The 115343-nt window shown below is 50.7% G+C and carries 80 protein-coding genes (2 of these 80 running past the window's edge); 41 read left to right on the forward strand and 39 right to left on the reverse strand.

Translation table 11 applies throughout. From position 1 onward, the window contains the following. The 18 genes from B4W65_RS00560 to B4W65_RS00645 all read right to left on the reverse strand — a co-directional run. On the reverse strand, nucleotides 1-1329 hold the 5' portion of the coding sequence (locus B4W65_RS00560) for a fasciclin domain-containing protein (RefSeq protein WP_088653160.1). It extends 483 nt beyond the left edge of the window; only the first 1329 of its 1812 coding nucleotides appear in the window; its start codon is at nucleotides 1327-1329; its stop codon lies beyond the left edge, outside the window. A 51-nt stretch (nucleotides 1330-1380) separates the two neighbouring features. Continuing rightward, nucleotides 1381-2895 carry a RagB/SusD family nutrient uptake outer membrane protein gene (locus B4W65_RS00565; protein WP_088653161.1) on the reverse strand — a complete coding sequence of 505 codons (1515 nt, stop codon included), beginning with the start codon at nucleotides 2893-2895 and terminating at the stop codon, nucleotides 1381-1383. A 37-nt stretch (nucleotides 2896-2932) separates the two neighbouring features. After that, on the reverse strand, nucleotides 2933-6202 hold the full coding sequence (locus B4W65_RS00570; protein ID WP_088653162.1) for a SusC/RagA family TonB-linked outer membrane protein: 3270 nt from the start codon (nucleotides 6200-6202) through the stop codon (nucleotides 2933-2935). A gap of 39 nt (nucleotides 6203-6241) precedes the next feature. Continuing rightward, nucleotides 6242-8539 (reverse strand): fasciclin domain-containing protein, encoded by a 2298-nt coding sequence (locus B4W65_RS00575; protein ID WP_088653163.1) that lies wholly within the window; start codon nucleotides 8537-8539, stop codon nucleotides 6242-6244. 321 nt (nucleotides 8540-8860) lie between these two features. Then, nucleotides 8861-11830 (reverse strand): glycoside hydrolase family 2 protein, encoded by a 2970-nt coding sequence (locus B4W65_RS00580; RefSeq protein ID WP_088653164.1) that lies wholly within the window; start codon nucleotides 11828-11830, stop codon nucleotides 8861-8863. A gap of 191 nt (nucleotides 11831-12021) precedes the next feature. Further along, complete coding sequence (locus tag B4W65_RS00585) at nucleotides 12022-15663, reverse strand: hybrid sensor histidine kinase/response regulator transcription factor (RefSeq protein ID WP_088653165.1); 3642 nt, start codon at nucleotides 15661-15663, stop codon at nucleotides 12022-12024. A 21-nt stretch (nucleotides 15664-15684) separates the two neighbouring features. Beyond that, complete coding sequence (locus B4W65_RS00590; protein WP_205741186.1) at nucleotides 15685-16710, reverse strand: family 43 glycosylhydrolase; 1026 nt, start codon at nucleotides 16708-16710, stop codon at nucleotides 15685-15687. A 165-nt stretch (nucleotides 16711-16875) separates the two neighbouring features. Continuing rightward, nucleotides 16876-18171: a class II aldolase/adducin family protein gene (locus tag B4W65_RS00595; protein ID WP_088653166.1), complete on the reverse strand. Its 1296-nt coding sequence runs from the start codon at nucleotides 18169-18171 to the stop codon at nucleotides 16876-16878. Nucleotides 18172-18203: 32 nt separating this feature from the next. Continuing rightward, nucleotides 18204-19577: a glycoside hydrolase family 28 protein gene (locus tag B4W65_RS00600; protein WP_088653167.1), complete on the reverse strand. Its 1374-nt coding sequence runs from the start codon at nucleotides 19575-19577 to the stop codon at nucleotides 18204-18206. A 31-nt stretch (nucleotides 19578-19608) separates the two neighbouring features. Beyond that, nucleotides 19609-20964, reverse strand: a complete 1356-nt coding sequence (locus tag B4W65_RS00605) for an FGGY-family carbohydrate kinase (RefSeq protein ID WP_088653168.1) — start codon at nucleotides 20962-20964, stop codon at nucleotides 19609-19611. 69 nt (nucleotides 20965-21033) lie between these two features. Further along, a complete protein-coding gene (locus B4W65_RS00610) occupies nucleotides 21034-22302 on the reverse strand; it encodes an L-rhamnose isomerase (RefSeq protein ID WP_088653169.1) in 1269 nt (422 codons plus the stop codon). Between the two features lie 24 nt (nucleotides 22303-22326). Then, nucleotides 22327-23397, reverse strand: a complete 1071-nt coding sequence (gene rhaT, locus B4W65_RS00615; protein ID WP_088653170.1) for an L-rhamnose/proton symporter RhaT — start codon at nucleotides 23395-23397, stop codon at nucleotides 22327-22329. A gap of 198 nt (nucleotides 23398-23595) precedes the next feature. Then, nucleotides 23596-24876, reverse strand: coding sequence for a zinc-binding dehydrogenase (locus tag B4W65_RS00620; protein ID WP_088653171.1), 1281 nt, complete (start codon nucleotides 24874-24876; stop codon nucleotides 23596-23598). Between the two features lie 10 nt (nucleotides 24877-24886). After that, nucleotides 24887-26842, reverse strand: coding sequence for an SDR family NAD(P)-dependent oxidoreductase (locus B4W65_RS00625; RefSeq protein WP_088653172.1), 1956 nt, complete (start codon nucleotides 26840-26842; stop codon nucleotides 24887-24889). Nucleotides 26843-26874: 32 nt separating this feature from the next. After that, entirely contained in the window at nucleotides 26875-28092 is a 1218-nt protein-coding gene (locus tag B4W65_RS00630) for a PHP domain-containing protein (RefSeq protein ID WP_205741187.1), read from the reverse strand. A gap of 30 nt (nucleotides 28093-28122) precedes the next feature. Beyond that, the gene (locus B4W65_RS00635) at nucleotides 28123-30591 is read right to left on the reverse strand and encodes an alpha-ketoacid dehydrogenase subunit alpha/beta (protein ID WP_088653173.1); all 2469 of its coding nucleotides are present in this window, start codon (nucleotides 30589-30591) and stop codon (nucleotides 28123-28125) included. Between the two features lie 40 nt (nucleotides 30592-30631). After that, nucleotides 30632-31987 carry a dihydrolipoyl dehydrogenase gene (gene lpdA / locus B4W65_RS00640; RefSeq protein ID WP_088653174.1) on the reverse strand — a complete coding sequence of 452 codons (1356 nt, stop codon included), beginning with the start codon at nucleotides 31985-31987 and terminating at the stop codon, nucleotides 30632-30634. A 20-nt stretch (nucleotides 31988-32007) separates the two neighbouring features. Continuing rightward, nucleotides 32008-33366: a dihydrolipoamide acetyltransferase family protein gene (locus B4W65_RS00645; protein ID WP_088653175.1), complete on the reverse strand. Its 1359-nt coding sequence runs from the start codon at nucleotides 33364-33366 to the stop codon at nucleotides 32008-32010. Nucleotides 33367-33584: 218 nt separating this feature from the next. On the opposite strand from B4W65_RS00645, the gene B4W65_RS00650 reads away from it, so the two are divergent. Continuing rightward, a complete protein-coding gene (locus tag B4W65_RS00650; protein WP_088653176.1) occupies nucleotides 33585-34304 on the forward strand; it encodes a GntR family transcriptional regulator in 720 nt (239 codons plus the stop codon). Between the two features lie 51 nt (nucleotides 34305-34355). Here B4W65_RS00650 and B4W65_RS00655 read toward each other — a convergent pair whose 3' ends face one another. Further along, a complete protein-coding gene (locus B4W65_RS00655; RefSeq protein ID WP_205741188.1) occupies nucleotides 34356-35381 on the reverse strand; it encodes a family 43 glycosylhydrolase in 1026 nt (341 codons plus the stop codon). Nucleotides 35382-35492: 111 nt separating this feature from the next. Between B4W65_RS00655 and B4W65_RS00660 the strand changes: the two genes are divergently transcribed. Together B4W65_RS00660 and B4W65_RS00665 are read left to right on the forward strand one after the other, a co-directional pair. Next, complete coding sequence (locus B4W65_RS00660) at nucleotides 35493-36110, forward strand: tetratricopeptide repeat protein (protein ID WP_088653177.1); 618 nt, start codon at nucleotides 35493-35495, stop codon at nucleotides 36108-36110. 110 nt (nucleotides 36111-36220) lie between these two features. Further along, nucleotides 36221-39949, forward strand: coding sequence for a pectinesterase family protein (locus B4W65_RS00665; RefSeq protein WP_088653178.1), 3729 nt, complete (start codon nucleotides 36221-36223; stop codon nucleotides 39947-39949). Nucleotides 39950-40040: 91 nt separating this feature from the next. On the opposite strand, the gene B4W65_RS00670 is transcribed toward B4W65_RS00665, so the two are convergent. From B4W65_RS00670 to B4W65_RS00685, 4 genes are all read right to left on the reverse strand, one after another. After that, entirely contained in the window at nucleotides 40041-41636 is a 1596-nt protein-coding gene (locus B4W65_RS00670; RefSeq protein WP_158522744.1) for a DUF5123 domain-containing protein, read from the reverse strand. Nucleotides 41637-41695: 59 nt separating this feature from the next. Next, nucleotides 41696-43660 carry a RagB/SusD family nutrient uptake outer membrane protein gene (locus tag B4W65_RS00675; RefSeq protein WP_088653180.1) on the reverse strand — a complete coding sequence of 655 codons (1965 nt, stop codon included), beginning with the start codon at nucleotides 43658-43660 and terminating at the stop codon, nucleotides 41696-41698. Nucleotides 43661-43706: 46 nt separating this feature from the next. After that, entirely contained in the window at nucleotides 43707-46976 is a 3270-nt protein-coding gene (locus B4W65_RS00680) for a SusC/RagA family TonB-linked outer membrane protein (RefSeq protein WP_088653181.1), read from the reverse strand. Between the two features lie 260 nt (nucleotides 46977-47236). Next, nucleotides 47237-51670, reverse strand: coding sequence for a hybrid sensor histidine kinase/response regulator transcription factor (locus B4W65_RS00685; protein WP_088653182.1), 4434 nt, complete (start codon nucleotides 51668-51670; stop codon nucleotides 47237-47239). 269 nt (nucleotides 51671-51939) lie between these two features. On the opposite strand from B4W65_RS00685, the gene B4W65_RS00690 reads away from it, so the two are divergent. The 9 genes from B4W65_RS00690 (at nucleotide 51940) to elbB (ending at nucleotide 64607) form a co-directional block, all read left to right on the forward strand. Continuing rightward, on the forward strand, nucleotides 51940-53127 hold the full coding sequence (locus tag B4W65_RS00690) for a glycoside hydrolase family 88/105 protein (protein ID WP_088653183.1): 1188 nt from the start codon (nucleotides 51940-51942) through the stop codon (nucleotides 53125-53127). A 25-nt stretch (nucleotides 53128-53152) separates the two neighbouring features. Continuing rightward, entirely contained in the window at nucleotides 53153-54775 is a 1623-nt protein-coding gene (locus tag B4W65_RS00695; RefSeq protein WP_088653184.1) for a glycoside hydrolase family 43 protein, read from the forward strand. A gap of 38 nt (nucleotides 54776-54813) precedes the next feature. Beyond that, the gene (locus B4W65_RS00700; protein WP_088653185.1) at nucleotides 54814-56520 is read left to right on the forward strand and encodes a glycoside hydrolase family 28 protein; all 1707 of its coding nucleotides are present in this window, start codon (nucleotides 54814-54816) and stop codon (nucleotides 56518-56520) included. A 77-nt stretch (nucleotides 56521-56597) separates the two neighbouring features. Continuing rightward, complete coding sequence (gene rpsO, locus B4W65_RS00705; protein WP_088653186.1) at nucleotides 56598-56867, forward strand: 30S ribosomal protein S15; 270 nt, start codon at nucleotides 56598-56600, stop codon at nucleotides 56865-56867. A gap of 150 nt (nucleotides 56868-57017) precedes the next feature. Next, on the forward strand, nucleotides 57018-59141 hold the full coding sequence (pnp, locus tag B4W65_RS00710; protein WP_088653187.1) for a polyribonucleotide nucleotidyltransferase: 2124 nt from the start codon (nucleotides 57018-57020) through the stop codon (nucleotides 59139-59141). A gap of 159 nt (nucleotides 59142-59300) precedes the next feature. Next, nucleotides 59301-59795 (forward strand): hypothetical protein, encoded by a 495-nt coding sequence (locus tag B4W65_RS00715; RefSeq protein WP_146697676.1) that lies wholly within the window; start codon nucleotides 59301-59303, stop codon nucleotides 59793-59795. A gap of 23 nt (nucleotides 59796-59818) precedes the next feature. Further along, nucleotides 59819-61945 (forward strand): prolyl oligopeptidase family serine peptidase, encoded by a 2127-nt coding sequence (locus B4W65_RS00720; protein WP_088653189.1) that lies wholly within the window; start codon nucleotides 59819-59821, stop codon nucleotides 61943-61945. A gap of 267 nt (nucleotides 61946-62212) precedes the next feature. Then, the gene (locus B4W65_RS00725) at nucleotides 62213-63859 is read left to right on the forward strand and encodes a tetratricopeptide repeat protein (protein ID WP_240509432.1); all 1647 of its coding nucleotides are present in this window, start codon (nucleotides 62213-62215) and stop codon (nucleotides 63857-63859) included. 88 nt (nucleotides 63860-63947) lie between these two features. Next, entirely contained in the window at nucleotides 63948-64607 is a 660-nt protein-coding gene (gene elbB, locus B4W65_RS00730) for an isoprenoid biosynthesis glyoxalase ElbB (RefSeq protein WP_088653191.1), read from the forward strand. A gap of 17 nt (nucleotides 64608-64624) precedes the next feature. Here elbB and B4W65_RS00735 read toward each other — a convergent pair whose 3' ends face one another. Both B4W65_RS00735 and sucC read right to left on the reverse strand, forming a co-directional pair. Continuing rightward, complete coding sequence (locus B4W65_RS00735; RefSeq protein ID WP_088653192.1) at nucleotides 64625-65242, reverse strand: DUF4294 domain-containing protein; 618 nt, start codon at nucleotides 65240-65242, stop codon at nucleotides 64625-64627. An 86-nt stretch (nucleotides 65243-65328) separates the two neighbouring features. Then, nucleotides 65329-66519 (reverse strand): ADP-forming succinate--CoA ligase subunit beta, encoded by a 1191-nt coding sequence (gene sucC / locus B4W65_RS00740; protein ID WP_088653193.1) that lies wholly within the window; start codon nucleotides 66517-66519, stop codon nucleotides 65329-65331. Nucleotides 66520-66616: 97 nt separating this feature from the next. Here sucC and B4W65_RS00745 point away from each other — a divergent pair, with 97 nt between their 5' ends. The 8 genes from B4W65_RS00745 (at nucleotide 66617) to pyrF (ending at nucleotide 77037) form a co-directional block, all read left to right on the forward strand. Continuing rightward, the gene (locus tag B4W65_RS00745) at nucleotides 66617-67138 is read left to right on the forward strand and encodes an RNA methyltransferase (RefSeq protein ID WP_088653194.1); all 522 of its coding nucleotides are present in this window, start codon (nucleotides 66617-66619) and stop codon (nucleotides 67136-67138) included. A 119-nt stretch (nucleotides 67139-67257) separates the two neighbouring features. After that, entirely contained in the window at nucleotides 67258-68256 is a 999-nt protein-coding gene (locus tag B4W65_RS00750) for a DUF4412 domain-containing protein (RefSeq protein WP_088653195.1), read from the forward strand. A gap of 133 nt (nucleotides 68257-68389) precedes the next feature. Continuing rightward, entirely contained in the window at nucleotides 68390-69538 is a 1149-nt protein-coding gene (locus B4W65_RS00755) for an AI-2E family transporter (RefSeq protein ID WP_088653196.1), read from the forward strand. A gap of 64 nt (nucleotides 69539-69602) precedes the next feature. Continuing rightward, on the forward strand, nucleotides 69603-71000 hold the full coding sequence (gene lpdA / locus B4W65_RS00760; protein ID WP_088653197.1) for a dihydrolipoyl dehydrogenase: 1398 nt from the start codon (nucleotides 69603-69605) through the stop codon (nucleotides 70998-71000). Between the two features lie 728 nt (nucleotides 71001-71728). Next, nucleotides 71729-73696, forward strand: coding sequence for an OmpA family protein (locus B4W65_RS00765; protein ID WP_088653198.1), 1968 nt, complete (start codon nucleotides 71729-71731; stop codon nucleotides 73694-73696). Between the two features lie 67 nt (nucleotides 73697-73763). Next, nucleotides 73764-74933, forward strand: coding sequence for an AIR synthase related protein (locus tag B4W65_RS00770; protein ID WP_088653512.1), 1170 nt, complete (start codon nucleotides 73764-73766; stop codon nucleotides 74931-74933). Nucleotides 74934-75025: 92 nt separating this feature from the next. Further along, nucleotides 75026-76114, forward strand: a complete 1089-nt coding sequence (prfA, locus tag B4W65_RS00775) for a peptide chain release factor 1 (RefSeq protein ID WP_088653199.1) — start codon at nucleotides 75026-75028, stop codon at nucleotides 76112-76114. A 95-nt stretch (nucleotides 76115-76209) separates the two neighbouring features. Beyond that, nucleotides 76210-77037, forward strand: a complete 828-nt coding sequence (pyrF, locus tag B4W65_RS00780) for an orotidine-5'-phosphate decarboxylase (protein ID WP_088653200.1) — start codon at nucleotides 76210-76212, stop codon at nucleotides 77035-77037. A gap of 432 nt (nucleotides 77038-77469) precedes the next feature. Here the strand turns inward: pyrF and hemF are convergent, their stop codons facing one another. Next, nucleotides 77470-78372 carry an oxygen-dependent coproporphyrinogen oxidase gene (hemF, locus tag B4W65_RS00785; RefSeq protein WP_088653201.1) on the reverse strand — a complete coding sequence of 301 codons (903 nt, stop codon included), beginning with the start codon at nucleotides 78370-78372 and terminating at the stop codon, nucleotides 77470-77472. Nucleotides 78373-78452: 80 nt separating this feature from the next. On the opposite strand from hemF, the gene B4W65_RS00790 reads away from it, so the two are divergent. After that, a complete protein-coding gene (locus tag B4W65_RS00790) occupies nucleotides 78453-79034 on the forward strand; it encodes a thioredoxin family protein (RefSeq protein WP_088653202.1) in 582 nt (193 codons plus the stop codon). Between the two features lie 52 nt (nucleotides 79035-79086). On the opposite strand, the gene B4W65_RS00795 is transcribed toward B4W65_RS00790, so the two are convergent. Both B4W65_RS00795 and B4W65_RS00800 read right to left on the reverse strand, forming a co-directional pair. Next, the gene (locus B4W65_RS00795; RefSeq protein WP_088653203.1) at nucleotides 79087-81195 is read right to left on the reverse strand and encodes a M3 family metallopeptidase; all 2109 of its coding nucleotides are present in this window, start codon (nucleotides 81193-81195) and stop codon (nucleotides 79087-79089) included. 106 nt (nucleotides 81196-81301) lie between these two features. Next, nucleotides 81302-81499, reverse strand: coding sequence for a DUF3185 family protein (locus B4W65_RS00800; RefSeq protein WP_088653204.1), 198 nt, complete (start codon nucleotides 81497-81499; stop codon nucleotides 81302-81304). 75 nt (nucleotides 81500-81574) lie between these two features. Here B4W65_RS00800 and B4W65_RS00805 point away from each other — a divergent pair, with 75 nt between their 5' ends. The 6 genes from B4W65_RS00805 to B4W65_RS00830 all read left to right on the forward strand — a co-directional run bounded on the left by B4W65_RS00805 (nucleotide 81575) and on the right by B4W65_RS00830 (nucleotide 87820). Then, nucleotides 81575-82774 carry a DUF2851 family protein gene (locus B4W65_RS00805; RefSeq protein ID WP_088653205.1) on the forward strand — a complete coding sequence of 400 codons (1200 nt, stop codon included), beginning with the start codon at nucleotides 81575-81577 and terminating at the stop codon, nucleotides 82772-82774. A 116-nt stretch (nucleotides 82775-82890) separates the two neighbouring features. Beyond that, a complete protein-coding gene (locus B4W65_RS00810) occupies nucleotides 82891-83967 on the forward strand; it encodes a DUF1573 domain-containing protein (protein WP_088653206.1) in 1077 nt (358 codons plus the stop codon). A gap of 53 nt (nucleotides 83968-84020) precedes the next feature. After that, the gene (gene meaB, locus B4W65_RS00815) at nucleotides 84021-85142 is read left to right on the forward strand and encodes a methylmalonyl Co-A mutase-associated GTPase MeaB (RefSeq protein ID WP_088653207.1); all 1122 of its coding nucleotides are present in this window, start codon (nucleotides 84021-84023) and stop codon (nucleotides 85140-85142) included. 50 nt (nucleotides 85143-85192) lie between these two features. Beyond that, on the forward strand, nucleotides 85193-86290 hold the full coding sequence (locus B4W65_RS00820; RefSeq protein ID WP_088653208.1) for a TlpA disulfide reductase family protein: 1098 nt from the start codon (nucleotides 85193-85195) through the stop codon (nucleotides 86288-86290). 70 nt (nucleotides 86291-86360) lie between these two features. Further along, nucleotides 86361-87551 carry a M20 metallopeptidase family protein gene (locus tag B4W65_RS00825; protein ID WP_088653209.1) on the forward strand — a complete coding sequence of 397 codons (1191 nt, stop codon included), beginning with the start codon at nucleotides 86361-86363 and terminating at the stop codon, nucleotides 87549-87551. 101 nt (nucleotides 87552-87652) lie between these two features. Further along, nucleotides 87653-87820, forward strand: coding sequence for a DUF362 domain-containing protein (locus B4W65_RS00830; RefSeq protein ID WP_088653513.1), 168 nt, complete (start codon nucleotides 87653-87655; stop codon nucleotides 87818-87820). A gap of 44 nt (nucleotides 87821-87864) precedes the next feature. Here the strand turns inward: B4W65_RS00830 and B4W65_RS00835 are convergent, their stop codons facing one another. From B4W65_RS00835 to gldB, 3 genes are read right to left on the reverse strand one after another with little or no spacing between them, the layout of a single operon-like run. Then, nucleotides 87865-88428, reverse strand: coding sequence for a 5-formyltetrahydrofolate cyclo-ligase (locus tag B4W65_RS00835; protein WP_240509433.1), 564 nt, complete (start codon nucleotides 88426-88428; stop codon nucleotides 87865-87867). Further along, on the reverse strand, nucleotides 88425-89228 hold the full coding sequence (locus B4W65_RS00840) for a nitrilase-related carbon-nitrogen hydrolase (protein WP_088653211.1): 804 nt from the start codon (nucleotides 89226-89228) through the stop codon (nucleotides 88425-88427). Before B4W65_RS00840 ends, B4W65_RS00835 begins: the two co-directional genes overlap by 4 nt. A gap of 37 nt (nucleotides 89229-89265) precedes the next feature. Then, nucleotides 89266-90273 carry a gliding motility lipoprotein GldB gene (gene gldB / locus B4W65_RS00845; RefSeq protein WP_158522745.1) on the reverse strand — a complete coding sequence of 336 codons (1008 nt, stop codon included), beginning with the start codon at nucleotides 90271-90273 and terminating at the stop codon, nucleotides 89266-89268. 143 nt (nucleotides 90274-90416) lie between these two features. Between gldB and B4W65_RS00850 the strand changes: the two genes are divergently transcribed. The 3 genes from B4W65_RS00850 to B4W65_RS00860 all read left to right on the forward strand — a co-directional run bounded on the left by B4W65_RS00850 (nucleotide 90417) and on the right by B4W65_RS00860 (nucleotide 93534). Beyond that, on the forward strand, nucleotides 90417-91043 hold the full coding sequence (locus B4W65_RS00850; RefSeq protein WP_088653213.1) for a porin family protein: 627 nt from the start codon (nucleotides 90417-90419) through the stop codon (nucleotides 91041-91043). Between the two features lie 22 nt (nucleotides 91044-91065). Beyond that, nucleotides 91066-92742: an NAD+ synthase gene (locus tag B4W65_RS00855; protein WP_088653214.1), complete on the forward strand. Its 1677-nt coding sequence runs from the start codon at nucleotides 91066-91068 to the stop codon at nucleotides 92740-92742. Nucleotides 92743-92826: 84 nt separating this feature from the next. After that, the gene (locus B4W65_RS00860) at nucleotides 92827-93534 is read left to right on the forward strand and encodes a Crp/Fnr family transcriptional regulator (RefSeq protein WP_088653215.1); all 708 of its coding nucleotides are present in this window, start codon (nucleotides 92827-92829) and stop codon (nucleotides 93532-93534) included. Nucleotides 93535-93563: 29 nt separating this feature from the next. Here B4W65_RS00860 and B4W65_RS00865 read toward each other — a convergent pair whose 3' ends face one another. Beyond that, entirely contained in the window at nucleotides 93564-96011 is a 2448-nt protein-coding gene (locus tag B4W65_RS00865) for a bifunctional UDP-N-acetylmuramoyl-tripeptide:D-alanyl-D-alanine ligase/alanine racemase (RefSeq protein WP_088653216.1), read from the reverse strand. 115 nt (nucleotides 96012-96126) lie between these two features. Between B4W65_RS00865 and B4W65_RS00870 the strand changes: the two genes are divergently transcribed. The 4 genes from B4W65_RS00870 to B4W65_RS00885 all read left to right on the forward strand — a co-directional run bounded on the left by B4W65_RS00870 (nucleotide 96127) and on the right by B4W65_RS00885 (nucleotide 99321). Next, the gene (locus B4W65_RS00870; RefSeq protein ID WP_088653217.1) at nucleotides 96127-96897 is read left to right on the forward strand and encodes a hypothetical protein; all 771 of its coding nucleotides are present in this window, start codon (nucleotides 96127-96129) and stop codon (nucleotides 96895-96897) included. Between the two features lie 14 nt (nucleotides 96898-96911). Beyond that, on the forward strand, nucleotides 96912-97589 hold the full coding sequence (gene rsmI / locus B4W65_RS00875; RefSeq protein ID WP_088653218.1) for a 16S rRNA (cytidine(1402)-2'-O)-methyltransferase: 678 nt from the start codon (nucleotides 96912-96914) through the stop codon (nucleotides 97587-97589). A gap of 76 nt (nucleotides 97590-97665) precedes the next feature. Next, nucleotides 97666-98541: a Cbp1 family collagen-binding glycoprotein adhesin gene (locus B4W65_RS00880; protein WP_088653219.1), complete on the forward strand. Its 876-nt coding sequence runs from the start codon at nucleotides 97666-97668 to the stop codon at nucleotides 98539-98541. A gap of 87 nt (nucleotides 98542-98628) precedes the next feature. Further along, complete coding sequence (locus B4W65_RS00885) at nucleotides 98629-99321, forward strand: YjjG family noncanonical pyrimidine nucleotidase (RefSeq protein ID WP_088653220.1); 693 nt, start codon at nucleotides 98629-98631, stop codon at nucleotides 99319-99321. Here the strand turns inward: B4W65_RS00885 and dnaB are convergent. Continuing rightward, on the reverse strand, nucleotides 99318-100868 hold the full coding sequence (gene dnaB, locus B4W65_RS00890) for a replicative DNA helicase (protein ID WP_088653221.1): 1551 nt from the start codon (nucleotides 100866-100868) through the stop codon (nucleotides 99318-99320). The two genes, B4W65_RS00885 and dnaB, sit on opposite strands and share 4 nt — an antisense overlap. Nucleotides 100869-100957: 89 nt before the next feature. Between dnaB and ispE the strand changes: the two genes are divergently transcribed. Continuing rightward, entirely contained in the window at nucleotides 100958-101770 is an 813-nt protein-coding gene (gene ispE / locus B4W65_RS00895; RefSeq protein WP_088653514.1) for a 4-(cytidine 5'-diphospho)-2-C-methyl-D-erythritol kinase, read from the forward strand. 1 nt (nucleotide 101771) lies between these two features. Here the strand turns inward: ispE and B4W65_RS00900 are convergent, their stop codons facing one another. The 6 genes from B4W65_RS00900 to tgt form a co-directional block, all read right to left on the reverse strand. Beyond that, nucleotides 101772-105095 carry a sensor histidine kinase gene (locus B4W65_RS00900; protein WP_088653222.1) on the reverse strand — a complete coding sequence of 1108 codons (3324 nt, stop codon included), beginning with the start codon at nucleotides 105093-105095 and terminating at the stop codon, nucleotides 101772-101774. A 117-nt stretch (nucleotides 105096-105212) separates the two neighbouring features. Further along, nucleotides 105213-106652, reverse strand: a complete 1440-nt coding sequence (gene asnS / locus B4W65_RS00905) for an asparagine--tRNA ligase (RefSeq protein WP_088653223.1) — start codon at nucleotides 106650-106652, stop codon at nucleotides 105213-105215. 198 nt (nucleotides 106653-106850) lie between these two features. Next, the gene (locus tag B4W65_RS00910) at nucleotides 106851-107174 is read right to left on the reverse strand and encodes an acetyl-CoA carboxylase biotin carboxyl carrier protein subunit (protein ID WP_088653224.1); all 324 of its coding nucleotides are present in this window, start codon (nucleotides 107172-107174) and stop codon (nucleotides 106851-106853) included. Nucleotides 107175-107185: 11 nt separating this feature from the next. Continuing rightward, entirely contained in the window at nucleotides 107186-108730 is a 1545-nt protein-coding gene (locus tag B4W65_RS00915) for an acyl-CoA carboxylase subunit beta (RefSeq protein ID WP_088653225.1), read from the reverse strand. A gap of 244 nt (nucleotides 108731-108974) precedes the next feature. Beyond that, entirely contained in the window at nucleotides 108975-110054 is a 1080-nt protein-coding gene (locus B4W65_RS00920; protein WP_088653226.1) for an LptF/LptG family permease, read from the reverse strand. 24 nt (nucleotides 110055-110078) lie between these two features. After that, nucleotides 110079-111209, reverse strand: a complete 1131-nt coding sequence (tgt, locus tag B4W65_RS00925; protein ID WP_088653227.1) for a tRNA guanosine(34) transglycosylase Tgt — start codon at nucleotides 111207-111209, stop codon at nucleotides 110079-110081. Between the two features lie 116 nt (nucleotides 111210-111325). Here tgt and B4W65_RS00930 point away from each other — a divergent pair, with 116 nt between their 5' ends. From B4W65_RS00930 to B4W65_RS00955, 6 genes are all read left to right on the forward strand, one after another. Continuing rightward, a complete protein-coding gene (locus B4W65_RS00930) occupies nucleotides 111326-112483 on the forward strand; it encodes a glycosyltransferase (RefSeq protein WP_240509434.1) in 1158 nt (385 codons plus the stop codon). Continuing rightward, the gene (locus tag B4W65_RS00935) at nucleotides 112474-113079 is read left to right on the forward strand and encodes an RNA polymerase sigma factor (RefSeq protein WP_088653229.1); all 606 of its coding nucleotides are present in this window, start codon (nucleotides 112474-112476) and stop codon (nucleotides 113077-113079) included. The genes B4W65_RS00930 and B4W65_RS00935 overlap by 10 nt, the downstream gene beginning before the upstream one ends. Nucleotides 113080-113103: 24 nt before the next feature. Further along, entirely contained in the window at nucleotides 113104-113724 is a 621-nt protein-coding gene (rsmG, locus tag B4W65_RS00940; protein WP_088653230.1) for a 16S rRNA (guanine(527)-N(7))-methyltransferase RsmG, read from the forward strand. Between the two features lie 122 nt (nucleotides 113725-113846). Next, complete coding sequence (gene rpmH / locus B4W65_RS00945) at nucleotides 113847-114005, forward strand: 50S ribosomal protein L34 (protein WP_088653231.1); 159 nt, start codon at nucleotides 113847-113849, stop codon at nucleotides 114003-114005. A 118-nt stretch (nucleotides 114006-114123) separates the two neighbouring features. Then, nucleotides 114124-115008 carry a PASTA domain-containing protein gene (locus B4W65_RS00950; protein WP_146697677.1) on the forward strand — a complete coding sequence of 295 codons (885 nt, stop codon included), beginning with the start codon at nucleotides 114124-114126 and terminating at the stop codon, nucleotides 115006-115008. 15 nt (nucleotides 115009-115023) lie between these two features. After that, nucleotides 115024-115343 carry the start of an RluA family pseudouridine synthase gene (locus B4W65_RS00955; protein WP_088653233.1) on the forward strand. Its footprint extends 727 nt past the window's final position, so 320 of the gene's 1047 nt are visible here — the first part of the coding sequence; it begins with the start codon at nucleotides 115024-115026; the stop codon falls past the right edge of the window.

A 115343-nucleotide genomic window follows, 5' to 3' on the forward strand; every position in this document is an offset into this window, starting at 1 on the left:
ATTACGCGTACACACCCACATCTTATATTCACCAGCGACAAGGATGGGCGTGTCAAACTCAATCCACTGTATCACTTCGGGTCGGAGGTTTACGTCCAGCCTGTCGTCATATACGTGCCAACCTTCAGCACCACTTAATCCTGCACCATAGCTGATCGTATTATTGTCTCCATACCAACGCACCTTCTCCAACTGGCCATTATCCAAGGTAACCCAACCCGGCCGGCGGAAGACGCCCGGCATTTTCATGATTTCGATTTGCTCTGCAACATCCCAATATACAGCAAAGGGAAAACGCTCTTTAATCCGGAAATCGGCTTTCATATCGTGCACCACACCATTCAATACCGTGCGATCAGAAACAGAACGCGCTATTTCAAAACCAGGCTCATGTATGCCGGCAAAAACATCGTCGTTGACCAACACTTTTTCCCCATCCATTCTAATAGTCAACACTTCATTATGTGTACGGGTTAAACCTACCCGGTCCGCAATCAAATCAGTAATATAACGAATGCTGTTGTCCAGTATGTGATAGGCCACATAGCGGTTCAGGTTGTTAAGTGTATCGGTGAAGTTTTCCGTTTCAGGAGCAACATCAGCAAGCAACTCTTCAAAAGTGCTAAAACCTTCTTCTGCATAAACCTCGTCAGGAACAGCAAATATGGTGTGCGGTCCCTCCACGACGTCAAGGGTATCGTACCATCCCGTCTGCTTTAAGGCTTCAACAAAAATGTCATAGCCACCGTCTGCTTCAAGTGCCTTAGCCGCACTTTCCAATTCCGGACGAACCACAGCACCAATACGATGTACTATTCCATTCGCCAGGCGAATATCCGGCTCCACCAGATTGGCGTATTTATTAAATTTGGTAACAACTTCTCCATCTTCAAAATAAGTTCCACTGGTGATGAAATGACCATACATATTTTCGGTCTTTAAACGGCCATCCACAAATTCCGTTGTGCTTATTGTATCCTTAACCACATGATAACGGACCAGTGTTTTCAGATCTTCTTCAGACAGGTCATTGAGACTACTCAATCCCTGGTCCGATAAGTAAGCGCTAATCGCATCGTTATCGGGGGCCAATAGCGTATAACCGCCATATGCCTTTAAAAAGGACATGCTTTCGGCTTTGTACAACAACTCTACCAACATAGAGTAATCGTCGGAATTGTTCTCAAGATATTCACCAATCAACTCCTGAAAATTGGTTCGTTCCTGCAAATCGGGATCGTCACATGACTGAAAAACAGGCCAAATAGCGATTACAACCAGCATTAGCAAACTGGCCCATTGCGTTCTTCTATGATTGTTCGTTTTCATTTTCTTTCTTTTTTTTGATTGCTAGCTCAACCATTCATTCCTTGCATTTTCCTAACGACCATCCTCTTCGTTTACATAAAACGAATTCTGCTCAAGCAAGGGGTAACTGGCTTCAATTTCATCACGATGCAAGGGCAGGTAATGAAACCTGGGATCTTCGAACTTACTAAGGGCCGACTCCACTTTTTGCGGAGGTGTTGTTCGCAATACCATATCACTAATCAGATCCTTGCGCTGATAATTATTGCGCTTGGCATTCCGCAACACATCAAACCAACGCTTACCTTCAAAAGCAAATTCGCGTGCCCGCTCATCCACAATATAGGTGGTTAAGCTGTATTGATCGGTGGCGGTAACTTTGGTATCATCAGGTGCATTGGCCCGTGTTCTAACCTGCTCTATCAAAGCAAGTGCATCCAATCCATCGGTGGGGCCATCTGAATTGGCCAAGGCTTCGGCCTTCATCAACAACACGTCGGCATAGCGATAAACAATCCAATTAGAAAAAGCCTCATTACTGTTTTTTTCGACGAAACGATCGGCACCTACATACTTCCAAAGACTATAGCCGCCGGAAGCTTTATAGGAGGCGCCATCACTACGGATATCGGCATCCTCGGGGAGCGCCATAATATTTACCGGAAATAAATACTCCATAGTCTCCACATTAGCGCGATACCTTGCTTCTGCAGAAGTGCTCATCCAAGTGTAGTATGGATTCAACTTTTCCTGCGAAAACTGCAGTTCAAAAATACTCTCCTGACTGTTTCCATCCACATACACAATTCTGAACCAGTCTTCGTTCCCTGGAACCAAACTGAATTGCCCGGAACCAATAACAGCGTTACAGGCAGACACTACATCTGCATACTTGTCCTGCCACAAAAAAACATCGGCTTGAATGGTTTTAAGCGCATACCAGGTGAGTCTTCCTTTGTTTTCATCCCGATTGCCGTAATCCTTTGCGATCAAACGTTCAGCTGCCTGCAAATCGGCCTCGATTTGCAAGAAGAGATCTTCGCGACTGGCTTTACTGTGACGCTCTACCCGTGAATCCGAAACGGTAGCCTCTAAAACAAGGGGCACCTCATCAAAAGTCCGGACCAGATAAAAGTACAACAAAGCCCGGAGTGTAAGCATCTCACCCCTATACCTATCCATCTCAGCCTCAGTAAAAGCACCATCAACTTCTAATACCGCTGGGCCTTTTTCAAGAACAGTATTGCATAAATTAATGGTAAAATAAGCGCCATTATAACGAGCCATCCCATTATCCGGAGTGATTTCACTTTGATTAATTTGATAATAGTCCGAATAAATGCTTCTGAAAGGAGCTACCATATCGGCACGCAGCTCCCCCCAATTGAAAACGGCTTCTGCCATAGGATGAGACGATCCCCCAAGCAGGGAGGCATAACAACCCATTACGGCAGCATGCACGTCCTGTTCAGATTGCCAATACTCATCAACGGTAATCCCGTTTTCCGGCTCCAGGTAAAGCCAGTCGGAACAGGCTCCCAAGGCCACAAAAACTATTGTCAGTGCGTATAACTTAAAACGGTTCATATACAACTCAATTTAATTTATTAGTAAATCCCCTTCCTTAAAAGGTTACCGCCAGGTTGAGGGTGAATTGTTTTGCAACCGGAGTGCTCGAATCGTCATAGCCAACCGTGTAGATGGTGCCGTCGTTCGACCTAATATTAATCTCAGGATCCTGTCCGGTATAATTGGTTTGCGTAAGCAGATTATTCATGGTTGCAGAAACACGCATATTGGAAATACCCATCCGTTGCGAAAAATCCTTAGGCACATTGTAGGTGAATGTGATGTACTTGAGGCGTAAAAACGAACCATCTTCAACAAAGCGATCCGAACCCAGCCAGTTGTACCCTCCACCCAAAATAGCGCGTGGAATATCGGTTTCATCTCCCGGTGTACGCCAACGCTTTAATGTTGATGCCAACTGGTTATCAAAATCGTACATTTTTTCTCCATTCATTCGGGTACGGTTAATGATCTGGTTGCCGTAGCGGAAATAAAAGAAGTAATTCAGGGAGAAATTCTTATACTTAATTAGGGAACCGAAACCTCCGGTGAAGTCGGGATTGGCATCGCCCAAATAAACAATATCCTGGGCATTGATGTTGCCATCGTTGTTGACGTCTTCATATATTGCATCCCCCAACTGGAAAGGATAGCGGACATTATCGTAATCGTACATCATACTCACCTGACCGCCATTAGGATCTGTAATAACCTCACCATTAACATCCCGGGCAATCAATTGGTCTTCCTGAGTGTAAACGCCTTTATACTTATACCCATAGAAAGACCCGATCGGGTTATCAATTTGAATAATGTTTTTATATAAACCATTACCCAAGGTCAAATTTCTCTCCAACGGATAGCCGTCTGCCACCTCTCGAAGGATATTGTAATTCTTAGCAATATTAAAATCAAGAGTCATGGAGAAATCTTTTTGCTTAACAGGCAGCGTCCGAATGGAGAAATCCCATCCTACATTATCCATCACACCAATGTTCATGATTTTAATTTCTGAAATACCGGTAGAAGATGGGATACCCACATCGTAACCAAACATATCTTCCGTCCTGTTCTGATAGTAGTCGGCTTCGATCATCAAACGACCGTCCCAGGCATCGAAAGAAATACCATAGTTGGTGCTGATGTAGGATTCCCACTTAAGATCCTCGAGACGCATATCGGTAGAATATACCGCATTGTACCCCAAATAAGACCAATCAAACGTGGAGTAATTATTGAAGAACATACCTTCTTTTCTTGGCTTATTACCATTCTCCCCGTAACTAAAACGCAATCGAAGGTCGGTGAGCCAATCGGCATACTGCAGAAAATTTTCTCCGGAAATACGCCAGGCACCTGAAAGTCCCTTAAAGAAACCGAAGCGGTTGTTCGCATCGAACTTAGAGTTTCCTTCATAACGCAGACTTCCTGAAACAATGTACTTATCCATAAACTTGTAATGGACTACCCCGGTTAATCCCAAATCGCGTCCACGCCATGGCCCTGAACCAAAACCCAAACCACTCTCCCGGTATTTATTATCGCTCGATGGATCCTGCAATAAAGACGATGCGGAGTTGGCAGTGGTCAAATCATAAAAGTTGCCTATATACTCATTCGTCATAAAGTTTACTGCAGCCGTGAGATCGTGCACATCAAAGAAGTTCTTTGAGTAATTAACCTGGTTGTTGGTATAGATGTAGTAAGAGTCGTCGTCCTTATCGTAACTCCTGTTCACCCAACTGTCGGTCCAGGCCTTCCCGGTAGCCGTTTGAGGTAAAAAGCGCTTAACTTTATTGGTATTTACATCAAACGACAAATTTAGGGTATAGCGCAAGCCGGGTGCAATATCGTAAAACAAGGAGAACTTATTGGTAATACGGTCGTTAAGTGTGCGAGAGAAACCTTCATTAGCCAGGGCTACCGGATTGTAAGTATTGGGCGCAGTCCCCTGGGAGTTGCTCTCGGGTGAAAAATAATTGGGTGTAAGATTGCCTTCGTTGTCGTATTCATAAATGGACATAATGGGCATTTTCTTATAACCAACACTTCTGACCGAACGGTCATTTTTTATGGTTTCGTCATTATAATTCCCATAAGTATCGCTGTGCGTAAAGGCAAAATCGGCACGCATCCGCAACTTATCGGAGATATTGTAATCAAGATTCAGTCGTGTGGAGAGTCGGTCGAGGCTGGTCCCTACTGTGGTTCCTTCCTGCCCCTGATAGTTCACCGAGAAACGATAAAATGCCTTTGTGCCTCCACCGGTAATCGAAAAATCATGATTTTGAATAAAACCGTTACGGGTCAACTTATCCATCCAATCGGTATTGGCCCCATAATTATAATAATAGTAGGGGTCGTCCGGGCTCTGAAGAAACTCCCGATAAGTTTCAAAGGGCATAGGAACACTGTTGCTGTTGAAATAAGCCTCTTGCATCAGCGTGTTATACTGATCACCATTGAGCAAAGGAATGGTAGATGGATTTTGGGTGAAAGTTCCTCGAAAAGTATACTGAACTACCGGCTTGCGCCCTTTTGTCCCCCGTTTTGTGGTTATCAGCAGAACGCCGTTGGCTGCGCGTGTTCCCCACATGGCTGTTGCCGCTGCATCCTTCAATACAGAAATTTCAGAAATATCGTCTACCGGGATATTTAACATTTGGGAATAACCTTCCTCATTAGCCGTGGCAAAATTAAAATCAGAGGAAACATTCACTTCATAAGGGATGTTGTCCACAACAATTAAGGGACTCGCGTCCACCGACAAGGTGTTTACGCCACGAATACGAATGCTCATTCCTGCACCAGGGTCACCGCTGTTGGCTGTAATATCAACCCCTGAAAGGCGCCCCTGTATGGCCTCATCAATAGAAGAAGCCTGAACACCTTCAAACTCCTCTGTTGAAATTTTAGAAACAGGAATGGCCAAATCGCGGTCGGCCACATTCAAAGCCCCGGTATTTGTACGCCGATAGCCCACAATCTCTGCTCCTTCCAGTTCGGTAATGGCATCTGCCAACTGCACATTAATCACGGTTCTACCTTCTATGTCAACAGTCTGAGTTTGATACCCAACACTGGTAAACTGCAGTTTGTGTGTATTGTCTCGTACCTCAATAATGTAGTCCCCGTCGAGATTGGTTACCACACCATTAATCAAACGATTGTTCTTATCCAGTTCGGCTACTGTCACACCAATCACCCCCTGGGGTTCAAATGCACTGGTTACTTTTCCACGAACAATACCCCTTTGCTGGGCCGAAAGTGGGAAAAGCAAGAAAAGTGACAGTACAAACAATGTTGCTTTGACTATTTTAAACATAAAGTTGGTCTGTTAAATTAATCTTTCTATTACCTTAATCTACTCCTCCACCAATTCTGCCCTATAATCGAGGTAGTTGTCGATTAAATGGATAATGGCTCCATTGGCCAATACGCAGGTATGCGGAGAAGTTCCGGTAAAGGTGGCCACAGCCTCCCTTCCTTTTCTGTCGTATATTTTCAATTGATCCGTCGTATTGCTGTCAACAGACACATAAGTGTCTCCATCATTATCCTTGAAGTTGGTATAAGCAATATTGTTGTAGCCATTATTGGGATAAATGTACTGACGTCGGAGAGTATGAAACTGCACAAAGCGTTTAACCATTTCCTGCTCAGCTGTCGTAAAGTCAGCAGCAGTAATCTGCGGCAGCAAGCCTGCAGCCACGGCTGCATCGATGGCAGTATTGTTTGGAATTAGATAGGTTTGCGGATCCGCTATGGAGATATCGGCAAAACGCTTGGTGTCGGGATCATAAACCAGGCGACTTTTCTCGTTAGGATCTTCTGCTCCCGCAGCAGTGGAATTTGCGGACTTCTCTATATACCGAAAAAAACCACGGTAACTCGCATTGGATTCCAGAAAGGCTCCGATACCCTGGGTCGAAAACAACAAAGGTTTATTGAGTTCATATGTTATTCCATTTACCAAAGTATCCTTTCCCGACTCCACATTCAAAGTCGCTCCGGTGAGCAATGTTTGTCCCGAGGCCCAAATCCTTCCCCTAAAATAACGAATCAACTCTCCGTTATTGGTTTCAACCAAACCATAGCCGGTAGACAAATCCTCAAAAGGATCGTCGGCATTGGGCAAAAAGATCATGTGCAAATTCAACAAGCGGTCAAGAACACTGGTTATAGCCAGATCCTGCCATTCGGGAATTTCGTGTGTCCAGGTATTGTCGGTGGCACTATAAGTCAGCCCAAGCTCATTAAATTGCTCATTGCTGATAAGATAAACCTGCTGTCGTGAAATAGGATTACGAAGCTGATATTGGTTTTCTGTAGCAACCAGCGCCCTGTAAAACATCGTATAACGCGGATCCAGCAAAACGTCACGCATAACGGTAGAGAAAGCATTCGTCTCCTGAACTTTACTCACCGTGTAATAAAAACCATTGCTGGCCATTTGAGCGCCAACCACATCCACATCTTTATCAAAACGAGCAGGTTCTCCAAAATAATTTTGAGTGGTAGCAAAACGACTGGGCCAAACCGCATTTCTAAACAAGTGGGCGTTGACCAATTCTTCTATAACAAACAAAGGCATTTCCTCGAGCGACTGATAGCCCTTAGCTAAAAAAGTCTCGGAAAAATAAGACTGCAGCGCCTCATTAGTAGGGGCAAATAACGTCCAGGTGTCAATCTGACTGCCTTGTGCACCATCTACAGACAAATGATTCTCATTATTCAAAGGGAAGTGCAAATAAGGATAGCTCTTGATATAAATATCCTTATAAACCCCGGTATTTCGCTCTTCACGTAGAAGAAAATCTCTTGGTGCCGGAGTTAAATAAACCATATATTTTTTAAGAATATCGTAAAAACCAGAGCTCTCTTCAGCGTCTTCAAGCAATTCCTCAACATTGGCCAAAGGAAGCAGCACCTTATCTACAACATGCACCATTCCGTTTTCAGCACGCAGATCACTTGCTACAACTCGCGCATCAGCAACATTGAACCCCGAAAACTCTGCATCGGGATAAAAAAAGTTGTAGTCTTCTACCGACAGGCCCTTTGTTTGCAAAAAGGCATCTGTGAAAAACGGGATATTCTTGGCATTTTTGTTTTCAAGACCAAAGTAAACGACCCCTTGACCAGGAATTTCTGAGGCTTGATTTACATCAACAACCTCCACAGAAGATCCATCCTGGGCAGTGAAAGTATAAACCCCTTTAGATTTATAAGTTCTCCGCTTAAAGGCAATATTCAGGTTGGTTTCACGATCTTCATAAGCAACATTTCGCTGAAAATCGTCTATGGTTTGTTCGGTGGAAGCAACCGAGGTCAAAGAATAAGAAACAATATCCTCGGCCAGTTCCTCCGATATCTCTTCCACAGACCCTATACCATGCTCCTCCATAAAAGCCTCAAAGGCAGCGTTGTTTGGCACAAACACTGTGTAAAAACCACTGGCTTTAAGCACTTTGGCATAACCGGTTTTATCAACGCAGGCCAGATAGTGCGAAAAATCGCCTTCAGCCTCCAGCATCTGATAAATGGGTTCGCCCACCCAAGAGGGTTTTTCGTAATAATTATCGTCCTCGCAGCCGGCGGAGAAAACCAACAATGAGCCAAAAACGACAACCATCAGCGCTTTGAATAAAACATTCTTCATAACCTATACATTAATTAACCATTCTTTATTAAGCAAGACAAACAAACCTTTAATGAGCTAACAAACAGCAATCTGTGTAAAAACAACTGGTGTTTACAAGTGCTTATCAAACAATAAAACGCTTTATATACATTTACTAATGTCAAAATTATAACACTCCTTAACAGATTCCAATACACAATCTGACACTTTTTTTACATTTTTTGACACAAAACCCTTAAAAAAACAAGCTGTAAATACATGTGAGCACTACAACTCACTTTTTAACAAACTCCCGTATCGGCCAAAAAAACCGATGGTTATCGGTTTTATTTCACTGTCTTACAGCCGCTCAAAGAACTCTATCTCTACAATGCTCAAATTGCCCCCCCGATCTTCCTGCTGATCGGCCTGAGTGGCTTCGTCCATCTGGCCGGTTATTTCAACAATGCCGTATTCGTCTTCATAACTGGTAGCACCAATCAATTGCACCATTACTTCCTTGCCCTTTATGGGTGCAAAAGAAAGGTTGGCATAACCCAGGTTGCGTGGTGTGTTGCCTTTGAACACTTCCTGCCCATCCACATACACGGCTATGGGGTAGCTCCGGGTGCGGTGACCGCTGAACTTGATGTTGATCTCGCTCAGCTCGGCTTCTCTTTCCAGCTGATAGCGAATCCAACCATGATCCAGCTGATTGCTGTTGTCCCATACACTTTCTTCATTATCGTCGAAACTCATGGCCACCTTGTCCTGATTAATGCCGGCTGTAGCTGAAACAGGCATCACGGAACGACGCGTCTCGGTGTAGGAAGGACTCAGTGGGGTGGGACCTTTACCCAGAAAAGAGGGCAAGCCGTCGGCAGGCAATACTGTAGCCAATCCGTTTTCTACAACAAAGGGCTTACTTTCCAACTCAAGGGACGCACTTTTGAGCCCCCTGCTGCGTGCGCTGAGTTTGATCTCACCAGCCTCACGGGTCGAACGAAGCATAATTCGGTTTACGCCTCCTTCCACAGGAAGTTTCGTTGAGAGGATGTAATTGTCGGGCCCCTGGGCAATACCCCCGCGCCATTCTGCAGGCCCCTCCAGGTCAAAACTAATGGCATTAAGGGCGGTGGGACAGCGATTTCCGGCTTCGTCTACCACTTCTACCTGCACCATAGCCACATCGGCGCCATCGGCCCGGAAACCAAGGGGGGATTGCATCGGAGTTAACTTAATGGCGTGCGGTTTTCCGGCTGAACGACGCAGTGCTTCACCCACCACATCCCCTTCTTTATTATAACCCAGGGCTTTTATTTCGCCCTCTTCAAAACGCACTTGCTCAAAAGTAAAAAGGAAACGATTACTCTGCACGCCCTTGCCTAAAGAGCGACCATTGACAAAAAGCTCTACTGCATCGGCTGCGGAAACCACATACATGTCCTTAACGGTACCCCGCTTATAGTTCCAGTGCCCCAAAATATGGGTCAGGGTATCTTCATGGTCCACCCATCCGGCCCACATCACCTGATGCGCCCAAAAACCATCTTTGGGTATGCGCATTGGATCCACTTCGCCACTGCGCCGATAATTCTCAGCACCGCGGTGATGGGTATTTGTATCGCTGAAAATGATGTTGGCCCCGCCACTGCTCACCCTTGTTCCGGTACCGGGACGCTCGGTCCAGTACTCGTGCCAGCGAATGATGTTCTCAATGGCATGTGAGTCCTGATTGCGATTATACACACTGGCATCGTCGCCTTTATAGAGGGGACCGTCGCCATCTTTATGATAGGGGGCTGTGTACGCATCCCAATACTTACGAAGTCCTTCATCTCGCGAATACTCATTGGCAAACACAGGCTTTCGGGCACTTTTATTGATGTAAAGCATCTCTCCGCCCCACTCTGCCGTTTCACTGGCCAACATTTCACGACTGCCCATGGCACGTCCCCCATGCGGGTCGTATTTATCCCGAACAGCCAGCAACTCCAGCATATGCGCTTCACGAATGCCCTTATTACCGCCTTCGTAAAACAAAATACTCGGATTGTTGCGGTTGTAAATAATGGCGTCGCGCATCAGCTCTACCCGCTGGTCCCAACGGCGACCGGTAACATCGTGCTCCGCATCACCAGCAGGCATGGCCTGAATAAGGCCAACCCGGTCGGCGCTCTCCACATCCTGCTTCCAGGGGGTGATGTGCATCCAGCGCACAAAATTCCCATTACTCTCAATCATCAACTGGTTGGAATAATCGCTCATCCAGGCCGGCACCGACATGCCCAATGCGGGCCATTCGTTACTGGTGCGCTGGGCATAACCCTTCAACATAATGACCCGGTCGTTCAAATAAATCATTCCGTTTTCATAAGCCGTTTTGCGAAAACCGGTACGCACGGGTACTTCATCAACGATACGACCGTCCACCTCCAGGCGGGCCCTTACCTTATAAAGGTAGCCGTACCCCCAACTCCAAAACTCCATATTCTCCATTGGCGCCGCGGCAGAGAGGACAACCATCCCTTCGGGAGAAATCATGCGCGCCGTACCTTTAAAGGTTTTAACTTCGCGGCCATCCATATCCTCAACCACCACATCCAGATTAACCACCTGAGCACGCGAGGTTTCATTGCGCACTTCCGATTCCACATTTACAGTCGCTGTTTTACCTGCAATATCAAAATCACTGCCGTAAACATAGGTACCGATGGTTCCCAAATTTGAATAAAGCGGCAGGGTCTGGTAAATTTTATTGGTCAGGTGCAGCTTAACGTTTTTGGTTAGTCCGCCATAATTCGCATTAAAATTCCGATCGGCCCACTGATAACGCTGATTAAAAAAGCGCTCCCTGTAATTCCAGTCGTTGTCGGTCCGAACAGCCACCACGTTCGTCTGCGGATAGGCTTTGAGCAAGGAAGTGACATTGAGGCCGAAAGCCATCACCCCATTTTCATGCAAACCAGCCAATACGCCGTTTACATAAACCTCTCCGGCCTGACGAAGCCCCTCAAACTCCAGAAAAACATTCTGCCCTTCGCTGCCCTTGGGCAGAACAAAAGTCTTACGGTACCAGGCAATACCGGTGGACAAATCTTTAATATCCAACTTAAAGGCCTCATCTTCGTTCCAGGCATGCGGCAGGCTCACCAATTTCCAGTCCGAATCATCAAACTCAGCATCCGAAGCCCCTTTGGGGTCCCCTACGAACAATTTCCAGTCGGCATTAAAATTAAAGCTTGCACGCGGTGCATTTTCTGCCTGCATCGTCCACTGCACCATAAGGACAAAAACAACGAGGGCCCATCTCACAAATCTCAAACTCATATTATCCGGTTTTATCTGTTAATTTCTTGTACACAAAACTAAACAGCAGCCGGCAGCAGGAACCATCAATTTGCATCAAAAACCTATCATTTTGTTCCAGGCTTCAGTAACCACCCAAAATGATAGTACGCCAGAACAAGATGATAGGTGAAAAGCAAGCACCGGGGATAACTTTGTTTAAATTACCGGAGTCAGGGCATAAAGGAACGCGGCGTTTTTCCGTAATATTTCTGAAAGGCACGGGAAAAGTTACCCGGTTCGGAATAGCCCAGCCGATCGGCGACCTCATTAACATTATACCGGCCCGATTGCAACAATTCCAGCGCATACTTCATACGAATTTCAGCAATCAATTCGGAAACTGAGCGCGCACTTTGCGCTTTCACTTTTCGGTAAAGCTGGGTGCGACTCAAATGGAGTTTTTCAGCCAACAGCTGCACATCAAAAACGCCCTCTTCGATGTGCTGACGAACACTTTGAATAAAGGTGTCGACCAGGGATTCCTCCTCAACTTCCTCGCTTTTATTCTTACTGTCGGGCAGGGCAGCTTGTGCCCTTTCTTTCAGTTGCTGCCACGACTGCAACAAGCGGCGGACGTGGGCCAACAAGAGCGGTGTTTGGAAGGGTTTGCTTAAATACACATCGGCTCCGGATTCCACCCCTTCCACCTGCTCCTCCGAAGCACTCAGCGAAGTAAGCATCAATACCGGAATAAAGCAGGTGCGCATGTCGTTGCGCAAGTGACGGCACATTTCGAGGCCCGACCACTCAGGCATCACCACATCACTCACAATGAGATCGGGCAAATATTGCAGCGCCTTTTCAAAGCCCTCACGGCCGTCAGCAGCCGTAAGTACTTTATAATCGGTCTGCAGCACCGCGGCCAGATAGCTGCGGATATCCGGATTGTCCTCCACCACAAGCACCGTAGCTGCACCCGGATCTTGCGCCTCCGGCTCGGGTGACTCAACAGCGGGAGAAGGGACTTCTTCCTGCGCTACGGTAGGACTTGGGGCCCATTCGAAGGGCAGGATTACCGTAAAGCAACTGCCTTTCCCGGGACTGCTCTCTACCCGAATTTGCCCCTTATGCAGATGCACCAATTCTCTGATGTAGGCGAGTCCCACCCCGCTGCTCTCCGCTTCAGAGGCGGATTCGGAGCGGTAAAACAACTCAAAAATCTGCGCTTGTACCTCTGCGGTCATTCCCGCGCCATTATCCCTTACCCGGGCCTGAAGCAGGAAATCGCGCCCTGCCTGCCCGGGAATCGGACTTCCCGCCTGCAATTCCAGAACTACCTGTCCCCCTTCGGATGTGTACTTAAAGGCATTGCTCAACAAATTATAAAAAATCTTCTCCAACTTATCGGCATCCCCCAACACCTTAACTTCTCCCAGTCGATTATCAAAATGATAGGCAATATTGTGGTCCCTGGCCTTAAGCTCAAAAGAAGCAAAAATAGCATACAGAAACTGAGAAAGATCCAGCGCCTGTTGCGCCAACACCTCGTGGCCGGCTTCAATGCGCTTTACAGCCAGCAGCTGATTCAGCAGGCGCAACAAACGATGCGCATTGCGCTGCACCAGACGCAGATAATTCTCACGGTCATCGGCGGGCACTTCAGTGTTGAGCAGACGCTCCACAGGATCGAGTATCAGCGTCAGTGGTGTTCGCAACTCATGCGATATGCTGGTAAAAAAACGGGTACGCAAGCCCTGCATTTCGCGCAGCTTTTCCACCTCAAAGCGCTCCATTTCAATTTGATGCTTGAGTCGCCATTTCATTAAAAAGAGATAATATACAGCCAGTACCGAGAGCAGTAAAAGCAGCACATAAACCGCATAAGCCCAGCCACTCCGCCACCAGGGAGGCAGAATGCGCACCTTCAAAACAGCCTCCCGCTCACTCCAAAGTCCATCGCTGTTGGCCGCCCTTACTCTAAAAACGTAGTCGCCAGGCGCAAGAGCGCTGTAGGCAGCACGTTGAAAACGACCATCGCTCTTCACCCAATCGGTATCGTAGCCTTCCAGCTTCCAGGCATAACGATTCTCCAGGGGATTGACATAGTGCATGGCCGAAAATTCCAGGGCAAAATCACGCTTGCTGTAATCCAGCGCAATTTCGGACCTCATCAACAAAGGAAGGGCAGACTGCACCTGCTCGTTATTCACGTACAAAGCAGTCAGTTGCACCTGGGGAGCCACTTCATTCCCACGCAGCTCGCGGGGGACAAAGCTCACATATCCATCGAGTCCCCCAAAATACAGGCGCCCGGTAATACTGTCCCTAAATCCGGAACCATCCACAAATTCATAACCCCGAACACCGCCCCGCACCATAAAATTTTCAATGCTGCCGCTGAGCGGATCTACCTTTGAAATGCCTCTTTTGTGACTCACCCACAACTGACCCGCTTCATCCGGCAAGATCATGGCAATGTAGGCATCTGCCAAACCATGCTCCCGGTTAAAAACACGCAGTTCGCCGGTCTCCTTATCGATGCGACAAAGTCCATTGCCTGTGCCGACCCAAACATGGCCCTCGCGGTCGCTGCAGAGGGCGTACACCCGATTGTCGGGTAAGCGCCTGCCCGCTTCCGCCGAACGCGAATAATGCAGGGTGTCGGTCCACGCCCCGCCCACACTGTCGCGCACAATGCCATAGAGGCCCAACAACTCGGTGCCCACCCATATTTTGCCGTCTTGTCCAAAAGCCAGACTCATCACATTGGAAGGGGCGTGGGCTTCCGGAAGCTCATGTATTTCAAAAACCTCCTTACTGCGTTCGTAGCGCAGCAGCTGACTCGATCCGCCCACCCAAAGGTCGCCTTTGGGGTCTTCACCAATCACATAAAAAGGGGCATGGGGCACCCTGTCGGGATGATAGCGCTCCAACTGCCTGCTCTGCTGTTTGTAGCGATAAAGTCCCATGCGGTAGCCCATCCAAACATCACCGCTTCTATCCCGATACAAAGCGCGGACGTTTTCTGAGGTGAAAAGCGGATGGGTTTCGGCTTGCAAGACCTGCGGTTCGCTGAGCCCAAGTGCAGCACGTGCCCAACCGTGAGCACTCGAGCCCAGCCAGAGCTCATCACCTACGCGCAAAACAGCCCTTACGGGGGCCGTATGCAACTGCTGGTTTACCTCCAGCACAAAAGGCATGTAGTGAAAACGTTCTCCCCCGGTATCGGCGTAACTCAGTCCCCCCATGGCCGTGCCCACCCACAAAACACCCGTAGCGTCCAAATAAATGCTGTACACCACATCGTGACTGAGCGTGGGCTCCGAAAAAAGACCAGAACTGTAGATCAGCGTGTCGCTGCTGGATTTGTGAATCTGCAAGAGCCGGTTGTCTGAAATGGTCCAGATGTAGTCGGCGTTCTCTGCCCGATGATAAAAGTGGGCATTGTGCCGATCGGTGGAGTCGCGCAGGCCCGGCCGCAATGCAGAGGGATTAAAGCGCGAAAAATCGTCTTCGGCATAGTTGTAGCGACAAACAATGGTATCAAAAGTAGCTACCCATAGGTCTCCTCGGCCATCTTTATGCAACAAATGCACCCGATTATTGACCAGGGAGCGGGGGTTGTCCGGTTCAAAACGGTAATGGGTAAAGCGGTAACCATCGTAGCGTGTCAAGCCATTCCAGGTTCCGAACCACATATAGCCGTACTTATCACGGACAATGGAATGAACCGTGTTTTGGGGGAGTCCGTCCTCCACAGTCAAATGCGCAAACTGAAGGTGTTTTTGATCGGCTGCAGCCACATCTGAAGTCACCAGCATCCCCAATACCCACAACAAAACGCCCAGACCAATCGCTCGTCTTCTACACATCGTTCTTGGATAAGTTCACGGCTATTCCGGCTTTCCCAAACGGATACGCAAAGGGGCGTCACGGTCGCAGACCAGGCGACCGTCCTCATAAAACAATTCCACCACCTGCAAAGAACTGCGGCGCTGCTCAAACAGGTCGTTGGGATCAGCACCTTCCCTGCGCCCGGGATGGGTGAAATAGTACAAGAACGCGCGATCGTTATGAATCAATACGTCGGCGTGCCCCCCCATCACCTTATCGTCCTCGCCCTGCCCGGGGGCTTCCAGTAAATTGCCGGGAATATGCGTCCAGTTAAGCAAATCGTCGCTGGTGTAAAGGGCCAGTCCGCTCCACACATCTGTAATCATCCAGTATTTGCCGTGCCACTGAAAGACTTTAGGGCCCTCGCCGCCGCGTGCCCGGTCGATTTGCACGCGCCCCTTATCTTCCCAGTGGTACAAATCCTCACTGTCGGCATAGAACATCGCCTTTCCGGCTCTTTCATTGTTGTACCACATGCGCCAGCTGCCATCGGGCAGTCGAAACACACAGGCATCAATCACCCGGTCAGAAGCCAGTTCGAGGGTCGATTCATATTTCCAGTTGACCAGGTTCTCGCTGGTCAGGTGCAAAATATCCCGCGGATGCCGCCATTCCTGAAAAATACCGGGGACGTAGGTCAGGTACATGTGGTAAAGGCCCTCGTGTTCGATCACCTCGGGCGCCCAATGGGTGTAATCTTTCAAGCGAAAATCGATGTCGGCCGTATCTCTGTAACTCCAGTTGACCCCATCGTCGGACGCGGCAATCCCAATGCGGGTGCCGTGTACCCACTCAAAGCCATTCAGGGTGGTGTCGGCTGCCCGTCGGTTGGTATAGAACATGAACCACTCCTCCTGCTCCCGGTTGTATATAACCACCGGATCGGCTGCGCCATCGTACACAGGATCCCGATACAGGGGCTTGGGCACAGGCAAATCTTCGGCGGGCGGATTACCACAGGCACCGAGACTAAATAAACTTACCAAAAGGATCAGGGGGCTTAACAAGCTGCTTCTTTTTATCATAACCGGGAGTTTAAATATAGAACTAAGGCTGCTTCAGAAAACAATGCAGACCAAGCATCAAAAACCGACACTTTTTTAAACGTCAACACACAAATTAACACAAAATTCAGGCAAACAAAAAAATGTCCCGACCAGGAGGTCGGGACTGTAGTGTAGAACAAGGGGCTACGACAAGAACTTTTTGCGCAGATCTTCTATCTCGTCGGCTCCAATGGGAATCAAATCGCCAATGGAATGGCCCAGCACCAGCGACTTGGCAGAGAATTCCGCCACTTCAAGACGGTCGAAGGTTTGCAACAATTTGTCGCCGGTTACCACTACGGAGTCGTTTTCCACAATAACCACCGGGGTGTCTTTATCGATGGTGTCCAATATCTCGTTGCGGTCTTTAAAATGCGACCCAAAGGGCATGTTGGGTACGTCTTGCAAAAAGATCCAGCTTTCGGGAATGGTGCGGACATCAAATTTTTCGCCGGTCACCCCGTAGGCCATCAGATAGGGCGATTGGGTGAGAATAATGGAGTTGATTTCGGGATTCTTGCGGTACAACTCCTGGTGCAGCCAGGTGGCGCGACTGGGCAATTTGCCTTTCTCGCGCTTGCCGTCTTTAATGAGGACAATGTCTTCGGGAAAAATGTCCCAGCGCGACTTGTTGGTGGGGGTGATTAAAAAATCATTGCCTTTGAGTCGACGGGAGACTGTTCCGTAGGAGCTGATCATCATCCCTTGCTGACAGGCGCGACGGACAATCTTGGTGATTTCGGTTCGGATTTCCCGTTCCTTGCTGGAGTGCATTTCACACTCAAACTCAGGCTGCAAACGAGGAATTTGATCCTCAAAAGCATCGATTTGCTCATCGCTCAAGCGCCGGCATTGTCCTATGGTCTTGGCATTGATAATGGTGCGGGCACACAATTCCAGTGTTTCAAAACGCTGAAACGCATCACTCAGGTCCGACCCGCCCAACACCGTGCCGTGATTCTCCATAATCACGGCCTTAAAGCCCTTGGCAAACTCCTTCCCGATTACCTCACCCAGTTCTTCGCTGCCCGGCAGGGCATAAGGTGCGTAGCCAATGGGACCGCAAACGTACTTGGCCTGGGGAATCACATTGGTATCGGGGATGGTGCGGGCGATGCTGAAAGAAACCAGTGCCGGAGGATGGGCGTGAATCACAGCCTTCAAATCGGGACGCATTTCAAAAATGGCCCGGTGAAAGGGGTACTCCGAAGAAGGCTTGTGCGGACCAACAATGGTGCCGTCGCGCTTCACCCGCATGATGTCGCGGGGCTTCAGATTGCCCTTGTCCACCCCGGAAGGGGTGATCCAAATATCTCCGTTCTCATCAATCACAGAGATGTTACCGCCCGAAGTGGTGGTCATCCCTCGTTTGTAGATCCTATCGATGACCATCACAATCTGGTCACGCGGATGCATCATTTCAACATTTAAAAACTTCATCTCTGGTAATATTAAATCAGCGAAACTAAAATCTATCTTTCCTCAAATCCTTCCACATGCTCATGAATGTGGGGCTCCTGCGACAAAACGCCGTAGCGCACCTGATCCAACACAATATTCTTAACGGGCGCCTCGGGGTCGGCCAATACTTGGGACACGAATTTCACATCTCCTATTTCCACGTTTTTAAGTGTTATGTCCGAAATACTGGTCAGACGACGCTCATAGGTGGGGACCAGGTTGCGCCACTGGTACAACACATCGGTTTCGATCCCCAGCACCCCGTCGCGAATGTTGCCGGCTTTGATGTTTTGCACATAAATATTCCGCACAAAACCGCCTCTTCGCTCGTTGGTCTTGATAAAAACCAGGTGGAACATCTTCGCCCCTTCTTCCACCACGCAATTATCGAGCAAGACATTCTCCACACCGCCCGATAACTCACTGCCTATGGCCAACAACTGGTGACCGTTTTTAACCCGACAGTTACGAACCACCAAATTCCTGGTTGGTGTATTCAGTCGCCAGGCGTCCTGATTGCGGCCCGACTTAACGGCAATGGCATCGTCGCCCTGGTCAAAAACGCAATCCTCCACCAACATATTTTGGGTCATTTCAGGATCCACGCCGTCGTTGTTGTGCCCGTGCGCATTTACTTGCACCCCGCGTACCACTACGTCGCTGCAAAGATAAGGATGAATTACCCAAAATGGACTGTTTTCAATGGAAACTCCCTCCATTAACACATTTTGGCAGCGGTTAAATTGTATGAAATGCGGCCGCATATTGATGTCGTCACGCACCATTTGACGTTCTTCCACGGGCACTCCCTGAGCGGCCATGTGGTAGAGTTGCTTCAGACCTTCCATGTGGGCTTCGGGACGGGGAAACCATCTGCGCCAGGTCTCCATTTTGGCACGCAGCTTACCGGCTCCGGTAATGGCTACATTTTCACACTCATAGGCATAAATCAAGGGCGAATAATTGTAGCACTCCATGCCCTCCCAACTGGTGGGAACGGCCGGCAAATAATGTTCCGGATTACCGGAGAATTCGAGCACGGCACCCTCCTCAAGGTGGAGGTTGACGTGACTCTTAAAATGTAAGGCCTTGCTGGGCCAGGTGCCGGGGGGAACCAGCACGACACCGCCTCCGGCGGCGGAGGCTTCTTCAAAGGCTGCAGCCAGGGCTGCTGATGTGGCCTCCAGGTCATCGGGATCGGCCCCGAAGTCAACAATATTCAGTCGCACACAATTTGAAAAGTCGGGAACCGTAATGGCCGGCATGTCAAAAGGCGCCTCCACCTCAATGGATTGGTGGGCAACGGGACCACTTGCCGGAGTACAACTCCAAAGGAGCAGGGCAAGCGTCAAAAGACTTGAAACAGGATAAAGAAAGGATCGCATAGCTTTTGTTTTTATTTTTTTACCTAACTGCTTATTGGTCGAGTCCCAAATTAATTTGAACCGCTGCTCCGGGAAAAACTTTGGGGGCCAGAACCAGGGCGGCACCTAAGGCGCTGGCATTATCCACTTCGGAGGTCCGCACCCGCAAATGGGGCAAGAGGGCGGCTACCAGGTAGACAAAGTGACGGTTTCGTGCAAAGCCGCCGGATACAAACAGATCTTTTACCAATCCTTTATCTCCCAGCACCAAATGCACCGAATCCACAGCAAGTCGGGTCAGGTCGTACATCAACTGATGGTAAGCGGTTTCAAAATCGGGGAAGGCCGACAGGTCAACCCTCAGATCCAAATGCCCTTCGGGAACGCTCTCCGCAAAGAAGGCCGGATAGCCGGCGCGCTGCGCAACCAGGGCATCCAGGAGGCCTGCGTTAAAACCTACCTCCTTATAGGCCTTATCGGGCAAGTTGAAATACTGGGTGAGGCGTTTCACGTTGACGTCGTGAATGTGTCCCATAAAAAAGCGGGACGATTTTACGGGCTGTTGCTTGATGCTCATGTAGCAGAGCGAATCGCTGCGGAGCTCCTGTTCGGTAAGGGGACTGTGGTTAAAGGGGTTCATATTGATGAGCCAGGTGCCCGTACTCATCAACAAAAAGGGTGCTGAACTGCCGCGCAGGTAGGGCACCAGAGAGGCCGAACTGTCGTGTATGCCCACGCCCACCTGGACTTCCTGTCCGCCTATTTCGACCGGAAAAACGGTATCGTTGGGCACGGGAGCAGGCAGGGAAAAGCCGGCATCGGAAAGCCAGGAATGGTAGTGCATTTTATCGAAATCCCACATAAAAGTATGGCAACCCAGTGAGGTGTATTCAGATACGTACTTTTGGGTAAAGACCGAAGACAAATACTGGGGAAAGTGCAATATGTGTTGGGCGCGCCGGGCAATGGCCGGACGCTGTTTCTGTACCCACAGCAATTGAATGCCCGAATTGAGCATGACACCGAGGGCGGGACTGGCCGTACGCCGACAAAACTCGGTTTCCCCTCCGTAGTGTTCAAACAGATGGGTCTGGTAATCGGGTTCAACTTCTTTTAAGTAGTTGTATACGGGCGACAGTCGTTGCCCTTCGCCGTCGACCCACACCAGGGATGCGCCATAGGTCGAAAAATTTACGCCGCAAAGCCGGTAACCATCTGCCACAACCTGCTCCAGGGCTTTGTGCATCCAGGCCTCTATGCGCACAATATCGTCGCACTCGGTGCCGTCTTCATCTCTTGTTACCGGAAACTTTTCTTCCGTTTGCTGCACCAATTGCAACTGCTCATTAAACAGCAAAAGCTTTTTGTTGGTTTTTCCAATGTCAAAAACTGCCAGAACCTTCTCCATTTCCCAGGTATTTAAAAAGCCACAAAAGCAGACTCCCGAAGGAATCTGCTTCCATGGCTGATGTTTGATTTAGCGTTTGAGCAATACTTCGTTTTCGTACTGCTGAATTTCAGTAATAAAAGCTTCATCGGCAGGCACGTTGTTCTGCAGGCAGTAATAATCCCACACGGCACCAAAGGCACGGGTCTTCAGCAACTCAAGATAGGCCAGTCGCTCAAAATACTTGCCTTCTTCTTCGAGCTTCACCAGGTTTTTGGTCGGCTCGAGCATGGCCTGCATAAAGGCTTGCTGTGCCGCACGGGTACCTACCACATAGGCCCCCACCCGGTTGATGGAACCATCGAAAAAGTCGAGACCAATTTTTACACGCGGCAGGTAGTTGTTGCGCACGATTTCGCTGGCAATGAGACGCACCTCATCGTTGAGGGTGACCACGTGGTCGGAGTCCCACCGGATGGGGCGACTGATGTGCAGGAGCACATCGTCGACAAACTGCAGGCACGAGGAAATCTTATCGCCCACCGATTCGGTCAGGTGAAAATGGCCGCTGTCGAGACAAATGGCTTTGTTGTTTTTAATGGCATAACCCAGGTAGAAATCGTGCGACCCTACGGTCATGGCTTCTGCTCCAATGCCAAAGAGCTTACTTTCTACCGCATCGATCAAATGCTCCTTGGGATAGGGGGTGCCCAATGCCTCGTCGAGGGCATCCTTCAATATGGCCCGGTGTCCGTTCCGGTCGATGGGCTCGTCCTTAGAACCATCAGGAATCCAGGTGTTCATCACACAGGGGGTGCCCAACTGCTTGCCCATTTCTGCCGAAATGGCCCTACAACGCTTCACGTGCTCAATCCAAAAATTTCGAACTTTGGGATCCTTACTCGACAGGGTGAAACCCGAATCGGCCATGGGGTGCGAAAAACAAGTGGGGTTAAAATCCAGGCCCATGCCTCTTTCCTTGGCCCAATCGATCCAACTCTGAAAATGCTTTACTTCAATTTGGTCGCGATCCACTACTTCTCCCCCAAAATCACCATAGATGGCATGCAGGTTCAAACGCTGTTTGCCGGGCAAAAGCGACAGCACTTTATCGAGGTCGGCCCGCATTTGCTCCAGACTCTTGGCCTTTCCCGGATGGTTTCCGGTTACCTGAATGCCGCCGCCGCCCAATTCGGCATCGGGTGTTTCAAATCCACCCACGTCATCGGTCTGCCAGCAATGGAGACTGATTTGCACCTCATCCATACCGGCTACTACTGCGTCGGTATCCACTCCAAGCGCAGCGTACTGCGCTTTGGCCAATTCATAGGCCTGCTCAATCATTGTCTTCTTGTCCATAATATCTCTTTAAATCTTTAAGTGCTATAAACTGTTGCCCAATCCCACCAGCAATACCGAAAGGAAAATTACTGCGATACCTGCCGAGATGGTCATAATGGTTTTTTTGGAAGTGCCCTTCCACTCCTTATTGTAGATGCCCCACATGTTGGCGGTAAGGATGATGGTGGACATATGCAAAATCCACGAGCTGGCTCCGTTACCAATCTTGCTTTCGCCCATTCCAAAGAAGAAAAACTGCAGGAACCAGGTGGTACCGGCCAGGGCTGCAAACAAATAATTGCGCATCAGCGGGGTTTTCTTATCCACATACTCGCCGTAACTCTTGTTGCGGAAACTCAAAATCAAACACCAAATCAGGTTGGTGGTCAGTCCCCCCCACAAAATAACCACAAAGGTCACGTTGTTGGCAAAGAGGTGACTGCTGCCCTCAAAGAGCTGGTCGGGCACTTTGGCTGCTTCTGCGGCCAGCGACTTGCCGGCTTCCAGTCCGTAGTTGAAAAAGGCACTCAGCACCCCTGAAATAATGGCCACGACCAATCCTTTGCCCATGGCAAACTCTTTAACACTGGCGCTCTTTTGCTCGGCCGACAATTCCTTCTCTTTCAAAATTCCGGCTCTTCCGGTCAGGGCAATACCTACCAAACAAACCACTACGCCAAGCAGCACCACCAAACCTCCGGTGGAGTTGATCATATCGGTGAAGGTTTCTTTACCGACCACATTCATAATGTCGTAAAAAATGGGCGGAACCATGGCTCCAAAGGCAGCGGTAGTACCCAATATCACCGAATTTCCCAGCGACATGCCCAGGTAACGCACACCTAAACCATAGGTAAGTCCGCCAATCCCCCACAATACACCCAGCATATATACTACCCAGAAAATCTCTGAGGAAGCGGCAGCAATGATGTCCATGAAATTGGGAATGGTAAGCCAGGCTGCCAAAGGCGGCACAATCAGCCACGAAAACAAACCGCCCACCAACCAGTAGGTCTCCCACGACCACTGACGTACTTTATTGAAAGGCATGTAAAAGCTCCCGGAGGCAAAACCTCCGATCGAATGAAAGAGTACTCCTAATAACGCTTGCATAAAAGACCTTTTAAGTTAGCATAGAATTGTAAATGGTTATCAATAGTCAAAAATAACAGTCTGCTAAGGCTTTAACAATACACAAATTGACACATTTTTTACATTTTTTGGCATTAAACAGCCCTCATGCAAAAGAGGCTGCCTGTAAGTACAGACAACCTCTTAGTGGCGCACAGCAGTGCTGTATGTAAGGTTGTACTAGCCTTTCAGCAAGTGACCCTTCTCCAAAACAATGTTCTCGGCCTCCACATTCCAGAGTCCTTTATGACGTGCGCAAGCAGCGTGCAATTCGGCAAAGACCGGGTTGGTTTTCCCCTTCTCCTCAAAATCAGAGATGGCGGTGAGCGGAAACTCAAAATGGGTATAGATCAATTTCTTTCCACCGGGTATTTCGGGCAGACGCAAAGTGGTGTCGATCACCGCATCGAGGCCCCCGATGTGGGTGACCAGTCCGGCCGGATCCAGTCCCTTGGCCATCATTTCGAGCGCCTCCTTCATATCGTCGGTATTGCCCCCGCTGGTACCCACAATGTGGGTAAACTCATAGTGCACCTTGTAGAAATTGAGGGGTGCGGTAAAGTTGGGGTCGCTGGGACCGGCAAAAAAGTTGAGGCAGCCGTCGAAGGCCAAAATCTGGTCGGCCTGCTCAATAATGGGCACCACCGGCGCAAACACAAATACATCGTCGTAGCCACTGCCACCGGTCAGTTCTTTGAGTCCTGCCGTCGGATCCTTCATCTCACGGGTATTCACATAACGCAAGTCAATGCCCTTTGAACGGGCAAAGTCCACGGTGTACAACGAAGCTGCCCGGTCGAGCCGATCCTGATCAATATCGGTAATTACCAACAAAGATGGCTTCCGGTCCTCCCGACGCAAAGCATAATTAATGGCCGCCAGCCCCATCGGTCCCACTCCGGCTAAAATCGCCATTTTCCCACCATCCACAATTTCCATTTTGTGCACATAACTGCCCGGTGTGGTGTGGTAGTTGGCGTGCATGGCACCAATTACACAGGATAAGGGCTCCGAAAGAGATGCCGGATAATAACCCGGTCCCTCATAAGGCAGTAAGCAACCCAGCTCCATCACCTCGTTGGGAATGATCACATAGGTGGCGTCGCCACCTATGTGGGCGTAACTGTAGCCCGGGGCACTCAGTACCCCTACCGGTCCGTCCTCATAATTCAGTGCCGGCTGAATCGAAAACTTATCGCCGGCCTTAAACCGACTGGCCCACTTGGATCCAATCTCCACCAACTCACCTGCAAACTCGTGTCCAATTATAATGGGCGCCTCCGCCACATTATCCGGAATCCGCTTATGATCGGTCCCCTGAGTGGCCGCCTTGTAGGACGACATACAAATGCTGTCGCTCACCACCTTGGCCAAAATTTCATCCTCCTTAATGGCAGGCAATTCAAACTCCTCCATCCGCAAGTCCTTCTTGCCGTACAATCGTATCGCTTTAGTCTTCATTTTTTCTTTTTTAGTTCAACATAATCTGTCCACCGGTTACCGGCAGGGCCTGCCCGGTTTCATAGCTTTGCTCAATCAAATAAAGCACCCCCCGCACCACATCGCGCACGGTACAACCGCGCTGAATGGGGGTCTGACTCAAATAATGGCGGCGTACATCGTCCACCGTTTGGGCACCGGGCACCTTCCCGGCCTTCAGATACTGCACAAACAATCCGTTTTCGGGATCGCTCCATAGGGGACCGTCGTAAAAGTTGCCGGGGCAAACACTGTTGACTTTGATGCGGTCGGGGGCCAATTCCAGGGCAAAACTCTGGGTCAGTCCAATCCCCCCGAATTTACCACCGGCATAGGCAAAGTTCTTTTTGCTGCCACTCAGGCCACTCTTGCTGTTGATCTGAATCACATCGGCCAGATAGTCCTCCTTATATTGGGTCTGAATCTTCATGATGCGCGACACCACCCGGGTACAATAGAAATAAGCGTTGTAATTGATGCGCGTAACCAGATCGAAAGTCTCCGGGGTCATCTCATCCAGTCCCCCAGCCCGCAAAATGCCCGCATTGCTGATGAAAACATCCACTCCGCCAAAATGCAATACACTTTGTCGCACCAGATTTTCAATCTGCGCCGTATCGCTCACATCGGTACGCACAAACAAGGCACTGTTGCCACCCTTGCCCCGATTCAGCGCATCGGCCGTCTCCTGTCCCTTCGCCTCATTAAGGTCGGCCACCACCACATTGGCACCTTCGGCCATCAATTCACGGGCAATGCCTTCGCCAAAGCCCTGGGCCGCTCCGGTCACAATAATGATACGGTTCTCCACCCTACCGCGCGCTTGTACCGCAGCCACCTGTCGGCGGTAATTTTCCACCTCCCAATTGTCGATGAAATCAATCTGCGCATCGGTCATAAAATGCGGTCCCCCAAAGGAGCGACTCAGCCAGGAAATCTTTAAGGCATCTTCAAAAACATCAAGAAGAGTGGCCGCCTGCCGACTGTTGTCGCCCAGGGCCAACAAACCCAGCCCTTTAAGCACTACAATTTTGGGTGCATAACCATGGGCAGAAACAAAAGCCGCCTGCGCTTCCTTAAACTGCGCTGCGAGCGCCTCGCTGCCCTCCGCATCGAGGTAGAGGTATTTCGATTTGCAATAAACAATGGCATCGGGCGTAAAAGGTTTTGACGCTGCTTCAAAGGCAGCAGCACTTCCGGAGAAAGCCGCAATCAGCGCGTTGTTGCGCAGGCGGACCGTCTTCAGCTCCTCCGTGCTGGCCAGCATGCGAAGGGCCGCTACGGCTTCCTCGGCGTGCTCCGGCAGAGCGGCCTCGCCCTCCGGCAAGGCTTCCTTAACAGCAGCATCAATGGCAGACAGCACTTTTTCATAAATGCTACGAATCTCATCGGGCGCGTCCGAAGCCACAAAAATGCCGTGGTTTTGCAACAAAATAACCTTGGGGTCGAAACCCTTTTGCGTCCGGTAAGCCTTTATGCGCCGGTCCACTTCCTTAAAAAGCACATAACCCGGATCGATGTAGGGAATGTAAAGCGCATCGGCCCCAAAAAGCTCCGGCGTCCGCTGCTCGGCATCCTGCGCACACATAACGCCATTGACCGCCGTAGGGTGCAAATGCACCACATAACTGTAGCCTATGGCATTGTGCATCGAAGTCTCCACCGATGGCCGGCGGGTCGGGGTCAAATTGGCCGCGGCCAAATCGTTCTTCACCTGCTCCTCGCGTTCGGCAGCATCGCTGCTGTAATTCTTCTCCGCCATAGCATTGAGCCGACTTCGGTCGAGTTGCGCAAAGCCCTCCTCGGTAATGGTGGCCAGGGCATGGCCACTGGCCTTCACCCACAAATGCTGCCCATCTTTAAAGGAAGTATTTCCTCCTCCGGCAATCACGTATTTTATGTCGCTGCCGTAGAAACGCGACAGCTCCGCTAATTTTTGTACACTCATAATTTTTCCTTAAGTGGTCGGTGCGACCAGAATTAAACTTGAGCAAAGAGGGCCTGTCCCAGCAACTCCATCCGCGCCCTTTCGGCAGTACGGGGACGACCATCTTCATCCAGATAGCCTTGCTCACCCCTTGCGACCAGGTACTGATGAGCAGCCGTCAAAGCCGCCCCTTTCAGGTTGAGCTCCTGCAAGAGCGCCGAGAGGGGCAAGTCCCCACGGGCACGCAGCGCAATCGGCTCCATAGCCGGCGTATTGTGCTCCGACCCAAAAGTCACCACAAAGCCCCGCTCGTAAAAATAAGCGGCATATTCTTCCAGCACCTCCATGCTGTTGCGGGTCGTAATGAACTCCACCGAAGCAAAGCCCCGCTCCTCCAGGTCGCGGGCGGCCTGCTCCTTATCGCCCTCAAAATCGGTAAACAGCCCCTTGGCATCGTCTGCCAGGAAGGGATAAGTTGGCATACCGCCGGCCTTCAGGATGATTTGTCGGACCGTTTCCATAGCCAGAAAGGCATCGGGTCCCTCCGGCACAAAGGCCGAACCACCGGACTTCAACAGCCGACCCCGCAGCTCATTTTCCACCGCTGCCGCATCGTCGACGGGCGACTGCAAGGTATGCGGTGCCAGCAAGCGATCGTAAAAAGCTTTTTGTTCCACAGCACCCGCAAAGCGACGCACTACCTCCAAACGCAGGGCCTTGGCCAGGTGTCGCTCACGCACACTGCCGTTGGCCAATTCTCTTTCGATATCGGCATAAGAAAGCGCAAAACCCGCATGGGTCTGTGCCAAGACCTCATTCAAACGCGCGCACATTTGCGCCACATGTTGGTTCGAGGCCGCCTTAACCCCTTCGAGCTGACCCAGCCAGGGCTGTTCCAGACGCAGCGGGAAATGCAGTCCCTTGCCACTCAGATACACGCGTCCCGGATTATTGGGATCGTTGGCACGAATGCCGGCATCCTGGAAGGACTGATTCAGACTGATGAATTCGATATTGAAAAGCGGGAAGAGGTGGCGGACTGCGCACTGCGCAGCCCACTCCTCGTACCCGTCGGTACTGTAAAAATCATTGATGCCGACCACCTTTACCCCCTCGGCCACCGCCCGGTCCAACGCATCGGCAATGGACGTAAAGGCACTGAACGAATAAGGCGTGTGCAGGTGGGCATTGACCGGGTAAACCGGCAAGTCTTGCCCCTGCACCGATTCAAGGAGTACTTCGGGATCGGCAAACTGTTTGTAAAACGACATAAGTCTGGTGCTTAAAAAATGAAACCTTGTTTACACGCCCCATTTGGAGCGACGAATTTGTTCGGCATCGCTGAAGTTACTCTTGCAGGTATGACCCGCCAGAGGCAGCAGCTTCTCGTGAATGATGTCGATGAACCAATCGGCCTGCGGGAAGAAGGCCTCTTCCAGCTCATAGGCAGGTGTAATCCAGTTTCGTGAACCCAACACCACCGGAGGCGCATCCAGATAATCGAAAGCCAGCTCTCCAATATTGCGGGCCAAATCGTTGAGGAAGGACCCCCTGGCCGTAGCGTCGCCCGAAACAATGATGCGACCGGTTTTCTTTACCGACTCAATTACAGGCTCATAATTAAAGGGCACCAAAGTGCGCGCATCGATCACCTCAGCCGAAAGACCATATTTCTCTTCCAAATCCTTAGCCGCATCCAAGGCACGGTACAAGGTGGCTCCAATGGTTAAAATGGTCACATCCTTACCGGCACGTTTCACATCGGGCTCACCCAAAGGGATCTCGTAATAACCCTCAGGCACCCCGCCATCGTGGAATTGCTCCCCAATGTCGTAAATGCGCTGACTCTCAAAGAAAATCACCGGATCGGTTCCTTGCAGGGCGGTATTCATCAAACCTTTGGCATCGTAGGGCGTTACCGGGAAAACCACCTTGAGGCCCGGGATATGCGCCACCAACGAAGTCCAGTCCTGACTGTGCTGCGCCCCATATTTAGAACCCACGGAGACACGCATCACCACGGGCATTTTCAATACATTTCCACTCATAGCCTGCCACTTGGGCAGCTGGTTAAACACCTCATCACCACTGCGGCCCAGAAAGTCGCAATACATGATCTCCGGCACTACGCGACCACCACACATGGCGTAACCAATGGCCGTACCCACAATGGCTGCTTCTGCAATGGGTGAGTTGAACAAACGGTTGTAGGGCAAAGCCTCCGTCAACCCCCGATACACCGCAAAGGCACCGCCCCAGTCGCGGTTCTCCTCTCCGTAGGCAATCAGCGAAGGATCTTTGTAAAAACGATCCACGATGGCCTCAAAAAGACCGTCGCGCAACTGGTACTGCTTCATCTTACTAAAGGGCTTGCCGTCCTTATCAAAGGCAAAGCGCTCCTTGGTCTTCAGTTGCTTCACCCGGGGATTCTCTTCCATGGGGTGATTCACCTCAGGCTTTCCGGGCAACATTGCATCTACCGATTCGTTGGAGAACATCATCTCACCAATCAATTCGGGGTGCTTTTCCACATCCATCAAAGGAGAGATTTCCGGATCGATGGACAACTTAAACATGTCGAAAATCACCGAACGCACCTCTTCCGAAATGGCATCGAGGTCTTTTTCGCCGACCACACCGGCATCCACGAGCTGCTGACCGTAGCCCACGATGCTGTCGTGCGACTGCCAGGCCTCTACTTCTTCCTTGCTGCGGTACGAGGAGGCATCGGATGGTGAGTGCCCCGAGTAACGGTAGGTCAATACCTCGAGCAGCACGGGACCTTTTTTATCTTCGATCACCTTGCGCTTGCGGCGGTAGGCATCAATCACGGCCAGCGGATTGTAACCGTCCACCCGCTCGGCGTGCATCTGGTCTTCGTTGACCCCGGCACCCACACGGGCAGCCATGCCATAACCCATCGTCTCGCCACAGGTCTGTCCACCCATGCCGTACTGGTTGTTCATCACGTTAAAAATGACGGGCAGACCACCCTTCATATCGCCTTCCCATAGCTGGGCAAACTGGTCCATGGCCGCAAAGGTAATGCCTTCCCAAACGGGACCGCAGGCCATGGAGGCGTCGCCAATATTGGCCACCACCAGACCGGGCTTCCGGTTCACCTTTTTAAAGAGGGCTGCACCCACGGCAATGTCGCCACTACCGCCTACAATGGCGTTGTTGGGATATACGCCAAAGGGCGTAAAGAAGGCGTGCATACTGCCGCCCAGACCTTTATTAAATCCGGTTTCACGTGCAAAAATCTCGGCCAGGGTACCGTAAATCAGGAAACGACGCCCCAACTCCTTGGCCGAACCTTTAAATCCCTTTTTCACCACCTCCAGCGTAGAACCGTTGAAAAAGGTGTCCATGATGTGATTCAGCTCCTTGTCGGCCAGCTTATCGATGGCACTCAAACCCTTGGCCAGAATTTCACCGTGACTCCTGTGGGAGCCAAAAATAAAGTCGTCGACGGTCAAGGTAAAGGCCATACCCACCGCAGCGGCTTCCTGACCGATGGAAAGGTGGGCGGGACCGGGGTGGTTGTACGCTACCCCATTGTACTCGCCGGTGGTCTTTATCAGGTTAAGCATGGTTTCGAACTCACGAATCACCACCATATCGTGGTAAATACGTACCAGTTCGTCCTTGCTGAAATTTTTCAGCTCATCCTTTACCGTTTTGTTGTATTGGTTTACGGGAATGGGCTTAAGCTTTAAGCTGCTTGCTTTGCGGGACTCCTTAGGGTCCAAAAATTGAATCTTAGGCATATTGTAGTTTTTTGTATGCGTTGTTTAGCGGCAGGGCCGACTAAAAGGCAAATAGGTTTTCTTTAAATATCTCGGATACGGTGGGGTGCGGAAAAACCACTTCTTCCAATTCCTTCAGGGTCATTTCCTGCTCAATGGCCATGGCCGCCCCGTAAATCATCTCACTGGATGGATTCCCCAGCATGTGTACCCCCAGCACTTCGTTGTGCGTGGCACCCACCAGTACCTTGCAGAGTCCGCTGCCGCCTTCGTTTTCGGCGACAAAGCGACCGGCATAGGCCATGGGGAGACTGGCCAGCTTGTAGTCGATGCCCTTGGCTTTGGCCGCCTCCTCGGTAAGTCCCACCCCCGAAAACTCGGGATTGGTGTACACCACAGCGGGAATGGCATGATAACGCATGCGGTCCTTACGACCGGTTAAATTATTCACCACCACCTCGCCTTCGCGACTGGCGGTATGGGCCAGCAAAGAGAAACCGGTAACATCGCCGGCCGCATAAACATTGGGAATGTTGGTGCGCATGCGCGCATCCACCTTAATGCCGCCTTTGAACAATTCCACACCAATATTCTCCAGTCCGATACCGCTCACGTTGGGTCTGCGCCCAACGCTCACCAACACCTTGCTGCCGCTGACGCTTTGCGTTTTTCCATCCTGCTCAAACTGCACTTCACCTCCATTTACCGCAGTCACCCGCGCCTTCAAATGGAAGTCCACCCCCTTTTTCTCCAACACCTTGCGCAGCATGGCACTCATTTCGGGATCCATGCCGGTCAATATCTCGGGCAGCATTTCAATGACCGTCACACGGGTACCGAGACTGCTGAAAAAGCTGGCAAACTCGGTGCCAATGACTCCGCCGCCAATAACCACGAGCGACTCGGGCAAGTCCTTGAGTGCTAAAATCTCACGGTTGGTTACCACCACCTCGCCGGCCTCCCGAAGTCCTGGAATGGGCGGAACCACGGCTTCAGATCCGGTGCAAATCAGCACATCCTTTGCCGCGTACACCTGTCCGTCGGCCTCCATTTCCACACCCGAGGCACTGCGCCGCTGAATCACCGCTCTGGCGTTGATGGTCTCCACTTTGTGGCCCTTCATTTTGGCCGCAATGCCGCCCACCAACTTACGAACCACCTTGGCCTTACGGCTCATCATCTTTCCAAAATCGAAAGTAACTTCCTGGGCGCTGATGCCGTACTTCTCCCCGCCTTTGGCGTTGTCGTACAACTTGGCACTGTACAACAGGGTTTTGGTGGGAATGCAACCCTCGTTGAGACAAACGCCTCCGAGGTCTTTCTGCTCAAACAAAAGGACTTTAAGTCCTTTTGCAGCTGCGCGTTCCGCAGCAACATATCCGGCGGGTCCACCGCCTATAATGGCTAAATCATGCATAGTCTTCTTGCTTAGGGCATCTAAATTTCAAAATCCAGGGCTTCAATCTCCAGGGCCACCTGCTTAACAAAGCGCGTAGCCTCTCCCCCGTCGAGGGCACGGTGGTCGTAGGTGAGACTCAAACCCAAATAGGGAACAAAGCCATAAACACCGTCGCCCAAATCCTTGGGTCGGGGAACAATGGTGTTGACGCCCAAGATGGCCACCTGAGGCAGGTTGATTACCGGGGTAAACATTTCCACGCCGTAAGCTCCCAAATTGGAAACGGTGAAAGATGCCGCATCGGAAGCCAGCAGCTCAGGATCCACGTTGCCTTTACGACAGGCAGCAGCCAGCTCCTTAAACTGATTGGCCAGACCCTGAATGGACAAATCATCGGCATTTTTCACCACCGGAACCATCAGTCCACGGTCGGTATCCACCGCCAGACCAAAATGCACCTTGTTGTAATATTTCATTTGGTCGCCCATGAAGTGGGCATTGACCTGCGGGAATTTCTTTAAAGCCTTTATGGTGGCAAAGCAAACCATATCGTTGAGGGTGATGTTGGTCGGGTAGCCTTTATCTACCGCTGCCTTTACCTTTTTACGCAAGGCCAGCAAACCACGGGCATCGGCACCCAAATGGTGGGTCAACTGGGCCGAATTCTGTAAGGAAGCATGCATGGCCTTGGCAATGAGCTTGCGCATATTGGTCAGGGGCTTCATTTCAAAGTCGCTGCCGTAAACGGGATTGCCGGCAGCCACATCTTTAGCGGTGAGGGCACCACCCAAACCGCTGCCTTCGGCAGGTCGTGCAGCCCCGTCCTGAGCCAGCACTTCGCGGGCCAGGGGCGTAACGCGCCCCTGCTTTTCGGCAGCTGCGGCCACGTCTCGTTCAATCACGCGGCCACCGGGACCGCTGCCACTGAGCGCTGCGGCATCTACGCCTTTGCTCTGGGCCAAAGACCGGGCCCGGGGCGATACGCCTTTGGCGCTCCCGGCAGCAGACGGTGCTGCAGCGGGAATCGGGTCGACCGATGCAGCCACTGCAGGCGCTTCCCTTTTCACCTCGGGGGCCGGAGCTGCAGGTGCAGATGCAGGGACTGCAACCTCGGCCGAAGCCGCATCGGCACCGGGACGAAAGGCCTCCGCATCTTCGCCTTCGGCACCCAGCACACACACATTGGTCAATACGGGCACCTCATCGCCCTCCTTAAAAAACACCTCCAACAATACACCGTCTTCGGGTGCCTCCTCTTCAAAAGAGGCTTTATCGGTCTCGTAGGCAAAAAGAATCTCGCCCTTCTTAACCGCGTCTCCTTTTTTCTTATTCAACTCGGTGATGATGCAACTCTCCACCGACTGCCCCTGTTTGGGCATTATTACAACTGTAGCCATAGTTTAAGTATTATAGGCACCAAAGATAAAAACAAAGACTTGTAAATACAAGCCAAAGGTAAAAAAATGTTTCCCTTCCTGACGACCAGAAACTTGCCCAACATCCCGGGCAAAAAGACTGCATCGGTTTACTTTGCCAACTATACAGGACGCCCATATCGAAAATTTTAATACTTTTGTGTAAGCCTTAGTTTTACCCCCAAGAAGCAAGAATAATCATGACCGAAAAAGAAAAGGAACTGCCTCCTTATAAGCAGATATACGAGATTTTGCGCCAGCACATTCACGACGAAGTATACCGCGAAGGAGAATTACTCCCCTCGGAACACGAGCTGAGCACCATACATAAGGTCACCCGCCCTACTGTACGCAAGGCACTGGATCGCCTGCAAAACGAAGGCTACATTGCCAAGCAACAAGGCAAAGGGAGCATTATTAAAGGTGTGCCCAAGGGCATTGGCATTTTATCGCTGAGAGGAACCACTTCGGCGGTGGGACAAAGCAACCTGGAAACCCGCATCGTTTGTCCCCCGGAAGCCAGGGCCTGGTCCGAAGCTTTTGGATTTCCGCTGACTAAAACCGAACAGGAAGTAGGCTGTATTTATTTTGAAAGATTGCGGATGATGAATGGCAAGCCGGTATTCTTCGACATCACCATGCTGCCCAACATCAACCTGCCGCGCTTTACGCGCCGCAACCTGGAGAACAAATCGCTCTTCGACATTTTGAGAAAAAACTTTCAGATAGAAGCCATAGGCGGCGAGCAGAACATTCTGGCCATTACTGCGGACGAAAAACTACAGCAGCACTTTCAGGTGACTCCCGGCCATCCTGTAGTGCAGCTCAACCGCAAACTGGAAACCACCCGCTTCGGCTTTCACATTTACAGTCAGGTTTTCTGCAACACGGCAGAATTCTCCCTGTACGGAACCTTTTAGCCTGCTTTATTCATAAGTTGTCGTTATGAATAAAGCAGGTTAGGCCAGGGCCTAAAAGGTTTTGGCCACCACGGGCCAACCGTCTTCCCAACGAATGGGTAAAATCCTCAAATAGGGGCGACCGTCTCGTTCCAGGTCGTAGGCGTGAAACACCAGGTAATCGGTCCCGTCAAAATGCACCACGGCGTTGTGGCCCACTCCGGCATAACGCTCTCCTCCGGCTGCCACCAGTGTACCCCCTCCCTGGTTCATGGGTCTCCCTTCCGCATCCACAAAGGTACCACTTAGACTTTCGGAGCGACCAACAACTACTTTATAGGTGCTCTCCGAGCCTTTGCAACAAAAATCCCAGGAAGCAAAAAGATAATACCAATTGTCGTGCTTAAACACAAAAGGCGCCTCAATAGGGTTTTCCCGGGTGCCCCGGGTTGCCATCAGGGTAAAATCTTCGGGTTTACCTTCAATGGCCAGACCATCTTCCTGCAGGCGCGCCAGCATCAACCCACCCCAAAAGGAGCCGAAGGACAAATAAGGATGGCCCACTTCATCCAAAATAAAATTGGCATCGATGGCATTCCAGTTGCTTACTCCGGGAATGGACCGGATCACTGCTCCGTGATCGGTCCAACCAAAGTCGGGACTGTCCGGGTCCAGGGTGGGCGTAGTCGCCACGCCTATGGCCGAAGTATTCTTACCAAAAGAAGACACCGAATAATACACGTAATACTGCCCCCGGTAGTAGGCAATATCCGGTGCCCAAATATGTCCTCTGAAGTCGGGCACCGCCTCCATGGCCCAGGCAGGCGCTTCCTCAAACACCGGCTTTTCACGTTTCCAGGTCTTCCTGTCGCTGGAAGAAAACACTGAGACACCCCAGCCGGTAGTAAACATATAATAAGTATCCCCTTCACGAATCATTACCGGATCGTGCACCACCGTACTGTCGGTTAAAGTTTCGACACCCAGCCCACGCTGCATGCGTTCACGGCGTTGCGCCGCCTCATCATCCTGCGCTGTGGCATACATTTTGCAGCCCAACAACAGCACCAGGATCAACCCAAAACGTACTACAGTCATATCTTTCGTTTTAACATATAAGTGGTGGACATGTATATACAAACAGCAAAAAATGCTTATCTTTGTATATCGCCTTGCCGACCAAGATATAAAAAAACCAAACAAACAGTTATGCAAGCCTTTAAAAAAAGTTTGATTATCAGCGCTGCCTTACTGGCAACAACCGCTATGTGGGCCAACACCGCCCCGCAAGATTCCAGCGCCAATACAACAGCGCAGCAGGAACTCAGCTACGAAGACCAAATGCTTACCAAACTCTTTCTGAACCACGTACGCGACCGCAACTACGAATGGGCGCTGTCCATCTGGGAAGAAATCTCCCAAAAAGACACCGAAGAATTGCAAAGCGCCTACCTGAAAGCCCTGGAAGGGAACGGACAAACAGAGGGCTTGCTGACCAAACACCAGGAACTCCTGCAAAAATACCCCAACAACCGTTCCTCCCGCTTTTTCATGGCCAAACACCATTTTGCACGGGCCGAAACCCAATACCAGCGTGAAATGGCCAAATACCAACAAAACGAAAACGCCACCACCTACGCCTACCTGCGCAGGGAGCTGACCCGCCTTTCGGAAGACTACCGCAAATCGCGCGACATTCTGCTTAAACTGCTCGAAGAAGATCCTGGTCAACGCGCCTATCTCCTCTTGCTGCGCAACTGCTACATGCGCCTGTCCAATGAAGCAGAAGTCAACAAAATAAACCAGCAACTCGAAGCCATGGAATAAGCCATGGCTTTTTTACTCAAATCCTCCACCCTTTCGCTCAATAAGTAAACATATTTTAGCAGATCTTCTTGTTTTTTTGCTCTTCACCTATAACAATTAAATTAAAAGTTATGAAGAACAAAAACACAAGCAAATGGAAACGCCTACTGTGGACTGCAGCCTTGATGGCACCGCTCTGGCTGGGTGCTCAAACAACCCACAATGCCGCACCGGGCACCTTGCAGACCACCATGGATGCCGCCGCCGACGGCGACATCATATTGCTGGAACCCGGCACTTACAGCGAAGACCTAAACTTCCCCAGTGGAACCAGTCTCACCCTCAAAAATCCGGAAACAGACAACACCCAGGTACTGCTTACCGGAAAAATCAGCCTCCACGACCAAACCAACGGAGCCAGTCTCTACCTCGAGAACCTCTCCATTGACCCCTCCGGCGATTACTTTTTCGACGGCACACCGGGCGACATCAACACCATTGCGGTGGAGGGCGTGCGCATTTTTGGTGTACGTCGCTGCTTTATTCGCGCCAATCAAAGCACCGCCCTCATCGGAACCCTCCGTTTCAACAACAGTCTGATATACAACAACGGCGAGGGAGGGTACAATTTTATATGGACCAAGACCAAAGTGGGGCAGGTCAAAGTCAGCAACTCCACCCTGTACAACTACAGCGGCGGAGAAAGCTTCTTCTCGCGCCACTCCGCACCTAAGGACAGCGACCACCTTTTTCGCTTTGAAATGAGCAACAACACAGTGTACCGCTGGTCCAAAGGATCGGGCTATGCGCTGTGTAAGACCGACGACAGCTTCAGCGTCGAATCGGAGTTTATTTTTCGCAACAACCTGGTGTACCAACCCGGCGTTGAGGGTCAGGAACCCAAGTTGGTAAGCGCCACCGGGGGTAAGCTTAACGCCCAAAACAATTTGGTGGTAGACTACGGCTCCTACAATTTGAGTGGCGCCCTGAGCAGTGTCATCGACGACCACAGTCTGACTTCCCTGGGGCTGGAAGCACTCAGCTTTCCCAATCCCGACGGTGGCGACTTCAGCATATTCAGCAGTTCACCATTGGCCACAGCAGCCACCGATGGCGGTGTATTGGGCGATCCACGCTGGCTGGTTACTGCCTCCAACACTTACGAGCTGGTACAGGGACTGGCCGCACAAAGCGCCCCCAACGCAGGAAGCGTCACCGGACCCTCCGGCGATCTGCCGGCAGATTCAGAAGTAAGTCTCACAGCCAACCACAACTTTGGCTTTCGCTTCCACAGCTGGGTCAACGGACAAGGAGAGGAACTGTCGACCGACAACCCTTACCGTTTTAATCTGGCGGCCGACGCAGTAGTAAAAGCAGTATTCAACGCGATTCCCATTTACACCCTCGACCTCCAACGACAGGGAGCCGGCGAATATGGCGCCGTCCAAATAAGTCCCCCCGGCGAAAACGGCGGCTTCGAACGCTACGAGCAAGGCACCCAAATTACCCTGACGGCCCAAAGCAATCCGGTGATCCTTTTCTCCGATTGGGACGGGCAAGAAACCGACCCGGTAAAAACATTGACCATGGATGGCGACAAAATGGTGACAGCCAACTTTTATACGGCCGACTACATTGCCGGGTGGGACTTTAAAGGCGGTGCCAGTCAAAGCCGGCCGGCCGACTATTACAGCCGACCCGAAAACATCCCCGCCCTGGGGATGTACAGCAGTACCGACAACCAGCTGTACCAATCTTTTTGGCTGCGCAACGAAGACGGACGAGATGTGGCGGCCATCTGGAAGGTACGCGACAGCGCCGACCAGTTCTATTACTTCGAGACCAGTTTCTCCACCATAGGGCACGGCGACCTTAAAGTTCACTACAGTCTGATGGGCAAGTACTACGGCAACAGCCAGTGGCTGCTGCAATACGCCATCAACGATGGCGATTACCAAACGGCAGTCACCACCGACATCAACACCTCAAGCTTTAGCAATACCGTCATCACCATTGCCGGTACCGCAGGGCACGAAAAAGTAAGGCTGCGCCTCCTGCCCAACACAGAAAGTCCCACCCACGGCAACATTGCCGACGTAGACGGCACCTACCTGAGCGATTTCTTTATATTGGCCGACGCCGTGGTGGTGGACGATCAAAGCGCACCCGAATTACTAGCTACCCTGCCGAGCCACAACGCCACCCAGGTAAGCGCCCGGGCCAAGGTTATACTGACTTTTAACGAAGCTGTAAAGGAGGGAACGGGCGACTGGGAAATCAACGACGCCAATATAAGTGAAGTCCTTTTTGCGGGACAAAAAGTCAGCTTTAGTCTGTCTGCCCTTGCCTACAACACCAGCTACACCCTGACCCTGCCCGAGGGCGCCATCAGCGACCTAAGTGGCAACGCATTTACAGGAACCACGCTGAGCTTTACCACCATGCCAAGACCTGATGTAGTGGCCAAGGGTTTCGACTTTTTGGTGGACCCCAAGGCCCCTCCGGTACCCGGCCAGGTAGGAAACACCATTGCTGAGGCTTTTGCCGCCGTGCCCGAGAACAACCCGACACGCTTCCACATTCTGGTTAAGAACGGCACCTACAACGAAATCCTGGAACTCCCGGCCAACAAACCGCGGGTGTCGCTGATTGGGGAAAGCAGAGACGGAGTAATCGTTTCCGGAAAGCGGGAAGGCATATCCAATCCCGTGGTGAAAATTTCAGCAGCCGACTTCTACTGCGAAAACTTCACCTTCGAAAACACGCTGGGTCTGACCAATGGCGTTGGCGTAGCCATCAACACAGGAGGCGAAAGGACCGCCTATAAGAATGTGCGGATGCTGGGGGGCCAGGACACACAGGTAACCAGCGGCACCCGGCACTACTTTGAGAATTGCACCATTCACGGAACCGTTGATTTCATCTGTGGCGACGGCGACGTTTTCTTCGAAAGCTGCCTGCTCTACCTCGAAGAGCGCGGCAACGCCAACGTCATCGTTGCAGCCAGCACCCAGGCACAACAGAATTATGGTTACGTATTCAGCAACTGCACCATCGACGGCAGTCCCACCTCCAACGAAGGCCAATACAGTCTGGGCCGCCCCTGGAAAAACGCACCACGCGCTGTATTCATCAACACCGAAATGTTGTTGACACCACAGGCAAGGGGATGGACCAACATGAGTGCACTGGCTCCTGCCTTGTATGCCGAATACGGCAGTTACAACAAGCACGGCCTGCCCATCGACCTGAGCACACGTACCAATCAGTTTGAACGAGACGGGGTGGTTTACACCGGTGATTACGACCCACAACTCAGCAGCGAAGAGGCCGCCACTTACAGCGTGGAGAACGTGCTTACCGGTGGCGACGCCTGGCGACCCAAGCAGGCCACCGAAGCAGTGGCAGCACCCCTGCTTACAGCCACAGACGGCAGACTGAGCTGGCAACCGGTGGATTACGCCATGTGTTACGTGGTATTGAAGGACAATGCCATCCTTGGCTGGACCACCGAAACCAGCTTCGAAACGGAAATCCCGGGCAGCTACAGCCTTAAAGCAGTAAGCGCCTTTGGAGGCCTCAGCGCGGCGTCTGAGGCCTTGGAGGTAGAAGCGGACGGCACCACCAGTCTGACCGACCTCCCTGCAACAGCGCAGGCCCTCGTTACCGGTGGTACAGGCTTTATCCACATCCTGAACATTCACGAAGCAACCACCTTGCGCATTTATTCCCTGGGCGGACAGTTGCTAAGGGCACAATCCCTGGCCGGATCCACCAGCACGGCACTTCCTGCCGGCTTTTATGTGGTGCGTCTGCAAAACAGCAGGCAGACGCAAAGCCACAAGGTCATTGTAAAGTAACAAGCCAGCTCAAAACAACAAGGCCCGGACAGGTAGCATACCTGCCCGGGCCTTTCCCCTTACCCAAATCAATCGGTCAATACATTAAGGGCTACCACCAGCGGGGATCGCCCACCGAACCCGAAAGGCTCTTATCTATAAGCGTAAAGTCGTTGTTGTCCACATCGGCAAAGGTTTCCACAGAAGTCTTCCCCGAATCGGTCAAATCCAAAGGATAAATCAGATTGTTGTTCTCATCCAGACCCCATTTCAGGTCACTGGTACGATAACTCTTATCAATGGTAATCGAGGCATCCATCGAACGTATACCACGTGCAACCTCACTGGTCCAGGCGGGACCAAAAAGCGAATTCTTAACCAGGACACCACCGGGAACGGACTTATTCTCCAAATCCAGGAAATAATCGCCAGAACCATTGGGTGTGTGGTAAGTAGTTACATTTTCAAGCGTTACCGACTCCAGCGAAATGGCTTTACGGGCTACAATAAACTTTTGCGCATGACCAATGGTTGAGTTCGACACCACAATATCTCCACAAACCACTTGGTCGTTGTCGAGATTCAACACCCCATAGCCCGAAATGGAATCTACCACACAATTGTTCATCACAAAACGCCCCAGGGTGGTGGGCGACTTCATTCGAATCACGCCGCGCTTGTAGCGGATATCGCAATTCTCAAAAACCAATTCGCCCACATTGGCTCCACCAGTACCAAAATTAAAAACATAGGTAGCACCATAATGGTCGCCCTCCTTAGGCTTGTCCACATGCTCGGTAAACACCACCTTTTCAAAACGAAGGTAATCGAGTTGAGCGCCTGCCGCAGCATCAAAATTGCTGGAAATGGCAAAACGGGCAAAACCATCGAGCGACAAGCCTGTAACAAAGCGCACATTGGTCGCAAACTCAATTCCGGTATCAATACTGTAGGTGGCACCACCGGCCAAAACAACGGTATAGCCCTCGGGATACAAAGCCTCCCAAGCAGCTACAGAATCGGCTTTCAGCAAACTGTAGCTCTCCTCATTGGTATATTCGCGAAGATCTACTACTGCGCCTTCAAACACCTCAGGAGCCAGGGTGGCAAAGGCTTTCTTTCCCATGTACTCGCCATCGGCATAGGCCCGCACGATATAAGGCTGTTCGGGAACCAGTCCCCGCAGCACAACCTGTCCGGCCGTATTCTCTGCTTCACTCAAAGCCATGGTAAACTGAAGCGTGTCGTTGCGGAATACCCGAAGACTGTCGTACACCGCCTCCTCCCACCGAATGCGGGCACGGTTATCGATCACATCCTCGGCTCCGGGAGAAACCAACTTAGTAGGGTAATCTGAGGTGGTAATGTTTTCGGCTACAAAAAACTCCGACGACAGCAAGGAGCCGATCGAACGTACCCGAATCTGATACTCTGTATCGTAGTCCAAATCCTCAAACAAATAAAAAGTAGTATCGGTTTCCACCTCACTCAACACCGTGGCAAACGAGTCTACCGACAATTGCAATTGAAAGGTCTCTGCACCCTCATAGCGGTCCCACTCCATCCGGATCCAGGTTCCACTGTAAGAAGTTTCTTTAACCACCGGACGAAAAAGCCGGTCGGGCGTACCCAGTTGCTCCTCCTCATCGCAAGCCGAAAAAACACCCGCCAGCGACAAAGTCAAGAGTCCCACTAGACTTATTTTCATTAATTGTTTCATACGATAATAACTTTTTTTTGTAACAACAATTGCTGCTAAAATGGTTCTTAATTGGCACTGAAATTATGCCCGTAGCCTTCGTTGGTCAGTACCTGACTCGATTCGATGGTCTGAGAAGAAATGGGCAACAAATAAGGAACGGCACTCAAACCGCTTGCATCCTTATAACCCCTCCAGCAACGCTGGGTGTAGTCGGCGCTTTCGTACCACTCTGCACCACCTTCCTCTTCTACTTTTTTATACAAATCCCTGGCCCAACCTATACGTGCATAGGCGGCCTCATTCCCCTCTGCATCCAATTCCTTCACATCGACCACCAACTCGGGCACCTGATCGGGATCGTAGGTGGTATTTAAAAACTCAACCGTACCATTGTTGACGCGGTAGTAAAGGTAATCGGCCAGATTGGTATATTGAGCCACTTCAGGATTGGTCAGCTCCAGTCCATGCGAAGCCTTGCCAATATTGTCGAGCATCGCTTTGGTTTCCACAATTTTTTGTCCGTAAATATTCCATCGCACCAGGTCGAACTTACGCAGCCCCTCGCCGCCAAATTCCCAGGCACGCTCATCAACCAGCGCCTCAAAAAAGGCCTCTTTCGAACCCAGGTTGTCTACATAGGCATCCACCTTGGCGGCGTGCTGCTCGTTGGGGAAGGCACGACGACGAACACGCTTAAGTGCCTCACGGGCCTCGGCGGTGGGACCGTTAAGTTCGTTCTCAGCCTCGGCAAACATCAGCAGCACATCGGAGTAGCGCATCAAAGGCCAGTTGATTCCGGTTCCTTTAGAAGAAGCAGCACCGGGATCGGAATTCAGCCACAGGCGGTTCCACTTGGCTACACTCATACCGGTAATTCCAACCACTTCCTGCTCGGTATCGCTCACATACTGGACTTTTGAGACCGTTGCATCGCGACGTACATCCGACGCATCGAAAGAAAAATAATAGGTCGGAGCCAGATTCACCTGAATGGTGGTTTTTCCTTTTGAACTGCTGGTTACGGCAGTACCCACACACCAACCCACATCGCCGCCATTGGCTGCCAGAAAGGCCACCTCAAACAACACGTCGTCGTTAACCGGGGTAATCCATTCGCACTGGTTGCGAAACACCTGGGCAAAATCGGCATTCAAGGCCCGATCTTTCAAGGCCATCAACTTTGAGGCATAATCCCGGGCCAACTGATGGTACTCTTCCGAAGTGCGGGCCACCTTCTCGCTGCCATCGGCTGCCGTATAGCTTACCGCCAGACGTTCGTCCGAATTTACATCCAGATAATCCTCGGCCCGCTGCATGGTGCCTTCATAGGTCATGCCGTAGCCGGCTCTAAAAAGGGCCAGACGGGTAATCATACCCATCACAAACTCCCGGTTCATTCTTTCTACGCCTCCCGAAAATTCATCCGCAAAAAACATGTCGCCTTCCACACGCACCAAATCCTGAATGCAAGCCGAATAAATGATGTTCTTGTCGGTTTTGGGAACGTCCAACTCCATGCCGGTCTTGGCTGCCCTGTCAAAATAAGGAACATCGCCAAAAAAGTTGGTCAGCAAAAAGTAACGGTAAGCGCGCAAGGCGTAAGCCTCACCCAACATCATACGCATATCCGGATCGTTGGCTATGGAACTGGCCTCAATCCCTTCAATCACCTGATTGGCTCTGTCAATAGCCAGATAATTGTCCTGCCAGGCATTAAAAATATCTTTAAATCCGGTCAACAGGCCACCTTGCAGCGACCACACATCACGACGCGATCCATCGGGATTGGCCGAGGGCTGCATAACCTCCACATCGGTGTTTTGCATCCACACATTCGACATCCTTGAGGTGTAGGTGTCCTCTGCAAACAATTTATAAACTCCCATCAGCATCATTCGGGCATCCTCCTTATTGGAGAAAACATAATCCGCATCAAAGGAAGAGGGTGCTTCCACATCGAGATAATCCTCGCAGGCTGTGCCCAACAGGGCCACACACGCCAATCCCATTATAAATTTTCCAATCTTCATTTTAATTCTTTTTTAAGTTTTTACTACTTAAAGCAGGTGTTTCGTCCTAAAAACTCATATTCACACCCAGGGTCCACGAAAAACTCTTGGGGTACGACGAATAGTCAACACCGGGCGTAAGACCTGAGGTGGAGCTGCCACGCACAGGAGAGCTGACTTCGGGGTCGTAACCGCTGTAGTTGGTCCACACCCATACATTGTTGAGGGTACCATAAACCCGCAAGTTTTCACTGCCGATTTTCTGCGACCACCGCATGGGCAGGGTATAGCCCAGGGTAATGTTTTGCAAACGCAGAAAAGAACCGTCTTCAATGGCCCACGAATGAGGCAAAACAGAAGCGTTACCGAATGAGTAGGGCGACCAGTACTCCTTGGCATTGGCGCCTTCGTTCATCGCCTTCAATCCTTCCAGATCGTGCACCAACTCACCGGTTTCCCGATTAAGGTAGGTGTAACTGTTGTCGGCACGCATAAAGTCCAAAAGATTGGGGTGACTGGTACGGTACTGCTGCGAAGAGGCTATTTTGTTGGCATTGTACACGTCGTTGCCGTAAACAAAGTTAAACATCACCGAAGCGTCAAAACCTTTATAAGTTCCATTGAAACCAAAACCTCCGGTAAAGTCGGGGGTGGCATTACCAATAATGGTGCGGTCGTTTTCATCAACAGTGCCGTGTCCCTCTTCCCCTTCTGCCTGCTGATCTTTGAGTTTGATGGTACCGGGACGAACGCCAATCTTTCCGCCCAGCAAGCCGGTTGTGGCCACGCCTTCTTTCAGTTGATAGGTTTCAGTGGCCTCGTCGTACGACTCAAAATCGTCGGTTGTATAGTAGCCTTCGGTTTCCCAACCATAAATAACACCCAGGGGACGTCCAACTTCTACACGGTAGTCGTAATAGCCCTTAAGGTCGGTTCCGGCCCAACCCGAAGCATACTCCTGCACCAAAATGCCATCGGCCAGGTTCTCGACATTCGACACATTATAGCCCAGGTTAAAATTGAAGTTAAGACTGCGATCACGCTTTTCAATAATGTAAGTATTCAGCGACAATTCCACACCCTTATTCGAGGTTTCACCCACATTCTCATAGGTCTTTTCGTATCCTGGAGCCACAATATTGCGCTCAATCAACAAATCAACCGCCGAGTTGTAATACCCTTCTATGGTACCTGAAATACGCTCGTTGAACAAACCAAAATCGAGACCCAGGTTGCGGGTTATGGTGGTTTCCCAACGCAATGAGGGGTTGGCCAATTGCTTGTTGGTTGCAGTGTAATGATTGTTGGGAACATCACCAACCCCATAAGGTTTTTGGTTGCGCACCGAATATTCGAGTTTGTACATGGTGGAGCCAATTCGGTTGTTGCCCACCTCACCATAACTGAGACGCATTTTTAAGTTCGAAAGCCAGTTGCTGGTGTTTTCCATGAAACTTTCTTCCGAAATGCGCCAGGCAAAAGCGGCTGCAGGAAAGAAGCCCCACTGGTGCCCCTTGGCAAACTTGCTGGAACCGTCAGAACGCGCCGTCAAAGTCAACAAATAGCGATCGTCGTAGTTGTAGCCAAAACGCCCAAACTGAGAAGACAAGTTGTCGTTGGTACTGACCCGACTCGACACCTTAAGGTTGCTGCTGCTCAAACCAATATTGGCAAAAATTTTCTCGGGATCCAGATCGGGACTGTAACCGGTGGCATACATGTAATTTTCATCGCCCTGCGACGACACCAACTCCTGTCCCACCATCAAGTTAAATTTGTGCACCTCGTTTAAGTCGAACTTATAGCTCAGGGTTTGCGCCCCACGCATCTTGTAGCGATTTTCCTTGGTCCAGTCGACCAGCGGATTACCATCCACGTACGAAGCGGTAGTGGTATACTCGCCCCAATAATGCTTGTCCTCATTAAAACGATATTCATAACCACCCTCTACGCGGTAGGTCAGCCCTTTAATGATGTCCCAATCAATGCTTCCGGTAAAATTAAAGGTGCGCTGATTTCGCAAACGCCAGTATTGATCGGCCTGCTCCGAAAGCGACATGTTGCTGCGGATGTACTCCTCGTACTCCTCATCGGTCATGGTACCCGGATTCACAATGGTAACTCCCTCCAGACCGCGGGTAGCGGGACTGGTAACGGCCTGGGTGGTCCTGATTTTGTAGGTGCCTCCCGAAGTTCCCGAACCGTCAATAGCGGTATCGTTTACGCGTGCGTTCAAATTAAAACGAACATTGTCGGCAATCTCGTGATTCAGCTTAAAGTTGAAATTGAAACGCTCATAACTGTTGTTTTTCATCAAGCCACCATCCTTATTGTAGGTGCTGCTCAAGGCATAGCGCGTTTTTTCATTGCCGCCGTTGATGCTCACATTATGCTGCTGCGAGACCACATCGGCGCCAAACATATCGTCCTGCCAATCGATGGCCTCCATGTGGCGATACAGATCCAAATCCTCATAAACCCCGAAGCGCCGCTCAAAGTTTTTAATGCCGTCTTCACCGTCGAAGGCTGCCAACTCGTAATTACGCATCACGTACTCATAAGGATCCAGTACGTCCATGCGCTTCGAAAGATTCTTTACCTGCATGTAACCGTTGTAAGTCACCTGGGTTTTCCCGCCCTTGGCACTTTTGGTGGTAATCATAACCACCCCGTTGGCTCCTTGCGAACCGTAAATAGCTGTAGAAGAAGCGTCCTTCAAAACATCAATAGATTCGATGTCGCCGGGGGCCACATCGTTGATGCTGCTTACCGGAAAACCATCCACGATGTATAAGGGAGAGTTGTCGCCGGTTACCGATCCTCCGCCTCGAACACGGATGATCATCTCTGCATCGGGGGAGCCGTCTGCGGTGGTGATCTGCACCCCTGCCATACGGCCCGTCAAGGCCTGGGCCACACTGGCAACAGGCACCTTGGCAATGGTTTCACCGGCTACAGAGGCCACCGAACCGGTTAAGTCGCGCTTGGTTGTGGTACCATAACCAATAACCACCAACTCATCAAGGGCCAGTGACTCCGACTCCATGGATACATTTAATACCGACTGCCCCTCATAGGTCACCTCTGTGGTTTTCATTCCAATAAAAGAAACTTCCAAAACGGCGCCCTTTTCAACCTTCAGAGTCCATTGTCCGTTTACATCGGCAACTGTTCCGTTGGTGGTGCCCTTTTCCACCACAGTTGCACCTATTACCGGATCACCGTAACCATCCGTAACGGTTCCGGAAACCGTTGCTTCCTGAGCAAACGCTCCCAAACCCGCCAGCCATAAAAATACCAGCAAGGTGGAACGTAGGTTTCTGCATTTGTTTAACATCCTTCAAATGTTTTGAGTTAATACTGCTGTATCTGTTAAAATCTTTTCACAAAACTACCTTAATGTTAAGCCAAGGCTGTGCAATAACTGGTCAAACAGGTAGAAAAATTAAACACTTTGACCGGCATCAATTCTTACACACCGACAGCAACAAGCGGACAGCCAACACTTAAGCAAACAACAACCAAAAAAAAACTACAAAAAAGGAGCAAGGCCCAATGCCTTGCTCCCCTTAAACTTTATTAAGCATTATTATCGTATCAGGACTTCATTTTATTTCGATACTCGGTGGGTGTACAACCAAAACGTTGTTTAAAACATTTGCTGAAATACCTCGGATCGTTGAGGCCCACCATATAGGCAACCTGGGTCATATTATAGGCCCCACTCTTTATCAGCTGCACCGACCGCTGCAAACGCATTTCCCGAATGTATTCAATGGGAGCCAGCCCGGTAAGTGCTTTTAATTTTTTAAAAAACACCGAGCGACTCAGCGCCATCTCTCCCACCAAATCGTCCACCACCAGCGTTGAATTGTCAATATTTTTTTCCATAAGCTCCTTCAGCCGGGTCAAAAAAGCCTCATCCTGAGAAGCAATCTCCGGCTCACCGGGAAGCACAGCCACGGCAGCAACCTCCTCCTGATCGCCTCTACGATAACGCTCCTGCAAACGCCTGCGTTGTTCAAGCAGGGCCGCAATGCGCTGCAACAGAAAAGCGGGACTAAATGGTTTGGTAATGTAATCGTCGGCGCCCTCTTTTATGCCTTCGAGACGACTCGAAGGATTGTCCTTGGCCGTGAGGAGAATAAAGGGAATGTGAGAGGTGTTGAAATCAGCCCTGATGGCCGTCAACAAGGATTTGCCATCCATCTCCGGCATCATCAAATCACTCACGATAAAATCCGGCAAATGCTGCAAGGCCAGCTCCTGCGCCTCCTTCCCGTTGGCTGCCTCAAGCACCCGATAACTTTTGCACAAAACACTCCTTAAAAACCGACGAACCTCATAATTGTCCTCCACCAACAAAAGCAAAGGGGCATCGGACGACAACGGGGCTTCTTCCGTCTCCAGCTCCGAAGGAAGCGACCGGTGGGTCAGACCGGCCTCGGTCGACTGATCGGCAACCCCGCCAGCAAGGTCCTGAGCCTCCGCCCAGTCGCCTTGCTCCAGCACCTCCACTTCCTCATTAAAATGCTGTAAACCCAAGGGCAAACAGAGTAAAAAGGAAGTACCACGTGGCGTATGCCCCCTAACCTCAATGCGTCCACCGTGCAAGTCGGCCAGCTCCTTAACCAGCGCCAGGCCCAAGCCGGTGCTTGGCCCTCTTCCTTTTCCACTGCTCAAGGCACTTCCAAAACGCTCAAACAAATGTATCCGCTCCTCTTCTTTTAGGCCAGGCCCGTCGTCCCTAAACTCGATACAAACCTGCGCTGCATCTGTCCAAATCCTGATTTTAACAAAACTGCCTCCATCCAAATACTTAAAGGCATTCGAGAGCAAATTGAAAACCATCTTTTCCAGTTTATCGGCATCTGCCCAAATTCGTGCCCCCTCACTTGAGTCCTCCAAACCAAAATCAACCTGCAACTGTTCGGCCGTAATCTTAAAACTATCCATTATGGCTGCCACAAAAGGACCGGGCACGATGGATTGAACACGCAATTTCAATTTCCGGTTACTGATCTTCACAAAATCAAGCAACTCGTTAATTAAACGCAACATCCGCCGGGTATTCTGGTCCATCAGGTCAATCAGCGGCCGCAATTCGCCCGGTAACGCCCGGGCTTGCCGAACCTGTTCCAAGGGACCACTTATCAGTGTTAAAGGGGTGCGCAATTCATGGGAAACGTTGGTGAAAAAATCGAGTTTCATATTCAACACCTCCTTATCTACCACCATCTTCTGTCGCAAATGATAAATGGAGAACAGCACATACAAAGCGGCACCGCCGATACCCAAAAACAACAACAAATAAAGCAGGTAAGCCAGTGGAGTAACCCAAAAAGAGGGCAGCACCTTAACCTTAAGACGTCGCTCATTGTCCATCCAGACCCCGTCGCTGTTGGTTGATCGCACTTTCAATACAAAATCTCCTGCAGGCAAATTGGTGAAATTCACCACCCGCTGACGATCCAGAAACACCCAATCCTCATCAAAGCCTTCAAGCTGTGCCGCATAACGCACAGCCTCAGGATATTTCATATCGAGTGCAGCAAAGCTCAGCGAAAAAATATTCTGATTGTGGCGCAATACCACCTTACTGGTGACATCAATGTGCCGCTCCAGCAGGGCGCCTTCACCAGGCTGAACACGTTTGTTTAACACCCTGAAATCGGTGAACACCAGCGGGGGTACAAAACGACTGCTGTGCAAACTGTCGGGATGAAAACGCAATAGGCCCTGATTGGTTCCCAAAAGGATGCTGCCATCTTGGTCGCACCAACCCGGCCCTTCTGAAAAGCCCAGTACACGCGAAAAATCGGTCCTATTGAAAGAGCGGAAAGAACGGCTGTCTTTATCAAACCGGGAAACGCCGTTCTCCGTTGCAATCCAAAGCGTCCCGGCTTCATCCTCCACCAGTGAGAGAAGCGCATCGGTAGGCAGACCGTCATCCGTTGTTAAGGCTTCAAAACGATGATCCAACTCCATGGGATCAGACAGCAGATGATTCAGTCCGCCCCCGAAAGTAGCCACATACACCTCCCCATCCGAAGTCTCCAAAATGCTGTGCACATCATTATTGCTGAGTGCAGTAACGGAGGAAGGCCTATAGGCGTAATGTAAAAACTGTATATCTTCCGGTTCTTTAAAATCTCCGTCAAAAACCAGCAAACCATGGGTGGTACCCACCCAAACCTGACCGTTTTGTAAGGAGGTGATGGTACGAACACGGTGACAAGCGGCCATGGGATAGCGCGACAGGTGATTGCGTACATTAATGAAACGCAGCCCGCCATTGGCCTCTTCCTGCAAAAGATTGAGCCCCCCTCCATAGGTTGCCACCCAGGTTGAGCCAAAATTGTCGGTATGTACTGCGTACACATCGTTGTGATTCAAACTGTAAATATCCTCGGGATCGGCAACAAACTGCTCGATCAGGAAATTCTTCCTACTGCCGCCCCCGCTTAAACGAAACAAACCTGCTCCTTTGGTTCCCAGCCAAATGGCTCCGTCCCGGGCTTGTGCAATACAATAGACACTCTTTTGATTAAAACGGCTGCGCGCGCCTATCCGTCCATCGGGTCCTAAAAAACCGACAAGTTTATGGGCGTCATCAAACACAGCCACTTCGCCCACCTTATTGGCCACCCAAAGCCAACCGGTACTGTCGCGAAAAACAGCACGCACATCGTTGTTGCTGACCAGACTGCGATCGGGATTTATCTCGGTCAGTTCAAACTCCCGACCCGGAAACACAAAACGCTCCAAACCCTTGGCGCGGGTTCCTACCCAAAGATTGCCCTGGCGGTCGCTGAGCATGGCGTGCAAACGATCACTGAATTGGGGTGCCTCCTTCTCATTGGTAAAGAAACGCTGAAAAACCATTCTTTCGGGATCCCACACAAACAATCCGCCACCGAAGGGATGCAACCACACCGCCCTGTTGCAATCCTCGTGCATCATAAAGGCAGGGTCGCCAGACCCGTCGTCACTTATGCTGCCAATGGAAAAAGAATCGACCCGGACATCCCTGGCATCAAAACGAAGCATCAGCGATCGCGAAGCCTGAACCCAAACATCCCGGGTTGACGATTGAAATAAAAAAGGCCCCTCCTCCCAGGCCTCATCGGCAGGTCGACGAAGGATCTCTACTTGTGCTTCGCCCTCGCGATACAAATACAAGCCGGAACGCTCCGAAACCAACAGCACACTGTGGGCAGCAATTTTATAAACCCCGGAAATGGCCTCCTGAGTGGGTAATTGCAGATGCACAAAACGCCCACTTCCCTTCTGATAGCGCCAAACCCGGCCATGATCAGCCCCAAACCACAGCTCCTGGCCCGCATCCAGTGCACTAAAAAAAGACTGACCGGCCCCATCGGATTGCCCTGCACCAAAAAAACACTGTACCTTATTACTGCCTGCTTCAATAAAATAAAGGCCCTTTTGCGTCAACAACCATTCATTACCCCTTGAATCAGCAAAAACCCGGTGAACACGACTACCTACCAGGCTACCGCTGCCGTGGGCGTACCATTCATAAGAAAGCGCCTTTGTTGCCGAATCGGTCAGCACACGCAAAGCCCCTTCGCCCTCGGCCAAAAGCCAGGTTGCCCCCGTACTCAAGGTATGTAAATCACGTACCGAAAAGTGCCCAAAACTGCGGGCAGGGACATTTGTAAAACGCTCAGCATTGGGGTCGAAACGAACCACATTTTTTCCGTAGGCCAGCAACCACAAATAACCCCAGGCGTCCTCTTCCACCTTGTCGATGCGACTGCTGGTCAGGTAAACATCGTCGCCGGGCCGTACCTTATAAGATCTAAAATCATTTCCGTCAAAGCGATTAAGGCCATCCCAGGTGGCCATCCACATGTAGCCCCGACTGTCTTGCAACATATCCATAACCGCATTCTGCGAAAGACCGTCTTCGGTGGTAAAATGCTTCCAGGTGTGCCGGTCGTACAAACCCGCTTGTACCATACCCCCCACGGTCCACAACAACACAAAAAACACCCCGCTGCGCATCATTATTCTTTGGTTTAAACTTACTTTAAAAACGAGCGATAAAAATATTTAATAAAATTAACAAAGTCTGCCATACGCCGCCCGCTCCTACCGATAATTCCACAAGATTCACCAATAATTACACATTTGTTGCCCCTGTTGCCACCACAGCTCCCGCAAAAGTCAAAACCAATAATCCCAAACACAAAAACAGATAATTATTACACATTGCTTTGTTATAAAAAACACAATTTAGCACTTGAACTAAAAACGAAAACGCAATTCAGCATATCATGAAAAATTTAGTATTGCTTCTTCTACTATTAAGCCTGCTTATTTCTGGCTGCTCCCACCAAACAGAAAGCCCGTATCTTCAACAGGCCGAAAAAATGGCCTGGTCGGACATGCAGCGCAATCCCGAAGCCTGGATGATCGACTTCCGCAAGGAACCCAAATGGGAATACACCCATGGTTTGATGATGACGGCCCATTTGGCCCTATACGAGCAAACCCGCAACGAAGACTACCTGAATTACGTTCAGGGCTTCGCCGACAAGTTTATCGGAGCGGATGGCAGTATCCTGACCTATAAGGCCAAGGATTTTAACATCGACCGCATCAACCCCGGAAAGTTTCTGATAGAACTGTACCAACTTACCGGAGAAGAAAGGCTGCGCTTAGCCATTGAGCAGTTGCGCACCCAAATGCGTCACCACCCAAGAACTTCGGAAGGCGGATTTTGGCATAAGAAACGCTACCCCCATCAAATGTGGCTCGACGGTCAGTACATGGGGCCCCCATTTCTGGCTCAGTATGCCGCAGCCTTCAACGAGCCGGAATTGTTTTCGGAAGTTGCCCTGCAATACTTTCTGGTCGACCAAAACATGTTCGATCCCGAAACGGGGTTGTACTACCATGCCTGGGACGAAAGCAGGGAGCAGCAATGGTCACACCCCGAAACAGGACATTCGCCAGGTTTTTGGGGCAGAGCTCTGGGCTGGTTTGGTATGGGACTGGTAGACGCCACCTCCTGGTTCCCGGAGGACCATCCCGACCGTCAGAAACTGATTGAATTGATCAACAAATATGCCGCCAACATCATCCGCTACCAAACACCAGAAACCGGATTGTGGTGGCAGGTACCCAACCAGGCGGAACGCGAAGGCAACTACGAAGAGGCTACAGCGTCAACCATGTTGACTTACTTTCTGTTAAAGAGTGTACGTCTGGGTTATTTGCCTCAGGAGTATCTGCAATATGGTATAAAAGGATACGAAGGTATTTGGGCGCACCTGATTCGAGAAGATGCCGATGGAACCATCAGTCTGAAAAACTGCTGTGCGGTTGCGGGACTTGGCGGCAATCCCTATCGCGACGGCAGCTACGAATACTACATATCAGAACCCATTCGCGACAACGACCCCAAGGGAGTTGGCCCCTTCATTCTGGCCGCCCTCGAAATGAACCAAATCAAACGATAGTATAAAACACATAAAATACCAACAGATGAAAAAAACTATTCTGGTTTTAATGACCCTGTGCCTGTGGACCACGCTTCCGGCACAAAAGCAGACCGTTTCAGAGGTCTGGGTGTCCGATCAGGGCGACGGCACCTATGTTAATCCCATTTTGTACGCCGACTACTCCGACCCCGACGTGGTAAGGGTGGGCGACGATTTTTACATGACGGCCTCCAGCTTTAATGTTTCGCCTGGCCTGCCCATTTTGCATTCCAAGGATCTGGTTAACTGGGCACTGATTGGGCATGCACTGCCCCGCCAATACCCGCTGGAACACTATGCCAAAGCCCAGCACGGCAACGGGGTATGGGCACCCTCCTTTCGTTACCACAAAGGGGAGTTCTACATTTACTATGGCGATCCCGACTTCGGCATCTATATGCTCAAAGCCAGCGACCCAAGAGGCCCCTGGAGCAAGCCCCATTTGGTAAAAGAAGGCAAGGGGCTCATCGACCCTTCTCCACTATGGGATGAAGACGGCCGTGCCTATCTGGTGCATGCCTTTGCCGGCAGCCGTGCCGGCATAAAGAGCATTTTGGTAGTTGCCGAAATGCACCCCGACGGCACCCACCTTCTGAACGAAGGCAAAATTGTATTTGACGGGCACGAGGCACACGAAACCATTGAGGGACCCAAGTTTTACAAGTACGAGGGCTACTATTACATATTTGCCCCTGCCGGAGGCGTTACGCACGGCTGGCAGGAAGTGCTGCGCAGCAAAAACGTTTACGGGCCCTATGAAAACAGAACCGTAATGCACCAAGGAAACACCGACATCAACGGGCCCCACCAGGGCGGCTGGGTCGACACTCCTGCCGGCGAGCACTGGTTCATTCATTTTCAGGATGAAATTGAGTACGGTCGCATAACCCACCTGAATCCGGTCAGCTGGAAGGATGGATGGCCCTTAATCGGCATCGACACCAACAACGACGGCATTGGCGAGCCCGTACGCCAACACCCAAAGCCCAAAGTAGGCGGCAGCCATCCCATTGTGACACCCCCCGACAGCGACGAGTTCGACAGCGTGGAACTGGGTCTGCAATGGCAGTGGCACGCCAACCCAAAAAACACCTGGGCCTTCATCAATCCAGGCAAAAAGCAGCTCCGTTTATTCTCTGACCAGCTGCCCGAAAATGCCAGCAACTACTACCAGGTTCCCCACCTTTTGCTGCAAAAATTCCCGGCACGCAGCTTCACGGTCGAAACCAAAATGACCTTTAAGCCCAGCGACAAAAAGCTGGGCGAAAGAGCCGGCCTCATCATTATGGGCCGCAGCTATGCCTCCTTAGCACTTGAAGATCGTGAAGACGGTCTCTACCTGGTGTACAACATCAGCGACGACGCCCAGTACGGAGCGCCCGAAGTAGAACACTTTGCCGAAAAAATGGCGACCAACACCATCTACTTACGCACCAGTGTTAGCGACGAAGGCGTAGCCACTTTCAGCTACAGCACCAACGGGCGTCGCTTTCAAAAAATCGACATCCCTTTCCCAGTTATTCGCGGTCATTGGATTGGTGCCAAAGTCGGCCTGTTTAATGTTCGTCAACAAACCACCAACGACAGTGGCTATGCCGACTTCGATTACTTTCGCTTCAGCAAATAAAGGGGCACATTACTAAACTAATAAGCAAACAAAAAAGAATGACCACTATACTAAAAAGGACAGGGAGCCTACTCCTCCCTGTCCTCACACTACTGGCAACAGCCTGCAATCCTTCTGCCGCACCAACACCAAATAACGATTGGGTGTACGACAATCTGGAGTTCGAGATGCCCAGAGTACAGGAGCCCGTTTTCCCCAATCGAAGCCTAAACATCAGGGATCTGGGTGCCGTGGCCGATGGGCAGACCCTCAACACGGAAGTCTTTGCCCAGGGCATAGAACAGCTGGCTGCACAGGGCGGCGGAAAACTGGTAGTTCCCGCCGGGATCTACCTGTCGGGACCAATCGTTTTAAAAAGCAACATCAATCTGCATTTGGAAGAAGGAGCCCTTTTGCGCTTCAGCGACAATATGGATCTTTACCCCTTAGTAGAAAGCTACTTTGAAGGTAAGGCCGCCTGGCGCTGCCAATCGCCCCTTACCGCCGTAGGCGAGGAAAACATCGCCCTTACCGGCCGTGGGGTTATCGACGGCAACGGCCAGGCCTGGCGCCCGGTCAAAAAGGGGAAAATGACCGCCAACCAATGGCGCGCCCTGGTGAATTCAGGCGGGGTGCTGGTCGACAACGACCGCATGTGGTTTCCCACCGAAAAGGCAGCAGAAGGCTGGCGCCAATCGGGCAGCAACCTGCCGCAACTCAAAAGCTTTGAAGAATATGTGGCCATTAAAGACTATTTGCGTCCCGTAATGGTAAGTCTCATCGACTGCGACAAAGTCTTACTCGACGGCCCCACCTTTCAGAACTCACCCGCCTGGAACATTCACCCCCTGATGTGCCGCGACCTGACTGTGCGCAATCTGACCGTACGCAACCCCTGGTACTCGCAAAACGGCGACGGCCTGGATGTGGAATCCTGCAAAAACGTGGTTATTTACAACAACAACTTCGACGTGGGCGACGACGCCATTTGCTTTAAGTCGGGCAAGGACAAACAAGGACGCGACCGCGGCATTCCCACCGAAAACGCCGTGGTTAAAAACAACGTGGTTTACCACGGACACGGCGGCTTTGTCATCGGCAGTGAAATGTCGGGCGGTGTGCGCAACGTACACGTGTCGGACTGCACCTTTATGGGGACCAACATCGGCATTCGATTTAAAAGCAATCGGGGACGAGGGGGTGTTGTCGAAAACATCTACATCTCAAACATCAATATGATCGACATTCCCACAGAACCCATTCGCTTCAACATGTTTTACGGCGGCCAGGCCCCTGTGCTCGACGACGGCAGCAGCAGTCTGCCCCCGGTCGACAAAGAACCTAAAGCACATGAAGTCAGCGAGGAGACCCCCTCCTTCCGCAACATACATGTGAAGAACATTGTAGCCAATGGCTTTGGCAACGCCGCACTGTTTATGGGACTTCCGGAAATGAAGCTCGAAAACGTGACTTTGGAAAATGCGCGACTGACCGCTCCCAAGGGTTTCTCCATAGTAGATGCAAACAACATACGGCTCATCAACGTGGAGGTCATTCAGCAGGAAGGACCGGCTTTTACCGTTTTCAACAGCAGCCAGGTCGACCTAAAGCAGCTTCGCTATAACAAAAGCGAGGGTCTGGAAGCCTTGGCTGTTTCGGGAAGCAGCTCTGCCGGCATACGGCTCCATCGTGCCGATTTTAATGACCCCGACCAACAAATACGCATGGTCAACGGAGCCAGCGCAGTAGCCCTGGACTGGGAATAAAAAAAACAGCAAAGGGCTTGTCGCTTTGTAAAAAAAAGCCTTATCTTTGCGGCTCAAATTAATTATATACCGTTGATATGTATTTGAATCAGGAAGTAAAAAAAGAAATCTTCGCAAAGTACGGAAAGTCTAATACTGATACTGGTTCCGCAGAGAGCCAGATTGCATTATTTTCCCACCGTATTTCGCATTTAACTGAGCACCTCAAGTTAAATAAGAAGGATTATAGCACGGAACACGCTTTGGTAAGAATGGTTGGTAAGCGTCGTCGCTTGCTCGATTACCTGAAGCACACCGAAATCAATCGCTACCGTGCGATTATTAAGGAACTGGGTCTGCGTAAGTAAGCAGCCCCCCCTCTTTAAAAGGCAATTTCCCGTCGGGAAATTGCCTTTTTTTTTGACCAGGGGCCTGATGCTGTAACGAATAATCACTCAAACAGATATCTTCGTAAACAGATAATCCCTATCTTTGCCGCGATTAAAATGTAAAAAAATATGATTAAGCCAATTGAAAAAGTTATCGACCTTGGCGATGGAAGGTCGATTGTGATTGAGACCGGCAAGCTGGCCAAGCAGGCCGACGGCTCAGTCGTGGTACGTATGGGAAATACCTACCTGCTCGCAACTGTAGTATCCGCTCAAGATGCCAAACCCGGAACCGACTTCTTACCCCTGTCGGTCGAGTACAAAGAAAAATACGCCTCAATAGGCCGCTTTCCAGGAGGATTCCTGAAAAGGGAAGCCAGGCCATCTGATTACGAAATTCTTGTTTGCCGTTTGGTCGACAGAGCGCTCAGGCCTTTGTTTCCTGAGGACTACCATGCCGACACTTTCGTTACCATTAACCTGATTTCGGCCGACAAGGAAAGTACCCCCGATGCACTGGCGGGACTGGCTGCGTCTGCCGCGCTGGCGGTTTCGGACATTCCGTTCAACGGCCCCATTTCCGAAGTGCGCGTAGCGCGCATCGATGGTCAGCTGGTGGTTAACCCTACTGTTTCTCAAATCAAGGAAGCAGATATGGACATTATTGTTGCGGCCTCCATGGACAACATCATGATGGTAGAAGGCGAAATGCAGGAAGTTTCTGAAGCAGAACTCCTGGAAGCCATGAAAGTGGCCCACGAAGCCATCAAAATTCAGTGTAAGGCCCAGATTGAACTGGCCGAGGCAGTGAAAAAAATAAAAAGGGAGTACAACCACGAAGAAAACGACGAAGAACTTCGTGAAAAAGTATGGAAGGCCACCTACGACCAGGCCTATGCCGTAGCCAAAAAAGCCAATCCCAATAAGCACGAGCGCATTGCCGATTTTAAAGCGGTAGTGGATGAGTTCATCGCCGAAAACTACGCCGATGTAGAGGCCGGTGACATCCCCACCGATTTGATTAAGCGCTACTACCACGATGTGGAAAAAGAAGCGGTACGCGCCATGATGCTCGACAACAACATCCGTCTGGATGGTCGGAAAATGGACGAAATCCGACCCATCTGGTGCGAGGTGGACTACCTGCCCGGCCCCCACGGTTCGGCAGTATTTACCCGTGGCGAAACCCAGTCGCTGACCACCGTTACTTTGGGCACAAAAATGGATGAGAAACTGGTAGACGATGTACTGAACCGTACCACCGACCGCTTTCTGTTGCACTACAACTTCCCGCCCTTTTCTACCGGGGAGGCCCGTCCCTACCGCGGCACAGGACGTCGCGAAATTGGTCACGGAAACCTGGCTTTACGGGCACTTAAGCCCATGATGCCCGACGAGACCCCCTATGTAATTCGCGTGGTATCCGACATACTGGAATCCAACGGCTCTTCGTCTATGGCTACTGTGTGTGCCGGCACCCTGGCGCTGATGGATGCGGGTATTCAAATCAAACGCCCCGTTTCAGGTATTGCCATGGGACTGATTTCCGATGCCAAAACCGGCAAATATCTGGTATTGTCAGACATCCTCGGCGATGAAGACCACCTGGGCGACATGGACTTTAAAGTAACCGGTACCGAAAAAGGAATCACCGCCACGCAGATGGACATCAAAGTGGATGGTTTGTCGTACGAAATTCTTGAAAAGGCCCTTAATCAGGCCCGGGAAGGACGCATGCACATTCTGGGTAAGATCACGGAGACCATCAGCGAACCCAGAGCCGATTTGAAACCGCACGCCCCACGCATCGAAACCATCCGTATTCCTAAAGAAATGATTGGCGCCATCATCGGCCCCGGCGGAAAAATTATTCAGGAGATCCAGGCCACTACCGGCACCATCCTCACCGTTACCGAGGAAGGCCAGTACGGTTTTGTTGACATCGCTGCCGACAACAAGGAAGCCATCGACAAGGCCATGGCCCGCGTAAATGCCATTGTAGCCATTCCCGAAGTGGGTAAGGTGTACACCGGCAAGGTCCGCTCCATTGTACCCTTCGGTGCCTTTGTGGAAATTCTCCCCGGAAAAGACGGTCTGCTCCACATTTCGGAGATCGACTGGAAACGGGTAGAGAAAACCGAAGACGTATTGAAGGAAGGCGAAATGATCGATGTAAAACTCATCGACATCGATGCCAAGAGCGGAAAACTCAAGCTTTCGCGCAAAGTGTTGCTTCCCAAGGAGGAGAAATAAGCAACATCACTTATAAGCATCAGGGGGGCCGTCGTCAGCGACGGCCCCCTTTTTCTTTTGCAGGACGGTTCTACGCAAAAACAAGGCCCCAAAATTGCATATTCACAAACAAATCCAGTAAATTCGTGTTTTAAACCTATTGAACCAAATATTCATCTTGTGTCGCACACTCCCAAATCCGTTCATCAGTGGCATATGCTGCTCGAAGAACGCTTTCAGGGCGCGCCCCGTGAAGCCGCCCGTTTCTACGGTCTGGACATCCTGCCACGCCTGTTTCACCGGCTCGACAGCGAGTCGGCGAATTGCCGGGTCTGCGCCGGGCAGTTGAAACAAATAGACGACATTACCGAAAGTGTGGCCCAAAGAATGCGCAATAAAGAAGCACGGCTCGACGACTTTCAAAAACTGCTGCAACAAAGCGGCAAGCACTTGGAACAGGCGCACCGGACGGTGCCACGCGGATTGTGGCTGTCACGCTTTACGGTGGGGGGACTGGCAATTGGGGCCCTGCTGAGCGGATTGTACGCCTGGCTGGTGCAACACCACGACATGGGGGGACTGCTGCTGCTCGGGACCGTTATGGGACTGGCAGCGGGTTATGCTGCCGGAAAGTTCAAAGAAAACCGCCTGCGTAAACAAAAGAGAATTTTTTAATTCCCAAAATAAAACACCACGACATGAAAGCGCTGCACTGGATGACGCTGGCTATGGGCTCGGCAGTTTTGCTGACCACAGCCTGTAGACAAAAACCCCAACAAATGACTTACCCCCAAACGGCAAAGGTGGATACGGTAGATGTGTATTTCGGCACAGAGGTGGCCGATCCCTATCGCTGGCTCGAGGACGATAATGCGCCCGAAACCAAAGCCTGGGTGGAAGCCCAGAATCGGGTTACCAACGAATGGTTCAGCCAAATCCCTTATCGTAAGGACATTGCCGACCGCCTGGCTCAGGTTTGGAACTACACCAGTCAGGGCAGTCCCGAACAAATCGGACAGCTCCAGTTTTATTTCCGCCACGACGGTCAGCAAAACCATGCGGTGTACTATGTCAAAGACCTCAGTACCAATGAGGAGCGGGTACTCATCGACCCCAACCTTTTCTCGGAAGACGGCACCACCTCGCTGGCCGAGGTAAACGTCTCACCCGACGGAAAATACGTGGCCTACTCCACCAGCAAGGGCGGGTCTGACTGGCGCGAAGCCAGGGTTCGTGAAGTAGCCAGTGGGAAGGACCTGGACGACCACCTGCAATGGATCAAGTTTTCGGGTTTCAGCTGGGACAAGGAGGGCTTTTACTACGGCAGATATGCGGCCCCCAAGGCCGGCGACGAGCTCTCGGCCAGCAACCAAAACCAGCAGCTGTACTACCACCGGCTCAACACCCCGCAGGAGGATGACCGACTGGTATATGCCGATCCACAAAACCCCAAATACATGTTTTCCCTTGAACTGGATAAGGACTTTCGCTACGAATTCCTCTACACCTCCAGCTCAACCAACGGCAATACTTTTGCTTTCCGGCCACGCAACAGCAAGGGCGACTTTGTGGTGGCCGACCCCGACTTCAGCACCAACACCGTACTGGCGGGAGTGGTCGATGGAAAAATTTGGGTGTACACCAACTACGAAGCGCCCCGCTACCGCCTGATGGCCTTCGACCCGGCCCAACCTGGGCAGGAAAACTGGAGCGAAATCCTGCCCGAAAGCAAGGATGTGCTCAACGGCGTAAAACTCACCAAAGACTATCTGCTGGCCACCTACATGGTCGATGTCAGCTCCCGCTTACGGATATTCGATAAACAGGGCAGCTTTCTGAGCGAGGTGGACTTACCGGGACTGGGTTCCGTGGGCGGCATTCAGCCCGTGAAGGACCAAAACCAATTCTATTTCACCTTTACCTCCTACACCACCCCCGCGCAGGTGCTCTCGTACAACATCGAGAATGCCGAAATGCAGGAGGAGTTTGTACCGCAGGTGGACTTCAATCCCGAAGATTACACTTTTAAGATGGTGTTTGTAGAGGCGCAGGACGGCGCGCAGGTACCCCTGTCCATCGTCCACAAAAAGGGTCTGGAGCTGAACGGAGAAAACCCCACCTTGCTCTATGGCTACGGCGGCTTTAACGTAGTGTATTCCCCGCGCTTTGATGTACGACTGCTGCCCTGGCTCGAAAACGGGGGCATTTATGTAAATGCCCACATTCGTGGAGGAGGCGAATATGGAGAGGACTGGTACCGTGCCGGCACCCTGCTGAATAAGCAAAGGGTCTTCGACGATTTCATTCTGGCCGCCGAGCACCTTATTGAACAAAACTACACCCAAGCCAAAAAACTCGCCATTTATGGGGGTTCCAACGGCGGCTTATTGGTTGGCGCCGTCGCCAACCAACGTCCCGAACTCTTCCAGGTGGCCCTTCCGGCAGTAGGCGTCATGGACATGCTCCGCTACCAGCACTTCACCATTGGCTGGGCATGGGCAGGCGATTACGGTCGCAGCGACGACAGTGCGGAAATGTTCCACTACCTTTATGCCTATTCGCCCCTGCACAACATTCCCGAAGGCAGCACCTTCCCAGCCACCCTGGTGACCACCGCCGATCACGACGACCGTGTGGTGCCGGCCCACTCTTTCAAATATACAGCAGCCCTTCAGGAGAAGTATAAAGGCGCTAATCCGGTGCTGATTCGCATCGAAACCAAAGCCGGACATGGTGCAGGTAAACCCCTGTCGATGCAAATAGACGAGGTGGCCGACAGATGGGCCTTTGCTTTATTTAATATGAATGAGGTTTACAAAAAATAAAAAATGTACGATATTTGGTATGCAGCTGGTAAAATAGTAATCATTAGGCCGAAAAAAACTACCGTTTACACCAGAGAAACCCTATATTTGCAATTTACGGAGCACCTGAACTTTTAATTTTTGAAAACATTATTATATTTGTGAGAGAGTTTTGAAATTGGTTCAAGAACAAATAATTAAGCTAACATTATGAAAAGAACAAGGATTCAATTTTTTGCAATTCTGGCACTAGCCGCTGTCATGTCCAGCTGTGCTAGTCTCGAGAAGATGAGAAAAAATGCCGGGGATATCAACTACTCAGTGACCCCTGAAGTGCTTGAAGCACATGGCGATAAAGTAGATGTGGCCATGAATGTACGTATCCCCGCCGGATACATGGACAGCAAAGCCACGCTGACTGCTACCCCTGTTTTGGTGTATGAGGGCGGCGAAACCGCTTACCCCAGCAAAACCATCCAGGGCGAAAAGGCTGAAGGCAACAACCAGGTGATCACCAAGGCATCCGGAGGTCAGATTACTTACAGTGAGTCGGTACCCTACAACGAAAACATGCGTGTAGCCGACCTGGAAGTACGCATTACTGCCACCAAAGGAAGCAACTCGCTCGACTTTGAGCCCGTTAAAGTAGCTGAGGGCGTAATTTCTACCTCTGCCAATGTAGCCGCTCAAGGCATTCAGCCCACCGTTGGTGCCGACGAGTTCCAGCGCATTATTCCCATTTCTAAGACTGCTGAAATCCTCTTCCTGATTCAACAGGCAACTGTTCGCAACACCGAACTGACCAAAGAAGAAGTAAAGGCATTGAACGATTTCATCGCAGAAGTAAAGGAAGCTGAAAACAAAGAATTCAAAGGCGTTGACATCAGTGCTTATGCATCTCCCGACGGTCCTGTTGATTTGAACACCCGTTTGGCTTCTCAGCGTGAAGTTGCCGCCAAAAATGCTTTGAACCGTCAATTGACCCGTTCAAAAGTAGAAGAAGCTAAAGATGCTGAATTCTTCAGCCTCAAGAATACGCCCGAAGACTGGGAAGGATTCAAAGCTTTGATGGAGAAAAGCGACATCCAGGACAAAGAGTTGATTCTGCGTGTACTTTCTATGCATTCTGATCCTGAAGTACGTGAGCGTGAAATCAAGAATATGGCCAATACTTACAAAGTAATTGCCGACGATATTCTTCCTCAGCTGCGTCGTTCAAAAATGAGCATCAATGTAGAAGAAATTGGCAAATCTGACGAAGAAATCTCTGAATTGGCTGCCAACGATGCTTCTGCACTTACTGTTGAAGAGTTGCTTTACGCTGCTACCCTTACCGATGATGTGGACGAGCAATTGGCCATCTACAAGAAAGCTGCTGCTCAATTCTCTGACGACTGGAGAGCCCACAACAATGTAGGTTTGGCCCTTTACAAGAAAGACGACCTGGCCGGTGCCAAAGGTGCTTTCGAAAAAGCCAACAGCATCAAAGCCAACCAGCCTGAGGTTATGAACAACCTGGGTGCCGTTGCTCTGCGCGAAGGCGATTTGGCTGCTGCCGAAGAGTATTTCGGAGCTGCTGCCGGTGCTGGTGCTGAACTGGACAACAACCTGGGTGTATTGGCCATCAAAAAAGGTGAGTACGACGAAGCCGTTCGTTACTTCGGTAACAGCGTGAGCTGCAACGCTGCTTTGGCTAAAATTTTGGCCGGCAACTACGACGCTGCACTGTCAACCCTTAACGCCAACACCATGGAAGTAGGTCAAAAGTACTATCTGAAAGCAGTAGTAGGTGTACGCACTAACGACTCAGACATGATGTTCAGCAACCTGCGTAAAGCCGTTGAGTTGGACAGCAACCTGAAGTCTCGCATTGCTACCGATATGGAGTTTGCCCGTTATTTTGAAGATGCAACTTTTAAAGGCATCGTTCAATAACAAAGTTTCTACAATACAAAAAAAGGGCTGTCGAATTCGACAGCCTTTTTTTGTATCTTTAGTTTTCACTGCATAAAAACAATAAACGATGACAAAGACGAAGAAAATTGCCGTAGTATTATCCGGTTGCGGTGTTTACGACGGAGCCGAAATTCACGAAGCCGTTTGCAGTATGCTGGCCATCGCAGAGGCAGGTGCCGAATACGAATTGTTTGCCCCCGACATCGATCAGCACCATGTGATCAACCACCTCAACGGCAGCGAAATGCCCGAAAAACGTAATGTGTTGGTGGAAGCAGCCCGCATAGCCCGGGGCAACATCAAAGCCTTATCGCAGCTGGAAGTCGGACAGGCAGACGCGCTGCTTTTGCCCGGGGGATTTGGCGCAGCTAAAAACCTGTCGTCCTTTGCCTTTGACGGAGCCGATTGCAGCATTGAACCCCAAACGGAACGCGTTGTTCGCAGCTTTCACCAGGCAGCGAAGCCCATTGCCGCTCTTTGCATAGCGCCGGTTGTTGTTGCTAAAATACTGGGAAATGTTGAAGTCACCATTGGCAGCGACAAAGCTACTGCAGCAGCCATCGAAACCATGGGCGGCCAACATACCACCACCGACCACGGCCAGGTGGTTACCGACACCAAAAACAAGTTGATTACCACCCCCTGCTACATGCTCGACGCCACCCTGCCACAGATTGCCGCCGGGGCCCGCGCCGCAGTCACTGCCCTCCTGAATCTTATTCCTTAAGCCCAGGGGCGGCGTGCCTAGAGCGCACCATTATCAATCATCGTGATGATGTGCTCTACCATCTTATCCTCCACCTCAGCGTCGTACTCTGATTTGAGGTTGGCCCCAAAAATACGGGCGATGCCCTGCCAAAAAAAGGCAGGCACGCCCCCTTTGTAATCCTGAATAAGCCGATAACTCGAAGCGCCGGTCTCCCGATCGATGAGCTTAATCAACAAACGCCCCTGCGAAAAGGTCAGCTTGCGCAAGGGCGCTTCAAACTCAGCGAACAACTCCTGCTCAGCTTCTTTTAAATAAGCCTTGCGCTGCTTCTCCGTTTTCAGGAGACTCATTTCGTAGTTGTACAACTCCAATCGCTCTGCTGCCAAACGGGCATAAGGCAGCGTGACTTTAATATTGCGCACCAGCCGATGGTATTGATTGTATTCCCTTTGGTTTTTAAACTCCCAGGGTTTCATCACCACCACTTCTCCGAGCAAAATATGCGGAATGGTATCGCCATCCACCACTTTGGCTTTGGTATACAACTCCCTCCGCTGCCGGGTCAAGTCCTCAGCGCGACTTTGTGCCGCCAGCCCATTCCCAAGCAAAAGGAGGGCCCACACAACGTAAGCTATTTCAGCGAATCTCCTCATCAGCACGTTCAATTAAAGGCCGGAGGTCCGGCCTTTAACTTTATGCAAAAACCGTTCCCTTTACACAAGAAGCTCACTATCAGAATCTAGCCAACCAATTGCTTGACCAAGTCGGCCGCCTCCTGCAAAGTAATGGCCGAATAGACCTTCAAACCGGAACCATCGATTACCGCTTTGCCTTCTTCGGCATTGGTTCCTTGCAAGCGTACGATGATGGGCACCTTAATGTTGCCCAGTTTTTTATAAGCCTCTACCACCCCGGAGGCCACCCGGTCGCAGCGTACAATGCCCCCAAAAATATTTATCAGTACGGCTTTCACACGTGGATCGTCCAGAATGATTTTGAGCCCTGCCTCCACGGTTTGTGCGTTGGCACCGCCACCCACATCCAAAAAGTTGGCCGGCTCACCACCGGACAGCTTGATGATGTCCATGGTCGCCATAGCCAATCCCGCTCCATTAACCATACAGCCCACATTGCCGTCGAGCTTCACAAAGTTCAGATTGTGCTTACCCGCCTCAATTTCTGAAGGCTCCTCCTCCGACAAGTCGCGCATCTGCTCTATAAGCGAATGTCTGAACAAGGCACTGTCGTCGATATTCACTTTGGCATCCACAGCCAGGATTTTATCGTCGGTAGTCTTTAAAACCGGATTGATCTCAAAAAGGGAAGCATCCACGGCCACAAATGAAGCATACAAACGCTCCACAAAATGCGCCATTTCACGCGCCACCTTACCACTCAAGCCCAGGTTACGGGCAATTCTTTGTCCCTGAAAGGGCAAAACACCAAACGAGGGATCAATCTCCTCCTTAAATATCTTTTCAGGTCGCTGCGCTGCCACCTCCTCAATATCAACACCTCCTTCGGGCGAGTACATGACCACATTTCGGCCACTTTGACGGTTCAGCAAAATACTCATATAGTACTCCTGCTTTTCGGTGGGACCCGGATAATAGACGTCCTGAGCAACCAGCACTTTGCTGACTTTCTTACCTTCGGGACCGGTTTGCGGGGTGACGAGTTGCATGCCCAGCATCTTCTCTGTAATGGCACGTACCTCATCCAGACTCTTGGCCAGCTTTACACCACCGCCTTTACCGCGACCTCCGGCATGAATTTGCGCTTTAATCACCCACCAATTGGTGCCCGTTTCGGCCAGCAAGGCCTCTGCAGCCGCCACCGCTTCATCCGGGGTAGCCGCCACCTGTCCCTCCTGAATGTTAACACCGTTCTCTTTCAAAATGGCTTTCGCCTGATACTCATGAATATTCATAGACCTACTGATTTAAGGGATGGAGAACCAAAAGATACTAAAATAAGTCCCCCGTTAAACAAATTATCTTTCTATTTTTGCACTTCAATACAATTTTATGCGAAAACTAAGGATTACTGAATTAAACAGATTAACGCCCGAAGAGTTTAAAGCGGCCCCCAAACATCGCATCATCGCCGTTCTCGACAACGTACGCAGTCTCCATAACGTAGGCAGTGTGTTCCGCACGGCCGATGCTTTTTGCCTCGAGGCCGTATACCTGTGTGGCATTACCGCCACCCCTCCCCACAACGAAATCCACAAAACTGCGCTGGGCGCCGAAGACGCAGTCAGCTGGCGCTATTTTGACAGCACCCTCGACGCCATCGATGCGCTCAGAGCGCAGGACTACCTGCCCATAGCTATTGAACAGGTAGACCAAAGCATCGCGCTGGGCGACTTTAAAGCAGACCCCAACCAGGGCTACGCATTCATCTTTGGCAACGAGGTAAAAGGCGTACAGCAGGCGGTCATCGACCGCTGCCACGCCTGCATCGAAATCCCTCAATACGGCACCAAGCACTCCCTCAACGTATCGGTCACCGCCGGCATCGTCCTTTGGGAAGCCTTGCGCTCCTGAAGCCGTCGTCAACAAAAGCCTACACCTTCGTCAACAAAAGCCCGCAACCCACTGAAAACAAGTTGACAATAGCTGATCCACAGCCTACCTTTCGTTTCATAACCAAAATACGACGCCTCATGAAACGAAAATGGATCAACAGCCTAACCCTTGCCTTGATATTCAGCCCCTCCTTTTCTTTACAAGCCCAGAGTCTGATGGACCGAATGGCCAAAAAGGCGGCAGAGAAACTGGAACAGAAGACAGAGGAACGCATTGAACGAAAAATTGACGAGGGCATAGAACGGGGACTCGATGCAACGGAAGATGCCGTAAAAGAGGCGACGCCCCCCGACACCCCCACAGCCACCCCGAAAGCCACAACGGAAGCTGCTGCGGAACAAAGGGCCGATCAACAACATGCCCGGATGCAAAACATGCTCAGCAAAATGGGGGTGTCCGGCGAACCGGTGCGCTTCAACGACAGCTACACCTTCAACACCTCCATTCATATGCACATCAAAACCCTAAAGAAGAATGGTAAAGTCAACAGTGAGGGCGACATTATTTCCTATTTAAATGAGGATCAGAACTGTTCTGCTTTTGAGTTTGTTTCGGGAAATTTGGAAATGAAGGATGCCCCACAAAACAAAGGCTTATTTATTATGGACCAGAAAAACCAGTCCACCCTCCTACTTACCAACGAGAACGACGAAAAAACAGGGCTTGCCTATGGGATGAGCGGACTTGAAAACATGACATATGAAGAAGATTCTGTCGCAAATGAAGAGGAAGTCTGGCAACACCCCAATCTGCAAAAAACCGGTCGCACCAAAACCATTGCCGGCTACCCTTGCGAAGAATATACCTATGCCGATGAAGAGAGCAAGGGGGCTTTTTGGCTGACCACCTCTCTGAAAGGCCTACAAAACAAAGCGCTCCCGGCCCAGTTCGGATGGAGCCAGCTCTTTATGGGCAACACCAAAGGATTTATCATGGCCAGCGAAAGCACCGACCTCAAAACAGGAGAGACTTCAACCATGGAAATAACAGAAATCAACACTTCGCGCAGCACCACATTCAACATCGGCGAATACGCCATCACCAATCTGGGCAGCATGCAACTTGGGGGAGAATAGGCTCCAAAAGGGACATCTAAGAAGTATCACTACGTTGTCCAATTACTGCGGGTAACACTTTGCCTCGAAAAGGCAGTCCCTTCCTTGGCGGACTGCCTTTTTTATCTTATCTTTTTTCGACTAAAAAAAACCTATGCAAAACGACCATCCTTCCCTGGTAGAACAACCTGCCTACATGCGCCTGACCAGTATTTTGCTGGGCGTGGTGCTGATAGTTTTCATTATGCAAACGGCCAAAACAATACTGGTTCCCCTGCTTATTGCGGGCTTCCTGGCCGTTCTTATCAGTCCCCTTACCTCCTGGCTCGAGCGCAAGGGACTGGGAGACGTACTTTCGGCCCTTCTCAGCTTACTGGCGCTACTGGCCTTAATCTTTGGCGTGGCCTATTTTTTCTACAACCAGATACTGAACTTCTCAAGTGACCTGGAGGGACTGGAAACCCGTTTCGGCGAATTGCTGTCCGGCCTCAACAGTTTTTTGACGGAGCATTTAGACGGTGTAGTTCCGGTCTCGGTCGACAGCCTCAGAGACGTAGTCTTTCAACAGATCTACGACAACATGAATGTGCTCACGCAAGGTGTTTTAGCTACAGCCGGAACCCTTACCATGGCCTTTATCGTACCCATCTACATTTTTTTGTTTTTGTTGTACCGCAGCTTCATCATCGAATTTTTCAAAAAAGCATTCTCCAGAAAGCACAAAAACAAGGTTGAGCACGCCATCTCCAAAATTAAAGATGTGGTGCAAAACTACATCAAAGGGGCTGTTCTTGTCATTCTGATCCTGGCGGTTCTCAACAGTATCGCCCTTTACAGTCTGGGCATCAAACACGCCCTGCTCTTTGCCCTCTTTGCCGCCATTCTAAATGTCATACCCTACCTGGGGCCCTTTCTGGGCGCCATCTTCCCCATCTTTTTTGCCTTGCTCACAAAAGACTCCCTTTGGTATCCCTTTGGGGTTTTTCTGGCTTTTTATGTGATACAGTTGTTCGAGAGCAACTTATTTACACCCAAAATTGTGGGGGGACAAGTAGCCATGAATCCGCTCATGACCATTATTGCCTTGTTTGTGGGTAATTTTATATGGGGCCTGGCCGGCATGATCTTATTCATTCCGGGCATGGCCATTTTAAAAGTAATTTTTGACGAGGTGGAAGGTATGGAAGCCTACGGCTTTTTACTGGGTGCAGTAAACAATAAAAAATCGCAGGGCAAGGCCGACTCAAAAGCCAAAGCATGGGCCGATAAAATCAAAAAAACAGATCAAAACCGACAACAGTAAAAAATGAACCTTCCTTTCGATGAATTGTTAGACAAGCAGAATTGATCCAACAAAAAATATTCAAATGGAAAAATACGATGTACTGGTTATTGGTAGTGGACCCGGGGGCTATGTAACCGCCATACGGGCTTCACAACTGGGGATGAAAGTCGCCATTATTGAAAAAGCCGAATTGGGTGGCGTTTGTCTTAACTGGGGTTGTATCCCTACCAAATCGCTGCTGAAAAGCGCACAGGTATTCGATTACCTCAACCATGCTGCCGATTATGGCATCCAAATCGACGGCTCTGCCAATGCCGACTTTGGCGCTATGGTTAAACGCAGTCGTGAGGTAGCCGGAGGCATGAGCAAAGGCGTGCAGTTTCTGTTGAAAAAGAACAAAGTAGAGGTCATCCAGGGGACAGCCAAACTGACCAAAGACAAAAAAGTGGAGGTTACCGGGGCCGATAAAAAGAAGACCACTTACGAAGCGCCTCACGTGATACTGGCGACAGGCGCACGCAGTCGTGAGCTGCCCAACCTGCCCCAGGACGGGAAAAAGATCATCGGCTATCGCGAGGCGCTGACCCTCGACAAGCAACCCGAATCGATGGTAGTGGTGGGTTCAGGTGCCATAGGCAGCGAATTTGCTTACTTCTACAGCACCATCGGAACCAAGGTGACGCTGGTAGAGTTTATGGACAACATCGTGCCCGTAGAGGACGACGAAGTATCCAAGCAGCTGGCGCGCTCCTTTAAAAAAGCAGGCATCGACGTGCGCACCAGCTCCGAGGTGACCAAAGCCGACACCTCCGGCAAAAAAGTTAAAGTAACCATTAAGGATAAAAAAGGTAAGGAAGAGGTCGTTGAAGCCGACATCGTATTGTCTGCGGTGGGCATTGCCCCCAACACCGAAAACCTGGGACTGGAAGAAGCCGGTGTTACTCTGGAAAAAGGCCGGGTGAAAGTGGATGAATTTTACCAAACCAGCGTGCCCGGCATTTACGCCATTGGCGACATTGTTCCGGGACAAGCCCTGGCTCACGTAGCTTCTGCCGAAGGCATCATTTGCGTAGAGAAAATTGCGGGACATCATCCCGAGCCACTCAACTACGGCAACATACCGGGCTGTACCTATACCGGTCCCGAAGTGGCCTCGGTGGGACTCACCGAAAAAGCCGCCAAGGAAGCAGGCTACGAACTCAAAGTGGGCAAATTCCCCTTCTCCGCCAGCGGAAAAGCTTCTGCTGCCGGACACAAGGACGGCTTTGTCAAGCTTATTTTCGATGCCAAATACGGCGAATTGCTCGGTGCCCACATGATTGGTGCCAACGTAACCGAAATGATTGCCGAACTCGTTGTGGCCCGCAAATTGGAAACTACCGGACACGAAATCATCAAGACGGTGCACCCGCACCCCACCCTCTCCGAAGCCGTTATGGAGGCAGCCGCGGCTGCTTACGGCGAGGTCATTCACATTTAAGCTCCCCACCCGGAGAGTTCCCCTTCGGCGGGGTCCGCAGCAGCGGGCCCCGCTTTTTTCTACCCCAACTCGCTCTACTCCGGAAGAAAACGAAGAAACGAAGCCAAATAAGCAGCACTCACTCTGGAAGGGAAGTGGTGTATAACGTTGTCCTTCAGGGAATTTCATCCAAGCACAGATGTGTACCATCAAGCCTCAGCTTATTTCCGAAAGAAAACTAAGAAATGAAGCCAAATAAGCAGCACTCACTCTGGAAGGGAAGTAGTGTATAACAGTGGCCTTCAGGAAATTCGTCCAAGCGCAGATGTGTACCATCAAGCCTCAGCTTATTTCCGATTTAGAGCCTTTGTGAAGTGAACGTAAAANAGTGTATAACAGTGGCCTTCAGGAAATTCGTCCAAGCGCAGATGTGTACCATCAAGCCTCAGCTTATTTCCGATTTAGAGCCTTTGTGAAGTGAACGTAAAAATCCGGGTTGTTTGAGCCGAAGGCGAGTTCCCGGATTTTAGTGAACAAAGCAAAGGCTCCGGAAATAAGCGAAAGCGCAGAGGGTATACATCAAGCGAAGTGAAAAGATATTTTCTGTCAGCCACTGGAATACACCACGACCACCACGACAAAATATATCCCCACTTTTCACGTTTTATCCTTCAAACGAACTATAAAACAAAGAGGTTCGTTATATTTATGCCGCCTAAAACAACGATCCACCCCATTGAATCAAAAAAATGATGAAGCCGCTCAGCTCCCGAATAACTTTTTACTTCTTCATGATTACCGCTATAAGCCTGTCGGGCTGCTCCGGCTCAGGACGGCTGGGTAAAGCCATGAAGACCTATGAAGTAGGCGAGTATGCCCGGGCCACTTCGGCCCTCAACAAAGCGTATCGACGTGAAGACAACCGCTACTACCGGGGAGAAGCTTCCTTTTATATGGGCGAAAGCTACCGCCTTACCAACCAGCCCCGAAGAGCTGCCCCCATGTATGCACGCGCCCTGCGCTTCAACTACCAACCCAACGAGTCGCTCCTTTTGCAAGCACGCCAAATGCTCAAACTGGAAGAATACGAAGAAGCAGCCGCCCTCTTCGAAAGCTACCTCGAAGAAAACAACCACCAGTTGGCCCACAACGGTCTGGCTTCAGCACGACTGGGCCAAAACCCGCCACCGCCCAAAGGCTACCAACTCGAAACCATCCGCAAACTGACCTCGCGCAACAGCGATTATTCCCCATTTTTAAATCCGGACGACCCCACCGAGTTGTTCTTTTCTTCCCTGCGTAATGCCGGAAAAAAGAAGCGCCATCAAAACCGCATAACCGGCCAGGGTTTCTCAAGCATTTACAGTGTAATACAAGATGCCAGGGGCGACTGGCAGGATCCGGTCTTGTTCCTGAATCAGGAAAGTAACGGCGATTATGAAGACGGGACCCTCACACTGACCGCCGACGGCAAAGACGCCTATTTTACGCGTACGCGTTACGACAAAGGCCAGCCCATGGGCGCCGAAATATGGAATACCCAAAGTATGGGTGGACGCTGGTCCGACCCCGTAAAAATCGAATTGGGGCCCGACTCCCTGATTTTTGCCCACCCCGCCATTTCTCCGGACGGCAAAACCCTCTATTTTGTGTCCGACATAACGGGTGGCTTTGGGGGCAAGGACCTTTGGATGGTTCCTCGCATCGGTGACGAATGGGGCACCCCGGTCAATTTGGGTGGGGACATCAACACAGCAGGAGATGAGCTTTTCCCGACGGTGCGCCAGGACGGTACGCTCTATTTCAGCTCAGAAGGACTGGTGGGCTACGGGGGACTGGATATTTTTAAAGCGACTCCGCGTGAGGAAGAAGGGCGTTGGCGGGTAGAGAATATGGGGCGTCCCATCAATTCCAGTTCCGATGATTTTGGCATCACTTTTTACCGCAACCGCGAGGCAGGTTTCTTTTCCAGTTCCAGAGACAATCCAAGAGGCTACGAAAACATCTACGCTTTTGCACTCCCCGTCATACGCCCTCTCTTAGGCGGCACCATCCGAACGGCCGACGAGGAAGCTCTCCCCGAAGGGGCCATGCTGCGCATTGTAGGGACCGACGGAAGCAACCGACAAGTGCCCATCGGCTCCGACGGCAGCCTTAACCTGATGCTGGAGCCGGACCAGGAATACACCCTCTTGGTGCGAGCCCCGGGCTATCTCAACCACCATCAGCGCATTTCAACTGCAGGTCTTACCGAAAGCAAGACTTTCGAGCTCGATATTCAACTGCAAAGTGCTGCTGCCCCCATCGTTTTTAACCAGCTGCAATTCAAATCGGGGCAGTCCGACCTCAGTCCCGATGCCCAAAAAGAACTGGACAGGGTGGCAGACATGATGAACACAAACCCCGCTCTCAAGATTCATATCGACGCCCATACCGATGCACGTGGCGAGGCTACAGCGCAATTGGTACTGGCGCAGCAACGCGCAGAGGCTGTCATGAATTACTTACAAACCAAAGGCATTGCCGAAGAACGGCTTAGTGCCCGTGGTCACGGCGGCAGCACCCCGCTGAAAGTAGACGCCGTACAGGCGCGCATCCACCGCTTTTTAAAAGAAGGCGACGAGCTGACCGAGGCCTTTCTTCAGCGCCTCAGCAGGGGCGACCAAAACACGGCCCGCGCGCTCAACAACCGCGTGGAGTTTAGCATAATGCCCTAAGAGAAGTTGACGATACCAAAAGATTGTATTACTTTTGCGGGCTGAAACATCAGGCAAAATTTTTATTGTGAGTAAGGATTCCAGATACAACCAGCGCGGCGTTTCCGCCTCCAAAGAGGATGTGCATGCGGCCATCAAAAACATCGACAAAGGACTGTTTCCAAAGGCCTTCTGCAAAATCATCCCCGATCATCTGGGCAAGGACCCCGATTGGTGCAACATCATGCATGCCGACGGGGCAGGAACCAAATCGGCGCTGGCTTACCTGTATTGGAAAGAAACCGGCGACTTGTCGGTATGGAAGGGCATTGCTCAGGATGCCATCATCATGAATGTGGACGACCTGCTTTGTGTGGGGGCAACGGAAAACATCTTGCTTTCATCGACCATCGGGCGCAACAAAAACAAGGTGCCCGGAGAGGTCATTTCGGCCATCATCAACGGTACGGAAGAAATCTTGCAGCAACTCCGCGACAACGGCATCAGCATTTGGTCCACCGGTGGCGAAACCGCCGACGTGGGAGACCTTGTGCGCACCATCATTGTGGATTCTACGGTAACTTGCCGCATGAAGCGTTCCGAAGTGATCTCCAACGACCGCATTGCGCCCGGTGATGTGATTGTGGGACTGGCCAGCTACGGAACAGCCAGCTATGAAGCGGGTTACAACGGGGGCATGGGCTCCAACGGACTCACTTCGGCCCGTCACGATGTGTTTGCCAAATACCTGGCGGACAAATATCCCGAAAGTTTCGACCCCGATGTACCTGAAGAACTGGTGTATGCAGGACCCCATAAACTCACCGACGCAATTGCCGAGGTGGGCCTGGATGCAGGCCAGCTGGTTCTCTCGCCCACCCGCACCTATGCCCCGGTCATAAAAAGATTATTGGAGACGGAAAGGGCCAACATTCATGGCATGGTGCACTGTTCCGGCGGCGCGCAGACCAAAGTGCTGCACTTTGTGGACCAACTGCACGTCATCAAGGACAATCTCTTTGAGGTGCCCCCGCTCTTCCGCATGATTCAGGAAGCCTCCGGCACACCCTGGTCCGAAATGTATAAGGTCTTTAACATGGGCCACCGTATGGAAATTTATGTGCAACCCGAACACGCCCAAAAAGTAATCGAGGTAGCCCAAAGCTTCAACATCGAGGCAAAAATTATTGGTCGCTGTGAGGCCTCTGAGAAACCCCGCCTGACCATTCGCAGTGGCTTTGGGGAGTTCTTTTATTAGCTGCTCCGGCATTGAAACACCGGCACGGGTGCCATCACCCGGCCGTCCCCTCCCCCCCACATCTTATTTTCAATGCATTAAATCAACCCATTATGGCAATTACTTCATCACTACTAGATAAATTGCAGGCCATCCGCCTGCGTTTCGAAGAAATCGGCACCCAGCTCACCGACCCTTCGGTAATCAGCGACACCAAGCGCTACATTAAGCTGAACAAAGAATACAAAGAATTGGAAGAGCTGGTGGCTGTTTCCATGGATTACAAAAACATACTGGATAACATCGAAAGCACCAAGGCCCTTCTTAAGGAAGAGAAGGATGAAGAGATGCGCGAAATGGCGCGGGCCGAGCTCGATGAAATGGAGGAAAGAATTCCGCAAATGGAGGAAGAAATCAAGATTCTCCTCCTGCCCTCCGACCCCGAGGATCAAAAAAATGTGGTGGTGGAAATTCGCTCGGGAACGGGTGGTGACGAGGCCAGCATTTTTGCCGGCGACCTCTTTCGCATGTACACCAAATTTTGTGAGGACAAGGGCTGGAAGGTAGAAGTCACCCACACTTCCGAAGGCACCTCCGGCGGTTACAAAGAGGTGGTTTTCAATGTAAGCGGCAACGGCGTTTACGGCATCATGAAATACGAATCTGGCGTACACCGGGTGCAGCGGGTGCCACAAACCGAGACCCAGGGCAGGGTACATACCTCTGCGGCCACCGTAGCCGTATTGCCTGAGGCCGAGGAGTTTGACGTACAAATCCGCCAGGAAGACATCCGAAAAGACACCTACTGCTCTTCCGGACCGGGCGGGCAGTCGGTGAACACCACCTACTCAGCCATTCGACTGACCCACATCCCCACTGGTATTGTGGTGACTTGTCAGGATCAGAAATCACAGTTGAAGAACCTCGACAAGGCGATGATCGAATTACGGACCCGAATCTATAACCTCGAACACCAAAAATACCTCGACGAGATTTCCTCTAAGCGTAAGACCATGGTATCGACCGGCGACCGCTCAGCGAAAATTCGCACCTACAATTATCCGCAGGGCAGGGTAACCGACCACCGTGTAAACTTTACGCTCTATAACCTGACTGCCGTAATGGACGGCGACATTGATGCCATCATCAACAAGCTGCAGATGGAAGAAAATGCCGAGCGTTTAAAAGAAGCCGAAATGTAAGCAAGCTGCAGTTTGTCCTTTATGTAGACCTGGAGGCCGACGGGCCCCTCAGTATAAGATGACTCCGGGACTTGTCCCGATAAAAAATAAGCGCCATGACCAGAGATCAATTGTTTCAACAAATCCAAAAGAAGGAGAGCTTCCTTTGCGTAGGCCTCGACACCGACATCCAGAAAATCCCGCGGTTTTTGATGGATACCACCGATCCGATTTTCGCTTTCAACAAGGAAATCATCGATGCCACGCACGATTTGTCTGTAGCCTACAAACCCAACCTGGCTTTTTATGAGAGTCTGGGGGTGAACGGTTGGAACAGTCTCGAAAAAACAGTCAACTACATCCGCTACAACTACCCCGACCTTTTCATCATTGCGGATGCCAAACGGGGCGACATTGGCAACACCTCCAACCTCTATGCCCGGGCCTTTTTTGATGCGATGGACTTCGATGCGGTAACGGTAGCGCCTTATATGGGGGAGGACTCGGTGAAGCCCTTCCTGACCTACGTCGACAAATGGGTCATTTTGCTGGCGCTCACCTCCAACAAGGGAGCCGACGACTTCCAATACATGAACGAGGACGGCGAACGCCTCTTTGAGCGCGTACTCAAACACTCCTCTGCCTGGGGCAACGAAGAAAATATGATGTACGTGGTAGGTGCCACACGCGCCGAAATGCTCACCGAAGTACGTAAAGTGGTGCCCGACCACTTCCTGCTGGTACCCGGTGTAGGCGCCCAGGGCGGCAGTCTGGCCGATGTTGCCAAATACGGCATGAACAGCCACTGCGGCCTCCTGGTCAACTCCTCCCGCCAAATCATCTACGCCGGCAATGACGACGACTTCGCCACCCAGGCCCGTCATGCCGCCCGCGAAGTACAGACCGAAATGGCCGCCCTCCTAAAACAGTACACCCAGGACTAACATCAACGGGGTTTCAACCCCGTTGATGTTAGTCCTGGGCTATGATTAAGAAACAGCGGTGTGCCCCATAGGGGCACGGACAAAAAACGGGACTGAAGTCCCGATCGAGGCTTCGCCTCGATAGCTCAGGTCATACACACCTCCTTCTTTGACGACCTCCAGCCGCAGGGGCACGGGTGACCCAAGGCCGCGGACTTCAGTCCGCTTACAAGAACAGGCGCTCTGCGCCTGACCACTTCCTCCCAATCATAACCCAGGACTTCAGTCCTGGGACCTGGGGCGGCCCAAGGTGGCCCAAGGTGGCCCAAAGTGGGACGACAGGGCCGGACAGGACCAGACAGGACCGACAGGGCCAGACAGGGACCGACAGGGGCCGACAGGGCCAGACAGGGCCCACAGACCAGAGGCGGCCCACCCAGGCCCCACCGCCCCCTACTCCGTCCTGCTCAGCACCTGCAGCAACTCCTCCTCCGGACTGCCCGACTCCGGACGGTAATCATACTCCCACCGCACCCGAGGGGGGAGACTCATCAATATCGACTCCGTACGTCCCTGCGTCTTAATCCCAAACAGGGTCCCCCTATCGTGCAACAGATTGAACTCCACATAACGGCCCCGCCTGATCTCCTGCCAATAACGCTGCCGCTCACCGTACTCCATTCCCCTTCTGCGTTCCACAATCGGCAAATAGGCTGGTAAAAAAGCCTTCCCAAGGGCCATCGTCATCTCTAGCCAGAAACGACTGTCGTGCTCCCCATCGGGTCGCAAATAATCAAAAAAAAGCCCCCCAACCCCACGCGCCTCGTTCCGGTGCGGATTAAAGAAATAATCATCGCAAGCCGCCTTAAAACGCGGATAGAGCGTCTTGTCCAGCCCATCGCAAACCTTCTGTTGTACCTCATGAAAATGGCGGGCATCCGCTTCAAAATAGTAATAAGGCGTTAAATCGCTGCCGCCCCCAAACCACTGGTCCACCACTTCCCCCTTGGCATCGTAAAGCTCAAAATAACGATAATTGGCGTGCACCGTGGGCACATAAGGATTAAGAGGATGCAACACCAGGGAAAGCCCACAGGCAAAAAAGCGGTCGTGACGGGTCTTCAGCACCTCTTGCATGGCAACAGGCAGTTGTCCATGCACCGCCGAAGTGTTCACGCCCCCTTTTTCGAACACTTCTCCCAGACTGATCACCCGGGAAAGTCCTCCTCCGCCCCCCGTACGCTGCCACTCGTCCCGACCAAAAAGAGCCTTCCCATCCACGGCTTCCAAACGACTGCAAATTTCATCCTGTAAATCAGCGGTATACTTTAAAAAAGTCTCTTTGTAACTTTCCATCGCCTAAGTCTTTTTAGAAAAACCTTTTTCAGCCGAACTTGTTGAGTAATTAAGACAGTTTTATCTTAAAATCTTTGATTATGGCATTTACACTCACAAACGGCCAAAAGGCACCCGACTTTAAGCTGCCGGCCACCGATGGAAAGACTTATTCGTTAAATGATTTTTCAGAAACACCCTGGTTGGTGGTGTTTTTCACCTGCAACCACTGCCCCTATGTAATCGGCTCGGACGAAGTAACCCGCATTACGGCAGATAAATATCGGGATAAAGGGGTGCAATTTGTGGGCATCAACGCCAACAGCAAGAATACCCACGAAGACGACAGTTTCCCCAATATGGTAAAGCGCATGGAAGAACAGCGCTTTCCCTGGATTTACCTGCACGACGAAACCCAGGAAGTCGCCCTGGCCTACGGCGCCTTGCGCACGCCGCACTTTTACGTGTTCGACAAGGACCGAAAACTGGTTTACACCGGTCGCGGTGTAGACAGTCCCCGCGACACTTCCAAAATGACCGAGAACACCCTTGATTTGGTGCTGGACGCCCTCACCAAGGGGCAAGCCAGTCCCTTTACAGCCACCAACCCCATCGGCTGTAATGTAAAGTGGGACGGGCAGGACCGCCACTGGATGCCGGCAGATGCCTGCGACCTGGTATAACAAAAAAAGCGGCTAGTAAGCCGCTTTTTTTTATAAAACATACTGCCTGTTCTTATCGAACCAAACCGCGCTGCTTCAAGAGCGGCTCAATACCGGGCTCGCTTCCACGGAAAGACTTATACATTTCCATACCGTCGCGGGTACCGCCTTTTTCAAGAATTTCGCTGCGGAACTTGCGTGCCGTCTCGGCATCAAACAAATCACCCGTCTCCACAAAAGCCTCAAAAGCATCGGCATCCAAAACACCGGCCCAAATGTAGCTGTAGTAGCCGGCAGAATAACCGCCGGAGAAAATGTGCTGAAAGTGGGTAGAGCCGTGACGAAAATAAATTTCATCCATCATATCGAATTTCTCCTGAACACCCTTCTCAAACTCTGCCACATCAAAGGGCTCATATTCTTTAAGGGTATGGTACTCCATATCCAAAAGGGCCGAAGCCATAAATTCAACGGTGGCAAAACCCTGTCCAAAATTGGCACTCTCTTTAATGCGCTCAATCAAAGCATCGGGAATTACTTCACCGGTCTCATAATGCTTGGCAAACTGCTTCAACACCTCGGGGTGCTTGGCCCAATTCTCCATAACCTGAGAAGGCAGTTCTACAAAATCACGCTGCACCGATGTCCCTGAAAGTCCATGATAAACAGTATTGGAGAGCAGGCCGTGCAAAGCGTGACCAAATTCATGGAAGAAGGTGGTCATCTCGTCGAAGGTCAGCAAGGCCGGCTGATCGCCACTTGGCGCAGTAAAGTTACATACAATGGTGATCACCGGATGAACAAAGTTGCCTTCCTGATCGACCTGCTGCTTGCGGTAGCTGCTCATCCAGGCACCGCCACGTTTGCTGGCACGCGGATGCATATCCATATACAAAATACCTACGTGACTGCCATCTGCCTCCTTCACTTCCCAGGCCGTAGCCTCAGGATGGTAAACAGGCACATCGCTGCGCTGCTCAAACTGCAATCCATACAACTTGTTGGCCACCATAAAGATGCCGTCACGCACACTGTTCACTTCAAAATACCGACTGATTTCTCCCTCATCCAAATCGTACTTGGCCTTACGCACCTTCTCCGCGTAATAGCGCCAATCCCAAAAAGCCAAATCAAAATCATGGCCTTCACTGTCGATCATCTCCTGCAGCATTACTGCTTCTTCACGGGCAATGGGCAGCGCAGCTTCCCAAATTTGCTTAAGGAAGCTGTTCACCGTTTCCACATTACCTGCCATCCGGTTTTCCAGCGCAAAATCAGCATAAGAATCAAAACCCAGCAACTTAACTCTTTCCAAACGCAACTGGGTCAGCTTATTGATGATCTCCCCATTGTTGAACGCGTTGTCGTTGTTCCCACGGTTGATGTAGGCCCTGCCCATCTGCTCACGCAAAGCACGATTGTCGGCATAGGTCAAAAAGGGCATCACACTGGGATTGTGCAAGGTAAAGAGCCATTTGCCTTCCTGGCCTTCCTGTACAGCAGCTTCAGCCGCTGCGGCCACTACCGAGGCAGGTAGTCCCGAAAGATCCTCTTCCTTCTCGACAAACAACTTAAAGTTGTTGACATCGGCCAGCACGTTCTGACCAAATTGCAGTGTCAGTACCGACAATTCCTGATTGATTTCCCGGAAACGCTCCTGCTTATCGGCAGGCAAAGCTGCACCGCTGCGCACAAACCCCTCATAGGTATTCTTCAGCAACATAGCCTGCTCTTCGTTCAAACCCAGTGTTTCGCGTTGCTCGTAAACAGCCGCCACACGCTCGAACAAATCCGCATTGAGACTGATGTTGTCGGAATGCGCCGACAACATAGGGGCTACTTCCTGAGCAATTTGCTGAATCTCGTCTGAAGTGTTCGAAGAATTAAAATTGTAAAACACCGAACTGACCTTATTCAGCAGACCGCCACTGTAGTCCAGTGCAGCAATAGTATTCTCGAAGCTGGGCGCTTCTTCACTGGCAGTAATGGCAGCAATTTCTTCCTCCTGCAGACGAATCCCTTCCTCAAAGGCCGGGATAAAGTCTTCGTTCTCAATCTGCTCAAAAGGCGGCACACCAAAAGGCGTGTCATATTCGGCAAAAAAAGGATTGTCTCCATTCTGCACCTCCCCACAAGCTGTCATCATCATCATCGTCAAAATAAAAAGTCCAAATTTTCTCATTTGCATATTATTGAATAAAACCATCGGATTAACCTTCAAAATTAGGCATAAAAAAAACGCCCGACAAAGACATCCGTCAGGTAAACAAAAATATAGGACAAGAGGTTCAGCGCTTTACTCTGGAAAGCACATAACCCAGCACGGCCACCAAAGCACTAACGATAACCGGCATCCAGTCGGCCTTACTCACAGCCACATCAACACCCAGCATATTAAAACTTTCCGAATCCTGCCAGGCCTGATAACCAAAATAAGCCAATCCAAGCAAACCAACCACCAACAATACAATACCCAATATTTTCATAATGCACAGTTTTAATGAAAGAATTTTGCGTTAAAAACAACAATTTAATAAATTGTTGCTTCATACCCAAACCCAATGACCGAAGATGTTTTACAGCTGATATGGCAGCACCGGCTCTACCGTCAGGAACCCTTCCTTACCGAAGAAGGGGAAGTACTTGAAATCATTCATCCGGGACTCCTTAACCGGGATGCCGGACCAGATTTTTTCAATGCAAAAATCAAAATTAACGGCATCTTATGGGCCGGCAATGTGGAATTGCACCATCAGGCGTCCGACTGGCATCGACACAAACACCACCAAAACCCTGCCTTCGACAATGTAATACTACATGTTGTGGCTAAAAGCGGCGGCTGCACCTTCAACAGCAAAGGCCGGAAAATTCCCGTTTGGTTGATGCCCCTTCCCCGTGAACTCAGAGACTTCAGCAAAATAGCGATTCCTTCGTCCCTCCCCTGCAGCCAGAAACTGACTCAGATCTCCACCTTGAATTTGTGTGCGTGGACCGATCGCATGTTGCTGGAGAGGCTACAGGACAAAACCGCCTCCATTGCAGCTATGCTGCAACAGGGATTTTCCAGGCAAAAGGTGCTGTTCGTGCTAATGAGCAGAAGCTTTGGTTTTGGGCTGAACAACGACGCCTTTGAACAACTGGCCCGACAAACGCCCTGGGAGCTGGTGCGGGACCTGAAAAACCAACCCTTAGCACTAAAAGCGCTGTTGCTGGGACAAGGTGCCATGCTGCCGAAAGACCGCAGCAAGGCGTCCCGACAGATGGTACGGACCTACCAACAACTAAAAAGGCAGCACGCACTGCATCCTATAAAGCCCGAACAATGGAAAAGACTGCGCATCCGCCCTTTCGGTTTTCCGCGGCGTCGACTCCTGCAGCTGGCCGAATTTCTTCAGCATGATTTCCCTGCACTTGAAACCTTAAACCAGACGCCCCATATCTCCAGCCTAGAAAAAGTGTGGCTTCCAGGCCCCCTGAGTCGAAAAGCCCTGCAACTTGTCCTCATCAACAGTGTAATTCCCTTCTTTTTTGCCCTAAACTGGCTTCAGGACAAGCCCGGAGGCTGTCAAAGGGCCCTGGATTGGTTGCAACAACTTCCGCCCGAGAACAATCGCATCACCCGTGTTTGGAAAAGCATGGGCCTGCGCCCCCTTTCCGCTGCCGACACACAAGCCCTACTTCATCTTCACCGCCATTATTGCGTGCTCCACCGCTGCCTGCACTGCCGCATCGGTCATCTTTTACTGGCCCAACACGACTGACAATCAGAAGAACCTATTCCGACCGGGGTACTGTGGCACAATTTCTGAAGGTAGATTGTCTTTCGGCTAAGTTTTTTTAGCTTTGTATATTCGATATTCAACAAAACCATTCAACGATGAAACATATTTTATTGGCCGTATTGGTCTTACTGGGCCTGACAGCAGAAGCTCAAAACACCAAAGCCCAACTGAGTTTTGAGAAAAAGGTACACGATTTTGGCAGCATTAAGGAAGAAGGTGGCCCCGTGGCCTACACCTTCGAATTTACCAATACCGGACAAATGCCCCTGGTGATTCACAACGTAAGAGCCTCCTGCGGTTGCACCACCCCCGAGTGGACACGCACCCCCATTCAACCGGGTGGCAAGGGCACCCTCAAAGCGACATTTGACCCACGCAACCGACCGGGCAACTTCAACAAATCCATCACCGTCAGTTCCAATGGGCAAAATGCTACAGAAATATTACGCATTGTGGGTCGCGTAGAAGAACGTGAACGGACTGTGGCCGACAACTATCCGAGGGAAATGGGGGAAATACGCCTCAAATCGGCCCACCTCTCCTTTACCCGTGTCGAGCCCGGCAGCCAAAAAGAAGCGACCCTGGGCATCATCAACACATCGTCACAAGCGGTCACCCTCAGTTTCAACAGGGTGCCGTCCCACCTGCGCATAGCCGCTCAGCCAGCCACCCTGCAACCGGGCCAGGAAGGGGAAATAAAAGCCACTTACGACGCTTCAAAGGTCAACGACTGGGGCTTTGTGGTAGACCAGGTTTATGTCCTGGTCAATGGCAACCAGCCCAAGGACAACCGGCTCAGCGTCAGTGCAACCATCGAAGAAGATTACAGCTCCTGGTCGCCCCAACAATTGGCCAATGCACCCGACATCCAATTCAGCGAAAACAATTTCGATTTCGGAGCGGTTAAACAGGGGACTGTATTGGAACACACATTCAAAATCACCAACAAAGGCAAAAGTGATCTGATTCTGCGCAAAGTAAGGACTTCCTGCGGCTGTACCGCCTCCAAGCCCGATAAAGAGGTTGTTCGTCCGGGAGAAACCGTCAACCTGGCAGTGAGCTTCAACACGCGCGGACGCAATGGGCGCCAAAGCCAGTCGGTCACCATCTACTCCAACGACCCCAAAAAGAGCACCATGCTTCTTCGGGTTTCCGCAACTGTTAATCCCTAGCCTTAAAAAATTAAAATCCGTACCTTGGCTGCAAACACAAAAGCAAAAGCACTATGCATTTTAACAAGGGCCGGGATCACATCGAGAACGATCCCTCTTTCAAAGGCCTAAAAGTAAATAAAGGAACCGAGCACCTGCCCTCCCTTAATCCGGAGGCGGCTCGCCGTTTTCTGCAGAACAAGCGCAAGAATCTGAGTGTTGACCAGTATGTTGAAGGAATTTTAGCCGGCGACATCACCCTGCTGAGTCGCGCCGTCACCCTGGTAGAAAGCTCCCTTCCCCAACACCAGGAAATGGCCCAGCAAATCATCACCCAATGCCTCCCCCATGCGGGGCGAGCGGTACGCCTGGGCATAACAGGCGTGCCGGGTGCAGGAAAAAGCACCTTTATCGAGGCCATGGGTACGCACTTGATTGAACAGGGGCACAAACTGGCCGTGCTGGCCATTGATCCCAGCAGCGAACGTACCAAGGGGAGCATTTTGGGCGACAAGACCCGAATGGAAAATCTGTCGGTTATGGAGCAAGCCTACATACGTCCTTCTCCGTCGGCCGGCTCCCTCGGAGGCGTGGCCCGAAAAACACGGGAAACCATCGTTCTTTGCGAAGCAGCTGGTTTCGACACCATCTTCATTGAGACCGTTGGGGTTGGACAGAGTGAGACGGCCGTGCACTCCATGGTCGACTTTTTTCTGCTTATCCTGATTGCCGGGGCTGGTGACGAACTTCAGGGCATCAAGCGGGGCATCATGGAAATGGCAGACGGCATAGCGGTAAATAAGGCAGACGGCCAAAACACAGCCAAGGCCAAACTGGCCAGAGCCCAATACAGCAACGCGCTCCACTTATTCCCTCCCTCCCGATCGGGTTGGATACCACGGGTTGAGACCTGCTCCTCCCTTAACTCGGAAGGGGTTATACCGGTATGGGAAATGATTGATGACTTTATGGCCCACACCAAAAAAAATGGTTATTTCCAACAACACCGCAACGAGCAAGCGCGTTATTGGATGACCGAATCGATACAGGAAAACCTAAAAAACAACTTTTACCAAAACCCCCGGATTAAGACCCTCCTTCCGGAACTGGAGACCCAGGTTCAACAAGATCGGCTCAGCTCCTTTGAGGCAGCCAGACAACTGCTGGATCTTTATTTCAAAGGGCTCCCCAAATAATCGTATTTTCAATTTCAGTTATTATACAAGCAACGACAAATTTTTTATTTATGAGAAATCTCTTTTTTGGATTGGCACTAATGGGGCTGTTTGCAGCGTGTTCGGCAGACAGTTACAAAATAACGGGTGAGTTTGAAAACCTGGACGAAGGTACTGTTTACCTCAGGAAAATTGAGGAACAGGGTCTCAGCGAAGTAGACACTGCCGAAGTAAGTTCCGGCACCTTCGTTTTTGAAGGAAAAGCAGAACACCCCGAATTGTATCTGATCTTTGCTGAAGAAGTAGAGGAACCCATTGTTTTCTTCCTGGAAAACAGCTCCATTAAAATCACCGCCAACACGGAGAAAATGGACGAAGCTGTGATTAAAGGCTCCAAGCTGTCCGACCTGTTCAAGCAATTCAACGACAACTTCCCACACATGGAAAAGGAAGAGAAAATGCGTGAAGAGTTTATGGCTGCACAAAGCCAGCAGGACCAGGCAACCATGCAAAGCATTATGGCCGATATGGAAGCCATTATGGAGGACCGCCAGACCTACTACAAAGACTTTGTGAAAAGCAACAGCAACAATGCAGTTGGCGCCTTCCTGGCCCTCAACATGGCCCAGTCGCTCGAATACGAAGAACTCGAAGAACTGCTGACGAACCTGGAAGCAGCCTTGGGCGATCACCCTTACGTTATTTCCCTGAAGGAAATGATGGAACCGCTTAAAGCACAGAAAGAGGCCGAAGCAGCCCTGAGCATTGGCAACACAGCCCCCGACTTCACCCTCACCGACCTCGAAGGAAATGAAGTGAGTCTTTCCGATTTCCAGGGCAAGTATGTCTTCATCGATTTTTGGGCCGCCTGGTGTCGCCCCTGTCGCGAAGAAAACCCTTTGCTGGTTGAAGTATACAAGCAATTTGCTGGCGAGGACTTTGAGATCATCAGCGTATCTCTGGATCAAACCGAAGAGGCCTGGAGACAGGCTGTGCAAGAGGATAAGCTCACCTGGACCCAGCTGCACGACCCGGCCAACACCGCCGCCACCTCTTATATGGTTCAATCCATTCCCAACACCTGGTTGCTCGATAAAGAAGGCAAAATCCTGAAGAAACAAATTCGTTCGGCCGAACTCACCGAATTTTTAAAGGGCTTGCAGAACTAAGCAAGCATACAAGAATCAAAGGGGAGGACCAAGTGTTTTCCCCTTTTTTGAACACCAAAAGGGATACACCATGTACATTACCCGGGAAGAAGTACTGGAAGCAGCAAGGACCATTCGGCCCCAAGTGGTGGAATTCAGAAGATGGCTGCATCGCCACCCCGAATTATCCTTCCAGGAACAAAAAACAGCGGCCTATATTGCCGGGCAACTTAAGGCCAACGACATCCCCGTCCGCGAGGGACTGGCAGGCACTGGTCTGATTGCCACCCTAAAGGGCGAAGCAGGCCCTGGACGCACCATTGCTCTAAGGGCAGATATGGATGCCCTCCCCATCAACGAAGGCACCGGACTGCCTTTCAGCTCTGAAAACCAAGGCGTAATGCATGCCTGCGGCCACGACGCCCACTCGGCCAGCCTCCTGGGCGTAGCCCTCCTTCTACAACAATGGCGCAAGCGCTGGGGAGGCACCATTCTCCTGATCTTTCAGCCCGGAGAGGAGAAATTCCCCGGAGGAGCATCCCTGCTCCTAAAAGAAGGCGCCCTGGATGAGCCCAAACCCGAACTGATTATTGGGCAACACGTATTGCCTGAAATGCCCGCGGGACACGTAGGCTTCAAAGAAGGAAGGTACATGGCTTCTGGCGACGAAGTGTACATCAGCATCAAGGGCAAAGGCGGGCACGCCGCCATGCCCCACACCCTCAACGACACCGTATTAGCGGCGGCTCAAACCGTAGTGCAATTGCAACAAATTGTGGCCCGTTTTGTACCGGCCACCGTTCCTGCAGTTCTGTCGTTCGGGCGTATTGAGGGACTCGGAGCCACCAACATCATTCCCGAAAAGGTGGATATAGCGGGCACGCTGCGGATGATGGACGAAGAATGGCGCGGCAGGGTAAAGGAAAAAATTCATCAAATTGCCACACACACGGCAGCCACCTTCGGATGCACGGCCGAAATAAACATCGGCGACGGCTACCCCATGGTTTACAACAACGAGGCCCTCACCCGTGAATGCAGTCAACTCGCCAATACTTACCTGGGCAACGACAAGGTGGAAGAGATGGATCTTCGAATGACGGCCGAAGATTTTGGCTATTACAGTCAGGTCTTCCCCTCCGTGTTTTACCGCTTTGGCGTAAAACAGGAACAAGGGGAAACGGGTGCTTTACATACCCCGACCTTTAATCTCAACGAAGACGCCCTGGAAACGGCATGCGGACTAATGACCTGGCTGGCACTGAATGCCCTGCAGCCCTAATTTAAAACTCTTACAAATTGCTCATTTTATAGGCAAATGATTTTTTTAAATAAAAAAAGCCTATAAATTTGTCAACTGTAACTATTAAAAACTACAAGAAAATGGCATACGTAATTGATGACAGTTGTATTGCTTGCGGATCTTGCATTGACGAATGCCCGGTAGACGCCATCAGCGAAGGCGATATCTATAAGATTGATCCCGAAGCCTGTACCGATTGTGGCGCATGCGCCGATGTTTGTCCTACAGAGTCCATTCATCCGGCTTAAGCAATAAAGCAAAAAACCCGTCGAAACGACGGGTTTTTTGTTGATTACAATACTCGCTTTCCGGGAACCACTATGGCATCAAGCAATTCATCGTGAGCTTCTACCGGAACACTTTCTACCAATTGAAAACCGAAGCCCACGCCGACCTTACGGGCATGGATGAGTCTGGGCAGCAAGCGGTCGTAATAAGCCTTACCGTGCCCCAGGCGATAACCCTCCCGGTCAAAAGCCACTCCCGGCACCAATACCAAATCAACCTTGGCATAATCCCTGAACGTCGCGCCATCAGGCTCCAAAATTCCATAGCGACTGCCGGTAACCAGGCGTTCTTCCCCTTCAAACAAACGCAATTCCAAAACATCACCGGCCACAACCGGCAACACGAAGCGTTTATGGGACTGATACTTTAACATTAAGGCGCGCAAATCCACTTCTCCCTTCATGGGCCAATAAGCCATAACACAGCCGGCACTTTTAAAAAATTCGCTGTCCTCAATCTCCTGTACCACGCGTGCACTCTCCTCGGCCAACAAGGCCGGATCGGCATTTGCTCGTCGTTCGGCCATGAGCCTACGCAGCTCTCTTTTCTTTGATTTAATGTTCATCATTGTTCTCCAGACGCTTTAATTTCAATCCCATACACCGCTGTCCGCCGGTCTCCAAAAGCATCGTTCCTGCTTGTAATGGCCTTGTTTGTAGCGGCCTGCCAGTCAACCTCCGACACCAGCACCTCTTCCTGATCCGCACTGCCCCGGAGCAAGGCCTCACCGGTGGGACTCACCAAAAGGGACTGACCGGTAAAATGCAGCTCCCCTTCGGACCCCACCCGATTACAGGTGGCGGTAAAAACACGATTGGTGAGCGCATAACCCGGCATAGCGGTCTGGCACCAGGGCAAAACAAGATTGGAAGGGTGAGCGATCAACTGAACACCTTTCAGGGCCAACAGCCGCCATACCTCAGGAAACATCCAATCGAAACAGACCAACATGCCCAGTCGCCCCCACGGCGTATCAAAAACTGGCAGCCCCAGATTGCCCGGTGTAAAAAAATCCTGCTCATTTAAAAAGAGGTGCAATTTTCGGTACAATCCTTCCACTCCCGAAGGACTCAGCAAAACCGCACTGTTGTAGAGTACATCCCCACTCCTCTCGTTAAATCCGGTTACCACCCAACTGCCACTGCTGCGCGCCCACTCCTGCAGGGCTTGCAAAAAAACACTGCCCTCCAGCGTTTCGGAGGATGCCAAAGCGGCCTCCCGGGAGCCAAAGGCGTAACCCGAAGAAGCCAGCTCAGGCAAAATCCACAAATCGGCTGGCGGTGCTTTTTGCAACAGCGCCAAAACGTGCGCGGTATTGGCGGCAACTTGCCCCAAACGAGGCTCCAACTGAATCATTCCCAAACGCATACAACAAGATGTTAAAATTCGAGGCCAAAGGGACGCACTACGGACGATAACGCGCCGCTCTTAAAAATTCGTGTCCATTATTCATCCGCATCAACTCCTCCAGACTGGTTTCAGGGTAGCGCTTTAAATAAGCCTGGACGATGCGATAACCCAGCCATACCCCGGTGCTTCCCGGCGATTCCTGACCGTAATAATACGTAAAAGGGCTCTTCCCGACATAGCGCTGAAGGGCCATCCGATCCGTTGAAAACAAATGCTTTTGCTCCACCATGTACGACCACATATCCTTTTCATAAGCGTTTACCCAATCCACCTCCTTCGAACTGTAATCAAAGAGCGTGGAATCGGGAATATCCGGAATCATCTGACGAACAAAATGACGCAATTGGCCCTCATACACCATCTGATTAATCAAATCATCGATGCTGTCGTTGTACGCAAAACGATCCATGGCCAGGGCCATCATCACATCGGGAACCACCTTCTCGGGCGCATAGCGCTTGCGCAAATAAACCGGAATCGACAACCACTCATAAAATACACAGTCGCGACCCAGATATTTTTCCACACTCACCGAAAGCCAGTCTGCATCCATCACAATCGATTGATTGAAACCACTCAGGTGCAGGTACACATCGGGCACAGACGCTTCAGGAAAATAGTATTTGTAATACTTAAAGGCCTGCTCCAGGTCCTGGCGCAACCATTCTTCCCGGCCAAAGACCAACTCCACACTGTCCAGCACCTCCTGATTGGGTTCGTAGGACAGAAAAAAGCGCAAGTCGTCGGCAAATTCAGGCTCCCCGGGAGCACTTCCCCCAATCACACCTACACTGTAGGCTTCCAAATAGCTGCCGTAACGCTCCTTCAGCTCAGGAAGTGCGGCCTCGAGACTATCCGGGGAAAGGGCAAACAACTCCCGGTAAAAGGGCACCAATTCAAAATCTACCTTCACATGGCGCACATCCGGGGCCTTTGGGCCACGGTTGCAGGCGCCCAGCACCAAAATAAACACCAACACCCCAACTGTTCTGTTCCACATCATTCGTTCAATTTTATAAGACGAATTTACAAAGGCCGGACCATAAAGCACAATATTTCCCAACAAAACAGGCAAAAAAGCACGCTTTTCCTTAAGTTTGCACAAATTTTGCTGACACAACATCGTAACCACCTAAAAGAAAACACATGAACAGAGTCGTTTTATTAGTGCTTTTCGCAGCAAGCGTTCTTATACAACCAACGCAGGCCCAGCAGGCCGGAGACACCCGCTTCTCCTTTGTCCTTGCCCCTCAATTGTCCTGGGTCAAGTCTGACCACGACAATATCGACAACAAAAGTTCCGATTTCGGCTATAACTTTGGGGTGGTCATCGACCGCTTTTTTGGCAACAATTATGCCTTCAGCACGGGTTTAACGATCAATACCACCGGCGGCAAACTGGCTTATCCGTCGGTAGACCAACTGGCCGCCTACAACCGGACTTACAAGCTCAAATACATTGAGGTACCACTGGGACTCAAACTGCGGTCGGAGGACCTGCACCGGGCCAACATTTACGGTCGCTTTGGCCTCTCTCCGCAAATCAACATCCAGGCACGTGACGGCAACGACAAAAACATCAGCAAAGAAGTCCGACTGTTCGACCTGGGCTACCACCTGGGCGGTGGCGTAGAATACTCCCTGGGCGGACGCAATGCGCTCATGCTCGGTCTGCTCTTCACCAATGGGTTCAGCGATATAACCAAGCATCCCGACTTCGATGACAAGAGTATTCTGAATCGCCTGGTTTTTGAATTCGGTTTTATTTTTTAATTCGCGCTAGCACCCTTCTGGTATGCAGGAAGACCTCAACATAGCACTGGCCCAACTCAACTTTAAGGTGGGTGATTTTGAACAAAACGCAAGCAAAATTAAAGCAGCCATCCAAGATGCTCAGGAAAAGGGGGCCGACCTGGTGGTCTTTTCGGAGCTGGCCATTTGTGGCTATCCGCCTTTGGATTTACTGACCCGCGAAGATTTTTCCCTCCGGGCTGTTGCCGCTTTGGAAGACCTGGCCGCTTGCTGTACCCATACGGCCGCGCTGGTGGGCGGTCCCAGTCTCAACCCCGATGCCAAAGGCAAGCCCCTGCTCAACAGCGCCTGGTTCCTTTACCAGGGAAAAGCCACAGCTGTAGCCCACAAGACCCTCCTCCCGACCTACGATGTTTTCGACGAATACCGCTACTTTCAACCCAACCATGCCTTTCAGGTACTGTCCTTTAAAGGCAAGCGACTGGCCATAACCATTTGTGAGGACATCTGGGACGACAGACCGGTAGAAAGGGTCTTCGACCGCAATCACCTCTACACCTTGTCGCCCCTGCAAAAACTGGCGGCCTTAAAACCCGACCTGGTCATTAACATAGCGGCATCCCCCTTTTCATACCACCAACACGAAATTCGCAAACAAGTCGTTTGCAAAAAAGCTGCCCAATACCGCCTGCCACTCTATTACGTGAACCAGACCGGCGCCAACACCGAACTGATTTTCGACGGAGGCTCTATGCACATCAGCAAGGAAGGGGAAGTGCTGCACCGCATGCCTTTTTTTGAGGAGGGGCTTTATTTCTGTAAGGAACAAGTCCCTGAAAACGCAGCGGCACCCGCGACAGACCTTAAAGACTACCCGCCACACATCCCTCTGATTCATCAGGCCCTCGTTACCGGAATCCGAGATTACTTTCACAAATCGGGTTTAAAGAAGGCCGTACTGGGCCTGTCGGGTGGACTCGACTCGGCGCTTACTGCTGCCTTGGCTGTGGAAGCCCTGGGCGCTGAAAACGTGCACGGCATTTTGATGCCCTCTCAATACTCCAGCGACCACAGTATTAAGGACGCAGAGGATTTGGCAGCCAACCTGGGCATCGACAGCACCACCCTGCCCATTAAAGACATCTACCAAAGCTTTGAAGCGGAACTGCAAAAATCTTTTGAAGGGCGCCGGCCCGATGTTACTGAAGAAAACATCCAGGCCCGCATACGTGGAACGCTCCTGATGGCCTGGTCCAACAAATTCGGCCACATCCTGCTCAACACCTCCAACAAAAGTGAGGCTGCCGTAGGTTACGGCACGCTTTATGGGGATATGAACGGGGGACTGAGTGTGCTGGGCGATGTATACAAAACCGATGCCTTTGCCCTGGCCCGCTACCTCAACCGCGAAAACATCCTGATTCCGGTCAACACCCTGGAAAAACCACCATCTGCTGAACTCCGGCCCGACCAAAAGGACTCCGATTCGCTGCCCGACTACGCACTGCTGGATGCCATACTTTTCCGCTACATTGAACAGAACAAAAGCGCGGAAGAGATTATGGGGGAGGGTTACGATGCAGGCACCACCGAGCGGGTGCTGCAAATGGTCAACCGAAACGAGCACAAACGTTTTCAGGCTCCCCCCATTCTCAGAGTATCGGGCAAAGCCTTTGGTTTGGGCAGGCGGATGCCTCTGGTAGCCCGGCACCAGCCGTAATATTTCGTTTTTTTTAACGACCAACCGTTTTTTTTTGTAATTTTGGGTGTTTTAGAACAGTGTTTTAGAACACGACGAAAAAATATGGCTGGACAAAAGAAAACACAGGTCACCGAACCTACCATTAAGGATTTCTCAATAGTTTACAGTGTATTGAGTGCCGAGGAGCGGGACTTTTTAGACAAGAACCACACCGTTCTCAAATACCGTAAAAACCAGATTATTTATCAGGAAGGGGAGATTCCCACCGGCTTACTCTGTCTGGGCGCCGGCAAAGTCAAAGTTTTTACCGAAGGAATTGGTGGTCGCGACCAGATAGTCCGACTGGCCAAAGCGCCCGATTTTATTGGCTACAGGGCCTTGTTTGCCGAAGGGCCCCACATCGCCTCGGCGGTTGTTATTGAACCCTGTGTCATCTTCCACATCAGCAAAGACGTCATTTACCAACTCCTGTTGCGCAACAACCGGCTTTGTATGAACATCATCAAATCCTTTGCCTCAGAATTGGGTTTCACGCGCTTTCGTACAGTCACACTCACCCAAAAACACATCCGGGGACGCCTGGCCGAAAGCCTCATTTTGCTGCGCGACATTTATGGCTTCGAAGGCGACGGGCAGACCCTCAACATCCATCTTTCGCGGGAGGATTTGGCCAACTTTTCCAACATGACCACCTCCAACGCCATCCGAACCCTCACCACCTTCACCAAGGAAGGACTCATTGCCGTGGATGGACGAACCATCAAAATCCTGGACGAAGAAAACCTCGACCGCATTTCACGGCTGGGCTAGGGCACGCACCGCCCTAAAAAACCGGACAGCTATTCCTTAAAATAAACACGCTTTACCCGGCGACTGATTCCGGTGAGTATCTCATAAGGAATGGTTCCGAGCAACTCAGCCACCTCCGATACCGAGGGCTCCTCGCCAAAGACCACCACCTCATCGCCCTCCTTTACAGAAAGGCGGCTTACATCCACCATGCACATATCCATGCAAATGTTGCCAACTATGGGCACCATTTGCCCACCAATGTTTACCCCGCCCCTTCCATTGCTGAGCCCGCGGCTGAGGCCATCGGCATAACCGATGGGCAATACCGCTATGCGACTGCCCTCGGGCAACACGCCCCGCCGGCCATAGCCAATGGTAGCGCCCGCCTTCACCGTTTTAATCTGCGAGATGTAGGTCTTCAGTGTAGCGACCGTTTGCAAAGCGCCATCCGACGCTGCGCCAATACCGTAAAGCCCGATGCCCAAACGCACCATGTCGAATTGAAACTGAGGGAAGCGTTCCACCCCGGCCGAGTTGAGCAAATGACGTAGAAAAGGGACCTCCAATCCCCCCTGCAATTGGGCACAGAAACGCTGAAACACGGCGGCCTGCTCCCGGGTAAAGGCATCGTGGCGCGCCTCATCACTGCCGGCCAAATGAGAAAACACCGAAGCTACCTGCAATTGCGGCATTCGCCGCAAGTGCGCAAGCAGCTGCTCTGCCTCCTCCTCAAAAAAACCCAGGCGATACATCCCCGAGTCCACCTTCAGGTGAATGCGGCTGAAATCGGTTCCCTCCTGAACTACCATTCGGTTCCAGGCCTCCAACATTCGAAAACTGTAGATTTCGGGTTCCAGACCATGCGCCAGCATTTGGGGAAAACTCTTTTCCTCGGGATTCATAACCACAATGGGCAAAGAAATGCCGGCCTGTCGCAACTCTACCCCTTCGTCGGCAAAAGCCACCCCAAGGTAATCTACCTTATGGTGTTGCAAAACCGAAGCAATTTCAAACAAGCCACTCCCATAACCGAAAGCTTTTACCATAGCCAGGGTTTTAACGCCGGGCTGCAGCTTCGAGCGAAACACATTAAAATTATGCACCAGCGCGTCCAGGTTGATTTCCATAATGGTATTGTGCTGCTTACGCTCCAGCCGCTCTACCAGTCGCTCAAACTGAAAAGCACGCGCACCCTTAATCAATATCGCCTCCTGCCTGAATTCCAGCTGTGAAAAAGTCTTCAGAAGCGCCTCCGTAGTATCGAAAAACAAGGCCCCTGACTCAAAAAATGAAGCATAACGCCCCAGCACCTCACCCACCCCAATAAAGCGCTCTATTCCCCGGTCCCCAATCATTTTTGCCACGCGGGGATACAAGTCCTCATCGGAGATGCCGGTCTGAAAAAGATCAGACAAGATTAGGCAACGCCGGGTGGGCTGTACCTGTTCCAAAAAGCCCAGGGCCGTTTCCAGAGAGGTCAAATCCGAATTGTAACTGTCGTTAATGAGCGTACACCCACTGACCCCCTCCTTCTGCTCCATGCGCATGGCCACAGCCTGTAAGCGCCCTAAGAGGGGAGACAAGTCGGCAAAAGAATAGCCTTTGTACAAAAGCACCAAAATAACCGGAAGTACATTCTCCAGCGAAATGGCGTCCCTAAAGGGCAGGAAACAGCTGAAAGGCTGCCCCTTCCACTCCAGACTAAGTCTTTGCCCCTGCGGCTCAGCAGCGGCCTCCAGCAAGCGGAGATCGGCCTGCTCACAACGTCCCCAGGACAACAAATGCTTATCGCCAAAACGCGCCTGCACTTTGTGGCGTACCAGTTCGTGATCGCAGCCGTAAAAAATTAAGGAGCAGGCAGTAAACAGCTTCAGCTTCTCATCCAGCTTCTCCTCCTCCGAAGCAAAATACTCCTGGTGGGCTGCCCCGATATTCGTCAACAAACCCCAATCCGGCTGAATCATCTCCCGCAAGCGTTCCATTTCACCGGGACGACTGATGCCTGCTTCAAATATCCCAAGTTGATCCTCTTCTTTCAAATGCCAGAGACTAAGCGGCACGCCCAACTGACTGTTGTAACTGCGGGGCGACCGGCAAACCCTTTCCGCTAGCCCCAGGGTCTGACCCAGCCATTCCTTTACAATAGTCTTTCCATTGCTGCCGGTAAGAGCCATAATGGGGAAATGGAAACGGCGACGATGCTCCCTGCCCAGGGCCTGCAGGGCTGCAAGCACCTCAGGCACCACAACAAAGCGGGCGCCGGAAAGCGAAGGCAAAGACTTACCTTCAGCCACCACAAAATGACGAATTCCCTTTTCCCAGGCCGACTGCAAATAACGGTGTCCGTCCTTAAGGCCATCCGACAAGGCAAAAAAGACCGCATCGCCTCCCTCTACCACCAGGCGGGTGTCAAAGACCAGGCGACGTACCACTTGCTTTCCATCTCCCAGCAAACGGCCTCCGCTTAAGCGGGCAATATCTTCAAAGACATACATAAGGACGGGTTTTGCACCATTGAAATTACAGACATTTGTAGACACAACTGCCCGATTGTTTCCAAGCAATCACTACCTTTGCAAAGGTAAATAAAAAGCTTGCAAATCGATTATTATGGAAAAGGAAGCATTGCTGGACATCATTCTGCAAGATTTGAAGGAACTGGACAAGTTGCTGCGGACCTTCAGCGGAAAGGACCACATTCCCGAAGCTTTCATTCACCTGGCCCAAAGCAAGGTCAGCGGTATAGCCAACGAAGTGGACTTGCTGGGCAGTCTGGCCAAAAGCTCCTCGCAAACTACAGCAGCACCAGAAACCACACCCCAACCCGAATCAGAACCAACTCCCATTACTGCTCCTGCCCCCGAACCGCAGGAGGAGCCGAAAATGGAACAAAAAGAGGAGCTGAAAGAAGAAGCCCAGGAACAGTCCAAAGTGGAGCCCAAAGAACAATCCAAAGTGGAGTCCAAAGAACAACCCAAAGTGCAGACCAAAGAGCAGTCCACACTGCAAAGACCTGCAGTGGCCCCACCCTCTTCGCCAGAAACGCCCGGTGCTGAAAAAAAGGTTTTGGGCGAATTATTGGGTAAAGACCGCACCTCCTTCAACGAAAAACTGGGCAATGGCCAAAGCAAGGCAGGCAAAAAAGTACTTTCACCCGTAAGGGATTTGCGCAAGGCGTTGGGCATCAACGACCGTTTTTTTTATCAGCGTGAATTATTCAACGGCAGTGCCGATTTGATGTACCAGACCCTGGATCAACTCAACCAAATGGACAATTTGTCGTCCGCCAAAAGCTTTATTTCAGCCAACTTCAGCTGGCAGTCCGACCAGGAAGCCGTACATGCTTTTATGGATCTGCTGGAACGTCGCTTTCACCAATAAATATCCCTACACCCATGGGCAAGCTCATTTTGGTCCCCACCCCAATCGGTCACCTCGAAGACATCACCCTACGGGCACTGCGCACCCTAAAGGAGGTAGACTTCATTTTGGCAGAAGACACGCGCACCACCGGTTTTTTACTCAAACATTTTGACATAAAAACCAAGATGCAAGCCCATCATAAATTCAATGAACACGCTACAGCGCAACGGGTGGCGCAACGCCTTCTGGGAGGAGAAACGGCAGCCCTGGTCAGCGATGCCGGCACGCCGGGCATCTCCGACCCCGGCTATCTGCTGGTAGCAGCCTGTATCGAAGCAGGGGTTCAGGTTGAATGCCTTCCGGGCGCCTCAGCCCTTATTCCGGCTATTGCGGCAGCAGGCTTGCCCAACGATCGCTTTACCTTCGAAGGTTTTCTGCCGCAAAAAAAAGGCCGACAAAAAAAATTCCTATCCTTACAGGAAGAGGAGCGCACCATGATATTTTACGAGTCGCCCCATCGCTTAATCAAGACGCTGGAGCAAGCCATCCTTTTTTGGGGTGGGGAGCGCAGAGCCGCAGTTTGTCGCGAACTCACCAAAATTCATGAAGAAATTCGTCGCGGTACACTCAACGACCTGCTCACTCACTACAGCGAACACCCACCCAAGGGTGAAATTGTTTTTGTTGTGGAAGGGAAAAAAGATTCCTAACTTTGAACAACTGAATTTACCCCACTTCAGACCATTAATGCAATTTGCAAGTTCTTAACCATTTAATCTTTCCAAAATGAAGAAACTGTTTTTAGTATTGTTTCTACTGCCGCTCTTGTTGTGGCAATGCAATCCCGGACCCTCCAGAACAGAGCTCCGGCAAGCCAACGATTCCCTCTTAATGGTCAGTGCCCAAAAGGAAATTCAGCTGAATCAGTTCATCGAAACCATGGGCGATATTGAAGAAAACCTGAGACTCATCAAGGAAAAAGAGCAAATACTCTCGGTAGACAGTCCAGGCAGTGATGAGCGTGGTCGCAGCGGAGAAGAAATCAATCAGGACATCCAATTGATTTACGACCTGATGGTGCAAAACAAGAACCGCATTCAGGAACTCGAAAAACAAATGAAAACGGCCGGGGTAGACAACTCCAGACTCAATCGCCTGATTGCGGGACTCAACCAGCAACTGCAGGAAAAATCGGAGGAGATCATGAAGTTGCAGAACCAGCTCGAACAAAGGGATGTGCATATTTCTCATTTGTCGGGCGAACTTTTCGACCTCAGTTTCGAAATCGACTCTCTGCGCAAGATACAGGAAGCCACCCGTTCTCAGCTCGACAACACCACCGATGCCTATAACACCGCCTGGTTTGCCATGGGCACCAGAAAGGAGCTGCTCGACAAAAGCATCATAACCAGAGATGGCTTTTTGTTTTTTGGCAGCGACCAGGTATTGAAAGAGAATTTTGATCACCAGTACTTTGAGCAGTTAGACATTCGCCAAAAAGAAGATTTTCAGCTCTTCACCGATAAAGCAGAAGTGCTGACTGCGCATCCTGCCGACTCCTTCGAACTGACGGAGGGTGAAGACGGCATGCTTATACTGGTAATTACTGATCCCGAACATTTCTGGAGCATCTCCAAGTACCTGGTAGTAAAGGTAAACTAAACAAAAAATCAAACACCAATAACGACCAGAAAGATCCCCGGTCACACCGGGAGCTTTTTGGTCGTTATATTTGCAAGAGGACCGGCCATGCCAAAGTACCAACATCTTTTTTTTGACCTCGACCACACCCTTTGGGATTTTGCCACCAATGAACAACTGACCCTCAAAAGCCTGTTTCAACGCTACCAACTTGACAAGTACTTCAGCGACTTTAAGGCTTTCTTTGCCACTTACCAACCCATCAACAACAGCCTTTGGCTCCAATACCGCAACAACCACATCACCAAAAAACAACTGAACACGGGGCGCTTTCACCAGACTTTTTTGACTGGGGGACTGGATAATGAAACGATGGCGACAAATTTTGCCGGTGATTTCATCAGGGAAAATGCCCTGCAAACCACCCTCATGCCCCATACCTTAGAGGTTCTGGACTACCTGAAACCCCGGTACCACATGCACATCATTACCAATGGTTTTGTGGAGACCCAGCAGCTAAAGCTGGATGAAAGCGGATTAAGTCCCTACTTTGAGCGCCTTTTTGTTTCAGAACGGGTGGGTGCACAAAAACCCAGGAGGGCCTTCTTCGAATACGCCATTAAAAGCTGCAATGCGCGTAAAAAGGAAAGTCTGGTAATAGGCGACAGTCTGGATGCCGACATTCAGGGCGCCAAAAATTTTGGCCTGGACCATGTGTTCTTCAACCCTGCACAAATAGCGCACAACGAAACGGTACAGAAAGAAATCAGCTCTTTACGTGAACTGATCGACTGGCTTTAAAAATCGGCATCCCGCTCAAAACCGGCCCCCATACTTTTTCCGAACTCAGCTCCTGAAGCGGGCACACCGGCACCTGGTCCCTCGTTCATCCGGGATCCCAGGGTAACGGGTCCCTCCGCCGCAGCTGTCCCAAAGCCCCCCTCAAAGCCACCTGCCTCAATATCCTCAAAACGGATGGCTTCGGGACGGAAGCGCAGGCGCACATCACCCACCGCACCATTACGGTGCTTGGCGATGATGATTTCAGCCAGACCAACCAGACTGTTGCCCTGCTCATCTTCCAAAATTTTATAGTATTCGGGACGGTGAATAAACAGCACCATATCGGCATCCTGCTCTATGGCCCCCGATTCCCGAAGGTCGGAGAGCTGAGGACGTTTGCCTTCACCGGTGCGACTTTCAACGGCACGACTCAACTGCGAGAGAGCAATAATGGGTACATTTAATTCCTTGGCCAAACCCTTAAGCGAACGAGAAATCATACTCACCTCTTCCTGACGATTGCCGGGACGCATCGCGGTGGCATTCATCAACTGCAAATAGTCAATGACAATGATCTTAATGTCGTGCAGCTTTTTTAAACGCCGACACTTCGCCCTAAGATCGAAGACCGACAAGCCGGCGGTATCGTCGACAAAAAGGGGGGCATCAATCAGGGTTTTCACCTTATGGTCGAGCTGTTCCCATTCAAAAGGGGCCAGTTTACCGGTTTTGATCTTATCGGCTTCCAACTCGGTTTCCGACACAATCAAACGATTCACCAGCTGTACATTGGACATCTCCAGGGAGAAAACTGCAACGCCTTGCTTGTACTTCACAGCCATATTGCGAGCCATGGACAGCACAAAGGCTGTTTTTCCCATAGCAGGTCGGGCTGCAATAACAATCATATCTGAAGCCTGCCAGCCTGAAGTAATCCGGTCCAGTTCGGTAAATCCACTGGGCACTCCGCTGAGGCCGTCGGTACGCTTACTGGCAGCCCTTATTTGCTCTATAGCCTCTGAAATCACCGGGTTAATCTGTACCGCCTCCCGCTTCATACTGCCCTGCGAAAGCTGAAAAAGAGCACCTTCCGCTTCTTCCAGAAGATCGTTCACATCCTGGGTGTCGTCAAAGGCCTTAGTCTGCATCACACCGGAAATGCGAATCATTTCCCGTTGCAAAAACTTTTGATAAATGATCCGGGAATGGTATTCAATGTGGGCAGCAGAAGCAACCCTGCCGGTCAGCTGGGTTATGTAAAAAGCACCGCCCACTTCATCGAGCTTGCCCATCCGCCGCAATTCCTCGGTAACGGTAAGCAGGTCTACCGGCTGTTCCCGGCCAAAAAGATTGGTGATGGCTTCAAAAATCTGTTGGTGGGCCTCCTTGTAAAAACACTCCCTTTTCAGGATCTCGGAAACATTAATAAAGGCATCCTTTTCCAACAACATGGCACCCAAAACCGCCTCCTCGAGCTCCAGTGCCTGAGGCGGCATCTTCCCTGCCGTCTCAAGAGTCACCTGCTCCTCTTTCCTTCTGGTATTGCCACTGCGTTGTTCTGCCATAGTACGCTTATTTTTTAAGGGGTAACAAAGTTAACAAAAATACCTTCGGCTTCCGAAAAATGTTTTTCTTTGCAACAAAGCAAAGTAAAATGATTGTCTTTCCCAACGCAAAAATTAATCTGGGCCTGTTTGTCACCGAAAAACGCAGCGATGGCTACCATAACCTGGAGACCGCCTTTCTTCCTCTTCCGGGACTCTGCGATGTATTGGAGGTTTTACCGCACAGTGGAAAGGAGGATCATTTCAGCAGCAGCGGCCTTGTGGTGGACGGGCCCTTTTCAGACAATCTGGTGGGCAAAGCCGTTCAGGTACTGCGTGCGCATACCCCCCTGCCTCCCCTGAACATACATTTGCACAAAAAAATTCCTTTTGGAGCGGGACTGGGAGGAGGTTCGGCCGACGCAGCTTTTATGCTCAAGGCACTTAACCGACAATTTGGCCTTCAACTCAGTCGGGCCCAACTCGAGGGCCTGGCGGTCCGACTGGGCGCAGATTGCCCAGTTTTTGTGGCCAATCGTCCGGTATTGGCCCGGGGCATAGGCGACGAATTTGAGCCACTCGACCTTGATCTGGCCGGCTGGCATTTGCAGCTGGTCGTTCCGGGCATTCACGTGCCAACGGCCCTGGCCTACAGCCGCATCGTGCCCCAAAAACCGAAAACCCCATTGAAAGAACTGTTGGCCAAAGGGCCTGAACATTGGCCCAACCGGGTTAATAATGATTTTGAACCTTCCGTATTTAAGGCCCATCCCGAGATTTCAGCCATTAAAGAAAAGATGTACCACGAAGGCGCCGTTTATGCGGCCATGTCGGGCAGCGGCTCAGCAGTTTATGGCCTGTTCAGACAGCCACCAGCTCTTACATGGCCCGGCGACTGGTTTGTTCACAACGAACTATTATAAGCTAATCGGCCAATGGAAGGGTAAAGCAGAAGCGACTGCCTTTTCCGGGTGTACTGGAGACTTCAAGCTGTCCCCCGTTGCGCTCGATAAAATCACGACAAAGCAACAGACCCAAGCCGGAACCTTTCTCGCCTCTGGTTCCGGATTCCGTATGGCCCTGCGCCGAAGAAATCTTTTCAAGGGTAGCCGCATCCATGCCCACTCCACTGTCGATTACACAAATGCAAATCTGCTCACCAGATTTTTTCGCTGCTACACGCACTTCGCCTCCGGCGTCGGTAAATTTGAGGGCATTCATCAATAAATTACGAACAATGGTTCGAAGCATATTCTCATCGGCATATACCTGAACGTCCGTATCCACCTGCTCGTACATGACCACAGTCTTCTTCAGGGCGCTGTCCGACAGCAAATCCAGCGTTTCCCGAATCAAGTCCGAAAGATTCAGAGCAGAGGGACTGAATTGAATTTCGTCGCTTTGGGAGCGGGCCCAAAACAACAGGTTTTCCAGCAAATTGAAGACCTGAAGGGCGGCATCGTTAATAAAACGGGCGTACATTTTTACCTTTTCCTTGTCCGCATCGTCCCCGGCATCGGTCAGTAAAGAGGCAAAACCCATAATGGTATTAAAAGGCGCCCGCAAATCGTGCGCCACCAGAGAATAAAGCCGATCCTTAGTTTGCAAATGCCTCACCAACTGCTCGTTGCTGGCCTGCAACTCCTCCGCCTGCTCCTCCAGTTTACTGGCCTGCTCTCCGATCAACTCCCGATGCTCTTCCAGCAAACGATTGGCCTGCTCCAATTCTTCGGCACGATGTTGCAAGGACCGGTTTTGTAAACGCAAGCGTATGGTCTGATCGGCCACCCTTGTCTCCAGTTTGACTTTTTGCTTTCGCAACTGTCTTGTCCTGAAAACAAACACCCCCCAAATCAAAAGCAGCACCAGCGAAACAAACAAAATCAAAGCCCACCAGGTCATCCACCAGGGCGGCAGCACTTTAATCTTTACAGCAATGCCTTCTTGGGTCCATACCCCATCGTTGTTGGCTGCCTTTACCCGAAATACATAGGTCCCCGGATAAAGATTGGTATAAGATGCGGAGCGCTTGTTGCCCAAATCGATCCAGGTCTCATCAAAGCCCTCCAACATGCAGGCGTAGGTATTCTTCGTGGGATTAAAAAAGTTAAGTCCCACAAACTCAATGGAAAAAAACTTTTGATCATAATTCAACACAATTTCGTCCAGGCTATTCAGCTCAGCCGGCAAAATCTGGTCTTCTCCATAACTGGTAATGGGCTCATTAAAAAGACTAAAGCGAGAAAAGCGCAGAACGGGCGGCTCCAGATTGTAGCTCAACTGGTTCGGATTAAAATGGTTGGTCCCTTGTGGACCAGCAAAAAGAAGATAATCGGCCCCATTAGAAAAAGAGGCATTGATGTTAAAACCGGGACCTTGCAAGCCATCGAATTCGTCAAAACTGTGCAGTATGTTTTTTTCCGGATGAAGCGCGTACAGCCCGTGCAGGGTAGCCACCCAGATCTTACCCGCTGCATCTTGCTCTATGGCGGTTACAAACTGGCTGACCATGGCCTCGGCATACCTTTTAAAACGGCCCTCTCCTTCCCAGGTAAAAAGCCCGTTGTTGGTTCCTACCCACAAGCGTCCCGCCTTATCCTCCAAAAGACTAAGCACCTGATTGCCTTGCAGTCCCCCCTCGGCATCTGGATTGGCCAAAAACACCTCAAAGCGGTCCGACCCCGGCCGCAGAACGTTTAAGCCATGCACGGTAGCCACCCACAAATTGCCCCACCGATCTACCAAAACCTTGTACACCCAGTCGGAACTCAGGCCATTGTTGCGTTCATTATAGTTCTCAAAGGTTTCCGTTTCCGGATCAAAACGATCCACCCCACCTCCGTGCAAACCCAGCCAAAGCATCCCGTTCTCGTCTTCCGTTATACTGCGCACATCATTAAAACTGGGAGCGGCTACGGTCAGGCCCTTGCGCCAAACTTCAAAGTCCTCCCCGGATTCATTATAACGATGCAAACCTCCGGCGTGGGTGCCCATCCACATCCGCCCCTTTCGGTCGCTATACAAGGCAAGCACACTTCCGGGTCCCAGGGCCGATCCAACAGGGCCATCCTCTGAAGCAATGCGAAGAGTGCGCCCCTCCTTCCACAGGAAAACATCCAATCCACCTTTAAAATTGCCCAACCACAAATTGCCTTCCTGATCTTCATGAATGGCTGATATGTTTGCACCTGTGGTATGCCAATAATTCCGCTCTAAGGCATTGTAGGTCCTGAAACCCCTTTGCCAGTACGACACATACACGCCCTCGCCGTTATGGTAGCTGTACAGATTGCCCTGCCGGTCGACAAAGGAACCATTGAGTCCCGTAGCCAGGGAGCCCGCCTCCAAGGGCATGTGGTAATAGCCGGCAAATGAATCGGATTCGGGCAGGTAAAGTTTCAACCCACTGTAGTCACTGGTCCATAGCCGTCCCTGCACATCGGTCTCCAAACCAAAAAAATAGCGCTCCCCCCCTTGCTCAAAGTAGCGCCTAACCTCTTGTTCATCCTTCGAAATGCGGGCAACACCGCCATTCTCCAGCGCAGCCCAGATATAACCATTGGCCGCTGCCAGATCCAGCACTTTGTAATCGGCCTTTTCGCCCACGAGCTGCTGCTTATAATAAACAAAGCTGCTGCTGTCGGCAGGATCGGGGTAGCAGAGGATGCCCTGCCCTGCGTGATGACCGAGCCACCAGGCGCCTTGCTCATCGATCAGAAAGGAGGAAAGTGCGCCCAAGGGGGAGCTGAGCACCCATTCAAATTGCTGCTTGTCTTGATTGTAGCGAAAAATTTGATCAGAAAATCCAACCAGCAAGTGCCCTTCGGGAGTGAGGGACAAAAACTCCAGATAGACCCCGGGCAAACCTTTAAGGTCCTGATCGCTGACCACCACCTCAAAATAATCGTACTGCCAGTTGTATAGGGAAAGTCCGTGCGAAGTAGCCACCCAGAGCTGATTACGACCGTCCACCACCATGTGCTCAACCATACTGCCCACCAGTCCGTCGAGCCGGTTGCGGTTAAAAGAACGGTAAGACCGGATTTCATGTCCGTCGTAGCGATTGATCCCATCCCGGGTGCCGATCCAAAGATAGCCATAATGGTCCTGAACCATGCCGGTAACATACTGACTGGTCAGACTTTTACCCATGGGCAAACGGGAAAAATGCAACTCGGGAGCCTGCGCCTTTAAAGGCAGCGTGCCAACCAACCATACCAACCAAATGCTGAGGAATATCCGACTCACAAGCTTTCCCTTTTCTAATTTTCAGATCAACATCAGCTGTTTATACCCTTGCCGTACAAAAAAGTTGCCTTTTTAACATCCGAAAAAAGGCTGCCTGAGGGGCAGCCTTTGTAAGTTCTAAAACTCAGCACTCTTGGGTGTTCGTGGAAAAGGAATGACATCCCGTATATTACCCATTCCGGTAACAAAGAGCATCAGGCGCTCAAAGCCCAGTCCAAAGCCGCTGTGGGGCACGGCACCAAAGCGGCGGGTATCGAGGTACCACCACATTTCTTCCGCAGGAATATCCATTTCTTCCATCCGCGCCAGCAGCTTGTCGTAGTTTTCTTCGCGCTGAGAACCGCCAATTATCTCTCCAATTTGAGGAAACAGCACATCCATGGCCCGAACGGTTTTATGGTCCTCATTCAGCTTCATGTAAAAAGCCTTAATCTCCTTGGGGTAGTCGGTCAGCACCACCGGCTTTTTAAAATGCTTCTCTACCAAAAAGCGCTCATGCTCACTCTGCAAATCAGCACCATAGCCTTCAATGGGATATTTGAACTGCTTCTTTTTATTGGGCTTAGAATCTTTCAAGATCTGAATGGCCTCGGTATAGGTAAGCCGAACAAATTCATTTTCCACCACAAAGCGCAATTTTTCGAGCAACTCCATACTGCGCTCCTCCGCTTTCTTGTTCTTCTCCTCCTCGAGCAAACGCTTACTCAAAAAATCCAGGTCGTCCTGACAATGGTCCAGAGCATAACGAATAAGGTACTTCAGAAACTCCTCGGCCAAATCCATGTTGTCGTTCAAATCGTAAAAGGCCATTTCGGGTTCAATCATCCAAAACTCGGCCAAATGGCGGGTGGTGTTGGAGTTCTCGGCACGAAAGGTAGGACCGAAAGTATAAATATCGGCCAGCCCCATCGCTGCCAGCTCGCCCTCGAGCTGACCCGAAACGGTAAGGTTGGTGGCCTTTCCAAAAAAGTCCTTACTGAAATCAATGCCGCCATCCTCTTTTTTCGGCAGTTGATTCAGGTCCATCGTAGTCACCTGAAACATTTCACCGGCCCCTTCCGCATCGGAGGCGGTAATAATCGGGGTGTGAATATTTACAAAACCCTTGGATGTAAAGAAGTTGTGCACCGCAAAAATCATGGCATGGCGCACGCGGGCGATGGCACTGAAAGTACTGGTTCGAAAACGCAGGTGAGCCTTCTCTCTCAGGAATTCAAGAGAATGCTTCTTGGGCTGCAGAGGATAGGCATTGGGATCACAATCGCCCAACACTTCCAGCTTTTCGGCCAGCATTTCCACCTTCTGGCCTGAGCCCTGGGAGGGACTCAGTTTACCCGTAATGGCCAGGGAGGCCCCGGTTGTTGCACGACGTAATAAGTCCTCTCCAAATTTTTCAACATCGGCCACTATTTGCAAGTTGTGAATCACTGAGCCGTCGTTCAGGGCAATAAAATTAACCTGTCGGGAGCCTCTTCGGGTCCGCACCCAGCCTTTTACCAGATACTCTTCTCCCACTTCACCCGTCTTCAGAATGTCGGAAATTTTTGTACGTCGCATATTACGATTTTAAAGCGGTTATTTACTAGGACTTGCTCCTGCTTGCAGGCAGCACGCCAACAGCCAACAAAAATAGCGATTTATTATTAAACGAGTGCTTTTCACTTACAGGAATCCCCCTACCGCGAAGCAGAAAGCACACCAAAGAAAAAAGCGCCCCTTGCGGGACGCTTTTAATTAAAATCAAGACCATAGGGTCTATTCCGATATTTCTACAATCAAATGATTCTTGGGCACCCGCTGTCCTTCGGCCACCATGATTTTGGTCACCTTTCCGTCGTAGGGCATGAGCACCTTATTCATCATCTTCATCGCCTCCAGAATCAAAAGCACTTCGCCTTCCTTCACCCGGTCGCCTTCCTTCACCATAAACTTAACAATGGTTCCGGGTATGTGCGAACGAATTTCGAAAGGATTGGGTGCCTCATAGGGCTTCCGGTTGGCATATTTTATGGTAAGCAGGGTCTTGTATTTCCGCGCAGTTACGGCGAAATCGACCAGCTCGAGTTTTTTCTCTTCCATAAGACTGCTCCTTAAAATGGTGGAATTCCGTGTTTTTTAAAGGGCCGCTGATCAATCTTGTTGCTCGACACCTCAATGGCGTGCAGCAACAATTTGCGGGTTTCCTCCGGCTCAATTACCGAGTCGATGTAACCCTTGGCAGCTGCCACATAAGGATTGGCAAAACGCTCAATGTATTCCTGCACCTTTACTTCGCGCATCTTATCGGGATCCTCTGCTTCCTCAATCTCCTTTTTGAAGATGATGTTGGCAGCACCTTCGGGACCCATAACGGCAATTTCGGCAGTAGGCCAGGCAAACATGAAGTCGGCACCCAGGTGGCGACTGTTCATGGCAATGTAACCACCCCCATAGGCCTTACGCAGAATAACGGTAATCTTGGGCACACTGGCTTCCGAATAGGCGTAAAGCACTTTGGCGCCGTGACGAATCACGCCCGCATGCTCCTGATCCACCCCGGGCAAATAACCGGGCATGTCTTCCAAGGTAATGATCGGAATATTAAAAGCGTTACAGTAGCGAATAAAGCGGGCGGCCTTATCCGAGCTGTCGCAATCGAGCACACCGGCCAGCACCAGCGGCTGGTTGGCTACAAAACCAGTGGTTTGTCCGTTCATACGGCCAAAACCAATGACGATGTTGGGTGCAAAAAACTCCTGGATCTCAAAGAAATCGGAATCGTCCACAATGGCTTTAATGACATCGCGAACATCGTAAGGCTGCTTGGGATCGGAAGGAATGATGTCCTCGATCTTCCCGTTAAACTTAGGTTCCTTTGGAGGAAAGACTTTGGCCTTTTGGGTATTGTTCCAGGGTATGAAGGAGATGAGTTTCTTAATTTGCTCGAAACACTCCAACTCACTGCTGGCAAAGAAATGTGCATTTCCGGTAATTTCGGCGTGCACACGGGCACCACCCAGCTCTTCCATAGAAATCTCCTCACCCAGAACCGTCTTGATAACACTGGGTCCGGTAATGAACATCTTGGAGATTTGATCAACCATAAACACAAAGTCGGTGAGCGCCGGGGAATAAACTGCACCACCGGCGCAGGGTCCCAAAATCACGGAGATCTGGGGAATAACACCCGAGGCAATGGTGTTGCGGTAGAAAATCTCACCATAACCGGCCAGGGAATTCACACCTTCCTGAATACGGGCTCCCCCGGAATCGTTGATTCCAATCAAGGGCATGCGCATTTTCAGGGCATGGTCCATAATCTTGGTGATTTTGCGGGCATGCATTAACCCCAAAGAACCACCGGCAACGGTAAAATCCTGAGCAAAAATGGCCACCGGTGCACCATAAATGGTACCGGTTCCAATAATTACCCCGTCGCCGTGCAATTCCTTCTTATCCATACCGAAGTCGCGGGCCTCATGCTCTACAAAGAGGTCGTACTCGGTAAAGGAATCGTTGTCGAGAAGCGCCAAAATGCGTGAGCGGGCAGTCATCTTACCCATAGCCATTTGTTTCTCAATGGCTTTCTCACCACCTCCCAACTGAACCTTTTCTCTTCTTTTGCGAAGATCAAGGATGTGCTTTTTTAAAGACATACTCAATTAGTTTTGGTTAATTTGTTGTTTGTCAGAAGCTTATGCCTACAACCGACAAACCAAATGCGGTACATAATTACTAATTTTAGCGGCAATGGCCTACACATTTCTCGCGAAATTTCACCCCTCCAGAGCTAAGACTCTGAGAAACAAGGCCATTTATTCCGTTAAAAAACCACAAGATACAACCCTCTGAATCAAAGCGCAAATCAGAGAACGGAGCCCCAATGCAGACTAATGCAGACTACTTGGGGGCACGACGATAAAGCGCGATGGCAATGAGCGAGAACACCAGATTAGGCATCCATACAGCCAGGAGGGGACTCATATTGCCATTAATGGCAAAAGTAGTAGACACGGTCATAAACAGGATATAGGCAAAGCTCAGGGCAATGCCCACCCCAATGTGCAGCCCCATTCCCCCTCTCACCTTACGAGATGCCAGGGAGAGTCCCATCACCGCTAGAATAAAAGCCGAAAACGGGGAGGCTGTCCTGCGGTATTTCTCAATCAGAAACTCCTCCACATTACCCACACCCCTTTGCTGCTGCTCCGTAATGTAGTCGTCCAGCTCAAGGTTATTCATCGTTTCGAAAAACTTCCGCTCCTCCTTGAAATCTGCCGGCTTCATATTCAGCAAGGTATCCATTCGCCGACCTTCCTCTATACGCTGACGGTCGTCGTCCAGAAACTCACGCACAGTATAACGCCGCAGCGACCAGCCCTGGGTCGTTGTATCGTAAACAGCCGTATCGGCAGTAATTTTCTTGAGCAAACGTTTACCGTCAAATATTTCGAGACTAAAATCGTCTCCTACCTCACGCAAAGAAGAGTAACGACGAACGTAAACAAACACATCGGGCTCTATTTGCATGTGAATATTGTTGCGTCCGGTTTCCCGCCTTTTTTTTATGTAAGTGTTTTCAAAATCGAGGCGCACTCTGTTGGCAGGGGGGATAACGTAAGCACCCAAAACAAAAGAAAAAGAACCGATTATTGCAGCGCCGAGCAGGTAGGGCACCAACAAACGCCGAAAGCTCACGCCACTCGATAAAATGGCAATTATTTCGGTCTGGTATGCCATCTTTGAAGTGAAGAAAATAACCGCAATAAAGACAAAAAGCGGAGTAAAGAGATTGGCAAAATAAGGAATAAAATTGGCGTAATAGTCGAACACGATGGCTTGCAGGGGCGCTTTATTCTCCAGAAAATCATCGATTTTCTCAGCCATATCAAAAACAACCGAAATACTAATGATCAGCAAAATCGCAAAAAAGAAAGTCCCCAGAAACTTTCTCAAAATGTACAAATCGAGTTTTTTCATCAATAAAACGGTTTTCACTAATCCTTACAAACGAACATTCAGTTGACGTACCATACGCTCCTTCCACTCAAAAAACGTGCCCGCCAATATTTGCTTACGTGCCTCACCCACCAGCCAAAGGTAAAAAGACAAATTGTGAATGGAGGCCAACTGGGGGCCCAACATTTCTTTAGCTACAAACAAATGTCGCAAATAAGCCTTACTGTACAACAAATCCTGGGGACAATGTCCGTCGGGATCCATGGGCGAGAAATCCTGCTTCCATTTCTCATTGCGTATGTTTATGATGCCTTGGGCCGTAAACAACATCCCGTTGCGACCGTTCCGTGTTGGCATCACACAATCGAACATATCCACCCCAAGCGCAATGGCCTCCAAAATATTGGAAGGGGTACCTACGCCCATCAGATAACGAGGCTTGTCGGCAGGCAAAATGGCGTTAACCACCTCAATCATTTCGTACATCACCTCTTCAGGCTCCCCTACAGCCAAACCACCAATGGCGTTGCCCTCACGCCCCAAACCGGCAATAAACTCGGCCGACTGCCGCCGCAAATCGGCATAACCGGCTCCTTGTACAATCGGGAAAAAAGTCTGCCGATAATCATACAAAGGATCCGTACCGTCAAAACGAGCAATACCGCGCTCCAGCCAACGATGGGTCAATTCCATCGACGACTTGGCGTAACGGTAATCCGAATCCCCGGGGGGACACTCATCAAAAGCCATTATAATATCGGCGCCGATGGTTCGTTGAATATCAACCACGCCCTCGGGTGTAAAGGTATGCCTGGACCCGTCGATGTGCGACTGAAAGGTGGCCCCCTCCTCTCGGAGTTTGCGTCGGTGACTCAGCGAAAAAACCTGAAAGCCGCCACTATCGGTCAATATGGGCTTATCCCACCCATTAAAGCGGTGCAAGCCACCTGCCTTGCGCAGCACCTCCAACCCGGGCCGTAAATAAAGATGATACGTGTTGCCCAAAATAATCTGGGCCCTTACGGCGGTTTCTAAATCGCTCACCTGAATACCCTTAACAGAACCAACCGTGCCCACCGGCATAAAAATCGGCGTCTGAATACGGCCATGATCGGTCGTAATTTCCCCGGCCCGGGCCTTTGTCGCCTTATCGCTGTATTGCAAATTAAAATCCATTCCGCTTCCCCCATTATTAAGCAAGAGTGCAAAGATACAATTTGAAACGAAAAAACAGGAAGCTCAGCAAGTCGGGGCACTTTGGTATTTTGCAGAATCAGCAAAAATGACGATTTTTGGCGCAAACTACGATCAACATGCAGCTTCCTCCTCCTTCCACGCAGGAAACCATTCTCCTGTCCCTGGCTTTTCTAAGCTGGTTCATTCAATTTTGGTTTCTGCTGAAAAGGGTACGACCGCTGGCCTTTTACAAGGCCAGCACGAACGTCTCTTCGTTTAAGGAGCCGGTAAGCGTCGTAATCTGTGCCAAAAACGAAGCCGATAATCTGCGTCGTTTTCTGCCCAGCATAATGGAACAAGATTACCCTGATTTTCAAGTGGTGGTGGTCAACGATGCCTCCGAAGACGACACCGAACTGGTGTTGGCTGAATTAAAATCGAAACACCCCCACCTGTATTACACCAGCATCCCGATCGACCAAAAGTTTTCCCATGGAAAAAAACTGGCCCTTACCATAGGAATAAAAGCAGCACGCTTCCCTTACCTCCTTTTGACCGATGCCGATTGCCGCCCCCTGAGCCAACAATGGCTAAAGACCATGGCCCAGGGCTTTAGCAAGACCGAAACCGCGCTCATTTTAGGTTTTGGGGCCTATGAAAAGCACAAAGGCTTTGCCAATCTGCTGCAGCGTTACGACACCTTTTTTGTAGCCTTGCAATACCTTGGCTTTGCCCTCAGCGGCAAACCCTACATGGGTGTTGGCCGAAACTTAGCCTACACCAAAAAATTATTTACCGAGCATAAGGGAGTTAGTCAACACGCCCATCTGCTGTCGGGCGACGACGATTTGTTTGTGCAACAGCATGCCAGCAAAAGCAATACCCACATTGAAATTTCTCCAAAAGCCCACACCCTATCTCAAGCTGTAAGCACCCTAAAAAAATGGCGGCAACAGAAGGCCAGACATCTGAGTACCGCAACACACTATCGCAAAAGCCTGCGCCTGGAGCTGGGACTCGAACCCGTGAGCAGACAAATACTTTTTGCAAGCTCTGTTGTTTTAATATTTTTTAATACATTTGCTTCAATTGCTCTGGTTCTTTTAGGCCTTCGCCTTTTATTGCTCTTAACACTGTGGCACAAGGTGGCCGGTCTCCTTAACCAGGGGAAATTGTATTGGAGTGTGTTGATTTTTGACTGGCTGCATCCCTGGCTGCTGCTGTGGGCAAGCCTTGAAAATCGGAACAAGAGTAAGCGAAACCAATGGAAATAAATCCCAATCTCTCGGAGAAGGCCAGGTACGATCTAAAACTGGTCCAAAAAGCTGAAAACGGCGACCAAAAGGCCTATGCAGAGTTAATGGCGAGATACAGGGATGCCATTTACTTCATGCTGTTGAAGATGATCAACAACAAAACCGACGCAGAAGACCTGACCATTGAAGCTTTTGGCAAGGCTTTTAAAAACCTGTCGCAATACTCACCCAGTTATGCCTTCAGCACCTGGCTGTTTAAAATCGCTTCCAACAATTGCATCGATTACTTGCGTAAAAAACGCTCCAACCATGTAAGTATCGACGGCAGCTTTACCGACGAGAAGGACAACGAACCACAAATCCATCTTAAAGACGAAACACCCGATCCGGAAGAACACCTCATCCGCTCCCAAAAAGTCGTATTGATGCGCACCGTGGTACAAAAACTGAAGCCCCGTTACCGAACCCTCATTGAGTTGCGCTATTTTAAGGAATACTCCTATGAAGAAATATCCGAGGAGCTGGATCTTCCGCTGGGAACGGTAAAGGCCCAACTTTTCAGGGCCCGCGAATTGCTTTACAACACGCTAAAAAACTCTGAAGTAAAGCGCTGAGCCATTTCAAAACTAAAAAATCAGATGAATCCGGTTTACAAATACTTTCCGAACCTCACGAACGGTCAAAGGGAACAATACGACCGTATGCTTGCGCTCTATACCGAATGGAACCAACGCATCAACGTTATTTCGCGCAAGGATATGGATGCCTTTTACGAACACCACGTCTTGCACGCCCTGGCCATTGCACGTTTCACCAGTTTCCAACCAGGCACGCGCATCATCGACGTGGGCACCGGAGGTGGATTTCCAGGCATGCCGCTGGCTGTTTTTTTCCCGGAAACGGAGTTTACCCTACTCGACAGCATTGGAAAAAAAATACTGGTGGCAGACACCATCGCCAAAGAATTGAAGCTGAGCAATGTAACTGCCATCCACCAGCGCTCTGAGCAGCACCGGGGACAGTACGACTTCATCGTGAGTCGCGCCGTAACCACCCTGCCCGACTTTGTTCGTCAAACCCGACATTTGCTCTCGCCCAAACAAAAAAATGCCATTGGCAACGGCATACTCTACCTAAAGGGAGGCGACCTCAGCAAAGAAACAGCGCCCTTTAAAAAAAGAACCACCATCAGCGACCTGAGCACCTGGTTCGAGGAGCCCTTCTTTGCCACAAAAAAACTCTTGCATGTAACTTTTTAAACAAAAAGACCGTGCTTTCTTTTGGCAATAAACTAAAAACATCTATTTTTGCAGTCCGAATTACACAGGTTCAATAAGAGAGCAACTTATTTGTATTGAAACAAGTCGAAAATTAAAAAGATATGAAACGCACATTCCAACCTTCAAACCGGAAAAGAAGAAACAAACATGGTTTCCGCAGCCGGATGGCCACAGCCAATGGCCGTAGAGTTTTGGCTTCCCGCCGTGCCAAGGGAAGAAAAAAACTGACCGTATCAAGCGAGAAAAAGCACAAAGCCTAAGCTTCGCTGGCTCAAGATATCAGGAAAGGCCCTTAGAGGGCCTTTTTTTGTATCCGCTAAAAACCGGCATTTGCATATTTTGTGTATTTTTGACCTGGATCCAAAAACCGTAGCTACCATGCCGCAGTGGAAAAACATTTTTAAAAATAGCGTCTGGAAACATCTGGGAATTGTTGTTGGCGCAAGCATCCTTTTTCTGATTGCTGTTTTTCTCTTTCTAAAAATCTACACCCAACACGGTCAGGGAAAGCCCGTGCCTGATTTCACCGGACTCACCGAAAAACAACTCCAGCACCTGATCCGAAGCAACGACCTGCTGTATACCATCATCGATTCGGTACACACAGATTTTGCCCCAAGGGGGGTTGTGTTGGAACAAACGCCCAAAGCCGGGGAAAAGGTTAAAAAGAACCGACGGATTTTTTTCACCATCAACTCGTGGACCGACGAACAAATAATTGTGCCCAACTTACGGGACAACAGTCTACGGAACGCTCAGGTTATGCTCGAATCCTATGGACTGAAGCTGGGCAACCTCATCTACATTCCTTCCGAATTCACCAACATGGTTTTGGGTCAGCATTTTGAAGGAAAGCCCGTGGAGCCGGGGACCCTGGTAAGGAAAGGCTCCTCCATCGATTTATTGGTTGGCCGCGGGCTCAGCAATGAAACAACTGCCGTTCCGCAACTCACGGGAATGACCTTAGATGCGGCACGAAAAGCCGCCCAAAACGTCTATCTCAACCTCGGCGCCACCATTTATGCCGACACCATTGCAACGGCTATGGATTCTCTCAAGGCCTTTGTCTGGCGACAAAGTCCCCCGGCTTCCGAAGGCTTCGTGCTCAACCTGGGGGCCTCCATTGATGTCTGGCTCACCACCGATACCGAGTTTCACCCCGACACCTTAAAGAAAAGAGAAGCAGAACAGGCACTGCTCGAACAGGAAAATCCTGAAGCTGCTGAAGAGACAGAAAGTGCTTTCGAGGAAGAATTGTTTTAAACGTGGAAACCAGCTATGGAGAGTAAAGAAATGCTTCCCGACGGCATTGACGAATCTGATGAAGTATATGAACACCATCGCTTTGTAGCCGACAGCGGCCAGGGCCTGCTGCGCATCGACAAGTTTTTGGTTAACCGCATCGAAAACGCCTCACGCAACAAAATACAGGAAGCCGCTCTGGCGGGTTGCATCCTGGTGAACGACCAGCCGGTCAAATCCAACTACAAAGTCAAACCCAACGATGTAATTTCGGTGGTGATGAGTTACCCGCCACGCGAAATAGAAATTATCCCCGAAGACATTCCCCTCAACATTGTTTATGAAGACGACTGGCT

Source organism: Geofilum rhodophaeum (genome assembly GCF_002210225.1).
In the GTDB taxonomy this organism is placed as follows: Bacteria; Bacteroidota; Bacteroidia; order Bacteroidales; family Marinilabiliaceae; genus Geofilum; species Geofilum rhodophaeum.

Bases quoted from the DNA above. Each gene is read 5' to 3' on its own strand.
- B4W65_RS00565 (WP_088653161.1), bottom strand. From the start codon at position 2,895: ATGAACCGTTTTAAGTTATACGCACTGACAATAGTTTTTGTGGCCTTG.
- B4W65_RS00570 (WP_088653162.1), bottom strand. From the start codon at position 6,202: ATGTTTAAAATAGTCAAAGCAACATTGTTTGTACTGTCACTTTTCTTG.
- B4W65_RS00575 (WP_088653163.1), bottom strand. From the start codon at position 8,539: ATGAAGAATGTTTTATTCAAAGCGCTGATGGTTGTCGTTTTTGGCTCA.
- B4W65_RS00580 (WP_088653164.1), bottom strand. From the start codon at position 11,830: ATGAGTTTGAGATTTGTGAGATGGGCCCTCGTTGTTTTTGTCCTTATG.
- B4W65_RS00585 (WP_088653165.1), bottom strand. From the start codon at position 15,663: ATGTGTAGAAGACGAGCGATTGGTCTGGGCGTTTTGTTGTGGGTATTG.
- B4W65_RS00590 (WP_205741186.1), bottom strand. From the start codon at position 16,710: ATGATAAAAAGAAGCAGCTTGTTAAGCCCCCTGATCCTTTTGGTAAGT.
- B4W65_RS00595 (WP_088653166.1), bottom strand. From the start codon at position 18,171: ATGAAGTTTTTAAATGTTGAAATGATGCATCCGCGTGACCAGATTGTG.
- B4W65_RS00600 (WP_088653167.1), bottom strand. From the start codon at position 19,577: ATGCGATCCTTTCTTTATCCTGTTTCAAGTCTTTTGACGCTTGCCCTG.
- B4W65_RS00605 (WP_088653168.1), bottom strand. From the start codon at position 20,964: ATGGAGAAGGTTCTGGCAGTTTTTGACATTGGAAAAACCAACAAAAAG.
- B4W65_RS00610 (WP_088653169.1), bottom strand. From the start codon at position 22,302: ATGGACAAGAAGACAATGATTGAGCAGGCCTATGAATTGGCCAAAGCG.
- rhaT (WP_088653170.1), bottom strand. From the start codon at position 23,397: ATGCAAGCGTTATTAGGAGTACTCTTTCATTCGATCGGAGGTTTTGCC.
- B4W65_RS00620 (WP_088653171.1), bottom strand. From the start codon at position 24,876: ATGAAGACTAAAGCGATACGATTGTACGGCAAGAAGGACTTGCGGATG.
- B4W65_RS00625 (WP_088653172.1), bottom strand. From the start codon at position 26,842: ATGAGTGTACAAAAATTAGCGGAGCTGTCGCGTTTCTACGGCAGCGAC.
- B4W65_RS00630 (WP_205741187.1), bottom strand. From the start codon at position 28,092: ATGTCGTTTTACAAACAGTTTGCCGATCCCGAAGTACTCCTTGAATCG.
- B4W65_RS00635 (WP_088653173.1), bottom strand. From the start codon at position 30,591: ATGCCTAAGATTCAATTTTTGGACCCTAAGGAGTCCCGCAAAGCAAGC.
- lpdA (WP_088653174.1), bottom strand. From the start codon at position 31,987: ATGCATGATTTAGCCATTATAGGCGGTGGACCCGCCGGATATGTTGCT.
- B4W65_RS00645 (WP_088653175.1), bottom strand. From the start codon at position 33,366: ATGGCTACAGTTGTAATAATGCCCAAACAGGGGCAGTCGGTGGAGAGT.
- B4W65_RS00650 (WP_088653176.1), top strand. From the start codon at position 33,585: ATGACCGAAAAAGAAAAGGAACTGCCTCCTTATAAGCAGATATACGAG.
- B4W65_RS00655 (WP_205741188.1), bottom strand. From the start codon at position 35,381: ATGACTGTAGTACGTTTTGGGTTGATCCTGGTGCTGTTGTTGGGCTGC.
- B4W65_RS00660 (WP_088653177.1), top strand. From the start codon at position 35,493: ATGCAAGCCTTTAAAAAAAGTTTGATTATCAGCGCTGCCTTACTGGCA.
- B4W65_RS00665 (WP_088653178.1), top strand. From the start codon at position 36,221: ATGAAGAACAAAAACACAAGCAAATGGAAACGCCTACTGTGGACTGCA.
- B4W65_RS00670 (WP_158522744.1), bottom strand. From the start codon at position 41,636: ATGAAAATAAGTCTAGTGGGACTCTTGACTTTGTCGCTGGCGGGTGTT.
- B4W65_RS00675 (WP_088653180.1), bottom strand. From the start codon at position 43,660: ATGAAGATTGGAAAATTTATAATGGGATTGGCGTGTGTGGCCCTGTTG.
- B4W65_RS00680 (WP_088653181.1), bottom strand. From the start codon at position 46,976: ATGTTAAACAAATGCAGAAACCTACGTTCCACCTTGCTGGTATTTTTA.
- B4W65_RS00685 (WP_088653182.1), bottom strand. From the start codon at position 51,670: ATGATGCGCAGCGGGGTGTTTTTTGTGTTGTTGTGGACCGTGGGGGGT.
- B4W65_RS00690 (WP_088653183.1), top strand. From the start codon at position 51,940: ATGAAAAATTTAGTATTGCTTCTTCTACTATTAAGCCTGCTTATTTCT.
- B4W65_RS00695 (WP_088653184.1), top strand. From the start codon at position 53,153: ATGAAAAAAACTATTCTGGTTTTAATGACCCTGTGCCTGTGGACCACG.
- B4W65_RS00700 (WP_088653185.1), top strand. From the start codon at position 54,814: ATGACCACTATACTAAAAAGGACAGGGAGCCTACTCCTCCCTGTCCTC.
- rpsO (WP_088653186.1), top strand. From the start codon at position 56,598: ATGTATTTGAATCAGGAAGTAAAAAAAGAAATCTTCGCAAAGTACGGA.
- pnp (WP_088653187.1), top strand. From the start codon at position 57,018: ATGATTAAGCCAATTGAAAAAGTTATCGACCTTGGCGATGGAAGGTCG.
- B4W65_RS00720 (WP_088653189.1), top strand. From the start codon at position 59,819: ATGAAAGCGCTGCACTGGATGACGCTGGCTATGGGCTCGGCAGTTTTG.
- B4W65_RS00725 (WP_240509432.1), top strand. From the start codon at position 62,213: ATGAGAAAAAATGCCGGGGATATCAACTACTCAGTGACCCCTGAAGTG.
- elbB (WP_088653191.1), top strand. From the start codon at position 63,948: ATGACAAAGACGAAGAAAATTGCCGTAGTATTATCCGGTTGCGGTGTT.
- B4W65_RS00735 (WP_088653192.1), bottom strand. From the start codon at position 65,242: ATGAGGAGATTCGCTGAAATAGCTTACGTTGTGTGGGCCCTCCTTTTG.
- sucC (WP_088653193.1), bottom strand. From the start codon at position 66,519: ATGAATATTCATGAGTATCAGGCGAAAGCCATTTTGAAAGAGAACGGT.
- B4W65_RS00745 (WP_088653194.1), top strand. From the start codon at position 66,617: ATGCGAAAACTAAGGATTACTGAATTAAACAGATTAACGCCCGAAGAG.
- B4W65_RS00750 (WP_088653195.1), top strand. From the start codon at position 67,258: ATGAAACGAAAATGGATCAACAGCCTAACCCTTGCCTTGATATTCAGC.
- B4W65_RS00755 (WP_088653196.1), top strand. From the start codon at position 68,390: ATGCAAAACGACCATCCTTCCCTGGTAGAACAACCTGCCTACATGCGC.
- lpdA (WP_088653197.1), top strand. From the start codon at position 69,603: ATGGAAAAATACGATGTACTGGTTATTGGTAGTGGACCCGGGGGCTAT.
- B4W65_RS00765 (WP_088653198.1), top strand. From the start codon at position 71,729: ATGATGAAGCCGCTCAGCTCCCGAATAACTTTTTACTTCTTCATGATT.
- prfA (WP_088653199.1), top strand. From the start codon at position 75,026: ATGGCAATTACTTCATCACTACTAGATAAATTGCAGGCCATCCGCCTG.
- pyrF (WP_088653200.1), top strand. From the start codon at position 76,210: ATGACCAGAGATCAATTGTTTCAACAAATCCAAAAGAAGGAGAGCTTC.
- hemF (WP_088653201.1), bottom strand. From the start codon at position 78,372: ATGGAAAGTTACAAAGAGACTTTTTTAAAGTATACCGCTGATTTACAG.
- B4W65_RS00790 (WP_088653202.1), top strand. From the start codon at position 78,453: ATGGCATTTACACTCACAAACGGCCAAAAGGCACCCGACTTTAAGCTG.
- B4W65_RS00795 (WP_088653203.1), bottom strand. From the start codon at position 81,195: ATGAGAAAATTTGGACTTTTTATTTTGACGATGATGATGATGACAGCT.
- B4W65_RS00800 (WP_088653204.1), bottom strand. From the start codon at position 81,499: ATGAAAATATTGGGTATTGTATTGTTGGTGGTTGGTTTGCTTGGATTG.
- B4W65_RS00805 (WP_088653205.1), top strand. From the start codon at position 81,575: ATGACCGAAGATGTTTTACAGCTGATATGGCAGCACCGGCTCTACCGT.
- B4W65_RS00810 (WP_088653206.1), top strand. From the start codon at position 82,891: ATGAAACATATTTTATTGGCCGTATTGGTCTTACTGGGCCTGACAGCA.
- meaB (WP_088653207.1), top strand. From the start codon at position 84,021: ATGCATTTTAACAAGGGCCGGGATCACATCGAGAACGATCCCTCTTTC.
- B4W65_RS00820 (WP_088653208.1), top strand. From the start codon at position 85,193: ATGAGAAATCTCTTTTTTGGATTGGCACTAATGGGGCTGTTTGCAGCG.
- B4W65_RS00825 (WP_088653209.1), top strand. From the start codon at position 86,361: ATGTACATTACCCGGGAAGAAGTACTGGAAGCAGCAAGGACCATTCGG.
- B4W65_RS00830 (WP_088653513.1), top strand. From the start codon at position 87,653: ATGGCATACGTAATTGATGACAGTTGTATTGCTTGCGGATCTTGCATT.
- B4W65_RS00835 (WP_240509433.1), bottom strand. From the start codon at position 88,428: ATGATGAACATTAAATCAAAGAAAAGAGAGCTGCGTAGGCTCATGGCC.
- B4W65_RS00840 (WP_088653211.1), bottom strand. From the start codon at position 89,228: ATGCGTTTGGGAATGATTCAGTTGGAGCCTCGTTTGGGGCAAGTTGCC.
- gldB (WP_158522745.1), bottom strand. From the start codon at position 90,273: ATGATGTGGAACAGAACAGTTGGGGTGTTGGTGTTTATTTTGGTGCTG.
- B4W65_RS00850 (WP_088653213.1), top strand. From the start codon at position 90,417: ATGAACAGAGTCGTTTTATTAGTGCTTTTCGCAGCAAGCGTTCTTATA.
- B4W65_RS00855 (WP_088653214.1), top strand. From the start codon at position 91,066: ATGCAGGAAGACCTCAACATAGCACTGGCCCAACTCAACTTTAAGGTG.
- B4W65_RS00860 (WP_088653215.1), top strand. From the start codon at position 92,827: ATGGCTGGACAAAAGAAAACACAGGTCACCGAACCTACCATTAAGGAT.
- B4W65_RS00865 (WP_088653216.1), bottom strand. From the start codon at position 96,011: ATGTATGTCTTTGAAGATATTGCCCGCTTAAGCGGAGGCCGTTTGCTG.
- B4W65_RS00870 (WP_088653217.1), top strand. From the start codon at position 96,127: ATGGAAAAGGAAGCATTGCTGGACATCATTCTGCAAGATTTGAAGGAA.
- rsmI (WP_088653218.1), top strand. From the start codon at position 96,912: ATGGGCAAGCTCATTTTGGTCCCCACCCCAATCGGTCACCTCGAAGAC.
- B4W65_RS00880 (WP_088653219.1), top strand. From the start codon at position 97,666: ATGAAGAAACTGTTTTTAGTATTGTTTCTACTGCCGCTCTTGTTGTGG.
- B4W65_RS00885 (WP_088653220.1), top strand. From the start codon at position 98,629: ATGCCAAAGTACCAACATCTTTTTTTTGACCTCGACCACACCCTTTGG.
- dnaB (WP_088653221.1), bottom strand. From the start codon at position 100,868: ATGGCAGAACAACGCAGTGGCAATACCAGAAGGAAAGAGGAGCAGGTG.
- ispE (WP_088653514.1), top strand. From the start codon at position 100,958: ATGATTGTCTTTCCCAACGCAAAAATTAATCTGGGCCTGTTTGTCACC.
- asnS (WP_088653223.1), bottom strand. From the start codon at position 106,652: ATGCGACGTACAAAAATTTCCGACATTCTGAAGACGGGTGAAGTGGGA.
- B4W65_RS00910 (WP_088653224.1), bottom strand. From the start codon at position 107,174: ATGGAAGAGAAAAAACTCGAGCTGGTCGATTTCGCCGTAACTGCGCGG.
- B4W65_RS00915 (WP_088653225.1), bottom strand. From the start codon at position 108,730: ATGTCTTTAAAAAAGCACATCCTTGATCTTCGCAAAAGAAGAGAAAAG.
- B4W65_RS00920 (WP_088653226.1), bottom strand. From the start codon at position 110,054: ATGAAAAAACTCGATTTGTACATTTTGAGAAAGTTTCTGGGGACTTTC.
- tgt (WP_088653227.1), bottom strand. From the start codon at position 111,209: ATGGATTTTAATTTGCAATACAGCGATAAGGCGACAAAGGCCCGGGCC.
- B4W65_RS00935 (WP_088653229.1), top strand. From the start codon at position 112,474: ATGGAAATAAATCCCAATCTCTCGGAGAAGGCCAGGTACGATCTAAAA.
- rsmG (WP_088653230.1), top strand. From the start codon at position 113,104: ATGAATCCGGTTTACAAATACTTTCCGAACCTCACGAACGGTCAAAGG.
- rpmH (WP_088653231.1), top strand. From the start codon at position 113,847: ATGAAACGCACATTCCAACCTTCAAACCGGAAAAGAAGAAACAAACAT.
- B4W65_RS00950 (WP_146697677.1), top strand. From the start codon at position 114,124: ATGCCGCAGTGGAAAAACATTTTTAAAAATAGCGTCTGGAAACATCTG.